The organism is Leptotrichia wadei, assembly GCF_007990445.1.
Lineage (GTDB): Bacteria > Fusobacteriota > Fusobacteriia > Fusobacteriales > Leptotrichiaceae > Leptotrichia > Leptotrichia wadei_A.
Genome location: NZ_AP019841.1, coordinates 173015 through 288357, shown reverse-complemented (window position 1 = coordinate 288357; position 115343 = coordinate 173015). Strand labels below are relative to the sequence as shown.

At 31.6% G+C, this 115343-nt stretch carries 100 protein-coding genes, 8 tRNA genes, 3 rRNA genes and 2 pseudogenes (2 of these 113 running past the window's edge); 20 read left to right on the top strand and 93 right to left on the bottom strand.

Features of this window, described 5'->3' with window-relative positions; all coding sequences use genetic code 11:
• The 34 genes from FVE74_RS01470 to FVE74_RS01305 all read right to left on the bottom strand — a co-directional run.
• Positions 1-1246, bottom strand: partial view of a CTP synthase gene (locus FVE74_RS01470; RefSeq protein ID WP_147002874.1) — the 5' portion only. Its footprint begins 368 nt before the window's first position; only the first 1246 of its 1614 coding nucleotides appear in the window; its start codon is at positions 1244-1246; its stop codon lies off the left edge, out of view.
• Between the two features lie 303 nt (positions 1247-1549).
• Positions 1550-2533: a class II fructose-bisphosphate aldolase gene (locus FVE74_RS01465; protein ID WP_010128740.1), complete on the bottom strand. Its 984-nt coding sequence runs from the start codon at positions 2531-2533 to the stop codon at positions 1550-1552.
• A 104-nt stretch (positions 2534-2637) separates the two neighbouring features.
• On the bottom strand, positions 2638-3357 hold the full coding sequence (locus tag FVE74_RS01460; RefSeq protein ID WP_147002873.1) for a GH25 family lysozyme: 720 nt from the start codon (positions 3355-3357) through the stop codon (positions 2638-2640).
• Between the two features lie 252 nt (positions 3358-3609).
• On the bottom strand, positions 3610-4881 hold the full coding sequence (gene serS / locus FVE74_RS01455; protein ID WP_147002872.1) for a serine--tRNA ligase: 1272 nt from the start codon (positions 4879-4881) through the stop codon (positions 3610-3612).
• A gap of 24 nt (positions 4882-4905) precedes the next feature.
• A complete protein-coding gene (locus FVE74_RS01450; RefSeq protein ID WP_147002871.1) occupies positions 4906-5697 on the bottom strand; it encodes a hypothetical protein in 792 nt (263 codons plus the stop codon).
• A 173-nt stretch (positions 5698-5870) separates the two neighbouring features.
• On the bottom strand, positions 5871-6884 hold the full coding sequence (gene lpxK, locus FVE74_RS01445) for a tetraacyldisaccharide 4'-kinase (RefSeq protein WP_147002870.1): 1014 nt from the start codon (positions 6882-6884) through the stop codon (positions 5871-5873).
• A 28-nt stretch (positions 6885-6912) separates the two neighbouring features.
• Positions 6913-7815 (bottom strand): DNA-binding protein WhiA, encoded by a 903-nt coding sequence (whiA, locus tag FVE74_RS01440; RefSeq protein ID WP_010128789.1) that lies wholly within the window; start codon positions 7813-7815, stop codon positions 6913-6915.
• Positions 7816-8016: 201 nt separating this feature from the next.
• Entirely contained in the window at positions 8017-8832 is an 816-nt protein-coding gene (locus tag FVE74_RS01435) for a toxin-antitoxin system YwqK family antitoxin (protein WP_147002869.1), read from the bottom strand.
• 117 nt (positions 8833-8949) lie between these two features.
• Positions 8950-10245, bottom strand: coding sequence for a glutaredoxin (locus tag FVE74_RS01430; RefSeq protein WP_147002868.1), 1296 nt, complete (start codon positions 10243-10245; stop codon positions 8950-8952).
• Between the two features lie 55 nt (positions 10246-10300).
• Entirely contained in the window at positions 10301-10669 is a 369-nt protein-coding gene (gene acpS / locus FVE74_RS01425) for a holo-ACP synthase (protein ID WP_147002867.1), read from the bottom strand.
• 182 nt (positions 10670-10851) lie between these two features.
• Entirely contained in the window at positions 10852-12075 is a 1224-nt protein-coding gene (gene tyrS, locus FVE74_RS01420; protein WP_147002866.1) for a tyrosine--tRNA ligase, read from the bottom strand.
• 42 nt (positions 12076-12117) lie between these two features.
• Positions 12118-12609 carry a hypothetical protein gene (locus tag FVE74_RS01415; RefSeq protein ID WP_147002865.1) on the bottom strand — a complete coding sequence of 164 codons (492 nt, stop codon included), beginning with the start codon at positions 12607-12609 and terminating at the stop codon, positions 12118-12120.
• 38 nt (positions 12610-12647) lie between these two features.
• Positions 12648-13574, bottom strand: coding sequence for a phosphatidate cytidylyltransferase (locus FVE74_RS01410; RefSeq protein WP_147002864.1), 927 nt, complete (start codon positions 13572-13574; stop codon positions 12648-12650).
• A complete protein-coding gene (locus FVE74_RS01405) occupies positions 13564-14280 on the bottom strand; it encodes an isoprenyl transferase (protein ID WP_147002863.1) in 717 nt (238 codons plus the stop codon). Before FVE74_RS01405 ends, FVE74_RS01410 begins: the two co-directional genes overlap by 11 nt.
• Before the next feature lie 328 nt (positions 14281-14608).
• On the bottom strand, positions 14609-15652 hold the full coding sequence (locus FVE74_RS01400) for a glycosyltransferase family 4 protein (protein WP_232053985.1): 1044 nt from the start codon (positions 15650-15652) through the stop codon (positions 14609-14611).
• On the bottom strand, positions 15546-16802 hold the full coding sequence (locus tag FVE74_RS01395; protein WP_147002861.1) for a glycosyltransferase family 4 protein: 1257 nt from the start codon (positions 16800-16802) through the stop codon (positions 15546-15548). The genes FVE74_RS01400 and FVE74_RS01395 overlap by 107 nt, the downstream gene beginning before the upstream one ends.
• 14 nt (positions 16803-16816) lie before the next feature.
• Positions 16817-17692 (bottom strand): ribosome biogenesis GTPase YlqF, encoded by an 876-nt coding sequence (gene ylqF, locus FVE74_RS01390; protein WP_147002860.1) that lies wholly within the window; start codon positions 17690-17692, stop codon positions 16817-16819.
• 312 nt (positions 17693-18004) lie between these two features.
• Entirely contained in the window at positions 18005-18703 is a 699-nt protein-coding gene (rsmI, locus tag FVE74_RS01385) for a 16S rRNA (cytidine(1402)-2'-O)-methyltransferase (RefSeq protein ID WP_147002859.1), read from the bottom strand.
• Positions 18704-18741: 38 nt separating this feature from the next.
• Complete coding sequence (locus FVE74_RS01380) at positions 18742-20058, bottom strand: S41 family peptidase (protein WP_147002858.1); 1317 nt, start codon at positions 20056-20058, stop codon at positions 18742-18744.
• 108 nt (positions 20059-20166) lie between these two features.
• Positions 20167-20904, bottom strand: a complete 738-nt coding sequence (locus FVE74_RS01375) for a TlyA family RNA methyltransferase (RefSeq protein ID WP_147002857.1) — start codon at positions 20902-20904, stop codon at positions 20167-20169.
• 540 nt (positions 20905-21444) lie between these two features.
• On the bottom strand, positions 21445-23757 hold the full coding sequence (gene priA, locus FVE74_RS01370; protein WP_147002856.1) for a replication restart helicase PriA: 2313 nt from the start codon (positions 23755-23757) through the stop codon (positions 21445-21447).
• Between the two features lie 32 nt (positions 23758-23789).
• Positions 23790-25916 carry a penicillin-binding transpeptidase domain-containing protein gene (locus FVE74_RS01365; RefSeq protein WP_147002855.1) on the bottom strand — a complete coding sequence of 709 codons (2127 nt, stop codon included), beginning with the start codon at positions 25914-25916 and terminating at the stop codon, positions 23790-23792.
• 23 nt (positions 25917-25939) lie between these two features.
• On the bottom strand, positions 25940-27376 hold the full coding sequence (gene gatB, locus FVE74_RS01360) for an Asp-tRNA(Asn)/Glu-tRNA(Gln) amidotransferase subunit GatB (protein WP_147002854.1): 1437 nt from the start codon (positions 27374-27376) through the stop codon (positions 25940-25942).
• A 121-nt stretch (positions 27377-27497) separates the two neighbouring features.
• Positions 27498-28961 carry an Asp-tRNA(Asn)/Glu-tRNA(Gln) amidotransferase subunit GatA gene (gatA, locus tag FVE74_RS01355; RefSeq protein WP_147002853.1) on the bottom strand — a complete coding sequence of 488 codons (1464 nt, stop codon included), beginning with the start codon at positions 28959-28961 and terminating at the stop codon, positions 27498-27500.
• A 129-nt stretch (positions 28962-29090) separates the two neighbouring features.
• Positions 29091-29390, bottom strand: a complete 300-nt coding sequence (gatC, locus tag FVE74_RS01350; protein WP_021745911.1) for an Asp-tRNA(Asn)/Glu-tRNA(Gln) amidotransferase subunit GatC — start codon at positions 29388-29390, stop codon at positions 29091-29093.
• A 44-nt stretch (positions 29391-29434) separates the two neighbouring features.
• On the bottom strand, positions 29435-30178 hold the full coding sequence (locus FVE74_RS01345; RefSeq protein ID WP_147002852.1) for a TRM11 family SAM-dependent methyltransferase: 744 nt from the start codon (positions 30176-30178) through the stop codon (positions 29435-29437).
• Between the two features lie 18 nt (positions 30179-30196).
• Positions 30197-31978, bottom strand: coding sequence for a DpnII family type II restriction endonuclease (locus FVE74_RS11830; RefSeq protein ID WP_147002851.1), 1782 nt, complete (start codon positions 31976-31978; stop codon positions 30197-30199).
• A 29-nt stretch (positions 31979-32007) separates the two neighbouring features.
• Positions 32008-32208, bottom strand: coding sequence for a hypothetical protein (locus FVE74_RS01335; protein ID WP_147002850.1), 201 nt, complete (start codon positions 32206-32208; stop codon positions 32008-32010).
• The gene (locus FVE74_RS01330) at positions 32205-32825 is read right to left on the bottom strand and encodes an ACP phosphodiesterase (protein WP_147002849.1); all 621 of its coding nucleotides are present in this window, start codon (positions 32823-32825) and stop codon (positions 32205-32207) included. Before FVE74_RS01330 ends, FVE74_RS01335 begins: the two co-directional genes overlap by 4 nt.
• Entirely contained in the window at positions 32822-33469 is a 648-nt protein-coding gene (locus FVE74_RS01325; RefSeq protein WP_147002848.1) for an MtnX-like HAD-IB family phosphatase, read from the bottom strand. Before FVE74_RS01325 ends, FVE74_RS01330 begins: the two co-directional genes overlap by 4 nt.
• A 57-nt stretch (positions 33470-33526) precedes the next feature.
• A complete protein-coding gene (locus FVE74_RS01320; RefSeq protein ID WP_147002847.1) occupies positions 33527-34213 on the bottom strand; it encodes a pseudouridine synthase in 687 nt (228 codons plus the stop codon).
• Positions 34214-34238: 25 nt separating this feature from the next.
• Entirely contained in the window at positions 34239-34889 is a 651-nt protein-coding gene (scpB, locus tag FVE74_RS01315) for an SMC-Scp complex subunit ScpB (protein ID WP_147002846.1), read from the bottom strand.
• Between the two features lie 147 nt (positions 34890-35036).
• Complete coding sequence (locus FVE74_RS01310) at positions 35037-36083, bottom strand: rod shape-determining protein (protein ID WP_147002845.1); 1047 nt, start codon at positions 36081-36083, stop codon at positions 35037-35039.
• Positions 36084-36237: 154 nt separating this feature from the next.
• The gene (locus FVE74_RS01305; RefSeq protein ID WP_147002844.1) at positions 36238-38877 is read right to left on the bottom strand and encodes a DNA translocase FtsK; all 2640 of its coding nucleotides are present in this window, start codon (positions 38875-38877) and stop codon (positions 36238-36240) included.
• 469 nt (positions 38878-39346) lie between these two features.
• Between FVE74_RS01305 and FVE74_RS01300 the strand changes: the two genes are divergently transcribed.
• From FVE74_RS01300 to FVE74_RS01245, 12 genes are all read left to right on the top strand, one after another.
• Complete coding sequence (locus FVE74_RS01300) at positions 39347-41065, top strand: phospho-sugar mutase (RefSeq protein ID WP_147002843.1); 1719 nt, start codon at positions 39347-39349, stop codon at positions 41063-41065.
• Positions 41066-41386: 321 nt separating this feature from the next.
• Positions 41387-42973 (top strand): PAS domain-containing protein, encoded by a 1587-nt coding sequence (locus FVE74_RS01295; RefSeq protein ID WP_147002842.1) that lies wholly within the window; start codon positions 41387-41389, stop codon positions 42971-42973.
• Between the two features lie 278 nt (positions 42974-43251).
• Positions 43252-43872, top strand: a complete 621-nt coding sequence (locus FVE74_RS01290) for a MotA/TolQ/ExbB proton channel family protein (protein ID WP_147002841.1) — start codon at positions 43252-43254, stop codon at positions 43870-43872.
• Positions 43873-43900: 28 nt separating this feature from the next.
• Entirely contained in the window at positions 43901-44320 is a 420-nt protein-coding gene (locus FVE74_RS01285) for an ExbD/TolR family protein (protein ID WP_147002840.1), read from the top strand.
• A 58-nt stretch (positions 44321-44378) separates the two neighbouring features.
• Positions 44379-46454 (top strand): TonB-dependent receptor, encoded by a 2076-nt coding sequence (locus FVE74_RS01280; RefSeq protein WP_232053983.1) that lies wholly within the window; start codon positions 44379-44381, stop codon positions 46452-46454.
• Between the two features lie 52 nt (positions 46455-46506).
• The gene (locus FVE74_RS01275; RefSeq protein WP_147002838.1) at positions 46507-47574 is read left to right on the top strand and encodes a TonB family protein; all 1068 of its coding nucleotides are present in this window, start codon (positions 46507-46509) and stop codon (positions 47572-47574) included.
• 151 nt (positions 47575-47725) lie between these two features.
• Entirely contained in the window at positions 47726-49021 is a 1296-nt protein-coding gene (gene hemW, locus FVE74_RS01270; protein ID WP_147002837.1) for a radical SAM family heme chaperone HemW, read from the top strand.
• Positions 49022-49155: 134 nt separating this feature from the next.
• Complete coding sequence (locus FVE74_RS01265) at positions 49156-49839, top strand: YggS family pyridoxal phosphate-dependent enzyme (RefSeq protein WP_147002836.1); 684 nt, start codon at positions 49156-49158, stop codon at positions 49837-49839.
• Between the two features lie 11 nt (positions 49840-49850).
• Entirely contained in the window at positions 49851-50393 is a 543-nt protein-coding gene (locus FVE74_RS01260; protein WP_232053982.1) for a cell division protein SepF, read from the top strand.
• 114 nt (positions 50394-50507) lie between these two features.
• The gene (locus tag FVE74_RS01255; protein WP_147002835.1) at positions 50508-51695 is read left to right on the top strand and encodes a M50 family metallopeptidase; all 1188 of its coding nucleotides are present in this window, start codon (positions 50508-50510) and stop codon (positions 51693-51695) included.
• An 83-nt stretch (positions 51696-51778) separates the two neighbouring features.
• Positions 51779-53422 carry an ABC1 kinase family protein gene (locus tag FVE74_RS01250; protein ID WP_147002834.1) on the top strand — a complete coding sequence of 548 codons (1644 nt, stop codon included), beginning with the start codon at positions 51779-51781 and terminating at the stop codon, positions 53420-53422.
• 72 nt (positions 53423-53494) lie between these two features.
• Positions 53495-54166: a DUF1269 domain-containing protein gene (locus FVE74_RS01245; RefSeq protein WP_232053980.1), complete on the top strand. Its 672-nt coding sequence runs from the start codon at positions 53495-53497 to the stop codon at positions 54164-54166.
• Between the two features lie 107 nt (positions 54167-54273).
• Here FVE74_RS01245 and FVE74_RS01240 read toward each other — a convergent pair whose 3' ends face one another.
• From FVE74_RS01240 to FVE74_RS01145, 15 genes and pseudogenes are all read right to left on the bottom strand, one after another.
• On the bottom strand, positions 54274-54900 hold the full coding sequence (locus tag FVE74_RS01240; protein WP_232053978.1) for an MFS transporter: 627 nt from the start codon (positions 54898-54900) through the stop codon (positions 54274-54276).
• A 107-nt stretch (positions 54901-55007) separates the two neighbouring features.
• Positions 55008-56255 (bottom strand): RNA-guided endonuclease InsQ/TnpB family protein, encoded by a 1248-nt coding sequence (locus tag FVE74_RS01235; RefSeq protein ID WP_147002832.1) that lies wholly within the window; start codon positions 56253-56255, stop codon positions 55008-55010.
• Between the two features lie 603 nt (positions 56256-56858).
• Complete coding sequence (locus tag FVE74_RS01220) at positions 56859-57395, bottom strand: MFS transporter (protein ID WP_232053976.1); 537 nt, start codon at positions 57393-57395, stop codon at positions 56859-56861.
• A gap of 221 nt (positions 57396-57616) precedes the next feature.
• On the bottom strand, positions 57617-57976 hold the full coding sequence (locus FVE74_RS01215; protein ID WP_147002830.1) for a YbaB/EbfC family nucleoid-associated protein: 360 nt from the start codon (positions 57974-57976) through the stop codon (positions 57617-57619).
• 68 nt (positions 57977-58044) lie between these two features.
• A tRNA-Tyr gene (locus tag FVE74_RS01210) sits at positions 58045-58129 on the bottom strand.
• A 22-nt stretch (positions 58130-58151) separates the two neighbouring features.
• Positions 58152-58227 (bottom strand) — tRNA-Thr (locus tag FVE74_RS01205).
• Between the two features lie 6 nt (positions 58228-58233).
• A tRNA-Asp gene (locus FVE74_RS01200) sits at positions 58234-58310 on the bottom strand.
• Positions 58311-58314: 4 nt separating this feature from the next.
• Positions 58315-58390 (bottom strand) — tRNA-Val (locus FVE74_RS01195).
• A gap of 42 nt (positions 58391-58432) precedes the next feature.
• Positions 58433-58507: transfer RNA gene (locus tag FVE74_RS01190), tRNA-Glu, on the bottom strand.
• 580 nt (positions 58508-59087) lie between these two features.
• Positions 59088-59678 (bottom strand): IMPACT family protein, encoded by a 591-nt coding sequence (locus FVE74_RS01185; protein WP_147004540.1) that lies wholly within the window; start codon positions 59676-59678, stop codon positions 59088-59090.
• Positions 59679-59815: 137 nt separating this feature from the next.
• Positions 59816-61009: pseudogene (locus FVE74_RS12225) on the bottom strand (RNA-guided endonuclease InsQ/TnpB family protein).
• Between the two features lie 258 nt (positions 61010-61267).
• Positions 61268-61453, bottom strand: coding sequence for a hypothetical protein (locus FVE74_RS01175; protein WP_147002829.1), 186 nt, complete (start codon positions 61451-61453; stop codon positions 61268-61270).
• A 180-nt stretch (positions 61454-61633) separates the two neighbouring features.
• Positions 61634-61759, bottom strand: a pseudogene (locus FVE74_RS01165) (precorrin-6A/cobalt-precorrin-6A reductase); the annotation flags it as partial.
• 542 nt (positions 61760-62301) lie between these two features.
• On the bottom strand, positions 62302-62715 hold the full coding sequence (locus tag FVE74_RS01155; protein ID WP_147002828.1) for a precorrin-6A/cobalt-precorrin-6A reductase: 414 nt from the start codon (positions 62713-62715) through the stop codon (positions 62302-62304).
• A 651-nt stretch (positions 62716-63366) separates the two neighbouring features.
• The gene (locus tag FVE74_RS01145) at positions 63367-63579 is read right to left on the bottom strand and encodes a precorrin-6A/cobalt-precorrin-6A reductase (RefSeq protein ID WP_147002827.1); all 213 of its coding nucleotides are present in this window, start codon (positions 63577-63579) and stop codon (positions 63367-63369) included.
• A 701-nt stretch (positions 63580-64280) separates the two neighbouring features.
• Here FVE74_RS01145 and FVE74_RS01140 point away from each other — a divergent pair.
• Positions 64281-64907, top strand: a complete 627-nt coding sequence (locus FVE74_RS01140) for a histidine phosphatase family protein (protein ID WP_147002826.1) — start codon at positions 64281-64283, stop codon at positions 64905-64907.
• Positions 64908-65070: 163 nt separating this feature from the next.
• Here the strand turns inward: FVE74_RS01140 and FVE74_RS01135 are convergent.
• The 39 genes from FVE74_RS01135 to FVE74_RS00940 form a co-directional block, all read right to left on the bottom strand.
• Positions 65071-65147: transfer RNA gene (locus FVE74_RS01135), tRNA-Asn, on the bottom strand.
• Positions 65148-65163: 16 nt separating this feature from the next.
• Positions 65164-65276, bottom strand: a 5S ribosomal RNA gene (rrf, locus tag FVE74_RS01130).
• 59 nt (positions 65277-65335) lie between these two features.
• Positions 65336-68241: ribosomal RNA gene (locus FVE74_RS01125) — 23S ribosomal RNA — on the bottom strand.
• 79 nt (positions 68242-68320) lie between these two features.
• A tRNA-Ala gene (locus tag FVE74_RS01120) sits at positions 68321-68396 on the bottom strand.
• Positions 68397-68407: 11 nt separating this feature from the next.
• Positions 68408-68484 (bottom strand) — tRNA-Ile (locus FVE74_RS01115).
• 37 nt (positions 68485-68521) lie between these two features.
• Positions 68522-70033: ribosomal RNA gene (locus FVE74_RS01110) — 16S ribosomal RNA — on the bottom strand.
• Together the 16S, 23S and 5S rRNA genes with 3 tRNA genes alongside form the textbook arrangement of a ribosomal RNA operon.
• 333 nt (positions 70034-70366) lie before the next feature.
• Complete coding sequence (locus tag FVE74_RS01105) at positions 70367-70897, bottom strand: adenine phosphoribosyltransferase (RefSeq protein WP_147002825.1); 531 nt, start codon at positions 70895-70897, stop codon at positions 70367-70369.
• 48 nt (positions 70898-70945) lie between these two features.
• The gene (locus tag FVE74_RS01100) at positions 70946-71398 is read right to left on the bottom strand and encodes an NUDIX domain-containing protein (protein ID WP_147002824.1); all 453 of its coding nucleotides are present in this window, start codon (positions 71396-71398) and stop codon (positions 70946-70948) included.
• Entirely contained in the window at positions 71385-72698 is a 1314-nt protein-coding gene (locus FVE74_RS01095) for a hemolysin family protein (RefSeq protein WP_147002823.1), read from the bottom strand. The genes FVE74_RS01100 and FVE74_RS01095 overlap by 14 nt, the downstream gene beginning before the upstream one ends.
• Positions 72699-72737: 39 nt before the next feature.
• A complete protein-coding gene (gene accB / locus FVE74_RS01090) occupies positions 72738-73217 on the bottom strand; it encodes an acetyl-CoA carboxylase biotin carboxyl carrier protein (protein ID WP_147002822.1) in 480 nt (159 codons plus the stop codon).
• Positions 73218-73238: 21 nt separating this feature from the next.
• The gene (gene folD, locus FVE74_RS01085; RefSeq protein ID WP_147002821.1) at positions 73239-74096 is read right to left on the bottom strand and encodes a bifunctional methylenetetrahydrofolate dehydrogenase/methenyltetrahydrofolate cyclohydrolase FolD; all 858 of its coding nucleotides are present in this window, start codon (positions 74094-74096) and stop codon (positions 73239-73241) included.
• A gap of 97 nt (positions 74097-74193) precedes the next feature.
• The gene (locus FVE74_RS01080) at positions 74194-74847 is read right to left on the bottom strand and encodes a redox-sensing transcriptional repressor Rex (protein WP_147002820.1); all 654 of its coding nucleotides are present in this window, start codon (positions 74845-74847) and stop codon (positions 74194-74196) included.
• A 115-nt stretch (positions 74848-74962) separates the two neighbouring features.
• Positions 74963-75913 (bottom strand): methionyl-tRNA formyltransferase, encoded by a 951-nt coding sequence (gene fmt / locus FVE74_RS01075; protein WP_018499219.1) that lies wholly within the window; start codon positions 75911-75913, stop codon positions 74963-74965.
• Positions 75914-75978: 65 nt separating this feature from the next.
• Complete coding sequence (gene def / locus FVE74_RS01070; protein ID WP_147002819.1) at positions 75979-76494, bottom strand: peptide deformylase; 516 nt, start codon at positions 76492-76494, stop codon at positions 75979-75981.
• Between the two features lie 100 nt (positions 76495-76594).
• Positions 76595-77479, bottom strand: coding sequence for a DMT family transporter (locus FVE74_RS01065; RefSeq protein ID WP_147002818.1), 885 nt, complete (start codon positions 77477-77479; stop codon positions 76595-76597).
• A gap of 26 nt (positions 77480-77505) precedes the next feature.
• Entirely contained in the window at positions 77506-79575 is a 2070-nt protein-coding gene (gene recG / locus FVE74_RS01060; RefSeq protein WP_147002817.1) for an ATP-dependent DNA helicase RecG, read from the bottom strand.
• A 593-nt stretch (positions 79576-80168) separates the two neighbouring features.
• Positions 80169-81017, bottom strand: a complete 849-nt coding sequence (locus tag FVE74_RS01055) for a cysteine ABC transporter substrate-binding protein (protein WP_147002816.1) — start codon at positions 81015-81017, stop codon at positions 80169-80171.
• A 37-nt stretch (positions 81018-81054) separates the two neighbouring features.
• Positions 81055-82002 (bottom strand): ATP-grasp domain-containing protein, encoded by a 948-nt coding sequence (locus FVE74_RS01050; RefSeq protein WP_147002815.1) that lies wholly within the window; start codon positions 82000-82002, stop codon positions 81055-81057.
• 32 nt (positions 82003-82034) lie between these two features.
• Complete coding sequence (locus FVE74_RS01045) at positions 82035-83300, bottom strand: dicarboxylate/amino acid:cation symporter (RefSeq protein ID WP_147002814.1); 1266 nt, start codon at positions 83298-83300, stop codon at positions 82035-82037.
• A gap of 58 nt (positions 83301-83358) precedes the next feature.
• Positions 83359-84141: an amino acid ABC transporter ATP-binding protein gene (locus FVE74_RS01040; protein ID WP_147002813.1), complete on the bottom strand. Its 783-nt coding sequence runs from the start codon at positions 84139-84141 to the stop codon at positions 83359-83361.
• Between the two features lie 27 nt (positions 84142-84168).
• Entirely contained in the window at positions 84169-84846 is a 678-nt protein-coding gene (locus FVE74_RS01035) for an amino acid ABC transporter permease (protein ID WP_146997814.1), read from the bottom strand.
• Positions 84827-85486, bottom strand: a complete 660-nt coding sequence (locus tag FVE74_RS01030) for an amino acid ABC transporter permease (protein ID WP_147002812.1) — start codon at positions 85484-85486, stop codon at positions 84827-84829. The genes FVE74_RS01035 and FVE74_RS01030 overlap by 20 nt, the downstream gene beginning before the upstream one ends.
• Positions 85487-85691: 205 nt before the next feature.
• On the bottom strand, positions 85692-86153 hold the full coding sequence (locus FVE74_RS01025) for a divergent PAP2 family protein (protein ID WP_018499439.1): 462 nt from the start codon (positions 86151-86153) through the stop codon (positions 85692-85694).
• Between the two features lie 24 nt (positions 86154-86177).
• On the bottom strand, positions 86178-86513 hold the full coding sequence (gene yhbY / locus FVE74_RS01020; RefSeq protein WP_018499440.1) for a ribosome assembly RNA-binding protein YhbY: 336 nt from the start codon (positions 86511-86513) through the stop codon (positions 86178-86180).
• A gap of 1 nt (position 86514) precedes the next feature.
• Entirely contained in the window at positions 86515-88386 is a 1872-nt protein-coding gene (locus FVE74_RS01015) for a ribonuclease J (protein ID WP_147002811.1), read from the bottom strand.
• Positions 88387-88407: 21 nt separating this feature from the next.
• Entirely contained in the window at positions 88408-90384 is a 1977-nt protein-coding gene (gene mrdA / locus FVE74_RS01010) for a penicillin-binding protein 2 (protein ID WP_147002810.1), read from the bottom strand.
• Positions 90385-90408: 24 nt separating this feature from the next.
• The gene (gene rsfS / locus FVE74_RS01005) at positions 90409-90759 is read right to left on the bottom strand and encodes a ribosome silencing factor (protein WP_147002809.1); all 351 of its coding nucleotides are present in this window, start codon (positions 90757-90759) and stop codon (positions 90409-90411) included.
• Between the two features lie 306 nt (positions 90760-91065).
• Positions 91066-91779: an RsmE family RNA methyltransferase gene (locus FVE74_RS01000; RefSeq protein WP_147002808.1), complete on the bottom strand. Its 714-nt coding sequence runs from the start codon at positions 91777-91779 to the stop codon at positions 91066-91068.
• A gap of 253 nt (positions 91780-92032) precedes the next feature.
• A complete protein-coding gene (ruvB, locus tag FVE74_RS00995; RefSeq protein WP_147002807.1) occupies positions 92033-93043 on the bottom strand; it encodes a Holliday junction branch migration DNA helicase RuvB in 1011 nt (336 codons plus the stop codon).
• A 61-nt stretch (positions 93044-93104) separates the two neighbouring features.
• The gene (locus FVE74_RS00990; RefSeq protein ID WP_147002806.1) at positions 93105-93731 is read right to left on the bottom strand and encodes a DUF445 domain-containing protein; all 627 of its coding nucleotides are present in this window, start codon (positions 93729-93731) and stop codon (positions 93105-93107) included.
• 66 nt (positions 93732-93797) lie between these two features.
• Positions 93798-94220 (bottom strand): flavodoxin, encoded by a 423-nt coding sequence (locus tag FVE74_RS00985; RefSeq protein ID WP_147002805.1) that lies wholly within the window; start codon positions 94218-94220, stop codon positions 93798-93800.
• Positions 94221-94420: 200 nt separating this feature from the next.
• Entirely contained in the window at positions 94421-95617 is a 1197-nt protein-coding gene (locus FVE74_RS00980) for an acetate/propionate family kinase (RefSeq protein WP_147002804.1), read from the bottom strand.
• A gap of 146 nt (positions 95618-95763) precedes the next feature.
• Positions 95764-96768 carry a phosphate acetyltransferase gene (gene pta, locus FVE74_RS00975; RefSeq protein ID WP_147004539.1) on the bottom strand — a complete coding sequence of 335 codons (1005 nt, stop codon included), beginning with the start codon at positions 96766-96768 and terminating at the stop codon, positions 95764-95766.
• 28 nt (positions 96769-96796) lie between these two features.
• Entirely contained in the window at positions 96797-98026 is a 1230-nt protein-coding gene (ftsY, locus tag FVE74_RS00970; RefSeq protein ID WP_147002803.1) for a signal recognition particle-docking protein FtsY, read from the bottom strand.
• Entirely contained in the window at positions 98020-98784 is a 765-nt protein-coding gene (gene tsaB, locus FVE74_RS00965; protein ID WP_147002802.1) for a tRNA (adenosine(37)-N6)-threonylcarbamoyltransferase complex dimerization subunit type 1 TsaB, read from the bottom strand. Before tsaB ends, ftsY begins: the two co-directional genes overlap by 7 nt.
• Before the next feature lie 47 nt (positions 98785-98831).
• Positions 98832-99284 (bottom strand): tRNA (adenosine(37)-N6)-threonylcarbamoyltransferase complex ATPase subunit type 1 TsaE, encoded by a 453-nt coding sequence (tsaE, locus tag FVE74_RS00960; protein WP_147002801.1) that lies wholly within the window; start codon positions 99282-99284, stop codon positions 98832-98834.
• A gap of 508 nt (positions 99285-99792) precedes the next feature.
• Positions 99793-100245, bottom strand: a complete 453-nt coding sequence (gene rfaE2 / locus FVE74_RS00955) for a D-glycero-beta-D-manno-heptose 1-phosphate adenylyltransferase (RefSeq protein WP_371466995.1) — start codon at positions 100243-100245, stop codon at positions 99793-99795.
• Positions 100246-100801: 556 nt separating this feature from the next.
• On the bottom strand, positions 100802-101656 hold the full coding sequence (locus FVE74_RS00945; protein WP_147002799.1) for a cell division protein FtsZ: 855 nt from the start codon (positions 101654-101656) through the stop codon (positions 100802-100804).
• 226 nt (positions 101657-101882) lie between these two features.
• Positions 101883-102818, bottom strand: a complete 936-nt coding sequence (locus tag FVE74_RS00940; protein WP_147002798.1) for a cell division protein FtsZ — start codon at positions 102816-102818, stop codon at positions 101883-101885.
• Between the two features lie 351 nt (positions 102819-103169).
• On the opposite strand from FVE74_RS00940, the gene msrB reads away from it, so the two are divergent.
• From msrB to FVE74_RS00910, 7 genes are all read left to right on the top strand, one after another.
• Positions 103170-104243, top strand: coding sequence for a peptide-methionine (R)-S-oxide reductase MsrB (msrB, locus tag FVE74_RS00935; RefSeq protein ID WP_147002797.1), 1074 nt, complete (start codon positions 103170-103172; stop codon positions 104241-104243).
• Positions 104244-104267: 24 nt separating this feature from the next.
• Entirely contained in the window at positions 104268-104906 is a 639-nt protein-coding gene (locus tag FVE74_RS00930) for a cytochrome c biogenesis protein CcdA (protein ID WP_147002796.1), read from the top strand.
• A 125-nt stretch (positions 104907-105031) separates the two neighbouring features.
• Complete coding sequence (locus FVE74_RS00925) at positions 105032-105502, top strand: redoxin family protein (RefSeq protein WP_147002795.1); 471 nt, start codon at positions 105032-105034, stop codon at positions 105500-105502.
• Complete coding sequence (locus tag FVE74_RS00920) at positions 105503-106285, top strand: response regulator transcription factor (RefSeq protein ID WP_147002794.1); 783 nt, start codon at positions 105503-105505, stop codon at positions 106283-106285.
• Positions 106282-107952, top strand: a complete 1671-nt coding sequence (locus FVE74_RS00915) for a sensor histidine kinase (protein ID WP_147002793.1) — start codon at positions 106282-106284, stop codon at positions 107950-107952. Before FVE74_RS00920 ends, FVE74_RS00915 begins: the two co-directional genes overlap by 4 nt.
• A 150-nt stretch (positions 107953-108102) precedes the next feature.
• On the top strand, positions 108103-108276 hold the full coding sequence (locus FVE74_RS11455) for a hypothetical protein (RefSeq protein WP_018451034.1): 174 nt from the start codon (positions 108103-108105) through the stop codon (positions 108274-108276).
• Positions 108277-108299: 23 nt separating this feature from the next.
• Entirely contained in the window at positions 108300-108479 is a 180-nt protein-coding gene (locus FVE74_RS00910; RefSeq protein ID WP_147002792.1) for a hypothetical protein, read from the top strand.
• A 402-nt stretch (positions 108480-108881) separates the two neighbouring features.
• Here FVE74_RS00910 and upp read toward each other — a convergent pair whose 3' ends face one another.
• From upp to FVE74_RS00885, 5 genes are all read right to left on the bottom strand, one after another.
• Positions 108882-109505 (bottom strand): uracil phosphoribosyltransferase, encoded by a 624-nt coding sequence (gene upp / locus FVE74_RS00905; RefSeq protein WP_018451036.1) that lies wholly within the window; start codon positions 109503-109505, stop codon positions 108882-108884.
• A 176-nt stretch (positions 109506-109681) separates the two neighbouring features.
• Positions 109682-109978 (bottom strand): PG0541 family transporter-associated protein, encoded by a 297-nt coding sequence (locus FVE74_RS00900; RefSeq protein WP_147002791.1) that lies wholly within the window; start codon positions 109976-109978, stop codon positions 109682-109684.
• 45 nt (positions 109979-110023) lie between these two features.
• Positions 110024-113098, bottom strand: coding sequence for an efflux RND transporter permease subunit (locus FVE74_RS00895; protein WP_147002790.1), 3075 nt, complete (start codon positions 113096-113098; stop codon positions 110024-110026).
• 50 nt (positions 113099-113148) lie between these two features.
• Complete coding sequence (locus tag FVE74_RS00890; RefSeq protein ID WP_147002789.1) at positions 113149-114348, bottom strand: efflux RND transporter periplasmic adaptor subunit; 1200 nt, start codon at positions 114346-114348, stop codon at positions 113149-113151.
• A gap of 225 nt (positions 114349-114573) precedes the next feature.
• On the bottom strand, positions 114574-115343 hold the 3' portion of the coding sequence (locus FVE74_RS00885; RefSeq protein ID WP_147002788.1) for a TolC family protein. It continues 502 nt past the right edge of the window; only the last 770 of its 1272 coding nucleotides appear in the window; its start codon lies beyond the right edge, outside the window — the gene reads right to left on this strand; the stop codon is at positions 114574-114576.

Here is a 115343-nt window from a genome sequence, read left to right as displayed (position 1 = left end):
TTGGATAGGCTGTGTCCTTTTCAAACTCTGTTGAAGTTGCGCCTTTGTACCCAAGAACATTTCTTGCAAATTCCACACAGGCCATTTGCATTCCAAGGCAAATTCCGAAAAATGGAATATTATTTTCCCTTGCAAACTTAATTGCTTCAACTTTTCCATCAATTCCTCTGTCACCAAATCCACCTGGAACTAGAATTCCATCATAATCTGCCAATTTTCTCACATCAAATTCTCCAGCCTTAAAGTAATCAATCTCAACTTTTGTATCAAGATTAAATCCAGCATGCTCTATTGACTCGTGAATACTTATATAAGCATCCTTTAATTCAACATATTTTCCGACAACTGCCACTTTTACAAGTTTTTTAGGATTTTTGAATTTTTCAACCATACTAGTCCATTCTTTTAGCAATGGTTTTTCATTTTTTATTTTAAAATGTTTACAAATTACATCGGCAAGTCCTAATTTTTCCATAGTTAATGGTATTTCATAAAGACTTTCCGCATCAAGTGATTCAATAACTGCTTCCTCATCAATGTCACAGAAAAGCGAGATTTTTTTCTTAATATTTTCATCAACAGGATGCTCACTTCTCACTACAATTACATCAGGTGAAATTCCAAGCCCTTGAAGCATCTTCACGCTATGCTGCGTAGGTTTTGTCTTTAATTCCCCTGCAGCCTTCAAATATGGCAGTAATGTAACGTGAATATAGGCAATATTTTCTCTTCCAACTTCTCTTTTCAATTGACGGATCGCTTCAATAAAAGGATCACTTTCAATATCTCCAATAGTTCCACCGATTTCAGTAATTACAATATCAGAATTATTTTCTTCAGCTGCTTTTATAACATTATACTTGATTTCATCAGTCACGTGTGGTACTGTTTGCACTGTTCCTCCCAAAAACTCTCCACGACGTTCCTTTGCAATAATTTTTGACATAATTTTTCCAGTCGTCAAGTTATTATACTTTGTCAGATTTTCATTGATAAATCTTTCATAATGTCCCAAATCCAAGTCAGTTTCCGCTCCATCTTCTGTAACAAAAACCTCTCCATGCTGATAAGGGCTCATAGTTCCTGGATCCACATTTATATAAGGATCAAATTTTTGAATTGTAACTTTATATCCCCGCTCCTTTAGCAATCTTCCCAATGAAGAAGCCACAATCCCTTTTCCAAGCGATGAAACAACCCCACCTGTAACAAAAATATATTTTGTCGTATTACTTTGTTTATCCATTTTTTCCTCCTACATTTTTTCATATATCTATTAATTTTATTTGCTTTTGGCAATTTACTGAAATATCATTTTATTCTATTTTTTTAACAAAATTTAGCAAACAATATAAAATATAGTTTCTATTTTTAAATAGGGTTTAGCAAATCGTTGATTAATAATTATTTTTTTTTCACAAAAAAAGATGAAAAAAAAAATTTTCACCTTTTAAAAAAAAAATTCTTTTGAATTATTTCAAAGGAAATATCTCAAATTTTAAAATAAACTTGAGATAATTCCAAATTTAATTTTTTGTTTTATATTTTACTATCTTGCAGCTCCAGCTTTGTAAGCTCCATTTGATCCGAATACGTTTCTGATTTTATCTTTGTAGTATTCTTTAATATAGTCTTTTGCAGGTCCTAAATATTTTCTAGGGTCAAATTCTCCTGGTTTTTTAGCGAATACTTCTCTGATTCCTGCTGTGAAAGCTAATCTTCCATCAGTATCTACGTTAATTTTAGCTACTGCTGATTTAGCGGCTTTTCTTAATTCTGAATCAGGGATACCAATTGCGTCTGCAATATCTCCACCATATTGGTTGATCATTTCAACAAATTGATGAGGTACTGCTGAAGAACCGTGTAATACGATTGGGAATCCTGGGATTCTTTTTTCAATTTCAGCTAAGATATCTAATCTTAATTTAGGATCTTCACCTGGTTTAAATTTGTGAGCTCCGTGAGAAGTTCCGATTGCAATTGCTAATGAATCAACACCAGTTTTAGATACGAAATCTTCAACTTCTTCAGGTTGAGTGTAAATGTGTTCAGCTGCTTTAACGTCATCTTCGATTCCAGCTAAAACTCCTAATTCAGCTTCAACTGTAACATCGTGTTGGTGAGCAAAATCAGCAACTTGTTTTGCTTCTGCTACGTTTTCATCGTAAGGGTGGTGAGAACCATCATACATTACTGATGAGAATCCATATTCAACACAATCTTTTGCTTCAGCAAAATTTGGACCATGATCCAAGTGCAAAGCTACTGGAATATCTGATCCAGCTGCTTCTACATAAGCTGTTGCAGCTTTTGCAATCCAAGGTAACATTTCTTTACCAATGTATTTTCTTGCACCTGTTGATACTTGAAGAATTACTGGTGAACCTTCTTCAACACATGCTTCAATAATTCCTTGTAATTGTTCCATGTTGTTGAAGTTAAAAGCAGGTACTGCATACCCTTCTTTGTTTGCTTTAGCAAACATTTCTTTAGTGTTTACTAATCCTAAATCTTTGTAATGATATTTCATTATTACGCCTCCTAATATTTATTAATTAGATTAACTTCTTTAATTATATGTTACCAAATTTTTTTATAAAAATCAATAGAAAACAAAAAATAATTGTAAAATTATTAATTTATTTTATTTTGCTCTATCAAATCCTCTACAGTCATTCCCTTTCTAAGTACATTTTTATCAGTAAATCCAGGTATTCCTTCAATTCTTCCACGTCTTGAAACTTGCCAGATTACCCATCTATTATCTTCTTTTATTCTAGGAAAATATTTATAATCTGTAATCCATATTTTATTTTTAGGAAATTCACCTTTTATATAAGCATTGTAAGTATTGTAATTCACATAAAAAATTACTCTTTTTTTATAATGCTTTTCAAGTTTATCAACCATTTCCTCTAAATTTTTCATTACATCCTTTTTTTTATATTTCTTTGTAGATATTTCCAAATCAATAATCGGCGGTAATGTCTTATCAGAGTCAGAAACTTTACTTATGTAAAAATCCGCTTGTGCCGCTCCGCTGCTTGTCATTGTAAAAAAATGATATGCTCCAACTACAAAGCCATTTAATCTAGCATTATTCCAGTTATACAAAAAATCCGTATCAAGAAAATTCTGCCCTTCAGTTGCCTTTAGTATAATAAATTTGTATTTTGGATCTACACGAGTCCAGTTTACCTTTTCCTGATGGTGCGAAATGTCCAGTCCTTGCGTTTTATAGCCTGCCATTTGTGCCAGAATTTCATTGTGGTACAAATATCCGCTAATTTCCAAAAAACCTGCTATACCTCCAGCAATTATCATAATTACTAAAAATTTTATAAATTTTCCCATATCTTCTCCATTCAGTTATTTAATAACAAAATTTTTTTCAAAGTCGCTCAAAATTGCCCAAAGTTTTTAAAATATTTTTAAAAAGCTTCAAATTAAGCAAACTTCAAATTTCAGTAATACAGCCGTAATTTTTGAGTTCGATTTTAAAACAATTTCACTCTAACTTATTTTATACTGCTAAACTTAATTTTTGAGCGGTTTTGGCAGTTTAGGAAAAAATCAGATTAGCTTGATATTAATTTATAGCCTTTGTTATTTTATAACTGTCATTCCGCCCATATATGGCACTAATACTTCTGGAATTTTTATAGTTCCATCTTCCTGCTGATAATTTTCCATAATCGCAAGCAATGTTCTTCCTACAGCAAGCCCTGATCCATTTAAAGTATGAACAAAATGGCTCTTCTTAGTTTCTTTTTCCCTATATTTAATCATCGCACGTCTAGCCTGAAAATCTTCTGTATTTGAACAAGATGAAATCTCTCTATATTTATTTTGGCTAGGTACCCAAACTTCCAAATCATAAGTTTTTGCCGCACTAAATCCTATATCTCCACTACAAAGTGAAATCACTCTGTATGGTAAATTCAATTTTTGTAAGATTTTTTCTGCACTATTTACCATTGATTCAAGTTCATCATAAGAAGTTTCAGGTTTTACAATTTTTACCATTTCAACTTTATTAAATTGATGTTGACGAATTAGTCCTTTTAAATCACGTCCACCTGAACCAGCTTCTTTTCTAAAACAAGCCGTATATCCGCAATAATGTTTAGGCAATTCTTCTTCGTCTAAAATTTCTCCATTGTGTAAATTTGTAAGTGTTACTTCTGCTGTTGGGATTAAATACATTTCTTCCCCTTCGATTTTGTAAGCATCCTCAGCAAATTTAGGAAGTTGTCCAGTTCCAACCATCATTTCTTTTTTTACAAGCTGTGGTGTAAAAATTTCTTCAAAATCCTCTTCTTGAGTGTGAACATCAATCATAAAAGCAATTAATGCTCTTTCTAATCTAGCAGCCGCATTTTTATAAACTGTAAATCTTGAACCACCAAGTTTTGCTCCTCTTTCAAAATCTAAAATTCCAAGATTAACTCCCAATTCATCGTGAGATTTTATTTCAAAATCAAATTCTTTTGGAGTTCCCCATTTTCTTACTTCCACATTTTCATCTTCATCTTTTCCAATTGGTGTCGTATCACTTAATTTATTTGGAATTGTATAGGCAAGCTGCACTTGTTTTTCATCAATTTCAGCCACTTTTTGATCCAATTCCTTAATTTTTGCACTTACAGTTTGCATTCTGGCTAGCAATTCAGCGGGATCTTTTCCTTCTTGCTTATATTTTCCAATTAACGAACTTGATTCATTTCTTTCCTTTTTTAACATTTCAACTTCCTGAAGCAAGTTTCTTCTATCTTCATCAAGTTTTAACAATGAATCCAAATCAAAGTCACTATTTCTATTTTTTAAATATTCCTTGATTTTATCAGCATTTTCCCTTATGTATCTCATTTCTAACATAATTCTTTTATTTCCTTTCTTTAATTAATTAAAATTTTCAATATATTTATACAATATTTTTTTACTTTCACTCAAATCTTCAAAATTATAATTTTTATCAAATTTTATTTTTTCCACATTTTTAACATTATACTTTTCCACAATTTTATCAAAGTTTTCCACATAAATTTTTTTATAAAGTTCATCAACGTGATTTTCCACAAAATAATTTAAGTTTTCCACATTTTCAAAATTTAAAAATGTTAAATCAGATTTTGTAAAATAATTTAAGATATTCTTTATTATCTCATCTATTTTATCACGAATTTCATTAAATTTCGAGTTATTTTCAATTTTAATTTTTTCTATCATTCTTTCCGCAAAAAAAGTTTTCACAAATTTATTCACATCCATCGAAATCAAAGAATAGTTATACAATATCTCAAAAAATTTACCTTTATCCCGATATAGCAATTCATTTCCCAATTTTACCGCAAAAACTGACTCTTTATTAAAAATGCTCCTTCTAAATCCATCCACCAGTTTCGACATTTCAATTTTACTTAATCGCTCTATCTTTTTTTCTTTTTTCTTAAATGTTTCCAAGAACTGCCCGCCTACAATTTTTTTTATATTTTCATTTTCCTTATTTTCAGCAAAATAAATATATGCAAGTTCCAATATAAACGACGGCTCTTTTTTAATAATTTTAAAATTTTCATCAATTTGATAATATTTTCGTTTTTCAAAATGATTTTTATATTTTAAAATAAATTGTGAAAAATTCTCTATATTTAAAAATACATTTTCACTTTCTAAATTTTGATTTTCGGCCAAAATCAGATTCCTCCCTCCTGATTATTTCTATTTTAAGTTATCAGCAAAAATTTATAAAATTCTACTGTTTATCTGCATATTTTTCAATTTTTATTTTTTTGACAAGATACTTTGACTTGCCACATGAAGACATTACATAATTTTTACAATTTACTAAAATTTTTATTCACCTTTTATTTCTCAATAATTTTAAATTCCATTTTCAAAATCAATAAATTTTCTATATTTTCATCAATTTTCACAATATCCTTTTCTGTTGTCAAGACATAATCATAACTTTTAGCCTTTTCCTTTATTTCCAAAATTTCCTCATTTGTATAAACGTGATGATCTGAAAATTTTATTTCTTCAATATTATTTGGATTCAATTTTTTTATTGTTTGATAAAATACGGCTGGATTAGCAATTGAAGAAAAAATCAGCACATTTTTACTTTGAATAACTTTCAAAGGCAATTTTTCATTTCCAATTTTATTTTCGCTATTCATTTTACCAAATTTTTCATTATTTTCAAAATTTAATTTGTAAAAATAACTTTCCTCAAAAGTCGCAGCAAAAATCGGCTTTCCATATTTTACCAATCTTTCCTTAATTTTCCCAACTTCATCTTCCAAAACATAATTACTTTTCGTAATAATAATCTCATCAGCCCGCCACAAAGCCTCCAGTGACTCCCGCAACCACCCTTTCGGCAAATAGTCATCCATTCCAAAAGGATTTGTAGCATCAATCAAAATTATATTTTTATCTTTCCTCAATTTTCTGTGCTGAAAACCGTCATCCATGATAATCGTTTCAACACCACACTTTTCCTTCAGAAAAGTCGCACCTTCATAACGATTTCTACAAACTACAACAGGAATTTGAAAATTTAAGGCATGTAGATAGGCTTCATCTCCTGATTCTCTTGGAGTCGCATAAATCTTTTTTTCATCTCTTACAAGCAGTAGGTCTGTTGCCCTCTTTCCTTTGTAACCTCGGCTCAAAATACCAACCTTTTTATTTTTTTTCAAATACTTTTGCACAAAATACTGCACAGCTGGTGTTTTTCCAGTCCCGCCTGCCACAATATTTCCGATACAAATTATTTCCACTCCATTGACTTTTTTTTCCTTAAAAATTTTTAAATCATAAAGTTTATTTCGTAGAAATACGATAAATCCATATATAATCGACAATAATTTCATTAATTTTTCCTCAATCTAATTTTTCTAGTTAATTTTCCACTAAACCTTTGTAAATTGTTTCCAGCCTTCTAAACCGGTTCTTTATTCCTGATTTGGAAATTTCCATTAAATCTGCCAGTTCCTGTAATGACATTTCCTGATTTTCCAGCCGTAATTTCGCCGTTTCACTCAACACATCCGTCAATTCTGAAAGTCCTAATTTCTGGTCAATTACTTTTATCATATTAATCTGCTTTTCAGAAGCCGACAATTTTTTCGTTTCATTTGCAATTTCCCAATTCATGTTTCTATTAATTTTATTCCGAATTTCCTTATTAATTGTAACTTCCTCAAATTCAAAAAATGAATTTATTCCGCCAATCAAAAAGATTATATCCAAAATATCCTCTGAATTTCTCAAATAAACAAGGCTCTTATTCTTTTTCTCCGTCTGAAAAACCTTTTTCCCCATCTGCTTAAACAAATAATACAAATAAGTGGCAGAATCCTCACTATCCACAAAAAAATCCATCGCATAGGCTTTTTCTGGAGACTTTATATATCCACAGCTAAGGAAAAATCCCCTGATTATGCCAGCCAGCTGTTTTTCATTCTCCACAACTGAAAAATTTTTGTGAAAATATATTTTTTTTAAAAATGATTTGTACTCCTGCTGGTCATGCTGAGTTGGAAAAAGTATGACTTCATAGAGCTTGTGTGCTCCAAGCCGTTTGCTAATAACGTATTTTAACTGGATTGGAATATCTGTTACTGCACGTAAATTTGAATAAATTCTTTTAGCAAGTGACACGTTTTCTGTGCTGAAATAAACTCCATGTTCTGTAATCACATTTTTTGCTATAAAAATCCCAAAAAGTTCTGCATAAACATTCTCCTTATCAGAATTTTCCAAATTAAAGATTTCCCTTTTTAAATTCGCTGAATACGACAATTTTCCCCCTCCTTTACATTCTTTGTCATTTGTAAAAATCTATAAAGATTAATTAATATCATTTTTACTTTTACAATTCTATAAATTATTTATATTAACTATTATTCAATAATCTAATTTTTTTATTTTTACAAGAAGTTATAATTCCTTGATTCATAATATTCATTTCATAAAACTTTGACTTTAAACAAATCTGCTAAATTAATAACTCACTTTTCTAGGATTTCCTGCCTTATCATAGTAAGTCCAAGTTCCTGTTCTTCTTCTGCCTTTGAAACTTCCGTCAAATCCAAGGCTTCCATTTGTATAATAACCCTTTACAGTCCCAGTTTCCCCATTTAGATTTGCTTCATACAAAGGTCTTCCATTTTCATAATAAACATTCATTTTCCCATTTACTTCATCATTTACATAATTAATTTCAGATTTTTTACCTCCGCTTGTATTCCATTCGGTAAACAATCCATTTTTTTGTCCATCTGAGTAATTTCCTTGTGATTTTCTTGAACCATTTTCATAATATTCAGTCCAAGTTCCTGACATTTTTCCATTTGTATAATTTCCAACTGTTTCTTGAGCGCCTGTTTTGGCATAATATGAAGTATAACGTCCATCAAGCTGATCATTTTTGTATTGATATTTTTTCCAGACTTGTCCATTTTCAGTATAAACAGTCCATTCTCCTTCTTTTTTCCCATTTACATAATTTCCCAATGTAAATCTGTTTCCATTTGCGTAATATTCATCATATTTCCCATTTAATATTCCATTATTTAAATTAACAACAAGTCTTCTTCCGCCTTCTTCCATAATTCTGTATTCTCCACTTCCTGTCAATTCATAAGTACTTGCATCAACTCTTTTTACATCTTCCGTATTTTGAGAACTAAGTTGTGACAACCTAACTTTTCCAAAATTTGTCCCGTAATTTGCAAATACATCTTTTCCATAAGCAACTGCTGAAAATATCATCATTCCAGCAATAAACAATATTTTTTTGCTATTATTTTTTTTCATTTTTCAATCTCCTATTATTTTATAAAATCTGTTTTTTTATTTATCAATTTACCTTTTTACATTATAACAAATTTTTCTCATTTTTTAAACTAAATTATTGATTTTTCTTGCTATATATTACATTATAAGCAAACTAGGCTTAATCAGCATTATAAGTCCCAGAATAATCATCAAAATTCCACCAAACAAATTTACCCATTTTGAATATTTTGTAGTTAACTGCAATTTATTAATACTCATCAGTGCAAACCAGAAAACTATTATATCATCTATCATATATCCAATTATGTAAATAAATGTATAAAACTGTCTTGCCCAAAAGGGAACTTCATTTATTTGAAGAATTTTTGTATATGTTTGCGGTATTCCAATTGAACAGGCAAATTCTATTACATTTACAGAAAGTGCCAAGCCAATTATTGCAAGCGCCGTAAGCAACGTAAACGGCTTATTGGCTATATCCTTTACCTTTCTTGAAATTTTTGCTCTTTGCTCCAAATCTGTCACTTCACATTCTAAAGTATCGCCTTTCTTCAAATAATTTTTAATAAAGAAAATTCCTCCAGCGATTCCGACAATCCCGACAATCGGAGTTACCCATTTATCCAATCCTACAAAGTCCCAAGTATAAATCCATGCATTTAAAATCAAGAAATACATAACAGCTTCAGCCAGAATAAATAGCCCAGCAACCCTAAACATCTTAACTTTATTTCCAACTGCAATCAAGGCTGTCAAAAATAAAACTAGAACCCACATAGCGCAAGGATTAAATCCGTCAATTGTTCCTAAGACTATTGACATTGTCAACAAGGAATAATTTGTTAGATCAATCGTTTTATTAATAATCGGAATATTCACAAGCACCTGATGTTCAGCCCCTTTCGTAAGTCCTGGAATTTCACAAACTTTATCTCCAGTACAAACTGCACCATTACTGCTTACATTCCCCTTTCCAGCTTGTCCGCTTTCCACATATTCCTTCAAAGTCAAAATCTTACCTTTAGTTTTTCCAGAATCTATCAGCCCTTCAATTTCCTTTCCAGTAGTTTCTGCCGTATTAAACCCTTGAATAATATGCCCGTCAACATAAATAATCGGAGTCCCCTTAACAAGTTTCAACTTTGTCGCAGTTTCATCAAAAAAAGCCTTTTCCTCCTTACTCTCATCAATCTTATGCTCCACATACTCAAAATCATCCCTTTTAGTCGCCAATTCCTTCAAAAACTTTTCCAAATTAGCACAATTTTTACAATCTTTTCTCCCAAAATACTCAATTTTCACCTTTTTTACCTGACTATTTCCAGCAGAATAATTAATTTGACTTATAAAAAATATTCCCAAAATCATAACCAGCAAAGTAAAAATCCTGCTTTTACCTACTCCTGCCTTAAAATCATTTCTCCAAAACATACTTTTTTCACACCTTTCTTTTTTACAATTTTTATCCTTTTATTTTAAAATTTTTCTATTCCTTATAAATAATAACCGTACTAACTGCATATTCCCTGCTATGTGAAATGCTAATCTGAATCATCATCCCAAAAGCCTTTTCCTTTATCTTGTTATAAAGCACTACATAAGGCTTTCCTAACTCATCATTCAAAATCTCAATATCACTTAGCGAAAATCCATGCACTCCAGTCCCAAATGCCTTAGAAACTGCTTCTTTCGCCGCAAATCTCCCTGCATAACTAGAATATGGATGTTTCTTTTTCTCAATATGCTCAATTTCCTTTTCTGTATAAACTTTTCTTTTAAAAAGGCTTGTCTGCTTAATCGCCTTTTCAATTCGGGATATTTCAATAATGTCTGTCCCAATTCCATAAATTTCCATTTCTATCTCCTTTTTGAAACTTACTATTGTTAGATTATACTACAAATTTGGAAAAATACAAAATTTTATATTTTATGAAATAAAAAAACTATCCCAAGTTTTTGAAATAGTTTTTTAAAAATATGAGAATAATTACAATTATAACTAGTTTGCTGTTTAAATGGGAAATAGTATAAATCTAATTATTTCACTTTAACAATTTTTTTCTTCCCAGCTCGCACAATCATTCCACTTTCAAGAACAACTGTAGCTTTCACATCTTTTATTGGCTCATCGTTTATTTTGAATCCACCTTGTTGAATTAATCTTCTAGCTTCACTTGTTGTTTTCATCAATCCTGTTTCTTTTACCAATAAATCAATGATTCCAACTTCTTTATATTCCAATTCAACTTCAGGCAAGTCAACATTTAAGTTTCTCTTACTGAATACATTTTCAAACCAATCTCTCGCTTCTTTAGCCGCTTCTTCACCGTAGTAAATTTTTACAACTTCTGCTCCCAATTGTTTTTTAGCTTCCATTGGATGTAAACTTCCATCTGCGATTTGAGTCTTGATTTCTTCAATTTTCTCAAATGGAACATCGGTTATCATTGTGTAATAATTTTCCATCAATTCATCTGAAATTGACATAACTTTTCCAAACATATCATTTGGAGTGTCTTTTACGCCAATGTAGTTTCCAAGTGATTTAGACATTTTTTCCACTCCATCGAGTCCAACCAAAATCGGCATTATCATACAAATTTGTTGCTCTTGACCAAAGTTTTTCTGTAAATCTCTTCCTCTTAACAAATTGAATTTTTGTTCAGTCGCACCTAATTCCACATCAGCGTGTAATTCTACTGAATCATAACCTTGTAAAATTGGATACATAAACTCAATCAATGAAACTGGTTTATTTTCAGATAATCTTTTTGAAAAATCTTCTCTCGAAATCATTTGTGAAACTGTAAATTGTGACAACAAATTCAATGCATCTGATAACGATAATTTTTCCAACCAGTCAGCATTGTAAACAACATTAATTTTATCTAAATCCAAAATTAATTTTACTTGATCCAAATATGTTTTAATATTTTCCATAACTTGTTCTTCTGACAACATTTTTCTAGTTTCAGATTTTCCAGTTGGATCCCCAATTCTTCCAGTGAAAGTCCCAATCAAGAAAAACACATCGTGTCCCAAATCTTGAAACTGTTTCAATTTTCTCAAAGGTACCGCATGTCCCAAATGCAAATCAGACCCAGTCGGATCAATCCCCAATTTTACTCTTAATGGAGTATTTGTCGAAATTGATTTTTCCAACTTTTTCTTAAATTCATTTTCATTAATTATTTCATCGCACCCACGACTTAAAATATTAAATTGTCTTTCTACTTCTTGTTTAATTTCTAATTCTGTCATTTTTTTATTTTTTCTCCTTATTTTATTTTTTCTCCTTATTTTTTAAACTCTTGGAGTATTATTGTAATTTAATCCATTAATTATATCTCTAACGTACCATTGATCTCTAACTCTCATATCTGATTTCCACAATGTTTTTATTTCATTTGCCCATGAAGGTCCTGCTACATATATAATACCATCGGCGTAAGTCATCAATACAGGTTTATCAGTAAAATAATTATAATATTGAAATCTTAGATACCCATTTTCTGAAAATTGATTATTTTTAACAGAATGAATAAAAGAATTAATAGGATCTGTTCCTGAAAATATTATTTTACTTCCATAATATACTGTACCATTTTTATATAATCTACATTCTGCATTAAAACCTGCCATTCTATTTACCCCTGAAATAGGATTATCAATATATCTATAATTTACACGATAATTTCTACTTACAGTTCCTTTTGAAATTGAACAATCTATACTATCTGAAAACGATAAAACTGAAATAAAAATAAATAATAGACAATATAATATTTTTTTCATTTATATCACTCCTTTAAAATTTATAATTTTACTAACTCTTATAAATACGCCACATATTTCATAAAATAATACACAATCGGCAATACAAATAATGCACTGTCAAATCTATCCAAAAATCCGCCATGTCCCAAAAGTAAATTCCCAGAATCTTTAACTTCCAATTCTCTTTTTATTTTAGATTCCACCAAATCTCCCAATTCGGCAAAAACTCCAATTGCAAGTGCCAAAATAAAGGCTTTTAGTCCACCAATGGCGACATAGTCGTAATTTACGGAACAAGTTTTTGTTAAAAATGAAATTCCGCAGACAAAATTTGCAATAAATAAATATATTTTATCAAATGATAAAATTACTAAAAATACTCCCAAAATTCCTGCTATTGCACCTTCGATTGATTTTTTCGGACTGATTTTTGGAGCAAGCCTGTGCTTGAATATTTTCCCGCCGATTGCCATTCCGACAAGGTAAGCGGAAATGTCACATGCCCAAATTAGCATAAATGTCATTACAACTAGAATATTTCCATTTGGAAATTCGTATTTTAATAATAAAATATGTGAAAATAAATACGAAACATAAATTATTCCAAATAAAGTGTAGGAAATTTCTGCCATTGCATTGTGAATTTTTACTTTAAAAACTTGCCTTAAAGACAGAAGAATTATTGCAAATACGATAAATCCTCCCATATCAAAGTTAATTTGCTTAAAAAGTTCAAATTTAAAATATGAAAAAATATTTTTTGAATTTTCCTGAAAATATATCGCAACAGGTAAAAACAGCCCAAGTCCCATTCCAATCCTGCTTGCCACTTCAAATCCCTTGTCCTTTAGCATTTTGTAAAATTCAAAAAGCGATATTCCAATTATTACAAGAGTAAACACCAAAAACATCAGATTTCCTTTTAAAAATATCCATAAAAGGAAAGGTACAAACAACAAAATAATAAATAATCTACTTAACATTCAGCCCTCCGTATCTTCTATCCCTTTTATTAAAGGATAAAATCGCTTTATCTAATTCATTTTCATCAAAATCAGGCCAGAAAACATCTGTTATATAAAACTCCGAATAGGCAATTTCCCAAAGCAAAAAATTGCTTATCCTAAATTCTCCACTCGTTCTGATTACAAGTTCTGGATCTGGGATTTCTGGTCGGTACATATATTTTGAAAACTCTTCTTCTGTAATTTTTTCGATTTTTTTTGTCTCATTTTCACTCAAAACTTTATTTACTGCACTTACAATTTCCCTTCTTCCGCCATAATTAAAAGCAATATTAAAAGTTATTTTTTCACAATCTTCCAAAAATTTTTGTGTATCTTCAATTTTTTTTAGAAGTTTTGGAGAAATATTCTCCTTTTCCCCTGTCACAACTAACTTCACACCTTGCTTTTTCAGATTTTTTTTCTCTTTGTCCAAATATTTTCCAAATAAATCCATAAGACCATTTACTTCCTTTTGCGGACGCTTCCAGTTCTCAGTTGAAAAAGCATAAACAGTCAAATATTTCACTCCAATTTCTCCGGCATATCTTAAAATTCTCTCAAGACTAGCTGCTCCAGCTCTATGCCCTTCTAGCCGAATTTTCCCACGTTCCTTAGCCCATCTGCCATTTCCGTCCATAATAATCGCAATATGCCTAGGAATTACCAATTTATCTCTATCCATATTATTCCTTTCAAGAATAAAAATATTATTGCTATAATTATAACAGTCAAATCATTATTTTTCAAGGTATTTGAAAAATTATTATAAAAAATATTTTTTTATTTCTGTTGATATTTGACAAGTTGAAATAATAATAAAAGCTGAAATGTCTTATCAAAAAGAAAGTGTGTAAAAATCTTTGTATAAATAGAACAGCAAAGTATTGAATTTACTGGATTTATCTATTAGTTTACATAAAATTATACACACACTCTATTAGCTCTTATAAGTATAGTAAATTACTTAATATATTATTAAAATTTTTTATTGAAATTTTCAAATGCAAAAATTATTTGTTTTCTTTATTTAATATATACTCATAATATTCTTTATATTTTTTCCCTATATTTATCAAATTACGTTCTTTTGCAATATTATAAGCCTGTTCTGTAACTTCATCCAAGTTTTCCACATTGTTTTCCACAATATTTTTTATTTTTTCACAAAATTCCTCATTATCTCTAGCCTTAAAACATGTTTTTCCATCTTCCAGCCAATCTTCATACACAGGAATATCCCTTACCACAAGCGGCAATTTCGCTGAAAGCGCTTCTAGCACCACAATTCCCTCATTTTCCTCATAAGTCATAAATAAGAAGGCTTTTGCGGCACTGAATGCGCCTATTAAAATATCCGTGTCGACATATCCTGGGAAAATCAGATTTTCTGGTGGATTCTCAATGATTTTCTGTATTTTGTCAGGCAGCATTGATTTTACACTTGATGAGCCAAACCACAGAAACTGGTAGTCACTGCATTCTTGCGCCACTTTTACAAAGTCTTTTATCCCTTTTCTTTCAAAAGGCAGTCCAGCCGTTATAATTAGTGGTTTATTTATGTCATATACTGATTTGTATTCGTTTAGAAATTTTTGCTTTAAAACTTCATTTTTATTAAATTTATTTATATTTACACCATTTGAAATTACTCTGATTTCCTTTTCTTTTTCTAAATATTTCGATTTTATAAGATTTTTTGTATATTCTGATGGAGAAATTAAATAATCTGCTTCATTATATAATTTTTTCGTCCAGAACTTTATAATTGGTGATAGAACATAACTTCCCTTTATACTTCCACGAAAATCCTCATAAGTCGTATGTGTATGATAAATTACAGGCTTCCCTTTTTTCTTAGCCTGCTTTAATACTTCATAAGATTTTAATGCAACTGTATTTATATGTGCCAAATCATAATCATCTTCAGGATCCTGCGTAATTTCAATATTATTTGCTCCAAGGGCTTCTACCTGATGATTTAAGGCTTGTCCAACGCCGGATTTGCTGAAGGAACTTTTCCCCTCTGAATATAGTAAAACTTTCACGACTATCATACTCCTCTATTGTTTTTTTATAAACTGCTTCCACTCTTTCTCCAAATTTTTGGGCTGTATAATCTTGTGAAGCAACAAAAGCATTTTCAATAATTTTTTCTCTAAATTCCTTATTTTCCTTTAAAAGCATTATAGAATCAATAAATTCCTTTTCATTTCTATAAACAAGCCCCGCTTCATTTTTTACAAGCAAGTCTTCCAAATTCAAGTCATATCTCGCAACAACAGGTGTCTTAGCCGCCATTGCCTCAACAAATGTAAGCCCTTGCGTTTCTGATACGCTCGCATTCAAAAAAACATCTCCCATCTGATAATATGCAGCAACTTTATCATGCGGCACTTCCCCAGTGAATACAACTCTATCAGATATTCCCAGTTTTTCAGCCTGTTTTTTCAAGTCATCTAAAATTCTTCCACGACCAACAATCATAAACTTAAATTTTTCATCCTTAATTTTAGAAAACATATCAATTAACAAATCTATACTTTTCTCTTCGGCAATCCGTCCAATATACACACAAAGAAATTCATTTTCATCAATTCTAAAACTTTCCCTCATAAATCTCAAATCTTCTTCAGAATAATTTCCACGATAAAATTTATCCAGTTCCAGTCCAGTTGGAATAATATTCATTGTCTTATCCACACCATAAGAATATAAAATATCCTCAACTTTTCTTGTAGGAACAATCAAGGCATTACATTTTTCGCAATAAAACTTACTAATCGCAGCCGCAATTTTTTTTCCAGCTTTAACAAATCTTGATCCAAAAATATAATGCGTGTAATATTCATACAACGTATGATAAGTATGAACAAGCGGTATTTCCAAATTAATCGCAGCAAATCTCGCAAATGTCCCAACTCCCCATTCTGTCTGTGAATGAATGATATCCAATTCCAATCTTTTTATTTTTTTTATTATTTTTGCCGAATAAATCATCCCTAGCCTATACTGCGGCAATGGCTTAAATTCCATACTTGGAAGCCTCAAGACATTAGGCTCCACCTGTGGCGCATCAGGATCAGTCGTAGTAATAACATACACCTTATGCCCTTGCTTTCTAAGCTCCTTTTCAAGTGTCATAATTGAGCTGACAACCCCATTTACCTGAGGTCTATACGTATCAGTAAATATTCCAATTCTCATTTTATAATTCTCCTTTAATTCTTAGGAAACTCCAAAAAGAACTTTCCAATTTTCCCCATTCTATAATCTCTCATCAATCTTCTTGAAATAATTTCATAATTATGTTCATCGTTTTTAGAAACTCCCAGTCTTTTTTCCAAAATTTCCAATATTTTATGACTTTCCATTCCTAAAATTTCTTCATCTGTAGTATATTCTTCCAAATGATAAACCTTTATAAGATTTCCAATTTTCCCCAAATCCTTTAATTTATCTAAAAATTTTATCGCAATATGCTCCAACTGCAGCACATCATCCTTTATTGACCCAGTAATCGCCAAATTATAAGCCACATCGTCATCTTCAAATTTAGGCCACAAAACTCCTGGCGTATCTAGCAATTCCAGCTTCTCATCAATTTTTATCCATTGCTTCCCACGTGTAAATCCTGGAGTATTCCCTACTCTTGCCTTATTTTTATTCACAAATTTATTTATAAATTTAGACTTTCCAACATTAGGAATTCCAACAATCATTGCCCTTACTTCAGTTTTACGAAGCCCTTTCTTCTTCATCTTTTCCAATTTTTCTGCATAAATTTTATCCGTAATTTTTCTAAGTTCATTAAAATTAGTCCCTTTTTCCACACTCAAAGCTACAAAATAATCAGAAAAATTATTTTCTAAAAAATAATTCTCCCAGACTTTCAATTCCCTATTATCAATTAAATCCACCTTATTAAGCACAATAATTTTTTTCTTATTATTCGCCAATTTTGAAATATCTGGATTTTTACTAGAAATCGGAATTCTTGCATCCAAAATCTCAATCACGACATCAATTATCTTGAGATTTTCCACAATCAAATCCTTGGTTTTCTTCATATGCCCTGGATACCAGTTTATATTCATTCTTTTATTCTCTCCATTTTCTCTATTTTGAAATTTACTTTTTATTATTTAAATTCTTGTTTTTAATTCCAAAACTAACACTAAATCCCATTTAAAAAATTTATTTATTTTCTGACAAAGAGTTAAGATCCTTATTAAACAGGATTTATAATAAATCTGCTGCTCTAACGGAAAATAGTGTAAATTTAATTTTGAAATTAAAGATAAAAATTCAAATCCGTAAATATCGTGATTCTTTTAGAATGAAAACTACTGTTTAATCTTTTTCAAAATATTAAAGTTATATACTCCCTTATTCTTACTAATTTTTAATTACTCTGTATTTTTATCTTTTAAATAAATGCCATCATCATTTACTGCTCTTATAAATAAGACAATTTCCCCTTTAATCGGCTTTTTTTCCAGCCTTTCAATAATTTCTGAAACATTTCCACGAATTGTTTCTTCATAAATTTTAGTAAGTTCCCTTGTTATTACAACATATCGTTCTCCCAGATATTCCCTTACATCCTTTAAAGTTTTTAAAATTCTGTTGGGAGATTCTAAAATTACGATAGTTCTTTCTTCTTCCTTCAATTTATTGAAAAGTGTCTGTCTTCCCTTTTTCTTTGGTAAAAAGCCTTCATAAGCCATTCTTCGCATATCTAGCCCAGAAATGCTTGCTCCTGTAACAATTGAGGAAGCTCCTGGTATTCCAATGACTTTTATTCCAGCCTTTAAAACTTCATTTACCAGCTCAAAGCCAGGATCTGAAATGCACGGCGTTCCAGCATCTGTTACAAGCGCAATTTCCTTTTGATCTTTTAAAAGATTGATAATGTTTGTGATTTGATGGAGTTTATTATGTTCATGGTATTGATACACCGTTTTTTCAATCTCATAGTGGGAAAGAAGTTTTTTTGTAACTCTTGTATCTTCTGCAAAAATATAATCAACTTCCTTCAAAGTTTTTATCGCCCTAAAAGTTATATCTTCCAAATTCCCAATTGGTGTACCAACAACATAAAACATATATTTCTCCTAATTTTTAATTTTTTTGATTTTTATTACTACTTTCTTTTTCCTGTTTCATTTATTTTTTTATTCATTTCTTCGATTGCTCTCTTTAATTGAACATCTCCTGCTGAAATGATTTTAGCGGCTTCTTCCTTACCTTTATCCTTTGTTATTATTTCTTCAATTTCTTTTTCTCTATTTTTTCTAGCTTGTTCGCTATCATTTGCATAACCTTTTAATGCCAGCAAGTCTTCCATTTTAACTTCTATATCAGGTTCAATACCTTTTTCATGAATGTAATTTCCTTTTGGTGTAAAATATTGAGCAATAGTAAGTTTTATGGCATCATTAGTTCTCAAAGGTATAACTTGCTGTACAATTCCTTTTCCAAATGTTTTTTCTCCGATAATTGTTCCACGTTTGTAATCTTTAATTGCACCTGTTACAATTTCTGAAGCACTTGCGCTTCCTTTATTTGTCAATACAATTAACGGAAAATTACCAAGATTTTTTAAAGTTCTATTATAGTTCTTTTGCTGTCCATTTTTGTATTTCAAGTAAACAATCAAGTCTTCCTTTACAAAAAGCGAAGCTATATCTTGCGCTTCTTGAAGTGATCCTCCTGGATTAGAACGCAAATCCAAAATTAATCCTTTCATTCCCTTAGCCTGTAAATCTTTTATAGCCTTTTCAACTTCTGCTCCAACATGATTTCCAAATTTCAAAAGACTTACATAACCAATATTATTTTCAAGCATTTTGCTTTCTACCATTTCCAATTTAATTTTGGCTCTTGTCAAAGTGAATTTCATCGGATCTTTTTTACCTTCCCTAACTACTTCCACATCAACTTTTGTACCTTCTTTACCCTTCAAAAGTTTTACAGTTTCATTTGCTGTAAGCGGCAAAATATCTTTTCCGTCAACTTTTGTAATTTTATCTTTTATTTTAATTCCGACTTTTTCAGCAGGACTTCCGATAAATGGCGAAACAACTTCAAGAGGTTCTCCTTTTTTCTTGCTAATAGTCATTCCAACCCCAACATATTCTCCATCCATATCTTCAGAAAAGTCATTAAGATCTGCCTTAGACAAATATTCTGAGTAAGGATCATTCAATTTGTTTACAACTCCTGCAACAGCACCTTCATAAAGGTCATTTTTACTTGGAGTCGCTTCCTTTCCAACAAAATTATTTTCAATAATATTAATTACATCTACAATTCTGTTCAACTCTGTTGCATCTTTTGTATATCCAGCACTTGTATCTTTGTCATTTCTCGATGTTTTTACTATAGTAGTTGCCGCAAATAAAGGCACACTTACCAATACAAGTCCTAATGCTGCCTGTAATATTTTGTTTTTTTTCATTTTTCCTCCTAAAATATACTTAAATAGTCAACTCTGAACCTCCCACGACTAAAGTTGCGAGTGTTCTTGCACTATTTAATAAAATTAATATAAATTGCCATTTTGAATTTATGAAAACTTTAATAGCGTTAAAAATTCCTTATTCCCCTTTGCTCCCCGTATTGGCGAATCCTCCACGCCAATTAGTTCATATCCACATTCTTTTGAAAAAGAAATTATTTTTTTTATGGCTTCATCGTGATATTCTTCATTTTCCACAACGCCATTTCTTCCAATTTTTTCCCTTCCAACTTCAAATTGCGGTTTTACTAACATCACAATTTTCCCAGTTTTCGCAAGAAACTTTTTAAAATAAGGAATAACTTTTGTCAAAGAAATAAAAGAAACATCGATTACTATGAAATCTATCTTTTCATTATTGATGTCTTCTTCCTTGAGATCCTTTATGTGCATTTCCTCCAATGAAAGAACTCTTTCATCATTTCTCAATTTCCAGTCAAGCTGATTTTTTCCAACATCAACACTATACACACATTTTGCGCCATTTTGCAAGGCACAATCTGTAAACCCTCCAGTAGATGCTCCAATATCAAGCACTGATTTATCTTTAAAATCCAAATCCCAAGTCTTTATAGCCTTCTCTAATTTCAAGCCACCACGACTGACATATTTTAACTTATCCTTAATACGAATATTTAATTCATCATTGTCCTTAAGCATCGTTCCTGCCTTTGTCACAACCTGCTCATTCACAATGACATTACCTGCCATTATTTCCCTTTTTGCCTTTTCTCGTGTCTCAAAAAGCTCCCGTTCCACCAGAATTAAATCCAATCTTTTTTTCATTATTTTCTCTTTCTAAATCTTAAAATAAAATCTGAACAAATCTAAATTTTCCAAAAAAATCATAATTTTAAAGTTAGCCTTTAAGTAGTGATACTATATCATAAAACATATCTCTTATTTTTCTATTTATTTTTGATTACTAAAATCATATTTATCATTTTATCTCAATTTTTTTTAAATAAAAAATAATATTTGCATTATTTTTCAACTATATTTCAGATCCATTTATCTTTTATAAATTTATTTATTTTACCATATTTTAAATTATTTTTCAAATTTTCACCCTTTTTTGACAGAGTAAAAATTTTAGAGGTAATCAAAATTATATTTTAGATTATTCAAATAAAAAAAGAGATTATACTAATTTTCTAGAATAATCTCCACATTAACTATGGTAAAAAATTGTTTATCTAATAAATATAGAACAAAAAATATAGAAAAATTTTTTTAACTAAACTCACAAATTATAACTATTCTGTTCAATTCTTTATTTTTCTTAATCTATATTCGTTCAATTTTAAAAAATAGTAAATATAAAAATTACATCATATTTACAGGATCCACATCAATTGTTACCCTAACTTTCTTTTCCGTTTCCCGAAATTTACCAACACATTTTTTTATGATTTTTTTTATTTTTAAAATTTTTCCCCTTTCAAATTTAAAAAATATCTGATATCTATACTTTCCATTTATCTTGTAAATTGGCGATTTAAAAGCATCTGATATAAAATCATTTGAAGTCAATTCCATAACTGTATTTACATTTCTAATAATTTCTTCCCGCAAAATTTGAGCTTTTTCCTTTACTAAATTTTCTTCTGCCGCTGAAATTACTAATATCACTATTCTTCCAAAAGGTGGATAATTCAGCATTTTTCTCATAATCATCTCATTTTTATAATATCCTTCATAGTCACTTTCAATTGTTTTTTTTATTACGTCATTTTCTTTATTAAAAGTCTGAATAATCACTTCCCCATCCTTTTCTCCACGTCCCGCACGCCCAGAAGCCTGTGTCAGCAACTGAAAAGTCTTTTCTGAGGCCCTGAAATCTGGAAAATTCAAGATTATATCAGCATTAATTACTCCAACTAATGTTACATTTGAAAAATGCAGGCCTTTTGCAATAATCTGTGTTCCAAGCATTATATCGTATTTGTGATTTTTAAAGTCATTATAGACTTTTTCATAATTTTGCTTAGTTTTTATACTCTCCGAATCCACTCTCACAATTCTAGCTGATGGAAATAATCCTGCCAGCTCTTCCTCGATTTTTTCCGTTCCAGCCCCAATTTGCCTCATCTTATGTCCGCCACATTCATCACACGTATTGTTAAACCGCTTTTCATAACCGCAATAATGGCATTTTAGCCGATTGTCATATTTATAGTAATTCAGGGAAATACTGCAATTTGGACAAGTTGGAATATTTCCGCAGTCTTTACATTTTAATAAATTTGAAAATGCTTTTCTATTTAAAATTAGTATAACCTGCTCATTTTTTTGCAAAGTCTGTGAAATTTTATCCAATAATTTTTCAGAAAAATTTTCCACAGTTTCATTCAAGTCGACAATTTCAAACTTTGGCAATTTTGCATTTTTATACCTTTTCGTAAGTTCGACTAATTCAATATCTCCTTGCTGTGCCTGATAATACGTTTCAAATGAAGGAGTTGCCGAACCTAAAATCACTTTTATTTTTTTATTTTTTGCAATTTCTTCCTTTTTTAAACCTACATTTTCTCTTAATTCCTCATTTTTTCCTAATTCTTTATTTTTTTTTGGATCATCATCTTTTTTCAAGTTTTCATTTTTCAAAAATGCCCTTTTTATTGCCACATTTTTTACATGATAACGTGGATTATTCTCCTGCTTATAAGTATTTTCGTGCTCCTCATCCACAATGATATACTTTAAATTCTGAACTGGAGCAAAAATCGCCGATCTTGCCCCAATTACTATCTTCTTTTCCCCATTCCGTATAAATGTCCACTCTTCCCGCTTTTCCTTATCCGTAAGTTTACTGTGGAGAATAGCCACTTCATTGCAAAATTCCTCTTCCAGCCTCTGTATCATCTGAACTGTAAGGGAAATTTCCGGAACTAGAAAAATACTTCCAAACCCTTGCTTCAAGGCTTCCTTTATCAGGTTAATGTAAATTTCAGTTTTCCCTGAACCAGTTATTCCCTTTAGCAGAAAAATCTGATTTTCACTATTTTTTATTGTATCCACAGCCTTCTGCTGCTCATCATTTAAAATAATTTCCTTTTCTATAATTTCACTTTTTTTCTTTTCCACTTTTGAAATTTTAGAATTTAAAATCACTTTCTTTTCAACAGAAATAACCTTTTCACTTATCGCCTTTTCCACAATTTCACCAGAAAAATTCTTCTTCAAAGTCGCAACTGTGACTTCCTTCCGCTTTTTCATATATTCGTTAAACTTTTTTACTTCTTCTAGACTATTTTCTGAATTATCTTCTCCAATCAAACATTCGTTTTCTAAAAAATCCCTTTGATAAATAGCCCTTTTAGAATAATTTAACTTCAATGCCCCTGGATAAACTGCCTTTATAACATTGTAATAATCACTTATATAATAACTTCTAATCCATTTTATAAGTTGCATAATATCATTTGGAATGGATAAAACAGGAGCTGCAGCCTTAATTCTTTTTATTTTAGAAACATCAAACTGAATTTTGCTTTCTTCAGTTATTGCTATCACAAGTCCCATTTTATCCCTATTTATAAAATTAACAATGCACCATTGCCCAATTTCATATTTTTCTTCAGATTTATACGTGTATATTCCCCTGTTATTTTCCACATAAATTTCATAATAATACATTTATTCCTCAAAAACCTCCCTTATTTTTTTGATTACTCCAATATTATCTGTATCTTGGAATTTTTATCCAGTTTAGTCCCTCTTTCAGGAAACTGAGAAATAACTACTCCGCTTCCAGTAACTCCATAATCTGAAAATTTTCCTTGAGGATAAATAGATAAAAATTCCCTTAAACTTATTCCTGTCAAGTCTGGCATAATATTTTTATCAAAATCTTGTTTTATCTTTCCTAGATCTTTTTTCTTTTCCTCTTGAACAACTCCAGCATCTTTAATATCTATAGTTTTAACTTTTCCATCTGGCTGTATTCTTTTATAGTCTATCAATTTTTGCAGTACATTTCTCGCTGACGGCAAGGCAACTTCACCACCATAATAACTTTTTCCTTTAGGTTCGTTGATTGTTATTAATACTGCATATTTAGGCTTATCTACCGGAAAGAAGCCAAAAAATGAACTTACATATAAATTATCTACATATATCCCATTTTTAGCCTTTTTGGCAGTTCCTGTCTTACCACCGACACGATAACCAGGAATATAGGCTCCTCCACTGGTTCCACGGTTTACACTTGCTTCCATATATTTTCTGTTCAATCTTGAAACTTCATCACTGAAGACTTTTCTCACCATGACAGGCTTAACTTGCTTAATTACATTTCCTTTACTGTCTTCTATTCTGTCAACTAGGTAGGGTTTCATCATTTTACCATTATTAATAACTGTATTCAAGGCTGTCAATATCTGAATTTGCGTCATTGAAATTCCTTGACCATAAGACATGGTCGCCCTTTCTACAATTCCTATTTTTTTTGCCTCAGCCAAACCTTTTGCCATTTCAAAATACGTATCTATGCCTGTTTTTGTCCCAAGACCAAGATTTATTAAATATTTAAGGAAAAGATCCTTATTTATCATTTTTTCAATTTTTACCATTACCACATTTGAAGATTTTGCAATTGCATCTGCCAAGGTTAAAATTCCCATTACTTTATTATCATGCTCCCTAAGAATCTTATCGGCAACCTTGATCGAACCTTCTGAAACAAGTCTCGTATTTTCATTAATCACCTTCGTTTCAAGCCCTATTGCAACCGTTATAGGCTTAAATATTGAACCAGGCTCAAAATAATCTGTAATTGTCCTATTCTTTATATCGGCTTTATCTTCTGCCTTTGGATACGATGACATCGCAAGCACTTTTCCAGTTTCTACTTCCATTAAAATTCCCATTGTGGAAGATGCATTATATTTTACATAAGCGGCTTCCAGTTCATTATTAAGAGCATCTTGTAAAAAACTGTCAATTGTAAGTACAAGATTATCTCCTTCTTCTTCTTTTCTGTCTTCGGATTTCTTTATATTCCCAAGTTTCATAATCCCCTGCAAAGCCTTAGGTATTTTTCTAAGTCCAGTTGTAATACCTGTTTTCCCTGAAAGTTCCTTGTCATAATATTTCTCAATTCCATAAACCCCCTTATTTTCATTGCTCACATATCCAATAATTTCCTGAAAAATATTATCTTGAATATAATTTCTTGTAAATAAAGTTTCAAATGTTACCCCTTTAAACTTCCTTTTATATCCTTCCTTTTTTTTCACCTTATCCTTTGCAGATTTAATATCAGTTTCAACTTCCGCTTCAATGGCTATTTTTGTGTTATAGGGAATTATATGTTCAATTTTCAAATATTTTTTCTGAAGCTGCTTATCTTGTAAATATTCGCTTTTATATTTTTCAACTTCCAGTTCAGGAATATATTTTTTTAACATTCTCAGCACTTCATCAATATTTTTCTCCTCAATCAAGCTAGGATCCAGATTAACAATAAACTCTTCATTGTCATAAGCCAATACTTGTCCATCACTTGTCGCTATTCTCCCTCTTTTAGCCTTTATAAAACTTAAGGAAGTATACTGCTTTTCACCTTGTTTCCGATACTTTTCTCCACCTTTAGTCTGAAGCTGGTACACTCTTCCAATTATTACTGCAAATCCTATTGTTGTAAATAATACTAAAAGTCCAAATCTTCCTCTGAATGTATTTAAATATTTTAACAATACTCCAAAAAATTTCTCAACTTTTTGTTCTTTTCTATTTTTTTCCATATTTGACTTTGCTCTGTCAATAATATTATTTTTTTTCTTGCCCTCTTTCATTTTTCTCCTAATTTAACCCAATATTAACCTTCTAGTCTAGCTAAAATTATTTCATTAATCATTTGAGGATTAGCCTTACCTTTAGACAATCTCATTGCTTGTCCAACAAGATATTTCAATGCATTGCTCTTACCATTTTTGTAATCTTCCACCGATTGTGCATTTTCAGCCAACACTTGATCAACAATTTTCTCAATCGCACTGTCATCAGTAATTTGAACCAATCCTTTTTCTTTTACGATAATTTCAGGATCTTTATCTTCTGTCAATAAAATTTCAAATACATCTTTCGCTATTTTCGAGCTAATTGTTTTTGCTTGAATCAATTTAATTAATTTTCCTAAATTTTTTGGCGTTACATTAAATTCTGAAATCGAAATATTTTTTTCCTTCAACACTCTCAAAACTTCTGTCAACACCCAGTTTGCCGCAAGTCTTGGCTCTTTTGTATCATTTACAATTTCTTCGTAATATTCAGCTAATTCTTGTTCTGAAGAAAGTGTTGCAGCTTCCATTTCATGCAATTTATACTCATTTACAAATCTTCTCGCTTTTTCATCAGCAAATTCTGGCATTTCCCCTTTTACTTTTTCAAGTCTCTCGTCAGAAATTACAAGTGTAGGCAAATCTGGCTCAGGGAAATATCTGTAATCCATAGCTTCCTCTTTGCTTCTCATTGGCTTGGTTACAGCATTTTCCTCATCCCAAAGTCTAGTTTCCTGAACAACTCTTCCACCATTTTCAATCACTTCAATTTGTCTATTTGTTTCATATTCAATGGCTCTCATAACCGCTTTAAACGAATTTAAGTTTTTAGTTTCCGTTCTAGTCCCCAATTCTTTTTCACCTTTTTTTCTAACAGAAACATTCGCATCACATCTAAGCGACCCCAATTCCATACTTACATCACTAACTTTAGTATATTTCAATCTATCCTTCAATGTATTCAAGTACGCATAAGCCTCTTCAGCATTTTTAATTTCTGGCTTAGAAATAATCTCGATTAATGGTACAGACGCTCTGTTGTAATTCAACAATGTTTCAGAAGTTGTGTGAATACTTTTCGCCGTATCTTCCTCAATTTGAATTCTCTCAATCCCAACAACTGCTTCTTTTCCAGAATTTGTCGTAATTTTCAAAGTTCCATTTTCCGCATAAGGTTTAAAATATTGCGTAATTTGATAATTTTTTGGCGAATCTGGATAAAAATAATTTTTTCTATCAAATTGACTTTCCTCATTTATTTCACATCCCAAAGCAAGTGCCGCTTTTATCGCATAATCAAGCACTTTTTCATTCAATTTTGGCAATGCTCCTGGTTGACCAGTACACACTGGACACGCCGATGTATTTGGATGTTTGTTATCATAATCGGCATCACACGAACACCATACTTTTGTATTTGTTTTTAATTGACAATGCACTTCCAGTCCGATGACTGTTTCATATTCCATACTCATTTTATAATATTTTTCCTTTCTTCTTCAAATCTTTCATTTCCACTTTATTTAATAAAAAACTCGCTATTCTTAAATGTTTTTTTTATCTTTTATTATTTTAAAAAATTTTTTACTTCTATTTTTAAAACTCAGGATATTCAATTTCCCCACGAACACCTTCAAATTTATGAGAAATATTAAACAATAAATCCTCTCTAAAATAATTTCCAATTAATTGAATTCCAACTGGCAATCCGTCAACAAATCCCGCAGGTACTGAAATTGCAGGAAGTCCAGCCATGTTTACTGAAACTGTGTAAATGTCTGCTAAATACATTTGTACTGGATCTGTGTTTTTTTCTCCTTTTTTGAATGCTGTTGTTGGAGAAACTGGTGTTAATAAAACATCTACTTCTTTTAATGCTTTTGAAAAATCGTCTCTAATAAGTCTTCTAACTTGCGAAGCCTTTTTGTAATAAGCATCGTAGAATCCAGAACTTAACACATAGTTTCCAATCATAATTCTTCTTTTTACTTCATCTCCAAAACCTTTTGTTCTTGATTTGACATACATTTTTTCCACATCTTCATTGCTTTCTCTCACACCATATCTTACTCCGTCGTATCTTGACAAGTTTGAAGCAGCTTCAGCCGATGAAATTATGTAATAAGTAGAAATCGCATATTTTGAATATGGAAGTGATACTTCTTTAATTTCAGCACCTAATTCCTTCAATTTTTCCACCGAATCCATTATCACTTTTTTAATATTTTCATCTAATCCTTCTGCAAAATATTCTTTTGGAATCCCAATTTTCAAGCCTTTCAAATCATTATTCAAACTTTCCAAATAGTTAGGAACTTCCACATTTACACTTGTCGCATCTTTTTCATCATATCCCGCAATTATTTGCAAAAGTCTAGCCAAATCCTCAGTCGATTTTGCCAAAGCTCCAATTTGATCAAGCGAAGATCCAAACGCCATAAGTCCGTATCTTGAAACTCTTCCATAAGTTGGCTTAATCCCAACAGTTCCAGTCAAACAAGCAGGTTGTCTAATACTTCCACCAGTATCTGAACCAAGTGCAATCGGTGCTTGTCCCGCTGCAACCATCGCTGCCGAACCTCCACTGCTTCCACCAGGAACTCTTGTCAAATCCCACGGATTAGAAACCGATTTTATCGATGAATTCTCATTTGAAGACCCCATCGCAAACTCATCCATATTAGCCTTCCCAATTATCGGTGTCCCAGCCTTTTTCAATTTTTCCACAACTGTCGCATCATAAACTCCCACATAATTTTTAAGAATTTTTGATGCAGCCGTAGTCAAATCTCCTTTTGATACAATATTATCCTTCAAAGCCACAGGCACTCCAAACAACAACTCATTATCATAATTTTTTCTAGCTTCTTCATTATTTTCAGAATCATATTTTTTTGCCTCATCTAAAGCCTTTTCAGGAAACACATTAGAAAATGCTCCTATTTTTTCTTCAGTTTTCTCAATTCTATCCAAAAAAGATTTTGTCACTTCTTCAGAAGTAATCTCTTTATTTTTTATCATTTCAGCTATTTCACTAGCCGTTTTTTTGTATAAACTCATTTTTCCACCTTTCTAAATTTTTTCTAAAATGTATCTAAAAATCTCAATTTTTCAAAAAATTTTTTCTCTTCCAATTTTCAAACTTCTATTCTCCAAAAATTCTACCAATCAGACATTTTTCAATACATCCTAATTATCCGCATTTTCTCCCACAACTTTTGGAACAATTATAAATTCCTCATCGCTATTTGGTGCATTTTCCAAGATCTCTTTCTTAATTCCACTATCCTTAACAACATCTTTTCTCAATACATCCTTCAAATCAAGCACATTAAAAAGTGGCTCAACCTCACTCGTATCCACACTATTCAACTCTTCCATATGGTCAAAAATTTTATTCAAATCCACTCTAAATTTTTCAATTTCATTTTCTGAAAATTCTAGCTTTGAAAGCGCTGCTATTTTCAGTACATCTTCTTTGCTTAACATTTGCTATTTTCCTCCTTTATTTTTCTATACCTATTGCTAAACATTTATTTTTTGAACACAAATAAATATTCATGTGCAATCAATAAAAAATTATATTTTACACTATTTGTTTTCCAAAATCCTGTTGCTCTACAATTATGCTGTTCTTTTATTATTATTTCTTTTGTCCTAAATCCTGCTTTTTCAAAAATTTTCATAACTTCAAAACTCATAGGTACTATATGACCTTTTTGTCTTGTATCTCCCATCAAAATAGCACAAAACTTATCTTTTTTCAACACTCTATAACTTTCCAAAGCAACTTTTTCCATCTCAATCAAAAAATCTTTTACTTTTAACTGTGATAAATCATTTTCTATATTTTCACTATATTTAATAATATTTGCATAAGGCGGATGAGTACATATAAAATCAATGTTTTCATCAGGAATAAAACTTAAGTTTCTTGCATCACCTTCATAAAAGTATACTTCCCCAGAATTTTCATATTCAAAATTACACTTTTCTCTACATCTATTAAGAGATTCATTATTAACATCAACCCCTATTATATTTCTATTTAGCAGTTTTGCTTCAACCAATGTAGTACCTCCACCTACAAATTGATCTAAAACTAAATCACCTTCATGCGAATATCTTAACAAAAGATTTCTTGGAATATAAGGAGACCAGTTACCACGATATTTTGCATCATGAGTTGCCCATTTCCCTCTATCTGGAAAGCTCCACACCGTATTCATTTCAAGCTCAAATTCTTCAGGTTCCCATTTTTTTATTTTTTTTACCATTTTCCCCCACACCTCAATTTATTTTATTATTTTAGCAATAATTCCATTTTCCAAATCATTAATGCTATAAAGATGCTCCAATATATCAAATGTTTCTTCAAGATTATTTCTAGCACTTTCCCATCCTTTACCATCAGTAAACCACACAAATGTAACCCCTTCAATGGTTTCAACTTCTTTTGTGATAGTCTTATAACTTCTTGCTGTTTCATTTAATTTTGAACCATTTGAAGCATAAAAATTTGTTTCTATAACATATATTTGGCTGTCTGTTTTTATTACAAAATCAAATCTTTTTTCAGTCTTTCCTGTATTTGAAATCACAGATAAATCAACATTCCATCTATTTTCAATTTCACTAATTGTCATCTCTTTAAAATAATCTTTATCTCTCTTAAATCCTGAACTTTTTATAAAACTTTCAACTAAATCTTCCATAATATGTCCACCACGATTTTTTCTACCATTAGAATCTAATCCTGTTTCAACACCTGTAACATAATCAAACAAATTATTAATAATATGATTTTTTAATAATCTAAATAATCCTGTTTTTTCCATAAATTCAGAATATTGTTCCACAGGATAATTTCTCTTTTTAAAAGAATAAATATATTCTCCATCAATATCAATAACATAAATCTCTTTTTTTCTTACTGCTAACAAAATAGGAATACATTTTAATGTATCCGGATATTTTTCTATTATATTTTCAAAATCTTCCTTTATATTTTTCGAACCAATCAAAGAATTTAAAATATTCAACTCTATTCTTATATTATTAACATTTTCAAAAACTTTATCAAAATCTGTATAATATCCATAAGTAGCAATACTCTTACGAAAACTTTTTAACCACTTATTAAAATCTCTTTTTTCCATAGTATATCTTTTAATTCCTTCCACATTATTTACTAAAATTTCTGTCACTTTCCCTCTTTTACTCCCCTTACTATTAATCGCTCTACTCGCTTCAATCCTTTTTATATCAAATTCTTTATATAAATTATCAAAAAATTCATCATTGATGTCCACATTTTTAGGATCAGAATTACTAAGTAACAATTTCGCTCCCTTTTTATTTAGTAATCTAAAATATTCAGAAAGTTCAATTTGCTCTTTATCTCCAAAAATATACTCTGTATACGATGTAAAAGATGAAGTTTGATTAAGAGGTCTATATGGTGGATCAAAATAAACAAATGTATTTTCATCAATAAAATCATAAGATTTTCTATAATCACCATAAATAATTTCAACATTTCTCAACTTATTTGATACATTAATTAAATTTTCTTCATCACATATTTTAGGATTTTTATAATCTCCCATTGGAACATTGAACAATCCTTTTTTATTCACTCTATAAAGTCCATTAAAGCAAGTTCTATTTAAAAATATCATTAATGCTGCTCTATTGATTTTTTCATTATTATTTTCTAATTTTAATTTATTAAATTTTTCTCTTTTTTCATAATAATAAATTTTTCTATCTTTTTTTACTCTAACTAGAAATTCATCTTCAAGTTTTTTTAACTTTTTTATTAATTCATGAACATTTTCTTTTATAGCTACGTAACAATTCACTAACTCTTTATTAACATCACTGATATATATTTTTTCTAATTCAAATTTATTCAAAATATCAAATAAAACTGCACCACCACCAATAAATGGCTCTGCATATTTATTAATCTTTTTATCAAACGGATAAATTTTTTCAATTTCATCAATTAACTGTCCTTTTCCTCCTGCCCATTTAAGAAATGGTTTTACAGTTCCTTTTTTTATTATTGTCACCTCCTAAAATTAATTTCTATCTTCCATAATTAATATATCCCTTTTTCAATCGCTTCTTTCTGTTTACTCCGTATAACCAAATCCTGCAATTCAATATAAAAATCAATATCTTTCTTATTTTCTGTTTTTTCTAGCAATGTATTAAAATCTTTATAACTTATCATTTCTATCAATTTTTTCAATTCCATATTTTCAATATCTTGATTTGGAAATAATTCTTTTAATTTCATAGTTTCTCACTTCCCTCAAAATTTTCCACAATTTTTCCTTTCACAAACAAAAATTCTTTCAACGATTTCTCCTCAAATTCCCCATAATTTTTTCTCAGTTCACAAACCGCATTTCTAAGAATTTCCCCTTTTCTCACTCTTTTCGATATTCCCCAAAAAACTCTATCCAAAAAATCCAAATTTTTATACCTAGCCAAAACTTTTTCTCTCTTCAACCAGTCAAAAAAACTTTTAAAATCACTTGGAAAAAATTCATCATACTCTTCAATATTTTTAATTATTTTTCTTTCAACTTTTTCCATATTTTCAAAATCATAATTTTTACAAAATATATCCTCAAAATTTTTGCACAAAAAATGGTCAACATACATATCCGACACAATCCCCTTAAAAATCCCAAATTTTTCTCGCAAAAGTCCATTCAAAAAATTTTCTTCTCTATCAGAAATTTTATCAATCAGTCTATGTAAGATTATCCCGCTTTTCAAATTTTCTTGTAATTCGATTTTCTCAACTTTTCCTTTATAAAAATCTCCGGTAAAATTGCCGTAAAGCGTATTTTCATTCATTTTTTTATCAATTTCAAGTGATATAACCGAATGAGCTAAATAATTCATTTTGACTCCTGTTTTTTCAAATAGTTCAAAATCTCATCAAAATTCTCAAATTCAAAAAAATCAATCTCGTTTTCTTGACAAAACTTAATCGCTCGAGTCCCTTTTCTAACAAAAGAAAAATCTGCCACTTCAATCGCCCTGTAATCCGAAGGTCCGTCCCCAACGAAATAAACCGTATAACCTTCATCTTTATATTTCTGAACAGCCTCTTTTTTGTCAACACCGTAATATTGCTCTTTATCTAAGTAAGGAAATGAAACAGTAATTTTATTCTCATCAAATTTAATATCATTTGATATAATTTCATCTTCATTCAGGTCAATTCCATAATTCCTAAGAACACCTGATATATTTAATTTTGTCCCAGCACTTACAATCTTAAATTCAATACCACTTTTCACAAAATCTACAAATGTTTCGTCAATTCCAACTAATTTCAATGTTTCCAAAAATTCCTCTTTCGTAATATTCAAACTCTCAATCCCAGTCTGCAAATATTCCTTCATCGTAATTTCGCCACTTCGATATTTTTTCCTAATATCCTCCTTTAATTCTGGCTGATACACCGAAAGCAACGTATCCGTTGAATCTCTTTTACTAATCGTAATATCAAAATCTATTAAAAATATTAATTTTTTGCTCACATTTTCTCCTTTAGTTATCAAAATACTATTATTTCTCAATTTTTAATGACTTTATTTTTATAAACTTTTCAAATATTTAATTTCATCTTCATTCAAAGCACGGTATTCTCCCACTTGCAAATGTCCAAGCGTAAGTTCTCCCACTTTAATTCTTTTCAGCGAATTAACATTATATCCCAATGTTTCCAGCATTTTTCTAATCTGTCGGTTTCTTCCTTCAAAGATTGCAATTCTAAGTTCTTTTTTATCAATTTTTTTAACTTTAGCAGGGGCTGTTCTTCTTCCATCAATTACAACTCCATATTGCAATGCTTCGATGTCTTTATCATCAATTTCACGGCTAACTTTGGCAATATAGCTCTTGTATAATTTTTTTCTTGGGTGCATTACGTGATTGTAGACATCGCCATCGTTACTGATTATAATCAGACCTTCTGTCATAAAATCCAGTCTTCCATATGTAAAAAGTCTTGCTTTTGATTTTATCAAATCTATTGCCAATTTTCTGCCAAATTTATCTTCATTTGAACAAATAACCCTTTTTGGCTTATTTAAAATATAGTATTCGTATCTTGTGTTAAGTTTTACTCTTTCCCCATCAATTCTAACAACATCCTCAGGCTTTATATCCATTCCGATAATCGCTTCTTGCTTATTTACTGTAACCCTTCCTTCGTTTATCAGTTCATCAGCCTTCCTACGAGAACAAAATCCCGTTTCGGCTATAAATTTATTTAATCTCATTTTTTACCTCTTTATTTTTAATTTTTTAAACATTTTCATTATCTGAACTTTCAGTTTTCATTTTTTCATCTTCCCTATAAAGCAGATCAATTTTTTGAAACTGCTCACTTCCTGGCAGTTCTTCCCTTCCGTGAATATTCAAGTAACTGTAGAAATCCTCCGTCACTTCATATAAATTTGGAGTTCCAATAGATTTTTTCTTCCCAGAAATATAAATTAATTTTCTTTCCAAAAGATTAGCCATTGTCTTATCAGCCCCAGCACCTCGGATCTGTTCGATTTCAGCTTTAGTTACAGGCCCTTTATATGCAATAATTGCCAATGTTTCCATCGCTGAACGTGATAATTTCTTTAATTTCATTTCTGGATTAAAAAATCTTTTTACATCAAAGCCAAAAAGCGGGTTTGACACTAAAAAAACTCCTCCATTTTCAATTTTTAAATTTATTCCAGTATTTTTTCTCTTTTCCCTTAAACTATGCAGCACTTCTTCCATCTCAAAGTTTTCCATCGCATAAAACTGTGCAAGCTCCTGGACTGTCACCATTTCCTTTGCCAAAAAAATAATCGCTTCCACTTTCTCTTCGATTTCACTAATTTCGAGTTTTCTTTGAACACCAATTATACGGCCTTGCTTCTCTTCTCTTTTATTTTCTTTTTTTTCAAATTTTTCCATATTCTACCATTTTTATTTTTTATTTTTTCTATAACAATACTTTTATCTAATACTAAAAAATTTTGTTCCTACTACTATTTTCATTAATAGGGGAATTCTCCTATTTCGTTTCCTTCAGAAAATTCCCCTAATTTCTAATTATTCAAATTAATATTCGTGTGTTGGTGAAATAATAATATTTTTGTATCTCTTGAAATCTGTCAATACTTCTGCAATTCCTGTTACTACAGCATGGATCGCATCATCTCCAACAGTTACCTTAAGCAATAATTCCCTTTCGATTCTTTCTTTTAAGATTTTTATGCCTGCTCCACCACCAGATAAGTAAATTCCTGTTTCATAAATATCTGCTGCCACTTCAGGCTCAATTTCTTCTATTGTAAGTCTTACTTCATCAATAATGGCATCAATATGTCTTGTAATCGCTCCATTTATGGCAGAAGTCTTAATTTTCATGCTCTTTGGCAATCCAACTCCCAATTCACGTCCTCTTATTTCGTATTCCAATTCAGGATCATCTTGACTTATTGTATTTACTTTTAATTCTTCGGCTGTTCTTTCACCAATTAATAAATTGTATTCATCTTTTACAAATTCCATAATATCTTCATTTAAGTGATCCCCAGCAATTTTAACTGACTTAGATAATGCTGCTCCACCTGATACAATAAATGCAATTTCAGTAGTTCCTCCACCTATATCAACAATTAAATGTCCTTTTGGCTCAAATAAATCAATTCCAACACCAATTGCAGCCGCTATTGGTTCTTCAATTAGATAAACTTCTTTTGCTCCAGCATCTTTTACAACTTCAATTACTGCTCTTCTTTCCACTTGTGTAACTCCGCTCGGAACACAAATAATTACTCTTGAACTTTGGAATTTATCCTTCTTTATTCTATGTAAAAATTCTTCAAGCATTCTTTCAGTAACTTCATAATTTGAAATTACTCCATTTTTTAATGGACGGATAATTTCAGTATGCTTAGCTGTTCTTCCAATAATTTCCTTTGCCTTTTCTCCAATGTGTTCCAACTCTTCAGTTTTTTTATTGATAGCCACATAAGTTGGCTCATCCACTTGAATTCCTTCACCCTTTACATACATGACAGTATTTGCTGTTCCTAAATCAATAGCTATATCACGTGTAGTCTTTGGCGCTATATTTGTCTTAAACAAGTCAAAAAATTTCATCTATTCTATCTCCTTCATTTTTTTATTTTTTTAAAAAACATTTATTAAATTATTATAGCTTTAAAGTATTTTACCATTTTTTTTGAATATACTCAAGCAACTTTAAGGGGTAATTTGCTATAATATTAATTAATATTGCAAAATACATATTTTTTTAATCATTTTCATCAATATTATCAGTTATTATCTGATCATCATAACTTATAATTCCATGATCCTTTAATTGATCATAAATTCTCGAAGCTCTATTAAATCCAACTTTCAGCTTACGTTGAAGCAGCGAAATTGAAACTTTATTTTCCTGTCTTATAATATTTACTGCATTTTCAAAATAAGGATCAGTGTCATCTTCAATTTCTTCTTCAGGTTCCTTCAAAATTTCATTTTTATATTTTACCTTTTTAGCAGATTTCAACGTATCAGTCAAGTTCTTAACCTCTTCATCAGAAATATATGCCCCTTGTATTCTTTCCATTTTTGAAGATCCATTGGCAAGCAGCAGCATATCCCCCTGTCCTAAAAGTTTTTCTGCCCCAGCCGAATCAAGTATTGTTCTCGAATCAATCTGTGATCTTAATGCAAAGGAAATTCTGCTTGGCAAGTTAGCCTTTATCATTCCCGTTATAACATCTGTAGATGGCCGCTGTGTCGCAACAACTAGATGTATTCCAACTGCCCTTGCCTTTTGCGCAATTCTTGCAATTGATTCTTCCACGCTTCCAGAAGCAACCATCATAAGATCCGCCAGCTCATCAATTATTATAACGATATAAGGCATTTTTTCCACAAAGCTCAACGAATTGTAGCTTTTTATATTTCTCACTCCATTTTCCATAAGTTTCTTATATCTGTTTTCCATTTCATTAACTGCCCATTTTAAAGCTATTGCAGCCTGCTCTGGATCTATAATTACTGGCACTAAAAGATGTGGAATATCGTTATATGGCATAAGTTCCACCATTTTAGGATCAACCATTATAAATTTTACTTCCTTGTCGGATTTTTTTGAAATCAATGTTGAAATTAAAGTGTTCACACAAACCGACTTCCCAGAACCTGTTTGCCCTGCAATAAGCAAATGCGGCATTTTAGCAATATCTATAAACTTATCTCGCCCAACAATATCTTTTCCTAATATTACCTTTAATTCCCCGCTGTCAAGTTCCTTATTTTTTATGATATTTGAAAAATGCACAGGCTCCTTTATTTTATTCGGAGTTTCAATTCCAATTGTATTTTTTCCAGGAATTGGAGCTTCTATACGAATACTTTCTGCCGCAAGATTCATTGCAATGTCATCTGAAAGTCCTGTTACCTTGCTTACTTTTACACCCTTTGGAATTATAATTTCATATCTCGTAATAGTTGGTCCATATTCATAATTTACAACTTTCGCATCAACTCCAAATTCCTTTAGCACGTTTTCCAGATGATTCACATTTTCTCTTATACTTTTTTCAATTTCCTGTTTTTTCTCAAGATCCATCGGTTTTGATTTAAAAATTTCCGCAATGGATTTTTTCACAATATCGTCATATCCTTGATTGCTGTCAAACATCGCATTAACTTTTCTCAATTCCTCTTCAAGTTCTTTTCCCTTTGAGTTGTTGCTTTCAAAAGCATCAAGCTTTGGAAACTGCTGAAAATTTGGATCCGCATTTACAGAATTTATTTCTTCTCTTTTTAAAGGTGTTACAATTTCCAGTTTTGTTTCCTTTTTGCTGTCTTCATCTCTTTTGCTTTCATTCTTATTATTTTCATTTACGCTTTCGATCTCAATTTCTCTTTCGCTTCCGGCTTCCTTTTCTTCTGCAACATTTTGCTTTTCAGCATTTAAAATGTTTTCACCACTATTTTCAGTTTTTTCTACAGTTTCTGCTTTTCTATTTTCTAGCGGTTTTACAACTGTATCCAGTACATCTTCTTTTTTTCTTTTTTCCTTTTCCTTTAATTTTTCTCTTCTTATGCTTTCATCCTTTTCAAAATTTCCCTTTTCCTTCTCCTCAAAAATTTCAATCCATTCCTTTTCCTTTTCTGCAAGCTCTTCCTTAGAATAAACTTCTGTTTTCTGCAAAAAATTTTCCTTAGGCTTTTTCGCAATTTCAAAACTTAATTTTTCATTTCTGGATTGTATTATTTTTGCCTTTAACATTTCCTTCTGATAACGTTTATAATCTGTTTTTTTCAAATTTTCAGCATATTTTTTTGCCGCCAGCTTTCTTTTTTTCTCCTTATACTCATCGCTTTTGTAATATTTTATTATTTCCCTCAAAACTTCATATCCAAGTTCAATAAGATCTCTAATTAACCATACCACAAAAAACAATGACAATATTAAAAGAATAAAAAACATCCATTGAAAATGCAGCACCTTGAAAAACGGCATTGACAGCAATGCTCCTAAAATTCCTCCGCTTTCACGGTTAAACCCTATTTCCAAAAGCTGTCTGCCCGCTTCAGTAAAGTTTCCCGACAAGGGTTTTCCATGAACAACAGAACTTCTTATCAAAATCATTCCCCAGCTTAAAAATAGCCCCGCTAATGCCGCAGCCTTTCCTTGTGTCAAATTAATCCCAATTTTTTCATAGAAAAACAGAATTATTCCATACAGCATAGCAATTATCGCAATAAACCACGTCATTTTTCCAAAAAATAGCGTAATTCCACTTAATATAAGTGAAAATATATTTTCACCAATATTATCACTGAGCATTTTTGATTTATTTGCCAACAGCAATACCAATATAATCCCAGCAACAAACCAGATTATACCTTCAACTTTTCTTCTACTCATCTTAATTATCCTTTCTAAAAATTCTATCTAAATTTAATAAATTCCAAATCTAAAATTCCTAATCAATTTTACCATATAACAAACCTATTCTCAAAGCTATCTAAAAATTATATAAAATAAATAAAACTCAAAATTTAGATTGGAATAGAATAGTCATCGGTTTTAAAGTGACTTTTCTACATTATACTATATTTTTTCAATTTTGTCATTTTCTATTTCCTTAAAAAATAAACTTAGAATACAAAAACAAAATTTAGCAAAAAAAATATAATTTTTTTCATTTAGGCACTTGTTAATTGAAATAAATGTGGTAAAATTAGTATAGAGCAGAAAAATTTATTGATTCAATAAATTAAATTTTAAATCAATAGTTATCCTGCTTAAATCCATTTTTGATCAAAAAAATTTTATCAAATTGGATAAAAAATAATAAATTAAATTTTTTAAATAAAACTTTAGGAGGAATATCATGGACTACATGAAAAAATACGAATATTGGCTAAATTCAGATGCCATTGACGAAAAAGACAGAGAAGAATTGAAAAGCATTGCAGGGAATGAAAAAGAAATAGAAGATAGATTTTTCAAAGATTTGAGTTTTGGAACTGGTGGAATTAGAGGAGTTCGTGGAATTGGAACTAATAGAATGAATAAATATGTAATTAGAAAAGTAACTCAAGGACTTGCAAACTATATGTTGAGTTTTGATGAAAAAGCGGCAAAAGAAAAAGGAATCATAATTGCTCATGACTGTAGAATAGGTTCGAGAGAATATGCACTAAATACTGCAAGAGTAATGGCTGCAAATGGAATTAAAGCATATATTTATGAAAGTTTACGTTCAACTCCTGAGTTGTCATTTGGTGTAAGATATAAAGGATGTATGTCAGGAATTGTTGTTACAGCTTCTCATAATCCTGCAGAATACAATGGATATAAAGTTTATTGGGATGATGGAGCACAAGTTGTTGACCCACATGCACCAGCAATTGTTGATGAAGTAAATAAAATTTCTACATTGGAAGAAATAAAAGTTATTTCTGAAGAAGAAGGAAGAGAAAAAGGATTAATTATTCAACTTGATCATAAAATTGATGATGACTATATAGCAGCAATTAAAAAACAAACTATACATACAGATATTCCAGGAAAAGAAGATTTCAAGATTGTTTATACTCCGCTTCATGGAACTGGTGGAAGACCAATGAAGAGAATTTTATCTGATTTTGGATACAATTTTGAAGTTGTAAAAGAACAAATTGAACCAGATGGAAACTTCCCAACAGTAGTTTATGCAAACCCAGAAGAAGTGGCAGCATTTAAATTGGGAACAAAATTAGGAAATGAAATTGGAGCACAATTAATTTTGGCAAATGATCCAGATGCTGATAGAATCGGTATTGCGATAAGAGATGACAAAAATGAATGGTATTATCCAAACGGAAACCAAGTAGGATTATTGTTATTGCAATATTTATTGAATTACAAAAAAGATATTCCAGCTGATGCACAAGTTATTACAACAGTTGTTTCTACACCAATGATTGATGTTGTTGCACCTGCTAAAAATGTTGGAGTTATGAAAACATTGACTGGATTCAAATATATTGGACAAAAAATTAGACAATTTGAAAATAAAGAATTAAAAGGATCATATTTATTTGGATTTGAAGAAAGTTACGGATATTTGATTGGAACTCATGCAAGAGATAAAGATGCGTTGGTAACTTCAATGGTTATTTCTGAAATGGCAACTTATTACCACTCAAAAGGAACTTCTATTTACAAAGAATTGCAAAAATTATATGAAAAATTCGGATATTATTTAGAAGGAATTAAATCAGTAACATTGAAAGGTAAAGACGGAATTGAACAAATGGCAGCATTGATGTCTAACTTGAGAGAAAATGTTAAAGATGAATTGCTTGGTAAGAAAATTAAAATTAAAAGAGATTTCTTCTCACACAAAGAACATAACTTGGAAACTGGTGAAGAAAAAGAAATTAATTTACCAAAAGAAAATGTATTACAATTTGTGCTTGAAGACAATACATTTATTACAGCAAGACCATCTGGAACTGAACCAAAAATTAAATTCTATTTCAGCGTAAATGCAGATTCTAACGAAAATGTCAAAGCTAAACTTGATAAAACAATGGAAGAATTTTCTAAATTTATTGGATTATAATTTTTTGAAGTAAATATTTTGAGAAATTTGATAGACTTAGAGAAAATAAAAATTTTATACAAAGTTTATAAAATTGAATAAGAATTGAAGTAAATAAATAGATGAAAACAGGGAAATTTCTTGTAGCGAGAATGATTTTCCTGTTTTTTTATTTGTAATGGAAAATATTTTTGAAAAATGTACCATAAGTTACACGTTTTAGAAATAAAAACATGATAGAATAAAAGAAAGTTTTATAGTCAAATATTTTTTAAACAAAATTAAGTTATGATAGTTTTAAAATTGAATTTAGAAGAAACGAAATATGAGGTGATATGTTTTATGGAAAAAGCAAATATGAAGGATCATTTGAATATAAATTTTGATTTGATTGAGAAAATGACGAAAATTAAGAAAAATTATATAGAAGGAAATGTTGATGTAGAGACTACGAGAAAATTGATAAGGGAGACTTTTAAAGATAAAAAGATAACTCCTGCTGAGTTTGCCTATTCTGAGCAGAAAATAAAAGATTTAGGATTTGATGATGCGACTGTCCATGATAAGATGAATGATGTGCTTGATTTGTTTGATGAAATTATTGAAAGAGAGGACTCTTCGTTGCCTGAGGGACATCCAATAAAAACTTATTTGAAGGAAAATGAAGCGGCTAGAAAGTTGATTGCTGAAATGAAGGAAGAATTGAATAAGAAATTTATAAAAAATAGATGGCTGGAGTTTTACGATAAACTTTATACATTTAATTTGACACATTTGGCTAGAAAACAGCATCAATTATTTTCAATATTAGAAAGAAAAGGATTTGACAGACCGTCTAGAATAATGTGGACTTTTGATAATGCGGTTAGGGATAATATAAGTGAGGCTAGAAAACTGTTAATGGAAGATAAAATGGAAGAATTTTATGCGAAACAGGAAATTGCTTGGGAATTGACGTTGGATATAATGCATAAGGAAGAAGAAATCTTATTTCCAACTTCACTTAAAATGATTACTGAGGAAGAATTTAGGAATATGAGAAGTGGAGATGATGAGATAGGATATTTTTTGATTGATAAGCCTAAAGGATTTTTGCCTGAGAAAAAAGAAGAAAAAGCTGAGGAAAATGAAAATTTGAATGAAAATATGTCTCAAACAGGTAATTTTATGAATGATTTAGCTGGGCTTCTTTCAAAATATAATATGAATACAGGTGGAGGAAAGTCTGATGTGTTAGATGTTAAGCAAGGAAAACTTACTTTGGAGCAAATAAATTTGATTTTTCAACATATGCCAGTAGATTTGTCTTTTGTAGATGAGAATGAGATTGTTAAGTTTTACACTGATACAAAACATAGAATTTTTCCTAGAAGTGCAGGAGTTATAGGAAGAGATGTTAAAAACTGTCATCCGAGAGAAAGTGTCGCTTCGGTTTTGGAAATAATTGATGCATTTAGAAATAATGAGCAAGATGAAGTTGACTTTTGGCTTGAAATGAATGGGAAATTTATTTATATTTATTATGTTGCTGTGAGAGATGAAAATGGTACATTTAAAGGGGTTCTTGAGATGATGCAAGATGTTACGAGAATAAGAAGTCTTGAAGGAAAGAGAACGCTTGTAACTTGGGAAAAACCTAAAAAATCTGAAATTAATCAAGAGAATGAAAAAGATTTTGAAGAAAACAAAAATCCTTATGGACTAACAGAAAATACAGTAATAGGAGAAATAATAGATAAATATCCCTACATAAGAGAATTTATGCCAACATTATCGCCTACATACAAGAAATTGCTTGATCCAATTCAATATATGATAATGTCTAAAGTTGCGACACTTGATATGATTTCAATGCGTGGTGGGTTTCCTTTAGACGAATTGATAGAAAAAATTTCTGATGAAATTAGAAGAAATGAAGCTGAAAAATAATTATTATAGATAAATTGCTAAGTAATAGTAAAAGATTTTTGTTTTTAGAATAGAAATCAGAATAATTTAGATAAATTTTTAGAATAAATTTTAAAAAAGTTGTGGAACTTGCTAAAAAAGTTGTAAGGATAACAGGAATTTTATTATTTGTACAATTTAATTTGGCAGTTCCATTTTTTATTTTTTAAAATTGGTAGAATAAAAAAATATTTGACTAACATAAATTTTTGATATAAAATATTATTGTTATCAAAATAATTTATAGAAAGGGAAAACGGATGTTGTTACATTATTTTATCGCAGGTGGAATATTTATGTGGGGAATACTGCTGGCTTCTATTTGTGGAGTTGCAGTAATTTTAGAAAAATTATGGATTTTTTCTACGAAAGAGAGGGAATTTACAAAAGAGTATAGGAAACAGCTGTTTAAAGCGTTGAAAACAGAAAGTAGGGAAAAGATTATCGAAATTGTAAAACCAAAAAGAGATTCGGTTTCTAGAATTGTTACAAAAACGATGGAAAATATAGATTTGGATAAGATTGAGGAATCAGAGAGGGAGTATCTTGAAGAAATAATAAGGGAAGCTGTTTTGGCACAAGCAGGGAAATTGGAAAAAGGAATGTGGCTTTTAGGAGCAGTTGTAAATACGGCACCTCAGTTGGGGCTTCTTGGGACAGTAACGGGAATGATAACATCGTTTTCGGCGTTATCTGCGAGTGCTGAAAGTTCAAAAATAGTTGCAGCTGGAATATCTGAAGCACTGTATACTACGGCGTTTGGTCTAATTGTAGCGATACCTTCTTTAATTTTTTATAATTACTTTAATAGAAGAATAGATGCAATAGCGTTGGAAATGGAGAGAGCAGCTTTGCATATTATGGGAAGAGTGAAAAAATAGAATTATAAAGTATTGAAAGGAATAAAAAATGAAATTTTCTAATAGAAGAAGTAGACAGAATGCAGAGATATCAATGCTTAATCTTATTGATGTTATATTTATGTTATTAATATTTTTTATGATTGCTACAACATTTAATAAATATTCACAATTTCAACTTTCTGTTCCAAAATCGAATGCTAAATTTGATAAGAAGGAAGAAACGAAGGTAGAAATAATAGTAAATAGAAACAAGAAATATTTTTTAAAGGTGGGTAATGATACTAAAGAAATTTCAGAGGAGAATATCCACGGTGAAATTTTGAAATTACCTAAAGAAATGCTTGAAAATATGACATTGACAGCGGATGAGCATCTTGAATATGGATATATTGTAGAAGTAATGTCGAAATTACGTAATGAAAATGTAAAAAATGTTAGTCTTAATATACAAAAAAATGATAAATAATAAAATGGAGAAAGGAGAGCGTGGCAAAAAATACTGATGTCATGCGAGAATAGAGTTTATGTTAAAAAAAATTACAATTTTAAGTTTAATTTTAGCTAGTTTATCTTTATATGCAGAGGGAAAATATGAAGGGAAACTTGAAAAAACAGTTGTGACAGCGACAGGATTTAGTGATAATGTTGATAATCAGATAAAAAATGTAACTATTATTACATCAGAGGATATTAAAGAAAAAGGATATAATACGGTAGAAGATATATTGAAACAGGCGCCAGGAATTAATATAACTCAAACTGGATTTGGTTCAGCAGTAGATATTAGAGGGCAAGGTAGATTTGGATTGGGAACAAGTGCGAATATTTCTAAAGCAGTTTCTTCGGTAAAAATACTTATTGATGGGGATGTTGCGATGGATACGATTGACACTTCTCATGCGTATATTCCTTTAAATACAATATCTGTTAATGATGTAGAAAGAGTGGAAATAATAAATGGTGGAGGAACAGTTCTGTATGGAAGTGGAACTCGAGGTGGAGTTGTAAATATCATTACAAAAGATAGAACAAAAGAAGGAGCTTCTGGTAAAGTTTATTATCAAAATAGTTCTTATGGGACAAATAAATTAGGATTTGATGCTGGAATCAACTATGGAAATAAATTTATTATTGATTTAGGATATGAAAATGTTAATGGAAAAGGATATAGAAGAGGTTCAAAAGAAGCAAATGAATATTTGAATGGGAGTTTGAAATATAATATAACAGATAATCATAGTTTGAAATTTAAAGCGTCGAGATATGATTCAGAAGAAACATTGGCGTCAGATTTAACAAAATCACAACTTTTGAGTGATAGAAGACAGCCTGGAATTTTGAGTGATATTGATGTTAATAGAAAAGAGTATAGCTTGGGATACGAAGGAAAAGTTACTGATAATTTGAAATTGTCATTGACAGGATATAAACAGGATACAAATAAAACTATGTATGGAATGCCTAAAACGAAATTTGAAGATAATAAAAAAGGAATTAATTTTAAGGGAAATTATGGACTTGAAAATGGGAATATAATTTTTGGATATAACTACATTAATCATAAGGGAAGTAGAGAACAAACTATATTTGGAACACCAATTATGAATGTTGATTTAGCGAAAGAAACGAATTCATTTTATTTGTTAGGGCGTCATAAACTTGTTGGTAATTTAGAAGGGACAGCAGGGTATAGATTTGAAAGAGCAGAATATAAAACAAATAGAGAAGTTCCGTCTACAAGAATGCCGGTACCCGGTGGAAGAGGATTTGTAACTATTCCAGCAAGAGAAATGCACGGTTCGAGAAAAGATAGTAATAGTACTTATGAATTGGGACTTAATTACAAATATTCTGATACAGGAAATGTTTATGCGAAATATGAAAGAGGATTTAGATCACCAGCTGCAACAGAATTTGTTGATTATGCACCAGGTGCTAGAAATTATACTTTAAATAATTTAAAAACAGAAAAATTTAATACGTATGAAGTAGGATTTAAAGATATGTTATGGAATTCATTTGTAAGTGCTACAGCATTTCATACACGAACAAATAACGAAGTATACTTGAATATGGATCACGGAGTGTTAGGAGGACCAAGTACAGCAAGATGGACATTCCATAATTTAAAAGCTACCGAAAGAACAGGTGTAGAGCTATTTGCTGAGCAATATTTAGGTAAATTGAGAGTAAATGAATCATTTACATATGTAAATGCCAAAATTAAGAAAGTTGGAGATGATGTATTAGCTTCAACAACTTATAATTTCAAAGATGGACAAAAAATACCAGGAGTTCCATCTACAAAAGTTACATTAGGACTTGATTATGAAATAGCAGATGGTTTGAGAACGACTGCTAACTTAAATTATTACTCAAGTTCAGTGGATACCTACAATGAAAAAATACCTTCATATTCTACAACAGATTTAGGATTGAAATATAAACATAAAAATGGATTTGGACTTAATGCAGGAGTAAAAAACATATTTAATAAAAAATACAATGTTGCTCAAGGGAAAGATCCTCTTACAGGAAGTACAGTGTATTCACCAGCTGATGAACGAACTTATTACATTGGAGCAAGTTATGAATTTTAGAAAAGTGAGTTTGTTTCATAAATTTGTTTAAAGCGTTAAAGAAAGGGAAAAAATGAAATTTTATATAATTTCAATTGTTTTAAATGTTATGGCTTTATTTATTCCTGTAGCCTATTATGTTTCAAATAATAATGAAAAAGAAAATAAGAAAAATGAGCCAATAACGATAAATTTGAGTGAAAGTGTGTTTACAAATGTTTCAGATGTTCCAGAAGGAGTGGCTGGAAATAAAAATAATGGAGAGGAAAATGATAAATCTGTAAATGACAAATTTGTAAATAATGAGAGAGTGAAGGATGTTCATAATACTAAAAATATTAGAAATTCTGAGAAAATAGAAATTTCACAAAATGATGGAATTTCAAACTCAAGATTTGAATCTAACTCAAAGAAAATTAGTAACTTGAATGATCAGAAGGAAATTAAGTACACTGAAAAAGTTTTGCAAAAAAATGAGGATGTGAAAGTAGTTTCAAAAGAAAAGGCGGTAGATACAACATCAACACCTACAAATATTTCAAAAAATGTTTCAGAAAATACTGTTGGAAATAATCAAAATGATTCTCATATTAATAAGACAAGAACTAATATTTTTAGTGGAGAAATTGGGAATCATGGAGATGTTGTTAATAAAAATGTTAAAAGTGATTCTTTTGTTAAGAAATTAGGTAATGACGGTAACAGTGGAAAAGATGGTAGTAACAGAGGAAATATTAATAGGAAAGCTGAAGATAGTGGTAGTTCAAAGGTAAGAAATTTAGAAAAAATTAGCAAAAAATCTAGCAAAAATGATGATAATGAACAGAAAAGAAATAATGAAAAAGATAAAGAAAAAAACATAAATGTTTGTAATGAGGGAAAAGATTTTACAGTTTCGTATAATCCGAATTTAAGTTATCCTATTGCAGCACGAAGGCTTGGGAATAAAGGAGTTGTTACTGTTTCAGTAAAATTTCATTTCAATAGTAGCGGTTCTGTTAGTGTAATTTCAGTATCAGGAGGAAATTCGATTTTTCAACAAGAAGCAAGAAAGGCTGCTAGTAAAATAAGAGTAAAAATAAAAAATCCAGAAATTTTGAAATGTACAATATCAAAATCGTTTGAATTTGAACTTAAATAATGAAAAAGAAGGTTAGAGAGGGAGTTGTATTTCTCCCTTTTGTTTTATCTGAAATTTTGTAATTTTTATTAAGATATTAATGCAAAAAGTTTGAAATCACATCTTACATATGGTAAAATATATTAAGTAATTTAAAAAAGGTAAAAAAATAATGATTGAAGTAAAAAATATTAAAGCATCGAAGGAAAAAAATATTGATGCAATATATATTCATATTCCATTTTGTGATAAAAAGTGCGAATACTGCGACTTTTGCACATTTGTGAGAATGAAAAAGGAATATAGAAAATATACTGATTATTTGATTAAAGAAATTAGAATGTATCCAAAAATCAAATATGATACAATTTATTTTGGCGGAGGAACACCTTCTTTACTGCCTGTTGCGATGATAAGTGAAATATTAGACGAACTTGATTGGTCTGAAAATGCTGAAATTACGCTGGAGTTGAATCCGACGGATGTGACTTTTGAAAAACTGAAAAAACTTAACAAAATTGGAATAAATAGGTTAAGTATCGGTATTCAGAGTTTTCAAGATCATGTTTTAAAATTTATTGGAAGACAGCATAGTTCTGAAGATGCAATAAATGTTTATAAAATGGCAAGAAAAGCAGGATTCTCCAATATTACAGCGGATTTGATGTTCGGAATTCCTAATCAAAGTCTTGAGGATTTGCAAAGGGATCTTGATATTTTGCGGGAATTAAAACCTGAAAATGTGTCGATTTATTCGCTTATTTGGGAAGAAGAAACGGTTTTTTGGAGCAAGTTGCAAAAGGGGATTTTATCCGAAATTGATCAGGATTTGGAAGCAGAAATGTATGAAAAAATTATTGATTTTTTTGGGGAAAATGGATATTGTCAGTATGAGATTTCTAATTTTGCAAGAATAGATGATGAAGATAAAGATGTTGAAATTAATGAAATAAAAAAATTTGAAGATTTAAGAAAATTGCAGAAAAATGCGGGAAGACATAATTTGAAATATTGGCGAAATCAGAAATTTATTGGCGTTGGAATGAGTGCTGCTAGTTATTTTGGCGATAATAGGCACAGCAATGTACGGACTTTTAAGAAACATTATAATCTGATTGATGATGGAAAATTGCCGGTTGATGAAAATACGGTTGAAATTGTGGATGAAACTGAAAGCGAGAAGCTAAAAAAAATGTTGGGGCTGCGGCTTATTCAAGAGGGAATTGAATATTTTGAAGATGAAAAGGTTGAAAAACTTATAGAAAGTGGATTACTGGAAAAATTTTTCCTGGAAAAAATAAATTTTACTGATGAAAAAAATAAAGAATTTCTCTATGTAAAACAAAAAAATACAAAAAATAATGGAGGTTTTGACAAAAAAATAGTGAAAAAAACTTGTGAGGCAAGAATTCGACTGACAAAAAAGGGAATGTTGCTAGCAAATGATGTATTTGTTGAATTTATTTAAAAAAAAGGTTATAATAGTGTAATTGTAAAAATATCATATTTGTTCTTATAAAAGATATACACAATAAATTGCTTTATATTAAAAGATTTCAAATATATCTCAAATACAACAAGTCAAAACAGTAAGGAGCAGGAATGGAACTGAACAGTGCAAAAATTCAGCAGAATTATAAAAAAATTTTGGAAGATATAAAAAAATATTCTCCCTATCCTGAAAAAGTTAAAATTCTGTTTGTAAGCAAGTATCTTAATGTAGAGGAACATAAGACTCTAATTGAAATGGGCTATGATTACTTTGGTGAAAATCGGGCTCAGCTTTATCGGGATAAGCTGAATGAATTTTCAGATGAAAAATATAAAAATATTAAATGGGACTTTATTGGAAGGTTGCAAAAAAATAAAATAAAGTATATAATTAATAGTGTAAATTTAATACATTCAATTGATTCCTATGAACTTTTAAAAGAAATAAATAAAAAAGCTATTGAAAATGACAGAATTATAAATGGATTAATTGAAATTAACGTTTCAAAGGAAGAATCAAAAACAGGAGTTTACATTGAAGATTTTAAAGAAGATAGCGAGAAATATTTTTCTATGAGTAATGTAAGAATAATAGGCTTTATGACAATGGCTCCGTTTGAGGCAAGCAAAGAAGAAATAAATGATTATTTTTCAAATATGAGAAATCTGAAGGAAGAATATCAGGAAAAATATGATTATATTACAACTCTTTCTATGGGAATGTCAAATGACTATATAGAAGCATTAAAAAATGGTGCAACTATAATTAGAATAGGAAGTAAATTATTTGAATAGGAGGTTATGCTTTGGGACTTAAAAAAAAATTAATGGAATTTTTTGGCGATGACATTGAAGATGATGATGATGACGAATTATCTGAAGAATTGTCAGAAAATGAAAAAAAAGAAGTGGCAACAGAGCAGCCACAACAAAATCAGCAGTCTAAAGTTCAGCACAAAACAACAGCAACAGCCCGTGTAGAACCAGAAAAACAGCCTGAAGAAAAAAAGGGGATAGGAAGCCTTTTTGGGGTAGGAAAAAAGGAGGAAATTACAAAAATGCCAACATCTAAAGTAAATGTCTCGATTATTAGACCAAAAGTTTTTGAAGATTCGAGATTAATTGCAGATGCAATAAAAGAAAATAAAATTGTAACATTCAGTTTGGAATTTCTAGAATATGAAGTAGGACAAAGGGTAATAGATTTTGTAAGTGGAGCCGCTTATGCAATGAGTGCACATTTGTCAAAAGTTACCGATAAAGTTTTAACTTCTATTCCAATGGAAATTGATTACGAAGATATTGATGCTTCATTAGGAGAAGATGAAGGAGACGGTACTTACTTATAATCAAATATCAAAAGTTAAGTTTTGGAATTTAACTGCTTTTTTTGAGTTTTTCTCATTTAAAGCAGTATTTTTTAATAATTTAAAAATATAAATATAAAAAATGGAGAGTGAGTAATGGGAATAATTTTTACAATAATAATTTTAGGAATAATAGTATTTATACATGAACTAGGGCATTTTGCTACAGCCAAATATTTTGGAATGCCTGTTACAGAATTTGCAATTGGGATGGGGCCAAAAATTTTTTCAGTAAAAAAGAAGGAAACAGTTTATTCAATTAGAATTTTACCATTGGGAGGATTTGTCAATATTGAAGGAATGCAGCCTGAAAAGTTTGACTTGGAAGCATTTAAGAAGGAAAAAATGGATGAAATTATTGAAAAATTGAAAGGTGAAAAAAATAATGAGAATGAAATTAAAGATGAAGAATTTATTAGTGAAGTGGAAAAAAGATTAGATACGGCTGTAGAGCAAGAATTGAAAAGGCAGGAAAATATTCAGAAAAATGGATTTTTTACAAAATCTCCATTTAGCAGATTTATTGTGCTAATTGCAGGAGTTGTAATGAATTTTATTTCCGCTTTGATTGCCTTATACATAATGCTTTCTATTGCAGGAACTGTACCTCCTCAATATTCACAGGCAATAGTTGGAGGAATTGAGCAAAATTCAAAAGCAAATGGAAAATTGAAAGTAAATGACAAAATTTTGGCAGTTAATGGTAAAAATATAAAAAACTGGACTGAGATGACAAAAAAAATTGGTGAAATCAGTCAAAGTTATAAAAATGAAGATGTTGTTTTAAAAATATTGAGAAATAACAAGGAAATTACTGAAAATGTAAAATTGACTTATAGTGAAAAAACTAAGGGGAATATCCTTGGAATTCATTTACTAAGTCAAAAATCAACATTTGGAGAAAGAATAAAAATAAGTTTTATTATGTTCGGAGATTACTTTAAAATGACGCTTGACGGTGTTAAAATGCTCGTGACAGGGAAAGTAGCAATGAAGGAGATGACAGGTCCTGTAGGGCTTCCTAAAGTCATTGGAGAGGCTTATGGGCAAGGAGGTCTGTTTGCTATGCTTGGTGTCTTTATTTTAATTTCCATAAATATCGGAATTATGAACTTGCTGCCAATTCCTGCACTTGATGGAGGAAGATTAATTTTTATAATTCCTGAATTTTTTGGAATTAAAATTAATAAAAAAATTGAAGAAAAGGTTCATTTTATTGGAATGATATTTTTGCTTGTATTAATGCTTATTATTGTATTTTTCGATGTTACAAAATACTTTTAAAAAAGTTTAATTAATTTAAAAATCTTGTATTTTAGCCTTTTACAAAAGACTATTAAAAAAGTGAAAAAGGAGAAGCAGAATAAATGGTAGATTTTATGCAAAAAACAAGAAGACTTATGAAACTTTCCTCTGTAATTGCCAAATATGGATTTGATGAATTGTTTAAAAGGGGGGAACTGGAAAGATATATTCCTAAAAATGTAAAACGAAAATACAGTGACAAAATTAATGAAATAAATTCCTGTACTTTTTATGAGCGAATAAGAATGGCAATTGAAGAAATGGGTCCTGTGTATGTGAAATTTGGACAAATGTTGAGCAATAGAAAGGATATTTTGCCTGAAGAAATGATCATAGAGCTTCAAAAATTGCAGGATAATGTAGAAGTTGAAAAAGTTGATGTAAAAAATAAAATGAATTTGGAACTTGGGATTGAAATAGATGCCTATTTTGAGGAAATAGAAGAAGAACCGATGGCCTCAGCTTCAATTGGACAAGTATTTAGGGGAAAGTTAAAAAGTGGAGAAAAAGTTGTTGTAAAAATACAGAGGGAAAATATAAAGCCTGTTGTGGAAATTGATTTGGAAATTATGAAAAATCTTGCAAAAACTTTGGAAAATTATTATGAAGATATAAAAAAAATGAATATTGGAAATATTGTGGAAAGTTTTGAGAAAATGCTGAATGAGGAACTTTCCTTAAATAATGAACTTCGTAATATGCAGCGATTTGCAAATAACTTTAAAGAGGATGACAGAATCCACGTGCCAGCTGTGTACAAGCAGCTTTCCAACGATCGTATTCTCACAATGGAAATGATAGAAGGCTTTAAAATTACCGACAAGGAAAAAATAATAAAAATAGGGCAAGATCCTAAAAAAATAGCTAGAATTGGACTTGACCTTTATTTAACGCAATTTTTGAAGTATGGATTTTTTCATGCTGATCCTCATCCTGGAAATATTTTTTTAAAGGAAAATGGGCAAATTGTATTTATTGATTTTGGGGCAATGGGAAAACTTTATCCAAATGAGCGGGAATTTTTAATTAACTTGATTATTTATTCACTAAAAAAAGATGTGAAAAAAATGGTTGAAACAATACAGGAATTAGCGATTAAATTTGAAGTGCCAGATGAAAGAAAATTTGAGAGGGAACTTTATGGGATAATCGAAATGATTGATGAAAATTCACTAGAAAATATAGATATTGTTACGATTTTTGAAAAAGCGAGAAAAATATTCAGTGATAATCAAATTTTACTTTCAGAAGATATTTATTTGCTGATAAAGGGAATTGGTCAAATTGAAGGAATTGGACGGCATTTAGATCCAAATCTTAACATTAATGAAGTTATGCAGCCATATATGGACAAAATTGCAAAGGAGAGAATAAATCCGATTAATATTTTTAAAAAGGAAACAAGAAAACTGGAAACTTTTTCTGAAAACTGGCTAACTTTGCCGACAGATTTAAAAACAATTTTGGAAAAAATTCAAAAAAATGAACTAAAACATAGGCATGAAATAATTGGATTTGAGAAATTTCAAAAAACTTTTGAGGAACTAGTTTTGGCGATTATTATCTCATCACTGTTTGTTGGATCATCAATACTGGCTTTGGCAAATATCCCGCCAAAAATTTTTGGGATTTCTGGATTAGGATTATTGGGATTTATTATTGCTGGAATTATGGGAATAAATTTATTTTTGAAAAGTAAAAAATAAGTGACAGCACAATAAAAACTATTTTAAAAGGAGTAAAATGTATAAAAACAAGATATGAAAGGATCGATAATTATGGAAAATAATGTATTACTTGCGACATTTAAGAATCAGTTAAGCGCATTTGAAGCATTGGCGGATATAAAAGAAAAATATGTTGGGGAAAATTATATAATTACACAGGCGGCTGTTGTAAAAAAAGAAAGTGATAAATTATCCTTTAAAGATGGATTTGAAGTAAATAAAAATGGGAATATTGGATTTTTAAACGGTGGTCTGCTTGGAAGCTTCATCGGAATTATTGGAGGACCATTAGGTGTTATTTTTGGAGGAACTATCGGAGCTTTAATAGGCGGAAGCCATGGTGAAAAGGCTGATAAAAAAGTAGTTGGTATATTTGAAGATGTGTCAAAATATTTGGTAAATGACCATTATGCCTTAATTTTGCTAACATCTGAATCAAACACTTCTGAACTTGATAACTTTTTGAATAAATATGAAACAGAAACTATTTTAAGAAAAGATGCAAAAATTGTAAGAAAAGATTTGGAATTGGCGGAAGAATATGAAAGAAAATTAAGAACAGATATTGAATATAAAGAACTAAAGGAAAAATTTGAAAATAAATCTAAAGAAATAAAAGACAATTTAGATAATTTTTCAGAAAAAGTAAAGGTTAATGCAGAAGCATTTACTGAAGATTTAACAAAATTTGTATTAGATTTAAAAAATAAATTTAAAAAATAGAAAATATATTTTGGTTTATTTTATGGCAAGGGGTCAAGGCCCCTTTTTATAATAAATCCGTTACCTAATGAAAGAGATTTTATTTCCTCTTTTTTAAAACTACTTAATCAATCAGAATTTATCAAAAAAACACGACTAAAATTTTTGATTAAAATTAGTACAACAGCCATTATTCCAATATTCGCAATAAATGGCAAAAATGGATTAAATGCCAGTAAATGCCCAGATAAAAAAGAACCAACAGCATTTCCAAGCGAATCTGCTGCAGACACTACTCCTAGAATTTTACCTTGATTTTCAACATATCTTCTAGCAATAATCGTATTTCCAAGAGAACGTACTATTTCATAGGTCATTGTATAAGCAGCCATTATAAAATATGGCGTCGTTCCTGACTTTACTCTAAAAAATATAAATGACATCAATATTATACCAGTAAAAATCATAACTTTATGAATAATTTTTTCTTTAAATCTCTTTAATAACTTTTCTAGAAAAAATGCCGTCCCTAAAAATGCCAAAAGTGATGAACACATTACAAAAGTTCCGATTGTATCTGCCGAAACCTTTTCGTAAAATTTAAAAAAATAATTTAACGCGCTCGCATAAGAATAAATCCCAATTCCAGATAAAAAAATTATAAGACAGAAAAATTTTGAAAATCCATCAAGTTCCTTTATATATCTAAAAGTCGAAAACGGATTTAAACTCTTATTATCTTTAATGTTTGACATATTTACTGGTTCTTTTACAATTTCTCTCCTGAACCTCCCACGACTAAAGTCACAGGGTTCTAAAATCTTTAAAAATATTCAAAAATTTTCTAAGAAGTTTGATAGCTTTACACTACCCTTATTCTTTTAGGTGTGTTCAGCTCACCTCTATTGTATAGGACACTTAAGTCCACAACTTTACTTTTCCCTAAAATATTTAATGCTCCATTACAATCCGCATTTATGAGTTTACCTGCACTTGTTTGATATAGTCCTCTTTTTATTCTTTTTCCACTGAATATATATTCTTGCGGATTTTCTTTATCGTATACTGAAATTATATCTCCATCAAAGAAACTTGCTTTTGATGTATAACTCTCTTCTTGCAGTTTAAATTCTATTCCATATAGTTTACATAGATATATTAATTTATCTCTTAATTTTCCATATGGTATGTTTACAAAGTTTTGATTATTTATACTTCCTATATTTGAATTTCTTTGAAAATCTTCATTATATCCTAGAACTAGTTTTCCTATATCATTATTAAGACAATAATTTACAATTATTCTTGCTACTTTTGAAAGATAATCTTCTATACGATTATTTCTCTTTCTAGCTATTCTCTTTTGCCTTAATGTTATATGCTCTATCTTTTGCTTATCTTTAATGCTTTGCAATTTTGCATTTGTCTTGTTATAGTATTGATTTATTGATTTTAATTTTCTACCATCTATTATGAATGATGCTCCATTATTAGTTACACAAGTACAAAGATTATCTATACCTAAATCAATTCCTAGTGCATTGTTTTCATTTAATTCCCTTTGAACTTCTTCTACCTCATAAATGTATTGAATTTCAAAGTACCTAGAATGTTGTTTTGGTATTATTCTAATCTCTTTTATTTTCTTGCCTTTTAATACTGGTGGTAGCTTAATTTTAACTTCCTGATGAGTTTTCTTAAACGAATTTGAATAAGGAACTATCAGCATATCATCTTTTAATCTTACAAAACCTATAACAAGAGTTGTAAAACCATCTTTAGCAAAATATTTAGGTAATTTTATTTTTTTATTATCATATTGACCGTTTTTAGCAAGTTTTAAAAGTCCAAAAAATGATTTAAAACTTCCGTCTACTTCTTTTAGAATTTGTTGAGCCATATTAGAATTTAATTTCTTGTAATTTTCACTATTTTTAAGCATTTTATAGTTTTCGTTATAACTTAAATACTTTTTATTTTGAAAATAGTGTTGTCTAACATTATATATAGCTTCATTAGTTAAGTTCTTGGCTATATGAGATAAATATTTTAAATTCCTAAACTCCTTTTTACTAAGATGTTTTACTTGTTGTTTTAATGTTAAATACATATATAATCACCTCCTTTTCATCAGAGATATTATACCGTATATTCTACATTTTATCTATTAAAAAGTAATATTTTTTAAATATTTTTAAAGTTTTTAAAACCCCACAACAGTGGGAAGCGTCGTTCACATAAGTTCGCTACTACTTATGCAGTTCTCATGGCATATATACTCCTTAATAAATTAAGGAGATTAGCCTTGAACTTCTTGTTATCTCTAACAAGCACAGACTATATCTTATCCATAGTGTATCTCAACACCTTAGGCGAAACCACTTCCAATACCAATCGCTTGTATTGTACTCCCCTCACGAGGGATAGTCGTTGAACTTTCCTTTTCAGGATTAGCTGCTGATTGTCTATTATCATAATGTTTAGGATTTAACCTTGCACCATCTAGTATATTTTTTCTGCTTTCGCTACCTTCACACTTATACCATATTTGAACGAAGGTATTATGTTGTGGTTATACTAGCTTTAAGAGTTCCCAGCAATTCAGTTTCTTCGTTGCACGGTTTTGCTCCGTGTCTACATACAAGTTTCCCTATATGCTTACTAAAATTTTCGTGCAATTTATCTCACGACTAAAGTTGCGAGTATTCTTGCACTATTTAATAAATACCAAAATAAAAAGCGATAAAATGCCCCCACAAATAAACTGCAGCCCAAAAGAATACCTAGGATCAGCAGTTGCCACAATTCCTCCGATTTTTTTCCCAATCGCCCCTCCAATTACAATTGCTGAACTGATTTTAGCTATATTTTTTGCCTTCTCCTCCTTTTCAGATAACTGACTGACATATCCAAAAGCTACTGCAAAAGTTCCTCCCGAAACAAATCCTGCAACTATTCGAGCTAAAAATATAATAGGAAGACTTGTAACAAATCCAAAAACAAGCTGGGCAATCCCATAAAAAAACGGCATAAGCACAAAAATCCTCTTCATTCCAAATCTATCTGCCAATGCTCCCAGATAAGGCGAAGAAATAAACATTGCTGTACTCATAAATGCTAAAAACTCTCCGGAAATACTCTTTTTCCAGCCTCTCATCTGAATCAGGTCAGGTGTTCCTGGATGTCCTAAATTATATACAACCATACATAAAAACATCATTATTATCATTCTATTTATATTTTTTTTCATTTGTTCCATCTCCTTTCTTTTTTACATCTCATACTATTTCCCATTTAAACACCGAACTGATTATAAACTTTTTTTAAAGATTCAGTATCTCTTGTTAGAATATAACTTCTATTTTTAAATGGGGCTTAGTATCAAATACTTTTTTAAAATTAATTATGAAAAAATAAAAAACCAGACACTACTCTGGTTTTAATAAAAATATTTATTTAAAATTTTATTTCTTAAAATAATCCTGGAATATTTACTCCACCAGTAACTACTTCCATTTCCTTTTCAGCCATTTCTTCAGCTTTATCCATGATTTCGTTCACTGCATTTATAATTAAATCTGAAACAATTGTTGAATCATTTTCTTCAATTGCATCTTTTAAAACATCCAAAGAAATTGATAAATCAACTAATTTTTTTTGACCATTAGCTTTAATAGTGATTCCACCACCAGCTACAGAACTTTCTACAAATTTATCCTTTAATCCCTCTTGGATCTTTAACATTTCCTGTTGCATTACTTGAGCTTGTTTAATTATATCCTGTTGGCTTCCACCTGATTTATTTCCAGCTCCTTTTATTTTTCTAACCATAGCTAATAATTCCTCCTACGAATTATGATTTATATATTTATAACAATTTTTATCTTTATAAAAAAAAATGGTGGAGAGAGAAGGATTCGAACCTTCGAAGGCTGAGCCGGCAGATTTACAGTCTGATCCCTTTGGCCACTCGGGAACCTCTCCACAACATTCTAAATTTAAATAGTGGTGCCGCTTGTCGGACTCGAACCAACCACCTACTGATTACAAGTCAGTTGCTCTACCAGATGAGCTAAAGCGGCACTAAATGGCGGAAGTGACGAGACTCGAACTCGCGACATCTTGCGTGACAGGCAAGCACTCTAACCAGCTGAGCTACACCTCCATAATGGTGGTCACAATTGGGCTCGAACCAATGACCCCCTGCTTGTAAGGCAGGTGCTCTCCCAACTGAGCTATGCGACCATAAATAATCACCATTTAATATTTTATATTCAGTTTTAATTTTGGTACGGCCTAGGGGGATCGAACCCCTGTTGCCAGGATGAAAACCTGGAGTCCTAACCACTAGACGAAGGCCGCACAATTATTCTTTTATCTGTTTATTTTTTTACCACTCACAGACAAGAAATATAATATCATATTTAAATCTATTTGTCAACTACTTTTTTAAAATTTTTTTTGATTTTTTTTTAAAGGCGTATTGGATAATCAATCACAACAAAAAAATATATAAAAAAAAACATAGTAAATGATATACCAAAATTTCTTAACAAATGAGAATATAAATGGTTTAATACGAAAATTTTTACAGCATGAATAAAATAAAGAAAAAAGTATCAAGGATATAGAATGCATTAAATAGAGGATATAAGAAAATATTGGACTGTTATTCATCAGAATGAATATTATTTTGACAACACAGTAATAAGAAAAAAAATAGGGCTGTTTCATAAAATAAATAAAATTCCTAAATCATAAATTTTATATATTTTACCATATTTATAGAATCAATAAAAATAATATCTATTGATTTTTAAAATATATTAATATTTATGTTAGTAAAATTATTTTTGAATTATGAGACAGCCTCTTAAAAAATATTTTTTACATTATTTTTACTTTTTTGTTATGCATGATTTGACAATACACCCAAATTTTTCTACATTTTTATTACAATAATTTTCTGCAATCTATTTAGTTCAGATTCAATTTCATCATTTGCCAATATTTTCATTGTTACTCTATTTGAATAGTTTTTCTCTAATATTTCTACCCCAAATTTTTGGCTATTTCCACTTAAAAATGCTTCTATTTCAGAAGTATTTTCATAATCATAGTCCAAAATAAAAATAGATCTTTCTACATATTCCACAATTCCGGCTTCATTAACAGCCAATTTTGCAGTTTTAGCATAATTTCTTATAAGTCCACCAGCTCCAAGTTTTATGCCGCCAAAATATCTTGTAGCAACTAATGCAACATTATAAATATCCAAAATTTTCAGTATTTCCGCCATAGGCTTTCCAGCTGTATTGCCAGGTTCGCCATCATCATTGTATTTAAAGTACTCCTGTCCACTTTCTATAACTCTGTAAAGCGGGACATTATGAGTTGCTGTCGGATGCATTTTTTTTATTGAATCGATAAATTTTTCTGCTTCAACCACTGTTGAAACTGGTTTAATGTATCCAATAAATTTAGATTTCTTTTCTTCAAATTCAATTACCGTTTCCTTTTGTACACTCTTCAAGCCTAATTCTCCTTTCATTTTATGATTTCACTACATATTCAATTAATTCTTTAATCGTCTGAACCTCCCACGACTAAAATCGCAGGGTTCCAAAATCTTTAAAAATATTCAAAAATTTTCTAAGAAGTTTGATAGCTTTACACTACCCTTATTCTTTTAGGCGTGTTCAGCTCACCTCTATTGTATAGGACGCTTAAATCCACAACTTTACTTTTCCTTAATATGTTTAATGCTCCGTTACAATCTGCATTTAATTGATAGCCTTTACTTGTTTGATATAGTCCTCTTTTTATTCTTTTTCCACTGAATTTATATTCTTTTTGATTTTCTTTATCATATATTGGAATTTCATCTCCATCAAAGAAACTTGCTTTTGATGTATAACTTTCTTCTTGTAGTTTAAATTCTATTCCATATAGTTTACATAGATATATTAATTTATCTCTTAATTTTCCATATGGTATATTTACAAAGTTTTGATTATTTATAAATTTCTTTGAAAATCTTCGTTACATCCTAGAACTAGTTTTCCTATATCATTATTAAGACAATAATTTATAATTATTCTTGCTGCTTTTGAAAGATAATCATTTATGCGATTATTTCTCTTTCTAGCTATTCGCTTTTGTCTTAATGTTGTCCGCTTAATCTTTTGCTTATCTTTTATACTTTGTAATTTTGCATTTATCTTATTATAATATTGATTTATTGATTTTAATTTTCTGCCATCTATTATGAATGATGCTCCAGTATTTGTAACACAAGTGCAAAGATTGTTTATACCTAAATCAATTCCTAGTGCATTTTCTTTATTTAATTCCCTTTGAACTTCCTCTACTTCATAAGTATATTGAATTTCAAAGTACCTAGAATGTTGTTTTGGTATTATTCTAATCTCTTTTATCTTCTTGCCTTTTAATACTGGTGGCAGCTTAATTTTAACTTCCTGATGAGTTTTCTTAAATGAATTTGAATAAGGAACTATCAGAATATCATCTTTTAATCTTACAAAACCTATAACAAGAGTTGTAAATCCATCTTTAGCAAGATATTTAGGTAATTTTATATCTTTAAAATTATATTGACCATTCTTAGCAAGTTTTAAAAGCCCAAAAAATGATTTGAAACTTCCATCTGCTTCTTTTAGAATTTGTTGAGCCATATTAGAATTTAATTTTTTATAGTTTTCATTATAACTTAAATACTTTTTCTTATTAAAATAATACTGTCTAATATTATATACAGCTTCATGCTATATGGCACAAATATTTTAAATTCCTAAACTCTTTTTTACTAAGATGTTTTACCTGTTGTTTTAATGTTAAATACATATATAATCACCTCCTTTTCATCAGAGATATTATCCCGTATATTCTACATTTTATCTATTAAAAAGTAATATTTTTTAAATATTTTTAAAGTTTTTAAAACCCCACAACAGTGGGAAGCGTCGTTCACATAAGTACGCTACTACTTATGCAGTTCTCATGGCATATACACTCCTTAATAAATTAAGGAGATTAGCCTTGAACTTCTTGTTATCTCTAACAAGCACAGACTATATCTTATCCATATCCTATTTCAAAGACTTAGGCGAAACCACTTCCAATACCAATCGCTTGTATTGTACTCCCCTCACGAGGGATAGTCGTTGAACTTTCCTTTTCAGGCTTAGCTGCTGATTGTCTATTATCATAATGTTTAGGATTTAACCTTACACCATCTAGTATATTTTTTCTGCTTTCGCCACCTTCACACCTATACCGTATTCTCACTTAGGTATTATGTTGTGGTTATACTAGCTTTAAGAGTTCCCAGTAGTTCAGTTTCTTTGTTGCACGGTTTTGCTCCGTGTCTACATACAAGTTTCCCTATATGCTTACTAAAATTTTCGTGCAATTCATACCCTACGAGTACATGTCTCACGACTAAAGTCGCAAGTATTTTTGCACTATTTAATAAAAAATTGTTCCATAATCCAATACTGGACGTTTTATTGTTAAAATACCAACTCCACATTCCTGACATGCTTGAACTTTTTGAAGTTCTCCACCTGTTTCTCCACTTTCCTTTGTAATAAGATACTGAAATCTCTTATTTTTTTAAAGAGTTTATGTTCACACAAGTTCGCTGCTTCTTATGCAGTTCTATTAACATCTTATATTTTTTAAGATATTTTTGAACTTCTTAATATTTCTATTAAGCACAGACTATATCTTATCCCACAGCTTTACCTGTTTGGGCCTGCCCGCTTCCACCAGCTTTGGTGTACTCCCTTAAAGGGATAGTCGTTGAACCTTACCTTGCGGTCTTGGCTGCTGATTGCCCATTGTTTTTAAGATAAATTTTCTTTTAGCACTTAGGTTTTAACCATTTTTATTTTTTATGCCATCTGGTTTATTTTTTCCGCTTTCGCAACGATCACACTTATATCTTCACATTTATTTTATCCTAAACAAGACATTATGTTGTCGTTAAACCAGCTTTAGGGTTTTCCAGCAATTCAAGCAGTATTAGGCAGTTTTAAAACCGCCTATGCATACATATTTCTATATATGCTGACTATACTTTACAAACTAATTTGCAATTTTTAGTTTCAATTATATGCTTTACAGTTGTAGTTTTAATCAATTTTGTAATTTTCCAATATTGCAACATTCATTTCTTTAGAAAAAGGTCCTTGCATAGCAATTATATTTTTAGGCAAATATCCAAGTTTTTCTGCATTTTGTATAGAAACCGTTGTAGGCAGTATCCTAATAAATAAATTATTCTTTTCTTCTATACCTCTTAACTCTACTAAGGAATTTGATCCCAATGTACTCAATATATTTTTATTTTCAAATTTATTCAAAAATGCAATTAGCTCCTTCAAACTTTTAAACTGAAATACATTTTCAGTTCCATAATCCAATATTTTTCTTTCAAATCTTACATATTTTATCTTTTTCTCCGCAATATTCCGCTCATTTAAATAACTTACCATTGAAATGACAATATTACTAATATTTTGTGCATACGGATGACTTGCATCAATAATTAACTGAACTTCTAAAACTTATTTTATTTTTAGAAGTTATCGTTCACATAGGCTCGCTACTTCCTATGCAGTTCTCTCAAATACTGTAATTATAGTAAAACTGCTTTAAAACTGAACTCAAAGTTATGACTATTTTACTCAAACCCTAAATTTATATGATTTTTAGCAGTTTAATTTTAAATAGAGTTCACTACATATTACTAAAATCAGTTTCTTATATTAATAAATTGCAATATTTCTGAACTTCTTAATATCTCTATTAAGCACAGACTATATCTTATCCCACAGCCTCACCTGCTCGGGTCTGCCCGCTTCCACCAGCTTTGGTGTACTCCCTAAAGGGATAGTCGTTGAACTTTACTTTTCAGTCTTAGCTGCTGATTGCCCATTATTCTATTTAATTTTAGCACTTAGGCTTTAACCACGATAAACTTTATATCTTTATGCCATCCAATTTATTTTTTCCGCTTTCGCAACATTCACACTTATATCTAAATTTTGTTCAAAAAAAGATATTATGTTGTAGTCAAATTGGCTTTAGGGTTTTCCAGCAATTCAAGCAGTATTAGACAGTTTTAAAACTGCCTATGCATACATATTTCTATATATGCTGACTATATCGCCTTTCTTAAATTTCCAGCCATAATTTTAATCAATATTTTTTTCCAAAATTAAATTTTCAATTTGTAATACACCCAATCTTTCTGAAATTATATGTATCCGTTTATTTTCAGCCACATCCTCAAGTAATTTCCCGCCATATTCAGTAGCCGTACTCACAACAATGTCATCTTCCCTGGCTTTCATAACCTCATCTAAAATAATTCTAGAATCCTTTGTTCCTCCAATTATCCAAATCATCTAATTTCCCTTTCCTAACTATAATTTTAAATTCCTCCAATTATCCCCTTTTTTACCAATAATATAAAAAACTGTTCATTATTTTATGCCTTTCATATTTCAATTGTAAAAAACTGCTTAATTTTAAAAATTACAATTTATCACTTTCTAATTATACCACATTATTTATTTTTTATTGCTATTTATTTCATAAATTTTAATTTATTACTTAAAATTAATAAATTATTTTTTCATATAAAGAAAATTAAAAATCATAATTATTTTTATCTCCATCACCTAATTTTTAAGCAAATCCAAAACTTATACTATCTTAATTTTTATCAATATGATTTTATGATAAAACTCGTTTAAAAATAAAAATTATATTTTATACTCGAACCTCTTTAAAATCAAACTACTAAAATTACATAAATTTAGATTTTGAGTAAGTAGCCATAACTTTAAAGTAGTTTTACTATATTACTAATAAGAGATCTTGGCACCTTACCAAAAATAGTATTAACATTATTTTTCATTTAAATAATTAATTTATTATAAATTTTTTCAAAAAACTTATTATACTTTAGTAAAAAATCTAAAAAATAAAAGTTGAAAAAATTTTTATGATATGATATAAATATTAAGTTACTCAAATCTTTTATTAAACGAACAAATTAAATTTGAGTTCTATAATATAAAGAATTACAGAAAGGATAAAAAACATGAATAATAAATTAAAACTATACATTGTCAGACACGGACAAACAGAATGGAATGTACTGGAAAAATTTCAAGGTCAGTTAAATTCACCACTTACTCCAGAAGGAATTAAAAAAGTAAAAGAAACTGCCAAGGAACTTAAAGATGTAAAATTTGAAGCAGGTTATACAAGCCAAATGGGAAGAACAATTGCTACTGCAGAAATAATCTTAGAAAATAATAAATATGAACAAGAAAAAACTTCAGATCAAAAACTAAAACTTCAAAAATTACCTGAATTAAACGAAATACACTTTGGAGAATGGCAAGGTCTGACATTTAAAGAAACTTTCGTTAAATATCCGAAAGAAGCCCATAATTACTTTTACGATGTAAAAAATTACAATGCCAAAAATATAAAAGGAGAAGAATTAAAAGATGGATTAGAACGATTTTTAAAAGGCCTAGAAAAAATTAGAGAAGAACAAAAATCAGGAAATATCCTAATTGTAACACATGGAACTGTACTGGAATTATTTTTTAACTATATTCAAAATAGAGAAGCTGATGATTTAGATGAACGAAAATTAATCGGTAACGGTCAATACAAAATATTTACCTTTGAAAATGAAAAATACATAGCATTATAAACTAAAAAATTTAATTAAAATAATTATTTATTAATTATGCCAAAACATCCGTAACTTTAGTCGTGAGATGAATGGCATATTTTTTGTTTACAAAAAATAAAAAAAACTCCGCTAAGGAGAATATGACACAACAAAAATAAATTCAATTCTGCAAATAAAAAAATGGCGTCCCCGGTTGGACTCGAACCAACGACCCTCTGATTAACAGTCAGATGCTCTAACCGGCTGAGCTACGGAGACACACATATTTAAAAAAGTTTGGCAACTACCTATCTTCCCAGGACGAATCCAAGTATTTTAGGCACTAACAGACTTAACTGCCGGGTTCGAAATGTTTCCGGGTGTATCCCTGTCGTTATCATCACCAAACTAGATATACATACTGTCCATTAAGACAATGAGAAATAAATAGCAGCAGTAAAAGATTATCTTAAAAGCAGACGTAATATTAGTACTAGTCAGCTGAATGCATTGCTGCACTTTCACCCCTAGCCTATCGACCATATGTTCTCTATGGATACTACGAATATTCATCTCAAAGTCGGCTTCCCGCTTAGATGCTTTCAGCGGTTATCCGTGCCAGACGTGACTACTCAGCCATGCCACTGGCGTGACAACTGATACATCAGAGGTCTGTCCAACCCGGTCCTCTCGTACTAAGGTCAGATCTTTTCAATATTCAGGCGCCTGCAGTGGATAGGGACCGAACTGTCTCACGACGTTCTGAACCCAGCTCGCGTGCCTCTTTAATGGGCGAACAGCCCAACCCTTGGGACCTTCTCCAGCCCCAGGATGAGACGAGCCGACATCGAGGTGCCAAACACTTCCGTCGATATGGACTCTTGGGAAGTATCAGCCTGTTATCCCCGGGGTAGCTTTTTATCCGTTGAGCGACGGTCCTTCCATGCGGAACCGCCGGATCACTAACTCCTACTTTCGTACCTGCTCGACCCGTCAGTCTTGCAGTCAAGCTCCCTTATGCGTTTGCACTCTTAGGCTGATTTCCATCCAGCCTGAGGGAACCTTTGAACGCCTCCGTTACTCTTTGGGAGGCGACCGCCCCAGTCAAACTGCCCACCTAGCACTGTCTCCGTTGCCAGATTAGAATTCCGACAGCATATGGTTGGTATTCCAACAGCGACTCAGCAATGGCTGACGCCATCACATCACAGTCTCCCAACTATCCTATACACACATTGCCAGAACCCAATGCCAAGCTACAGTAAAGCTCCACGGGGTCTTTCCGTCCTACTGCAGGTAGCCGGTATCTTCACCGGCATTACAACTTCACCAGGTCTCCAGCCAAGACAGCTCTCAAATCATTTCACCATTCGTGCAGGTCGGAACTTACCCGACAAGGAATTTCGCTACCTTAGGACCGTTATAGTTACGGCCGCCGTTCACCGGGCTTCAAATCGGAGCTCTCACTCCTCCTCTTAACCTTCCGGCACTGGGCAGGTGTCAGCCCATATACGTCGCCTTTCAGCTTAGCATAGACCTGTGTTTTGGTAAACAGTTGCTTGAGACTCTTCACTGCGGCCTGTTTCCCCTGGGAGCGCTTCTCTCCTTCAGGTATGTCAGGCACCCCTTCTCCCGAAGTTACGGGGCTATTTTGCAGAGTTCCTTAGCTAGAGTTATCCTGTCGGCCTTAAGTTTCTCACTCTGTCCACCTGTGTCGGTTTACAGTACGGGCGCTGCTTCTCATCGATAGAAGTTTTTCCTGGCAGTGTAGGATCTGCGACTTATGCAAATGCACTTCCCCGTCAGGTCTCACGTTTAGGCGTGCGGATTTACCTGCACGCCCACGCTGGGCCCTTAGAAAGGCTAAACCGTCAGCCTTCTCGCATACCTTCCTGCGTCACTCCGTCTCTCAAGCGATAACAGCGGTACAGGAATATTAACCTGTTTTCCATTCGCCATCACAATTTTGCTTATGCTTAGGTCCCGACTTCCCCAGGGCGGACAAGCCTTCCCCCTGGAAACCTTGGACTTCCGGCCGGCGGGATTCTCGCCCGCCTTCTCGCTACTCATTCCTGCATTCTCGCTTCTGATACCTCCAGGACGGCCTTGCGGCATCCCTTCGACGGCCTACAGAACGCTCTCCTACCAAGATACGGTGTATCTTCCGCAGCTTCGGTTTATGTCTTAGCCCCGTTACATCTTCGGCGCAGGCACTCTCGACCAGTGAGCTATTACGCACTCTTTCAAGGCATGGCTGCTTCTAAGCCAACCTCCTGGTTGTCTATGAATGTCCACCTCCTTTCCCACTTAGACATAATTAGGGACCTTAGCTGGCGGTCTGGGCTGTTCCCCTCTCGTCCGAGGACCTTGTCATCCACGGACTCACTCCTGAACATAATATATGGTATTCGCAGTTTGCTTGATTTCGGTAAGCAGTACGCCCCCCTAGATCATACAGAGCTCTACCCCCCACATATCTCAGTTCAAGGCTGCACCTAAATGCATTTCGGAGAGAACGAGCTATCTCCTAGTTCGATTGGCTTTTCACCCCTAGACCTATCTCATCTCCCAACTTTTCAACGGCGGTGAGTTCGGCCCTCCACTGAGTCTTACCTCAGCTTCAGCCTGGACAGGCCTAGATCACTAGGTTTCGCGTCTATGACTGGCGACTTGACGCCCTATTAAGACTTGGTTTCCCTTCGGCTCCGTCTATTAACCTTGCCACCAGCCATAACTCGCAGGATGATTAACCAAAATCCACGCAGTCACACATAATGTGCTCCTACCGTTTGTAAGCACACGGTTTCAAATTCTGTTTCACTCCCTTGCTCAGGGTTCTTTTCACCTTTCCCTCACGGTACTCTTCACTATCGGTCAACAACAGTATTTAGCCTTACGTGATTTGGTCCACGCTGATTCACGCCAGATTCCTCGTGCCTGACGCTACTCGGGTGCTTCCAGTCTCCACATATGCTTTATGTTCTACAGGACTTTCACCTTCTTCGGTCCAGCTTCCCAACTGGTTCCACTTACACATATGCAGATTAAACATTATGACAATCCGTTAATGGAAGTCCCGCAACCCCGTGCCAGCAACGCTGTCCGCTTGACACTGGCACGGTTTAGGCTTTTCCCTGTTCGCTCGCCGCTACTTGGGGAATCGTTTTTTACTTTCTTTTCCTCCTGCTACTTAGATGTTTCAGTTCGCAGGCTTGCCGTTTTCACGCATGCCCTCCAGGCATGCAGGTTTACCCATTCGGAAATCCGGGGATCAATGATTATGTGCATCTTCTCCCGGCTTATCGCAGCTTATCACGTCCTTCGTCGGCTGTTGCTGCCTAGGCATCCTCCGTGTGCCCTTATTAGCTTTTATATCCAGAATAACTTTTTACTCTAGTTTAGTTATAATCTTTTACCTACTATTCATTTCCCATTGTCCTAAATAATAATATTGGTGGAGATAAGCGGGTTCGAACCGCTGACCTCTGCCTTGCAAGGGCAGCGCTCTCCCAACTGAGCTATATCCCCAAGACTTCTTATGGTGGGCATGGCTGGACTCGAACCAGCGACCCCTGCGTTATCAGCACAGTGCTCTAACCACCTGAGCTACACGCCCATAAGATATATAAAGAAGCAGTGCTTATACTCCTTAGAAAGGAGGTGATCCATCCGCACCTTCCGGTACGGATACCTTGTTACGACTTCACCCCAATCACTATCCACACCTTAGATGCTTTCCTCCTTGCGGTTGGACCGGCAGCTTCAGGTGCAGACAACTCTCGTGGTGTGACGGGCGGTGTGTACAAGACCCGAGAACGTATTCACCGCAGCATTGCTGATCTGCGATTACTAGCGATTCCAGCTTCATGAAGTCGAGTTGCAGACTTCAATCCGAACTTGGACCGGCTTTAAAGATTGGCTTGGCGTTGCCGCCTTGCGGCTCTCTGTACCGGCCATTGTAGCACGTGTGTAGCCCAGATCATAAGGGGCATGATGACTTGACGTCATCCCCGCCTTCCTCCTGCTCTTCGCAGGCAGTCTTGCTAGAGTTCCCAACCTAATGATGGCAACTAGCAATAGGGGTTGCGCTCGTTGCGGGACTTAACCCAACATCTCACGACACGAGCTGTCGACAGCCATGCACCACCTGTCTCTGCGTTCCCGGAGGCACAGCCTGCTCTCGCAGGCCTTCGCAGGATGTCAAGATCTGGTAAGGTTCCTCGCGTTGCGTCGAATTAAACCACATGCTCCACCGCTTGTGCGGGTCCCCGTCAATTCCTTTGAGTTTCAGCCTTGCGGCCGTACTCCCCAGGCGGATTACTTATCGCATTAGCTTCGGCACGGACACTCTTCATGCCCACACCCAGTAATCATCGTTTACAGCTAGGACTACCAGGGTATCTAATCCTGTTTGCTCCCCTAGCTTTCGCACTTCAGCGTCAGTTACCGTCCAGTGAACTATCTTCATCATCGGCATTCCTGCACATATCTACGAATTTCACCTCTACTCGTGCAGTTCCGTCCACCTCTCCAGTACTCTAGCCACATAGTTTCCAGGGCAGGCTTGCGGTTGAGCCGCAAGTTTTCACCCCAGACTTATCTGGCCGCCTAGATGCCCTTTATGCCCAATAATTCCGGATAACGCTTGCGACATACGTATTACCGCGGCTGCTGGCACGTATTTAGCCGTCGCTTCTTCTGCAGGTACCGTCATTTTTTTCTTCCCTGCTGAAAGCACTTTACAATCCGAAAACCTTCATCGTGCACACAGAATTGCTGGATCAGGGTTGCCCCCATTGTCCAATATTCCCCACTGCTGCCTCCCGTAGGAGTAAGGGCCGTATCTCAGTCCCCTTGTGGCCGTCCACCCTCTCAGGCCGGCTACCTATCATCGCCTTGGTGGGCCGTTACCCCACCAACAAGCTAATAGGACGCAAGGCTCTCCTGCAGCATCTCCTTTCATCAGGCTGGACATGAGTCCGCCTGACTTTACCAGGTCTTATCAGTCGTTTCCGTCTGTTATCCCTGACTGCAGGGCAAGTTCCTTACGCGTTACTCACCCGTCCGCCTTGGCTAGGCTGTGCAAGCACAACTTCGCCAAAGACTTGCATGTGTTAAGCATTCTGTCAGCGTTCATCCTGAGCCAGGATCAAACTCTTCATTCAATATATTTACATATATTTAAATTTCACCTAATTAGTCTTGACGTTATCTTTTTCAAGATACTTGACTTTATTGATTATACACTTAATTGCTTCTTTATGTTATTAATATCTCTATTGTCCGTTGATACATTTTCGTATCGACAAGATATATATTATCATAAAAGAAAATATTTGTCAACTACTTTTTTGAAATTTTTTTGATTTTTTTCAAAATTCAATTTGAGAGCCCATATTAAATACCATATTTCAAGCATTTTAGACAGTTTCTTTTAAAAAATTTTTTTGTAAAAAAAGTACCCTGATATTATTTTAGGTACTTTGTTTTTTGATTATTTAATATTTTAACTGAGTATACACTTCGTAACCTTTCAGCAAATCTCTAGCCTTTAAATCAACTAATTCTATCATAAATGCTAACTCGTAAACTTTAGCTCCTAATTTTTCCACTAGCTTAACCATTGCTTCGGCTGTTCCTCCTGTTGCTAACAGATCATCTACTATTAATATTTTTGAATTTTTTTCAAAGGCATCCTTGTGAATCTCTATGCTATTTTTTCCATATTCCAATGAATATTCCACACTTTCCACTTCTGCTGGCAATTTTCCAGGCTTTCTTGCCGGAACAAATCCAGCACCGATATTATATGCAATTGCAGCTCCAAAAATAAAACCTCTCGCATCGGCACCTACTACATAATCAATTCCTTTATTTTTATATCTGTCTGTAAAATCCTTTATGATAATTTCCAATCCTCTTTTATCCTTTAAAGCTGTTGTAATATCTCTAAAAGTTACTCCCTTTTCTGGAAAATCCTTCACTGAACGCACTAATTTCTTTAATTCTTCTTTTTCTTCAACTGTCATTTTATTTTTTTCCTCTTTTCTGAAATTTTAATTATAATATTAGAATTTTTATTCATTCCATAAACTTCCTAAATAATTTTCTACCTTTTCGCCATTCATTAATTTTAATAAATTCTCTTTAATATTTGGATAAACTGTCATTTTTTTGAGTTCTTCTTTTGTTACAAATTTCAAATCGGTTAAAACAGCTTCATCTCCTAATTTTATGATACTGTCATTTTTTTCATTGCGATGTATTCTAAAAAATAAATTTAAAATGTGACGCTCTTTATTTGGATAAATAGTTTCTGAAAAAAATAAAAACTCATCAACTTCTATATCCATATTTGTTTCTTCCTTGTATTCACGGATTAATGCTTCCTTTGCAGTTTCGCCCCAGTCATTTCCTCCACCAGGAATAAGCCAGTATTTTTTATTATTTTTGTAATGCTGGATTAGTAAAATTTTGTCATTCTCAATAAGAATTCCTGCTACACGTATTCGAGGTCTAATCTCTTCCATTTTCTCTCCTTACTTCTTCCTTGTCTTCTTTTTGCTCAATAATAATCGCTCTTACTCTTTCAACACGTTTATTATCTACATCCGTTACTTTCAATATAAAGTTATTTTCCTTAACTTGATCGAAAACTTCAGCAACTTTTCCCAATTTATCCTGAATATATCCAGAAATTGTATCATATTCTTCAGATACTGGGATTTCTATTTCCAATTTGTCATTTATTTCCTCAATAGGCGTGTCCCCTCTTATATCAAATATTTTTTCACGAATTTGTTGAATATTTTCCTCTTCCTGATCAAATTCATCCCTTATTTCCCCAACAATTTCCTCCAGCAAGTCTTCAATTGTAACTATTCCCTGAGTTCCTCCGTATTCATCAATTACAATTGCCATATGAAGCTGCTTTAACTTAAATTCTTCCAGTAATTCGACTAGCGGCTTTGTAATTGGAACAAAGTAGGCTTCCTTCATAAAATCCTTTATAGGCGGATTATTTCCTGTTTGCCTGTCATAATGAAGCAAATCCTTCATATGAACTGTTCCTACAATATTGTCAATCGTTTCGTTATAGATAGGAATACGTGTGAATCCTTGATCTAAAATTTCATTCCATACATCTTCAATTCTGTTTTCAGCCTCCAATGCAAAAACATCTATTCTGGGAGTAAGTATTTCCTTAACGGTCGTTTCTGAAAATTCAAAGATACTGCTTATCATTTCTTCTTCGCCTTCTTCAAACACACCGCTTTCTGTTCCAGCCTTTAAAAAAGTCAAAATTTCATCTTCTGTTATCTCAAACATCTGATCCTTTACTTTTATTTTAAATATTCCAACAACAAATCTTGAAATATGTATAAACAGCTGAATTAACGGTCTTAAAACAATTCTCACTGTATTTAACGGTATTATTAATGTTCTAGAAACTCCATAAATATTATTTCTAGCTACCAATCTTGGAATTAATTCTGAAAATAATAAAATAAAAATAATTAATACAAAAAATGAAATCCCCAAATAAAGACCTTTTGCATAGATTTTTTTTATTAAATAAATTCCTGTAAAAACCATTGAAGAATAAGAAATTGTCTTTACAAACAAAAGTGTTGTAAGCAATTCATTTGGATTTTCCAGCCAAAGTTTTAAAAGTTCGCTTTCCTTAGTTTTTTCCTTTTCCTTTGAATCGCTTTTTAAGTGAATCTGTTTAAGTGATGACAATGCAGATTCTGCAGCTGATAAAAATGATGTAAAAAACAATAAAACTAACAACAGAACAATATTCAACAAAATCCTTTTCTCTTCCAAATTTTATCCCTTCTTTTTTATTTATATTTTTTATAAAAATTACTCAATAATCATTAATGTTTGACCTTTTTTTATACTTTCGTTATCCTTAACAAAAATCTTTTTAACTTTCCCTGAAACTGTTGATTTAACTTCATTCATAAGTTTCATTGCTTCAACTATGCAAAGCGTTTGCCCTTCTGTTACAGAATCTCCTTCCTTTACAAATGGACCTGCCGCTGGTGATGGCGAACCATAAAAAGTTCCAACCATTGGAGAAGTAATTTTTGTTCCTGAAATTTCTTCTGGAGTCGCTTGCTGTACTGGAGCAGAATCTTCCGCTTCTTGAACTTCCACTTCCTGCGTAATATTTGAAGCCACTACAGGTTGAGCTATTGGACTTCCAAAAATAACATTTCTTTCCTTTTTTTTCTTAGTTAATGAAACTTCAAAATTATTATCTTCATATTTTACAGATTCAATTTTGTTTTCATTCATACTTTCAGCTAATTTTTCAATAAATTTAATTTTATCCTTCATTAATTTTCTCACTTTCTTTTTTTATTTTGATTTGTTTATTTTCTGTTTGTATGATTTTAATGTATTTTTTATTAGCATTGCGATTGTCATTGGACCGACTCCGCCCGGAACTGGTGTAATAAATGAGGCTTTTTTTGAAACTTCATCAAAATCCACATCTCCGCATATTTTCCCATCTACCCTATTTATTCCAATGTCAATTACAGCAACTCCATCTTTCACATCTGAACCTTTAACTAATTTTGGAGATCCTGCTGCCGCTATTATAATATCAGCCTTTTGAAGCTTTTCAGACAAATTTTTAGTTCTTGAATTACAAGTTTGAACTGTCGCATGCTTTTGCATTAATAAAAGCGACATTGGCTTTCCTACAATATTACTTTGCCCAATTACAACAATATCTTTTCCCGGCAATTCAATGCCATATTCTTCAAACATTTGAATTACTCCAAAGGGTGTGCAAGGCAAGAATCCTGTTTCATCTCCAATCATCATTTTCCCAATATTTGTTGTATGGAATCCATCCACATCCTTTTCTGCTGAAATTGCATTTATAACCTCCAGTTCATCAATGTGCTTTGGAAGCGGCAGTTGAACCAGAATACCATCTATATTGTCATCATTATTTAATTTTTCAATTTCCAAAAGTAAATTTTCCTCTGAAATATTTTCATCAAGTCTGATTGTTTCAGAATGAAATCCAACTTTTTCACAAGCTCTTATTTTATTTCTCACATAAATTTTAGAAGCTGGATTTTCTCCTACTATAATTACCGCAAGCCCAGCTTTTCTGCCAGCCTTTTCCTGCAATTCACCATGTACTTCTTTGATTTCCTCCAAAGTCTTTTCTGAAAGTGCTTTTCCATCAATTATAGTCATAGCTCTCCTTTCAATATTCTTTTTTTATTATTTTTAAAAGTCTACAAAACTTGATTAATACAACATTTTTCAACTTTTATTTTTTTACATTTTTCAATTAATTATTATTTATTCTCCAAAAATTCAATTCCTGCAATTTTGCTGAAATATCCATATCCACAACTTTTACGTTTTCACCTAGTTCCAATTTATAAGTCGTCATATTGAGTATCGCAGAAATTCCATTTTTTACAAGTCCTTCCGCTGCAATTTGTGCCTGTTCCTTTACAACTGCCAAAATTGCCATATCAATTTTCGTATTAGAATCATTTTTCATATTTTTTATAAATTCTCCTACATTTCTAATATCTTGAACAATCAAATCATTTGCAGCTACTTTTCCAATTTTATTACTATCCTTGTCAAATATTCCAACAATTTTAAAGCCTTCACCTAGAACATCTAAATTTGATGAAAGCATTTCTCCCATTTTACCGTGCCCTACAATTATAACATTGTTAATTTTGTCAATTCCAAGAATTTCTGTAATAATTTCTATCAATTTATCAACATCATAACCTTTTCCACGCACACCAAACTCACCAAATGTCGATAAATCCTTACGCACTTGAGCAGAAGTGGTATTCATAATTTTAGCAAGTTCAATTGAATTTATTTCATTATCCTGTTTTCTCGCTTCCTTTAGAATAGATAAATATTCTGTCAATCTTTGTACAACTCTTTCTGAAATTTCCAATTTTTTTAACTTCATATTTCCTCCTATGAAAATTAGAAAATTATCCACTTAAAAATTATAATAAAACATTCAAAAAAATAGATTAGCTATAAATATAGCCTAACTTTCTACCCACATTTTAAGATAGACGCTATAATAACTTTTCTCCAGCTGTCATTTTACGTCCATTAATAATATCGGCTCCCCTTTGAAGCTTTTTCCCTTCAAATTTTGCCTGCAAAATCAATAGCCCACCATTTGCAACTTTCACAACAGGCCCTTTTTTATTAATAATCTCAACAACTGTCCCATTTTCTATTTCATTTCCATTTTCATCCTCATACTTTTTATCAATTTTTTCACTTTTGTAAATTTTTATATTTTCACCTTTTTCATTAAAAGTATATGCCGCCGGAAACGGATTCAATCCACGTATCTGATTATAAATGACTTCCTTTGTATTATTCCAGTCGATTTTTGCCTGCTCCTTCGTAATCGGCTTCACTAAAGTAGCCTTGCTGTCATCCTGCTTTTCCGCCTGAACTTCCCCATTTTCAATCAATTTCAAAGCCTTAGTAAGCCCATCTGCTCCTAATTCCTTCAATTTATCGTGCAAAGTTCCAAGAGTGTCATCTTCTGTAATTTCACAATATTCCCTCAAAATCACATCTCCAGAGTCAAGCCCTTCTTCAATATACATTATGCTCACTCCAGTTTCGGCATCTCCATTTAAAATAGCAGAATGAATAGGCGAAGCTCCCCGATATTTTGGCAAAAGTGAAGAATGAACATTTATTATCCCATATTTGGGAATATCAATAATTTCTTTTGGTAAAATTTTCCCATAAGCCACAACCACAATCAAATCAGGATTTATTTCCTTAATTTTATTAATAACTTCCTCATCCTTCATTTTTCTAGGCTGAATAATTTCCACATTATTATCAATTCCAAACTGCTTTACAGGAGAAAATATTATTTTATTTCCTCTAGCATTCCTTTTGTCCTCTTTTGTAAAAATAAGCTGTAAATCAGTATTTTTAAATACAACTTCCAAACTTGGTATTGCAAATTCAGGTGTTCCCATAAATATTGTTTTCATTTAATTTCCCCACTTTCCTGACTTTTTTCCAAACACGTTTATTTTATTTAAATAAAAATAATATTCTAATCCAAGTCCCTGTAAATTCTACCCTTGGCAAAATCCTTCTTCAGAACATCCAGCTTTTTAGCAACAAGCCTTTTATTCAAAATTGAAAGCCTGTCTGTAAACAAAATCCCTTCAATATGGTCAAATTCATGCTGAAATGCCCTAGCCCACATTTCTTCCAATTCTTCAACAACTTCTTCCCCATTTTCATTCAAATATTTTACTTTGATTTTTGCAGGACGATTAACCCTTTTATAAACCCCAGGAATACTCAAGCATCCTTCCTCCATATCTGCAATTTCCTCAGAAAACTCCAAAATTTCAGGATTAACAACTTTTTTCAAAATCCCGTCGTGCTCAAGCACAAAAAACCTTTTAGCAATATCCACTTGATTCGCTGCAAGTCCCACTCCATTAGCCTTTCTCATAAGAGCAACCATTTCATCCAAAATTTCTCTTACATTATCATCAACTTCATCAACTTTTTCCGCTTTTTCTCGTAAAGTTGGATGTCCATATAAAACTATTTTCATTTTTATTTTTTCTCTCCTTATTAAACTCATTATTATACATTTTATTTTATCATATTATTTGATAAATTTTAATACAAAACATCAATTAATTTTTTATTTTTCATTTCTCAATTTTCTTAAATCCTAATTTAGTCTCCGACACAAGCACCGCAAAAAGTACCAATCCAGCCCCAACTGCCACTCTAAGCGACAATCTCTCACTTAATATAAAAAATGCAAAAAGTGGAGCAAATAACGATTCTGTCGACATTAAAATTGAAGCCCTCGTAGAAGTCGTATATTTTTGGCAAAATGTCTGCAGCACTGTCGGTATCGCCGTTGAAAAAATTGTCAAATAAATTATCGAAACTAGCATCATTCCAGCAGGCTTTTCAACTTTACCCACATCTGAAAAAATAAAAAAGTTTGCTACAAATAATATTCCCGCCACAAACATCTGTATAACGACCAATTTTAACGGCTCAACCTTTTTACTAAAATATCCATTTGTAGCAATCTGCCCCGCAAAAAACACCGCACTTATAATTGTCAAAATATCACCAAAATTAAGGTTTGCAAGATTCATCTTCCTGTCAAAACTAATTACAGCAACTCCTAGTACGCAAATAACTGAAGCCAGAAATGCAAAAACATCGGGACGCTTTTTATGCAGCAGCCAAAAAATATAAGGCACAATTATAACATTAATCGAAGTAAAAAAAGCATTTTTACTGGCAGTCGTAAGCATTGCCCCATAAGTTTGAAAGGCATATCCAAAAAACTGAAAAATTCCAACTATCAATCCAGCAAAAATATCATGTTTTGTAAATTTACCAATTTTTCTAAAGAAAATCCCGTAAAGAATAAGCCCTCCTACAAGAAATCTAATCGCCGATAAATAAAATGGATCAATTCCAGTATTTAACCCAATTTTTACAAATACAAATCCAAGTCCCCAAAATATCCCCACAAAAAGCAGCCCAAAATCTGCCAAATACTGTTTCACAAAATTTCTCCTTACCATATTTCAAATTAATCTTCTGAATTATTGAAAAACTTTTTATAAATATCCATTTTCAAAAATTCGTTTTCTATTTTCCCATCATTTTTTTCCAAATATTCCACCACAAAATCATGCACAAGTTTAATTTCCTTCACATTTTTTACAATATCCGTAAAAAGCATATCAGACACTCCACTTTGCCTTGTTCCTAAAATTTCCCCAGAATTACGTAATTTCAAATCTTCTTCAGCAATTTTAAATCCATCTGTCGTTTCTTCCATAACTTCCAGCCTTTTTGCCGAAATTTCATTTGTTGTTTCGGATTCCAAAAAGCAGTAGGACTGGTATTTCCCACGTCCAACTCTTCCACGCAGCTGATGAAGCGAGGAAAGTCCAAATCTTTGAGCATCACGGATTACCATAATCGAAGCATTTGGCACATTTACTCCAACTTCGATTACTGTTGTGGAAACTAGAATGTCAAGTTCATGATTCTTAAACTGTTCCATGACTTTCTGCTTTTCCTTGTAAGTTTGCCGTCCGTGCATAAGTCCGATTTTTCTATTTGGGAAAATTGAAATGTATTCTTCGTATGTTTCCTGTGCTGATTTTACATTCAGGCTTTCACTTTCTTCAATTAACGGCGACACTATATAAACTTGCCGTCCATCCTTCATTTTCTTTTCCATAAAATTATACATTTTTTGCCTGTCAATTTCATTTTGTATCCACTTTGTCTTAATCGGACTTCTTCCAGCAGGCAGCTCGTCAATGATCGAAACATCCAAATCTCCGTAAATTGTAAGTGCAAGCGAACGTGGGATTGGAGTGGCACTCATAACAATTAAATTGGCAAGATTTCCCTTGTCACGTAAAAGTTTTCGCTGTGTTACCCCAAATCTATGCTGTTCATCAATTACAATTAGTCCAAGATTTTTGAAAATTACATTGTCCTCGATTAGAGAATGTGTCCCAATTACAATGTCAACAAGCCCTTCTTTTATCTCGTTCAGTAATTTTTCCTTTTTCTTTCCCTTCACACTCCCAGTCAAAAGTTCCACTCGTATGTCTAGATTCATAAATTCATCTACAATTCCTAGATAATGCTGTGTTGCAAGAATTTCTGTAGGCGCCATAATTACACCTTGATAATTGTTTTCAACCATATAAAGAAGCATTATAAATGAAACAATCGTCTTTCCAGAACCAACATCTCCCTGAATCAACCTATTTACAATCTTTCCACCCTTTAATTCAGAATAAATCTCCTTTATCACACGTTTCTGAGCTTTTGTCAATTCATAATCCAGACTCTTTATAAATTTGCTCACAAGATTTTTGTTGTCCTCTAGTTTATAAATATTCTTATTTGCCTTGTCTACACTGAAACGATTTTGTAAAATTCCCATTTCCAGAAGCAAAATTTCCTCCAACATAAATCTTTTTCGTGCCTTACTTTGCTTTTCCTCATTTTCTGGAAAATGAATATTTAAAACCGCCTCTTTTCTTCCAAGCAGTTTCTCTTTCTGTAAAAATTCCTTTGGTAGATTTTCCTGTAATAAATATCCATAATCCATCAAGGCATTTTCCATAACTTTTCTGATTGCCTGCTGTCTAAGTGACTCGGTAGACGGATAAATTGGCAATATCTGCTTTTGTTCCTGCATATCAAAACTAGCCTGCTTGATTTTTTTATATTCAGGATTTACAAGCTGAAATTTCATAGTTTTTCTCACTTTTCCATAAACAGTAATTTCATCCCCAATATGAATTCCATTTTTCACAAACCTGTTATTAAACCACACAAGCTCAATCATTCCGCTATCATCACTCAAAACAGCCCGAAACATAGTCCTTCCAGATTTTATATACTGATTAACCACATTTACAACTGTTCCCTGCAAAATCACAAATTCATCTGCCAAAATATCACCGATTTTCTTATGATTATTTCTATTTTCATAAGCTCTTGGAAAAAAATAAAGCAGATCATAAAGTGTAGAAACTCCCAATTTTTTAAATTTTGGAATATTTGTTTTTGTAACACCCTTTATTTTTACATTTTCCAAATTTTCATAAAGCAAGTTATATGTTTTCATAGTCATTTCCGCCTTATTTATATTACTTTTCAAATTAAATCTGTATGTATAAATCAAATTAATTTTACTATAATAATACCATAATTTATTTAAATTTTCCATATTTAATAAAAAATAGAATAACATTTTTCATAACTAATCTTATATTTTATTAAGTGCGTTAGAACACTCGTGGCTTTAGCCATGAGATGAATACACCAACATTGAAAATGTTGCTTTAAAATTTGCAATATTACTAATTTTAGAGTATAATATATTTGGGTTTAAAATATAATATACAAATAAAAAGTAGCAGTGTAGACATAATGTCTTATCTAGTAGCGGCTATTGTGGACTAGCCAAAAAGAATAAGGATTTTAAAATCAAACTTCTTAGAAGATAACTTACTTTTTCAGTTGTCTTATGAAGCTCTTGACTTTTAGTCGTGAGTAGTTCACATTCAAATAAATAATTATTTGTAATTTAGTAAAAATAAAAACAAAACTGCCTCAATATTTTGAAGCAGTTTAATTTTTATCTTCATAAATTTTATTATTTAACAAAAAGATAGCAAGAAGTCTCCCGCTTCTAAAAGCGGGAGTAGTTCACTCATTCTATTTATTTTCGATAATCACTGTTTTAGGATCAACTTTATTCCCATAAACAGGCTCAAGAGTTGCTTTATACGCTTTTTCAAAGAACCCTTCCTTAGTAAGAGCATCTATTTCAGCATTTAGCCAGTCCAGCAGCTCCTTGTTCCCTTTTCTTACAGCTGGAGCAATGTAGTCCTGTTCCCCTAACTGTTTAACATCCACAACAAATCCTGGATTTTCTGTTGCCCATGCGAATACTAGAGTATTATCGTGTGCAAGTGCAGCTCCCCTTTTATCTAATAATGCATTAAATGTTTCTGTATTTTGGTCATATTTCAACAATTCTATATCTGGATAATTTTTAGTGAAGTAAATCTCTGCTGTTGTTCCTTTGTTCACTATCAATTTTTTACCTTTCAGCTCCTTCACATCTTTTATTGGAGCACCTTCTGGCGAAACAATCCCTAATGATACCTTCATATAAGGTTTTGCAAAATCAACTTTTTGTTTTCTTTCATCTGTTACTGTAAAGTTTGCTAGAATAATATCAACTTTATTTGATAATAAATATTCCACTCTGTTTGCAGCTTCCAATGTGATAAATTCTATTTTATTTTCGTCACCTAATAAATCTTTTGCAAGTCTTTTTGCCAAATAAATATCATATCCTTGATTTTTCCCATTTTCATCAACAAATCCAAATGGCGGCTTATCTCCAAATACTCCTATTCTAATTTTTCCTGCTTTTTTTATTGCCTCAATTGATCCCGGTTCAGCACTTCCCTTTCCACCTTTTCCACAGCTTATTGCAAATACTCCTAAAACTAAGATTGCAATAATTTTTACAAGCCTTTCAAAATTCTTTTTCATAATTACCTCCAAATTTATTTAATATTTTTATTATTTCTTATCCTAATTTTTCCAATTCATCTTTTAAATATTTAGCTAGTTCCAACATAGCATATTTCCCAGCTATTTTTTCAGCATCGGCATTGTAATTGGTATTTGTATTTATGTCATAAACAAAAACTTCATTGTTTTCATTTATGATAAACTCAATTGCCGCCACATCTATGTGGTTTTCTTTCAAAAATTTCTCATATTTTTCAATTTGATTTTCTGGCAATCTTTCAATAATTCTAAATTTTGTTTTTTCTGCAGCTTCTTCTCCTACAGGACAGAATTTATCATTTATCTGGCACGAATCTGCTGGACATAGTTCAAATCCATCGCTTGAGTCAACTTTTACGGCATAAAGATATTTTCCACCTATAAATTCAGCTCTTATGATATGTCCATCTACAGGCTTCACATATTCCTGAATCAAGCTTATTCCATCGACAGAATCTTCAAAATCGTTTCCATTTACATAATTGTCAAGTTCTTCATAACTTCTTATAAGCCTTACCCCAAGCCCTTTTCCAGCTCTGTTGTGCTTTATGATAAAAGGATATGTGTCAAGTTCCTTAGCAGCATTTAAGATTTGCTCTTTTCCCACAGTTCCCAATGTTTTTGGGGTATTTATCCCTGCCTTTTGCAGTAAGATGTATTGTTTCAATTTACTCACTTCAAGATTTATTGCAGATGTTCCATTAACTACACGGACTGCTTCTGTTCCTTTGTTTTCCAGCCATGTTAAGACTTGCTCCGTTAATTCTGGTGCATATCTATGCCCTCTTGTATGTGAAGAAGCGCTCATTCTGTTATAATACACGCCTTTTTCAGGCTCTTTTCCTATATTTAATATTCCTTCTGACAAATCCAGTTCTTCATAAGGAACTGACAATTCATCCAGCCTTGCAGTTAGATATCTTGTCCAATCCATATTTTCATGAATTATATATACTTTTGACATATTTTCATCCTTTCTATTTTTATTTTTAAAGTCTATTCAGTTACAGCTGCATTTTCTCGAAGTCCAGCATACACTTCCTCTGTTTCCACAACTTCATATTCTCCAGTTTTTTCAATAATCGCAGGAATAAGTGTGTTTCCAACTACATTTACCGCTGTACGTCCAGCATTTGCCAAAAAGTCAACTGATACAATCAAGGCAATGCCTTCTGCAGGTAAATTAAGTTGTGCCGCAGTTGCAAGCAGTACAACCAATGCTCCAGATGGAACTGCTGCAATTCCCTTTGTAATTATTGTCAAAAATAATATTAATGGAATTAATTGACCCCATGTAAGCGGAGTTGAGTACAAGTTTGTTATAAATGTTACCGATAAACTTATATAAATGCAGGCTCCAATAAGATTGAATGAATATCCAAGCGGTGTAGCAAAAGCTGAAACTGATTCAGATATTCCATTTTCTTCACTACGTTCAAGAAGCGTCGGCAAAACTACTGCAGAACCTCCTGTTGTAAAGGCTATTAGCACCAAATCCTTAATATTTGATAATAATTTTAAATAAGGAACTTTGAATACATATGCAATAATTGGAAATACGATTAATAGAGCCGCCAAGTATCCAACATAAAGAAGCAGTACAAACTGTCCTAACAAATACAAATCTCCAAGTCCAGTTTTCGCCACATTGCTTGCAATCAGTCCAAACACTCCCACAGGTGCAAATGCAATGGCATAATCTACAATCTTATACATAGCCTTTATCCAAGATTCAAAGAATGTTATAACAGGTTTATTGTCATCTCCAACAGCAATTAAGGCTATTCCCAGAAATACTGCAAAAAATATAACTGGTAAAAGATTTCCATCTGCAAATGCTGTAAATACATTTTTAGGTACAATTGATGTTAAGAAATCGTTTAAATTAATGTTAGAAGCAACATCTTTAATAGCTTCTGTGGAAATGCTTCCAGCTTTTATATTTGCACCAATTCCTGTCACTTTCCCTAAAATAAGGCTAAGCGTGATTACTAATGTTGTAATTGAGAAAAAGTGTAAAAATGTCTTAAACGCAAGATTTCCAAACTTTTTAGTATTTTTCATTGTAACTATTGATAAAACAACCAGCGGGAATACAAGCGGCACAATAACCATCTGAACTAAACTTGTAAACAGCACTCCCAGTATCTTTAACTCTTTAGCAAACGAGGGAAATAACTGCCCAACCAAAATACCTAATAATGCACCAATCAATATCTGTGCCAATAAATTCAATTTTCTAAATCCTAATAATTTTTTCATACTTTTATTCTCCCTTCAACAATTAGCATTCACTAAATTGTTTTACTGAATTTTTTATTTATATCAACAAAGCTGATTCCATCTTATCTTTCTTTTCAAAATTAAATATATTTAAGAATTTCTTAGCCCTTTCAGTTTTTGGATTTCTAAAAAATTCCAGCGGATAATTTGTTTCAACGATTTCTCCAGAATCCATAAATACTATTCTATCCGCAACCGCTTTAGCAAATTCCATTTCATGAGTAACGATTATCATTGTCATTCCTTCCTTTGCCAGTTCCAGCATTACATCCAGCACTTCTCTTACCATTTCAGGATCAAGCGCCGCTGTAACTTCATCAAATAGCATTATTTCTGGATTCATACATAGTGATCTTATAATTGCTATTCTTTGTTTTTGTCCTCCTGACAGTTCTCTTGGATATGAGTTCTTTTTATCTAGAAGTCCTACTCTTTCGAGCAGTTTTTCCGCTTGCTCCGTAACTTCCTTTTTATCCCTCTTCTGTACTTTAAGTGGTCCTAACAGAAGATTTTGCATAACTGTCATGTGATCAAATAATTCGTAACTTTGAAACACCATTCCTATTCTCTGTCGTATTAAATGCCATTTTGTCTTGTCTTTATTAATAACATTTCCTTGTAATTTTATTTCTCCAGACTGAATTTCTTCAAGTCCGTTTATACATCTTAAAAGTGTACTTTTCCCACATCCAGAAGGCCCCAGTATTACTACAACCTCGCTTTTATTTACTGAAAGTGAAACTCCTTTTAGTGCGGGTACGCCTTTTTTATATTCTTTTTTTATATCAGAAAGTTCCAATAAAACTTCCGAATCTGCCATTTTGCTTACCTCCATTTCCTTTATTTTTTAAACAGCCCATTTTTTCTCCATTTTCTTTGATAATAATGTAATTGGATAACAAATTATGAAATATAGAAAAAATATGAACAGATACACCCAGAATGGTGCCATCGGATTTTTCCTGCTTGAAAATTCTATAATTTGCCGTCCTATTTTTAGAACTTCTGCAACTTCTATAAAAATCGCAAGTGAAGTTGTCTTAATCATTCTTGTTATAAGGTTTACCGCTGCAGGTGCAATTCTTCTTACTGCCTGCGGAAGCAGCACATATCTATAAACCTGACTTGTATCAAGCCCCAGAGCCTTTGCGCTTTCCCCTTGAATTTTTGGAAGAGAAATAATTGCTCCTCTCACAATATCCATCATTTCAGCCGTTCCCCAAATCACAAACACTATTATTGTCGTAGTCTCTGAATCAATATGCAAATCAAAGCCTTTCGCAATTCCAAAATAAATTATGAACAGCCACACAAGCAAGGGAATGATTCTCATACTTTCCAGATAAAATTTTAAAGTCCAATAAATAATTTTATTTTTTGAAGTCATAACTATTCCTAAAATTAATCCAAATAATATTGAAAACACTATGGAAACAAGGGCAATTTGTCCTGTCACAATAAGCCCGCCCATAAGTCTTTGTAAATTGACTCCTTTAAAAATAACATCAATTCCCGACAGTTGCATATCTTATTCTCCTTTCAATTACTGTTAAAACAAACGAAACTGGTAAAATAATAATCAAATATGCTGCAACAAGCATAAACAGACTTTCATTCGTTTTATAATATAGTCCTATCAAATCCCGAGTCAGGTACATCAGTTCCATTAAAGCCAAAATCCCTATTACTGAAGTTTCCTTTAAAAGAAATATTATATTTGCCGCTATCGCTGGAAAGGAAACTGTAAATGCCTGTGGCAGTATCACATTAGTTATAAGCTGTGATTCTGTAAGCCCAATGCTTAGTCCAGATTCCCGCTGCCCTTTTGAAACTGACTCCAGTCCGCTCCGAAATGCCTCACACATATAACTTCCGCCAAGGAAAGATAATCCAATCACAGCACAGACATACGAATTAAATGTAATCCCGATTTTTGGAAGCCCAAAATACAGAAAGAACAGCTGTATTACAAGTGGCGTATTTCTCGAAAGCTCAATATAAACTCCCACGATCTGCCTAACCACTGGAACTCTATAATAAAGCACCAATGCACAAGCTATCCCAATCAATATTGAAAATATAATTCCAAAAATTCCTATAAACACAGTTAATTTCATTGCTTCTAAATATTTAGGAATATTTTCTACTATAAAATTAAAGTCCATTTTGTTTTTCCTTTCTAAAAATATTATTGTATATTTTACTTTTTTTATCTTTTATATTTGTATATAAAAATATTATACTATAAAAAAATTTATTTGTAAAGAATTATTTTTGTATATGCACATATTTTTTTTAACTTCTTCCTATTTCAATAAAAAAATCACAGCTAAATTAATAACTGTGATTTTCCAGTAAAAATATTTTTATTTATCCCAATATATATCCTTTAAATAAAAGTCCAACAGCAATTCCTAAAATACTTCCCCAAAATACTTCAATTGGAGTATGTCCCAGAAGCTCCTTAAATTTTTCATTAATAATTTCTATACCATCGTTATGTTCAATGGCATCCACCAGCCTATTTATAGCTCTTGCATGCTTTCCTGCCTGCTGTCTTACTCCTGTCGCATCATACAGCACAATCCCGGCAAACACCATTGCAATCGCAAATTCAACTGACCTGAATCCCTTTAGCAAAAATACGCCTGTTACAAGGGAAACTACTGTCGAAGCATGGGAACTTGGCATTCCGCCAGTCTGGATAAGCCTTGCCCATTGAGGCTTTTGACCCTTGAATAAAGGGAAAAAAACTTTGTAAAACTGTGCCGAAAAACATGAAATTACCGCAACATCAAGTAATCTATTTCCAAACAGTATTCCTCCACTCATTTATTTTTCCTCTCTATTTTCTTCCTATTTTTTAGCTTTACTTTTTCTAAACTTGTCAAATTCAGGAGTAATTTTTGCATCCTTTTTATGTTTAGGCTTGAAAAAAATCAATATATTCCCTATTTTATCAACAAATATTGATTTTGTACCTCTAGCGATTTCATCTCCCATTTCCCTGTCAAATTTAACTGAGGAATTTTGCAATATTTTTACTTTTATCAATTCTCTTTTTTTCACAACTTCTGCAATGGAATTTATCACATTTTCATCAATTCCATCCTTCCCAATTCTCACAATCGGATCTAAATTATGTGCCAATTTTCTTAAAAAAGCTCTCTCCTTACTTGAAAGCTGTATCATTCTAAACCTCCATTATAATTGGTAAAATTATAGGCTCTCTATCTGTTTCCTTATTAAGGAATTCTCCAACTTTTGCCCTTATTTTTTGCTTAATTTTTCCAATTTCCTTTATTCCTTCATTTTCCATATTAATAAGTTCTGTTCTAACAAGTTTCTTTGTTTCAGAAAGCAAGCTTTCCGCATCCTTATTATACACAAATCCACGTGTTACAAGCTCTACTTGCCTATTAAATTTTCCATTTCTATATTGAGAAATCGTAATAATTACAATTCCATCATCTGCCAGATTTTGTCTATCCTTCAGCACAGCATTTCCAACATCGCCAATTCCAAATCCATCAATAAATGTAGCCCCGCTCGGCACTCTTCCAACAGATCTGAAACTATTTTTAGACAATTCCAATTTTGCTCCATTTTCTGCCAAAACAACATTTTTTTCAGGTATTCCAACTGCCATTGCCAATTCCTTATGTTTTTTAATCATCGCATATTCTCCATGTACAGGCAGAAAATATTTAGGTTTCACAAGATTTATCATCAATTTTTGTTCTTCCTGGCAGCCATGTCCTGATACGTGTATTCCAATTCCTTTTTCAAAAACAACATTTGCATCCCGTTTCATAAGCTGATTTATATTTTTGGTAGCAGCTTTTTCATTTCCAGGAATAGGTGTTGCAGAAATTACAACTGTATCTCCTTCTCTTAATGAAATATGCTTGTGTGTCCCGTTTGCAATTCTGGAAAGTGCCGCAAGTGGTTCTCCCTGTGTTCCAGTACACAATATAAGCACTTTATTTGCTGGATAAGTTTCAACCTTGTCAATATCAATCATTATATCTCTCGGTATTTTTAAATATCCAAGATTTGAACATATTTCAAAAATTTTAACCATGCTTCTTCCGTCAATTGCAATTTTTCTTCCATGTTTTGTCGCAATATTTACAATTTGCTGCAATCTGTGAACGTGTGAAGCAAAAGCTGCCAAAATTATTCTTCCCTTAGCCTTTGCAAATTCATCCTTCAAACTTTCTCCAACTGTTCTTTCAGATGGCGTAAATCCTGGTATTTGCGCATTTGTACTATCCGAAAGCAAAAGATCCACGCCTTCTTCTCCCAGCTGAGCCAATCTTCCAAAGTCAAATCCTTCCCCGTCAACAGGAGTCAAATCAACTTTAAAGTCCCCAGAATGTAAAATAGTTGCTGCAGGAGTCTTAATGCAAATTGCATAACAGTCTGCAATACTGTGAGTTACACTTACAAACTCAACTGTAAAATATTTTGAAACTTTTAAAATAGTTCTTCCGCTAATAACCTTTTCCTTTGGTAATTTTGCATCTTTTTTTTCAAATTTTGCCCTTGCAAGTGCAAGTGTTAATCTTCCACCGTACATTGGTATATTTTCTGTCCCTAACTTTTGGTAAAAATAAGGGATTGCCCCTATATGATCTTCATGTCCGTGCGTCAATAAAAGTCCCTTTATTTTATGACAGTTTGATTCCAGATATGAAAAATCAGGAATTATAACATCTATTCCCAAATGCTCATCTTCTGGAAATGTAAGACCAGCATCCACCACAATAATTTCATCCTTGTATTGAAAAGCTGTCATATTTTTTCCAACTTCTTCAAGACCTCCAAGTGGGATTACATACATTTTTTCTTCTTTTCCATCCACTTTTCTGTCTATATGTCTATTCCTATCATTTACTCTTGGAATATAACGTATTTCATTTTTTTCATCTAAATGTCTTCGATTCGTACTTTTCCTTCTAAATCTTTTCATTCCAGATTTTATTTTATTAATATCTTCCTTCTTGGAAAAATTTCTTTTTAAGATTTGATTACCGAACTCGCCTTTTTCCTTTTCTGACATTTAGCAAACACCTCCTTCATTTTAATTTTTTACATTGTTATTATTTTTTAAATTCTTATTTTTTTCCTCTTGCTTTTTCTTTTCTTCTTCCTGTTTCTTTTTCTCAGCATCCTGTTTTTTCAAGACGTATTTATCTCTATATTTGTATATGAATTTTTGTGCCATAGCTCCTGAGGCTACTCCTCCATATCCTCCACCTTCTACAATTGATACAAAAACAATTTGAGGATTATCAGATGGAAAATATCCCGCAATCCACGAGTGGTTATCTCCAAATCCTGAATTTTGTGCAGTCCCTGTTTTTGCTGAAACTGGATAATTTGGTATATATAAAACTTTAGCTGTTCCACCTGGACCACTTACCGGCAATCTCAAGGCATTTTGTAATAGTTTCAAATTCTTTGGACTTACCTTCAATTTTTTTATTACTACAGGCTTATTATTTTCAACTTTTCCTGAATATGTCACAAATCTGTCAACAACCGTAGGTCTTAATTTTACACCATTATTAGCTATAGTTTGATAAACTGAGGCAATTTGAATTGGAGTTGCCAAAACATATCCTTGTCCAATTGACATATTTATCAAATCTCCAGGCAGCCATCTCTGATCCTGTTTCTTCTTAAATCTTTTCTTCTTCCATTCAGGACTAGGCAATGTTCCTGTCAATTCTCCAGGAATGTCAATTCCCGTCTTAGATCCAATTCCAAATTCCTTTGCATATTTTACAATATTGTTAATTCCAGCTTTTTGTGAAAATACATAATAATATGTATTTACAGATTGCTCTATGGATTTTGCAAAATTGGTAATTCCGCTTCCAGATTTATGCGAATCCCTAAATATTAACTTCCCGTATCTGTACTGTCCAGTTGAATTTACAGTAGCATAAGGAGAAATTCCAGATTCCAGTATTCCCATTCCCGTTACCGCTTTAAAAGTCGATCCTGGTGGATAAAGTCCAGCAATTCCCTTATTAACAAGCGGCTTTGCCTTTGAATTTACCAGTTCAGTCCATTGATTATCAGGTATTCTCGAACTTAATAAATTCAAGCTGATTTCAGGATTACTTACAAATGTAATTATTTTTCCAGTTTTAGCTTCCATTGCAATAAAAGCCCCGCTTTTACCTGAAAATGCATCTGTCATATATTTTTGCAATTCCATGTCAATTGACAAGTAGACATTTTTTCCTGCAACACTTTCTGTTGCCTCCACTTGCCTTATAACATTTCCTTTAGCATCAACTTCAACATTTTCCCTACCGTCTTGACCTTTCATTTCCTTGTCGTAAGAACGTTCAACACCTTTTTTACCAATCAGGTCACTATTTCTATATCCATCCTTTTCCAGATCCTTGAATTCCTTTTCACTAATAGGCTTTACGTATCCAATAACATGCGATGCAAGCGCATCTTCAGGATAAAATCTCTTATTATACTCCACAATGTCGATTCTGTCATTATTAATTTTTTCAATTGCCCTTAATGCCACCTGCTTGTCTAAATCTTCAATAACAAGTATCTTTTTATCAGTTCCCATTCTTTGCTGCTTATAAAATCTATCTATAAGATAGTCAACCTGATATCCTGTAAGCTGGCTTATAGTATTTATATCGCCCATTGTTTCCTTAATCCGTTTTGCCACAGCCTTACGTTCGTTAGCAAGCCTAGCATCCATCTTTTCTGGCGTCATTCCCTTAACTTCCTTTAAAAGTTTCAAGTCATTTGGATCTAACGTATATGTATGCATATGAACCAGCTGATATCCTGTTGTATTTTTAGCAAGCAATTTACCTTCCCTGTCGTAAATTTCTCCACGTGTAGCTTTTATTATATTTGTTCTAATTCTATTTTGCAATGCCTGTTCTGCATATTGTGAAGCCTCTAATATCTGCAATGTAAACAGACGTGCAATTAATATTAGAAAAACAGCTCCGACAAGAATAAGAAAGGCAATAAATCGTACATTTTTCTCTTCTTTATCTAATTCTCTCATAATTTTCCTCTTTATAACTGTTATCTATTCTGTTTCCTCGTTTCCTTCATTCACGCCATTATAAAAATCATCCAGTCTGTAGTAATCTCTAGCATCTTTACTAAACACGCTTATAACTATATCTCCGGCATCAATAAGAACCCAGTTAGCCTCCTCAAGCCCTTCCACATTTTTCACATTTTCAAGGCTTTTCTTTATATCAGTCGCTATCGCTTCAATATTTCTAGAAGAACTCCCAGTACACAATATTGAATAATCAAAAAATGGCGATTTTCCTCTCATATCATACACTTTTATATTCTGTGCCTTCTTATCCTCCATAATATCAATTATTTCCTGAACTTCCTTTTCATAATTGTTATTCAATTCACTCATTTCCTGAACTTCCTTTCTTTTTATATTTTTTTATTTATCAAATTATTTCTGCTTTAATTTTTTATTTAAAAAAATCAATACAATTTAAGTTTAACTATAATAACTGATTTGACTAAAACAAGTATTAATCAAAATTTAGTCAAAAAGAAAATGGGCATCAAATAAAAAAAATTATTAATAATTAACTTAAAATATTTAATAATTGCACAAAAATCCTTGTATAAATTATTTATTACTGCTATTGTATATTATATTATATATTCAGCTAATTTTCAATTTATTTCTTAATTTTAGTAAAATAAAAAGCTATATATAAAAATTAGCAATAATGCCACAGACAACAATTGCCGCAGTTTCTGCCCGCAAAATCCTTTTTCCCAAACTAATTTCTATTGCCTTATTATTTTTTAGAAAATCAACTTCATCCGCTGTAATTCCACCTTCAGGCCCAATTATATACAAAATATTCTTATCTTCTTTTTTTATTATTTCTGATAAAGATTTTGATTCACCACTATTTTCATAGGCAAAAATTATTTTATCATATTTTTGATAATCAATTTCCGAAAGTCTCTTTACAGATGTAATTTCAGTAAATTTCACTCCTCTGCATTGTTTCAGCGTTTCCCTTGCAACGACATCCCATTTTTCCTTTTTTTCATTAATTCTTACAACAACTCGTTCAGTTTTTAAAGGAATTATGCGATTTACACCAATTTCTGTCAGTTTTTGTATTGCTAAATTCATTTTTTCATTTTTCAAAATCCCCATCGCAATATCAATATTTATACTCAAAGAATAACTGTCTTCTTTTTTTTCCAATATTTTTACAACTATTTCCTTTTTTGAAATTTCAGCAATTTTTGTAAAATATTCACATTCCCCGTCAATTACCCGCAATTCATCACCTATATTTAAACGATACACATTTTGAACATGATTACAGTCTGATCTGTCTTTTATCAAAATTTTTCCATTATTTTCATCAATATTTTCTTTTTCCGCTATTACTGTCAACAACAGTTTTTCACCTCATTTTTTACTTAATATCATTTTCCACTTAAATAGCAAATTTACTATAAATTCTTTGAAAAAGTTCAAAATCCAATAGATATATTCAATAACCTAAGTTTTTTTATTTTTACAAGATGTCAAGATCCCTTGCTTCAGTATATTTATTTTATTAAATTCTAAATTTTTTTTGTTATCGAACAGATCTAGTATAATTTGGCTTTTTAATTGGAGTTTAGTGTCAATTGTTATCTTTAAATTTTTATTTTTTTCCACTAAATATTTTTTCAATTCCTAAATGGTTATATCCTAATTCTGTCACAACTCTTCCACGTGGAGTTCTTTTTATAAACCCAATTTTTACAAGATATGGCTCATAAACCTCTTCAATTGTCCGTCTGTCCTCCCCGAGCAAAAGCGACAAAGTTTCGATTCCAACAGGTCCTCCATTATAAACATTTATAATCGACAGCAAAATATTCCTGTCAAGCTCATCCAGGCCATTTTCATCCACTCCTAACAATTTCAGGATTCCATCCACGCTTTCCTTTTCCAGAACTCCCGAACCTTCCACAAGTGCAAAATCTCTCGCCCTTTTCAATAGCCTGTTCGCAATTCTAGGCGTCCCTCGACTTCTTTTGGCAATTTCCGTAATTCCATCCTCATCATAGGAAATATCAAGAATATTCGCCCCTCTTCGTATAATTTCCTTCAATTCTTCCAGCTTATAATATTCCATCCTATGAGTAACTCCAAATCTATCCCTAAGCGGCGTACTCAACTGCCCTGCCCTTGTAGTTGCCCCAATCAACGTAAATTGCGGCAATTCCACACGTATACTTCTAGCAGACGGCCCTTTCCCAATAAGAATATCCAGTTCTCCATCTTCCATCGCAGGATACAAAATTTCCTCCACAGATGTATTCAATCTATGAATTTCATCAATAAATAAAATATCATTTTCCTCCAAAGACGTCAAAATAGCCGCCAAATCTCCTGCCTTTTCCAGCACAGGCCCAGTTGTCACCTTCAGATTCACTCCCATTTCCGTAGCAATAACTCCTGCAAGCGTAGTTTTCCCTAGCCCTGGAGGCCCATAAAGCAAAATATGATCCAGCGACTCATTCCTTATTTTAGCAGCTTTTATAAATATATTCATCTTCTCTTTCAAATCCTGCTGGCCAATATATTCCTTAAAAGTCCTTGGCCGTAAACTTTTCTGAATATTGTCCTCTCCCAATTCCTTAGGTTCCAATATTCTTTCTTCATTCATTTTTTCTCCTCAATAATTCTTTAAATCCTCTAGTCTAATTGTTTTTATTTAAAATATTATTTTATATCTGTTTTAATAATAACATTATAAAAAACTGAAATAATGCGATTATTCCTCCCAATACTCCACCAATAATTTCAATATGCTTTAATTCATTCTTAGACACAGACAAAATTATTTTTTCCATTTCTTCTAACGAGAAATTTTTCATTTTTTCAAGCATGATTTCCTTAAAATCAATTTTGTCTTCTGCAATTTTTAAGATTTCCTCCACTATTTCCTCTTTATTTTCTAAAATTGCCTTTTTAAAATACGCTTTTATTTTTTCAATTACCGAATCATTTAAAAACATTTTTAATAGCGGATTTTTTTCTAATATGCTTTTTTTCAGCTTTTCTCCTATAATTTTGTCCAATAGTTTATCCAAAACTTCATCATTTATAACATCGCTGTCTTTTAGCTTTTCAGTAATATATTTTACTGAAATAAGTTCCTTTTCTATCGTTTCCGCTATATTTTCTGAAATTTTATCTCTATTTTTGGGAATTAATCCCTGTATTTTGAAAAATAGGAAGTTTACTTCCTTATAGGGCCTAAATAACAATTTTATAGCCAAATAATTTGTAAACCATCCTATAAGTATTCCAACAAAAACCATTATGGCAAGCTGGATTAACAAATTTTCCAATTTTTCCTCCATTTTTTAATAGATAACTAATCTATCAGTATCAAGGGAATTTTTAACCCTTGTTATTTAACCAACTATTGTTTTTCCATATTCCTTGCATTTTTCAATTTTTTCATCATCATCAACAGCCAAATGAATAATAAGCCCGTCATTCACGACAGAAAGCCCTTCATTTATAATTTCCTCACGCCAAGTTTCCATCCAGCCACCTTGTCCCCAATCATAAGAACCAAATAGCCCAACTGTTTTACCAATGATTTTATCCTTTATTCCTTCAAAAAATTCCACCATTTCCGGTGCAATTTCCTCTGCTCCAACTGCAGGCGATCCAAATGCAATAAAGTCAGCATCTATTGCATTCTCATCAGCCTCTTCCACATTTATAAGTTTTACATTAGATCCAGCACTTTCTGCACCTTCACCAATATATTTTGCCATTTCTTCAGTATTTCCAGTGCCTGTATAATAAATTATATTTAATGTTGACATATTTCCCTCTTTTCTCTTTATTTATTCAATTTTCACAGTAGAAATGTTCGATTTTTTCCTATACAAAAGGGTAAGACTCCTTGCTTAAATACATCTATTTCATTAAATTCTAAGTTTTCATAGTTATCGAACAGTTCTAATCTCTTATCTCGCAATTTATTGAAAATTATAACTTTACAAAAATTTTATTAATGCAGTATTTATTTTGTCAATTCATAAGTATCTCTTGCAATTACAAGTTCTTCAGCTGTTTCAATCTTGTAAATTTTAACTTTTGAATTTTCTGTAGACAATTCTACATTTCCTGGTAATCTTTTTGCATTTTTTTCTTCATCCAGCTCAACTCCAAAAAATGAAAGCCCTTCACAAATTTGTTTTTTAGCCCCAACAGAATTTTCTCCAATTCCACCAGTAAAGGCAATAGCATCAACACCGTTCATTGCCGCAACATAAGCTCCGATATAAAGCTGTATTCTGTAGCAGAACATGTCATAAGCTAAAATAGCCTTTTCATCTCCAGCCTTTTTAGCCGCATCTAAATCACGGAAATCCGAACTAGTTCCAATCATTCCTAAAATTCCAGATTTCTTATTCATTCTATTATTCATTTCATCCAAAGATAATCCTCTTTTTCTCATAACATAAATAACAGAGGCAGGATCTACATCCCCAGTTCTAGTTCCCATCATAACTCCTGCAAGCGGTGTCATTCCCATTGACGTGTCTACAACTCTACCATTTTGAACTGCTGAAATACTCGCTCCATTTCCAAGATGGCAAACTATAATTTTAGAATCTTTTTTACCTAGCATTTCTTGTGCCACTCCACTTACATATCTGTGAGAAGTCCCATGGAAACCATACTTTCTAACTTTTAATTCTGTATAGTCTTCATAAGGGTAAGGATACATATATGCCTTTGCCGGCATTGTTTGATGGAATGCAGTATCAAATACAACTACATTTTTCTTTCCAGGAAGTAATTTTTGAATAACTTTTATTCCCATTATATGGGCTGGATTGTGTAGTGGTGCAAGCGGTGCGATTTCTTCAAGATTTTTTATAACTTCATCATCGACAAGTACAGATTTTTCATAATATTCTCCACCGTGGACAATTCTATGCCCTATCGCATCAATTTCATCTGTGCTTGCTATTACTCCAATTTTCTCATCTTGAAGCGTCTTTAATATTAATTCTACCGCAACTGTATGATTTTCCATAGGAGTTTCCAATTCACTAATTTTTTCTCCAGTTATTAAATTTTTATAACTGAAAATTGGATTTGCAATTCCTATCCTCTCACAATTTCCCTTAGCTAACGACTGTTCATTAGTCATATCAATAAGTTCAAATTTCGCAGATGAACTTCCACAATTTATTACTAAAATTTTCATTTTATCCTCCAAATTTATGTGTTTATTTTTCTACTATTTTTTGACAAGGAGGATTGACCTCCTTGATGCTATAATTACTATTATTGCTTAACTATTAACAACCTATATCATATAAATTCAATTTTAATCATTTTTTGTCAAAAAAATTACATTTCAGATTCCACAGCCGTAATTGCCACAACTTCCACAATATCTTCCACGCTGCATCCTCTCGACAAATCGTGAACTGGTCTTGCCAACCCTTGAATCAATGGTCCCAATGCCTTTGCCTTTGCCAATCTTTGTGTTAATTTATAACCAATATTTCCTGAATCCAAATCAGGGAAAATTAATACATTCGCCTGTCCTGCCACTTTTGAGTTGGGAGCTTTTGCAGCAGCCACTTCTGGCACAATTGCCGCATCCAATTGTAATTCCCCATCAAAGTCGAAATCAACGTTTCTAACTTTCAAGATTTCAATTGCTTCCCTAACTTTGCTTACAGACACTCCATCTGCACTTCCCTTTGTGGAAAATGATAGGAATGCCACTTTAGGTTCCTTTATTCCAGCAGTAAATCTAGCTTTTTCAGCTGCAGAAATTGCAATATCGGCTAGCTGCATTGCTGTAGGATCAGGGATTACTCCACCATCTGAATATACAAATGTTCCATTATCTCCAAATTCAGGCGTATTTGTTATCATGACAAAAGAACTTGATACTGTCTTTAGTCCTTGTCTTGGTCCAATTACGTGAATTGCCGCTCTTAAAACGTGTGCTGTTGGAGAAGATGAACCTGCTACCATTCCATCAACTCTGCCTTGATGTACAAGCATTGCCGCAAAATATCTTGGATCTGACATAAGTATCGCTTTTGCAGTTTCAAATGTCATTCCCTTTTTTTCTCTTCTTTTTTTCAAAAGTTCCGACATAGCATCAATTGTCGCACAAGAGTCAGGATTGTAAAATATCGCGCCCTCCAACGAAACACCAATTTTAGCCGCTCTTTCCTTTATTTCCTTTTCATTTCCAACCAAAGCAATTTTTGCAATTCCTTCGTTAATAATTTTCTCAGTTGCCTGCAAAACTCTTTCATCTTCTGTTTCAGGTAAAATAATAGTTTTGTTTAATTTTTTAGCCTTTTCCTTCAATTTATTTGTCAATGTGTTCATAAATTCATTTTCCTTTCCTGTTTTTTTATTAATCAAACATAGCTTCAACAAATTCCTTTGTATCAAATTCCCGTAAATCCTCAATTCCTTCTCCAACACCTATAAATTTAATCGGTTTTTTCAGCTCTTCTGTAATTGGGAAAATAATTCCACCTTTTGCTGTTCCATCAAATTTTGTCAAAATAATTCCTGTCAAATCTACAATTTCATTGAATATTCTAGCTTGCTCCAGCCCATTTTGCCCAGTCGTGCTGTCAATTACAAGCAACGTTTCAAAGTCTGTTTCTCCAGACTGCTCACGTATAATTTTATTTATTTTTTCAAGCTCTTTCATCAAATCACGTTTATTGTGAAGTCTTCCAGCCGTATCCAGTATTGCCACATCAAATCCACGATTTTTAGCAGTTTTTACAGTATCAAAAATTACAGCGGCAGGATCGCTTCCATGTGCCTGCTTTATAACTTCCACGCCAGTCCGTCTCCCCCATTCCTCAACTTGCTCAATCGCAGCCGCCCTAAATGTATCTCCAGCCCCAATAATAACCTTTTTCCCGCTATCCTTCAGTTTTTTCGCTATTTTCCCAATGGATGTAGTCTTTCCAACTCCATTTACACCAACAATCAAAAGAATGTTCAGCTTTCCATCATGCAATTTCAATTTTGTATTATTTTCATCATTATAAATAAGTTTAGCCTTTAGCAATTCCTTTAATTCCTCATAAATTTGCTCTGATGTTTTCAATTTTTTTCGTGAAACCGATTTTTCCAATTCTTCCACAAGCTGCATTGTCATATTCATCCCAATATCCGATTGAATCAGCAGTTCCTCCAATTCTTCATACAAATCGTCATCTATCGTTTTTCCCAGAAGCATTTCTTTTAATTTCCCGAAAAATCCCTTCTTAGGTGTTGCCAGCCTATCTTTTAACGGTTTTAACTTAGGCTTTTTCTTAGTCTTTTCACTTTCCTCAAAACCGCTTTCATCTAATTTACTTTCAGTCTTTTCTTTTGTTTTCTTGTCAACACTCTTTTTACTCTCATCTTCAAAGTCTTTACTTTCAGCATTTCCGCTAACTTTATTATCTTTTTTTAAGATTTCATCAGCTGCTTTTTTTATTTCTTTTTCTGTTTCTTTTTTTATTTTTTGTATTTCATCTTCGCTTTCCTGAATTTCTTTATCCAGCTGATTTTCAAGCTCGCTTTTTTGCTCTTCCTCGCCTTTTTTCTTTTTCCCAAATTTAAAAAAATTTTTCAGCATTGTTTTTTATCCCTTTCCGCCTGTGATTTTTCCAAATAATCTGGCTTTAAATTAAAAATATCAGTTTTTTTTATAACATTATCATCCCTCAAATTTTCATCCAAAAACATTTCCACATAAGTCATCGTATTAATCGCCAAATTCTTATCCTCAAATATTTTTACAAAATATCCCAATTTATCCAATATTTTAGCCTTATAATTAAAAACCGCATCTCCAATCAAATAAATTTTTTTATTATTTCCTTTATCTTGCTTATTTTCAATTATTTCCTCAATTACATTATCCAGCTTTGTAACCTCGTAATTTTTCACTAACTCCAGCTTTCTTCCAGCCTTTCCATTAAAAGTTTCATAAGCCGCGCAATAAATTTTTTCCTTCCGAGAATCAATCAATGAATATATTTTCACATCCTCATCATTTTCCAAATTTACCTTCAAATTGTAATATCCTTGAAACCCAAGCGCATCCAATTCATTCACTTCATAAAAATTCACATTTCTTCCAAAAAAAAGCCCCTTAACAACTGAAATTGCTATTCTAACCCCTGTAAACGAACCAGGCCCAATCGAAACAAGCACATTTTCAATTTCATCCAGCTTTTTCCCAGTCCATTTCAAAAGACTGTCAATTTGTTCTAAAATCGTAGTAGAATGTGTCTTCGCCATTTCCACATGAATTTCCCCCAAAAGTTTATCCTTTTCATAAAGCGACAATCCAGCCAGCTTAGTCGTAGTCGTCATCGCAAATGTCAACATATTTTTTTCTCCATTTTTTATTTTTTTAATTTATAATTATTTAAAAGCTATTCAATCTCATAATCTACTTTTTTTCCATCCAAAATCCTATAAACCGCCACTTCCCGAGCTGCATCCGAATAATGATTTATCTCAACAAACACTGCATCTTCAGGCATCTCCTCCAAAATCTTATCTGCCCATTCAATAATCACAACACTTCCATCTTCTCCAATATAATCCTCAAACCCAATCTCATAAATTTCCTCAGGATCACTAATTCTATAAACGTCAAAATGATACACAGGCAAATCTCCAGAAGTATACTCAATAACATAAGTAAATGTCGGACTTTTCACATTTTCTGTAATATTATAACATTCACAAATTTTTTTAGTAAACGTAGTCTTCCCAGCTCCCAAATCTCCAATAAGCCCCAGATAGCCACCACTTCTCAATTTTTCTGCTAATTTTTTTGCTAATTTATTTATCTCATTAAATGTTAATATTTTATTTTTCATAATTTTTCTCACTTCTAAATTTCAATTAAATTCTATTTTTATACTAAAGTCCATTTAAATAACAAATTTATTACAAACTTTTCTAATTAAAGGATATAAACCTAATATTTTCAAATAATTAAAATATAATTTTTATTTTTTAATTTTAATATAGTCTAATTCAAGCTAATCCGTCAGAGCATTTTTCTGTGCTGACAAAACTGTTTGAGCATAGCGAGTTTTTTTTTGTCAGTGCAGGAAAATGTCGTAGACTAGTAGCCATAGGTTGTAGAATTTGCGGCAATGAGCAATCCTACAAAAATAAAAAAGAAAAAACATAGTAATATGAAAAAAATATCTATTAATCAAAATATCTAAAAAATAATAAAAAACAATTTAGTTGAATGATTATAAATTAGTTATTAAACAACCTTATTATAAAAATTTATTTTTATTTTTAAATGAAATTTAGTATTAAATAAAAATATATTTCATTAACAAATATTTCTTCTATAATTTTTAAAATTTTTTATTTTTTATAAACTTCAATAATTTTATTAATAATTTCAGTTGTGGAAATGTTATCCACGAAGGATAAAATCTTTACTTTTCCGCCATTTTTTTCAACAATTTTTGTTTCTGGCAAGTCTTCTTTTTTGTAATCTCCACCTTTTACGTGAATATCTGGCTTTAAAATATCCAGCAGTTTTTCTGGTGTCTTTTCATCAAAAATCACCGTATAATCCACAAATTTCGTACCCAAAAGCACAAAAGCTCTATTTGTTTCACTATTTATCGGTCTTTTATCTCCCTTGTTCACTTTAACCGAAGCATTGCTATTTACACCAACAACCAAAACATCGCCTAAATTTCTAGCTTCCTCTAGATAAGTCAAATGCCCAATATGCAGGATATCAAAAACTCCGTTAGTAAAAACTACCTTTTTCCCAGCCTTCTGCAATCTCACTATTTCATCTCTCATTTTATCAGCTGTCAGCAAATTATCCTTAAAACTTTTTCCCAATTTTCTCTCCAATATATTTATCTATTTATAATTATAACGTATTTAATTCATAATTTACTCAATCCCTAAGTTTATTTAATTTTAAAAAGGTTTGAGCATACATCAAATTATACCACATTTTTTCCAAAAAAAGAAAATTTTTCTATTTTTTTTCAACTTTTATTTTTTCTAATTTCAATAATTTTGTTTTAAGAAGTTTTAAGTATATTCTGACAATTTTTCATCAAAAAAGAAAAAGAAGTATCAACTTACTGCTTTTACTTCTTCTAACATTTATAACATTTTTATCTATTTTACAAATTAGAATATATTTACTAAAATTGTAATAATCCATTTTCATCAGATTTAAAATCTGGTTCCCAAGCCACTTCCCAATAATATCCCGTCTAAATTACAAAAATACACATGATATCCACCCAAAAATACATCTTAAGGTTCTTTTACAATCGTCACTCCTGCTTTTTTACAAATTCAACAATTTTATCTACATCATCTTTATTTTATACATTGTATGTTAAAGTAATTCCTTTAAATCTGTTATCAGCATTTCCACTTCAATTTTATCTTCAAGCTCAACATCCATAATGTATCCCCATAGTATATTTGTTTGTTCTGCTGCAAATTTTTCATTTATAATCATAGTTACTTCGTGTAAATCCGTTAATCCAATGTCTGGTCCTGCTGTAATGCTTAACAGTATCTTTCTCGCTTTTGGAAGATTTTTTATAAAAGGGCTGTTTATTATTTGTTCTGTAGCAAGTTTTACCTTATCCTGCCCTTCACCTTTACCAAATGCTGTTATGCCTTCTCCTGAATTTCCTAGCATTATTTTTACATCATCAAAAACAAGATTCACTACCCCTTGTTTTTTTATTAGATTTGTTATAAATTCTACATTTTTTATAAAAATTTTATCTCTTTTTTCAAATAATTTATCAAAAGTTGCACTAGAATCTACTTCCACTAATTTTTTAAGAGGCAAAACTATAACAGTATCAGAAATTTTTTCTAATTTCTTAATTTCTTCAGTTCCTCCATTTGAATTAATTGATGTAGCAACTAGAACTACTGTCAATATTCCCATTGTTTTTGCAACTTCTGAAACAACACAGGCTATCTCATTATTCTTCTTTTCCGACATTTCTGTCAAAATAAATACTAAATCAGTATTTTTCAATGCACCTTGAACCTTCTCGCTTAAATCTTCAGAAGCCAACATTTTTAATTCTACATTCAATTTATCCAAATTCTCTTGATTTGTGTCAATTCCCACAAATTCAACTTCCGCAATCTCTTTTTTCATCATCTTATTCAAGACATCATTTCCCACCGTACCGATTCCAATAACTTTTATTCCAATACCGTCCATATTTTTCTCCTTTAATTGTAAAATTTTCTATATTTTAACATATTTTCCCAAAATACAGTAAAATTTTTTTACTATTTTTCATACAATTTTGCCTTTTCTTCTAATAATAACAAAAAGCTACCATAACTGATAGCTTCATATTTAAAGTTGCTTTATTTTAAGGTAGTGCAGTATCTATTTTTTTACTTTTTCTTTTTTTTATTTATAAATTTTTAAATTATTTTTATTAATCGCCAAAATCTGTTGCAATCAAATATACTTTTACACAGCTCCCTTTTTGTTCAAAATCTTCAGGATTTTCAAATTTAGTTTCTTCAAAGACTGTTCCCCATGCGAGAAATAATTCTGGATTTTCCGAACTTTTGGCTACTGCTGTGGCGATTTGGCTGATTTCTTCTAGGCGTATGTCTTTTCCTGAGGTTATGTTCATTAGTATTTTTCCTGCTCCTTTTATTGGACGTTCTAGAAGTGGGGTATTTAGTGCCTGTTCTACTGCCTTTTTTGCTCTGTCCTCTCCGTCTGCTTTTCCAAAGCCTAATACTGTTTTGCCTGAATTTTGCAATATAGACTTAATGTCTGCAAAGTCCAAATTTACAATTCCCTGTTTTTTTATTAAGTCCAGTATTCCCTTTACAATTGTTACAAAGGCTTTTTCTCCTTTTTCATAGATATTTGCCATTGGAAGATTTATGTATAAATCATTCAATCTTTGATATGGAATGACTATTATTGTATCAGCGAAATGTTTTAATCTTTCCTTCCCCTTTTTAGCAAGTTTTATTTTATTCAGGTCTTCAAAATCAAAAGGCTTTGACACTATTGCAACCGTTAGTATATTCATAGATTTCGCAATTTCTGCCACAGCTGATGAAAGTAGCATTCCTGTTTTTTCTCCCATTTCAGCTATTATAAACACCATATCTGCATTTTGAAATTCTTTTTCTGTTTGTTTTCTTAAATCCTCCATCGCTTCAAATGAAGTTATTGACGACACAAATATTTTTTTGGGAACTTTTGAACTGTCTAAATTCAGCTTTTCCGTATCTATCGTTATAAAATCAGCCTTTACAATGTTATTTAATATCATTTTATTTATTACATTACTTCCTGTTTTTCCCAAAGCCACTATTTTTACTTTTACACCATTTAACGTGTTTTTCATATCAGTCCCCCGACCTCTGCGTTCCTACAAGCGATGTTACCCACTATTTTTTCCTCCTAGATAATCTATATTTCAAGACACTATTTATTAATATTTTTCTTTAATCTATTTTTTAATCACAATTCTTTAATATATCACAAGACCCTTTATTTTTTATTTTAAAAATATTGATTTTATATTTTAACTTAACTCTTTTTTAAAATTATATCAAATTTGATTAGTAAATAAATAAACAAATATTATAAAATTATAGAAAAATATTACTATATTTCATTTTTTTTTATCAATTTTTGGACTATACTATTCTTGTAGATACAAAAAATATTTAAATATAAATCGGGAGGCGGTTTTATGAAATCTAGAAGTCTACTATTATTTTTAATACTATCTTTAGCTTTATTTTCAGTAGTATTATCAAATAAAAATCGTAAAAACAGAAATGAAAATAAACCGAAAAAAGAAAATATGATTCAGGCAGGGAACGAAAACATCAAGGAAATCTATCTTGCTGGCGGCTGTTTCTGGGGACTTGAGGCATATATGGAAAGAATCGACGGGGTAAAGGATGTTACGGTTGGCTATGCGAACGGTAAAACTGAAAAAACGAGTTATAACATTGTCGCATCAACGGATCACGCAGAAACAGTTCACGTAAAATATGACGCAAACAAAATTTCTTTGAGCAAGCTGCTTAAATATTACTTTCAAGTTGTAGATCCTACTAGCATTAATCAGCAGGGAAATGATAGAGGCAGACAATACAGAACAGGGATTTATTATACTAATCCTAAAGATAAAGAAATTATTTTACAGGAAATTGAAGAAGAGCAGAAAAAATATACAGATAAAATTCAAGTTGAAGTTCAGCCTTTGAAAAATTATATACTCGCAGAAGAATACCATCAGGACTATTTAAGAAAAAATCCTAACGGATATTGCCACATTGATATTACTAAAGCAGATGAAGTTATCATTGATCCAAAAGATTATCCAAAACCAAGTGACGAAGAATTGAAAAAACGGCTTACTCCACTTCAATACAGCGTTACACAGAAAAAAAATACTGAACATTCTTTTTCAAATGAGTACTGGGACAATCATGAAGCTGGAATTTATGTGGATATAACGACAGGAGAGCCATTATTTTCCTCAAAGGATAAATATGATTCTGGCTGTGGCTGGCCAAGTTTTACAAAACCTATTTCAAAAGATGTTGTAACTTATGCAAATGATACAAGTTTTAATATGGTAAGGACAGAAGTGCTTAGTCGAAGCGGAAAAGCCCACTTGGGACATGTTTTTGATGATGGGCCTAAAGACAAAGGCGGGCTTCGTTATTGCATAAACAGTGCTTCAATTAAATTTATCCCATTAAAAGATATGGAAAAAGAACATTACGGATATTTAATAAAATTAGTTCAGTAAAATGAACAGGATAGGAGAGAATTTATGTTTAATCAGCCATTACTAGTAGGAAGCGTATTTTTAGGAGGAGTAGCAAGTTTTCTATCTCCATGTATTCTTCCCATTGTTCCTGTATATTTGGGAATCTTAAGCAAAGGAAAAAAAACTGTGCTTAATACCTTTTTATTTATTTTAGGACTTTCGCTTACTTTTGTAAGCATTGGCTTTAGTTTTAGTTTTCTTACGGGAATTTTCTTTAATGACACTATAAAAGTTTTGGCAGGAATACTTGTAATAATACTGGGATTACATCAGACAGGCATCTTAAAATTTAACTTTTTAGAAAAAAATAAATCTGTAAATTTGGATTTAATTGAGAAAAATTCTTCATTACAGGCTTTTTTGCTAGGATTGACATTTAGTCTAGGGTGGACTCCATGTGTAGGCCCTATTCTTGCCTCAGTGCTTACTCTTGCAGGCGAAAAAGGATCTGCAGTCTATGGAGGGCTAATGATGTTTATATACGTCTTAGGACTTGCCACTCCATTTGTTCTATTTTCCTTTTTCTCTCAGAAATTGCTAAAAAAAGTACGAGCTTTAAATCAATACACAAATTATTTTAAAATCTTTGGAGGATTTCTAATTATATTTATGGGAATTTTGCTAATAATGAATAAGTTTTAATAATTTTATTTTTTAAAAATTATAATTTTTTAAATTTTATAAAACAATCAGTAATCAAAATAACTTAAAAAATAATTACAAAAAATATTTTAAATTTGCTATAATATAGAAAGGAAGTAATTTTTATGAAAAAATTAATTGTAACAATTGTAACTTTGTTGAGTTTTGGATTGATTTCATTTGGAAATACATTGCAAGGAGTTCAGTTAAAGGACATTAATAATAAACCTGTTTCCCTTAACAAGTACAAAGGTAAGAAAATATATATTAAAATGTGGGCTTCATGGTGTCCTATCTGTCTTTCGGGATTAAGCGAAATTAATTCTTTGAGTGCAGATAAAAGTAAGAATTTTACAGTTATAACTATTGCTTCTCCAGGACAAAAAGGAGAAAAACCTACAGCCAAATTTATTCAGTGGTATAAAGGGCTTAATTACAAAAATACTACTGTTTTACTGGACGAAAAGGGGGAAGTGTTAAAAAGGGCAAAAGTTTTGGGATATCCTTCAAACATTATATTGGATGGGAACTTGAATATTGTTAAAACTTTGCCGGGACATCTGACTGCCGCACAAATCAAAGGAGCTGTTAAATAAGTGTATAGTATTTTAATAATTGACGATGAACCGATTATAAGAAGAGGTATTAAAACCTTTATTGATTTTGAAAAATATAAGATAAGTGATGTTTATGAGGCAGAAGACGGTAATTCTGCCTTTAAGACTTTTTCAGAAGTCTTGCCTGACCTTGTCTTGCTGGATATAAATATTCCCTTTAAAAATGGGCTGACTCTTGCCGAGGAAATGAAATATCTGAAAAGTGATGTTAAGATAGCCATTATTTCTGGATATGACTATTTTGAATATGCTCAAAAGGCTTTAAAAATCGGAGTTGAAGACTATATTTTAAAACCTGTTTCCAAGACAGATATAAATGAAATAATTTCAAAACTTATCTATAAGCTGGAAGAAGATAAAAAATATAACGAAGCAAGAAAAATTATTAATAAAATTAGTCAAATTGAGAAATCTGATAAAAATATTTTTCATAGCAAGTATAAAGATATTTTAACAAAAAAAATTGAAGAAAAATACAGCGATATTTCCTTTAACTTAAATTCTCTGGCTGACGAAATGAATTTGTCTTCTGGATATTTGAGTTCACTTTTTAAAAATTTGTTTGGTATTCCTTTTCAGGACTATTTGAATAATATACGGATGGAAAAGGCAAAGCTGCTGCTTTTGACAACAGATCTGAAAAATTATCAAATTGGAGAACTTGTAGGAATGGAAAACTTTAATTATTTCAATTCAAAATTTAAAAAAACTTTTGGAATGACACCAAAAGAATTTAAGAAAAGTGTGTTGGAAAAAATATGAAATTAAAAAAAACTATGAGAAATTCAATGCTGTTGCAGTTATTTTTTTATTATCTTGTTGGAAATTTACTGTTTATACTTTTTTTAAGCAGCATTTTTTATTATACTTCAAAATATATAATAATGAACAAAGAAATTGAGTACACTAACAAAAATGTAATGAGTACATCACGTTATATCACACTTTATGTTGAGAAATTACAAAATATAATTAATCTTTTGTCCGTTAATGCGGATGTTAGAAATTTTTTAACATTGGGAAATAATAATTCAAAAAAAAGTATTGAAAAAATGGTTTATTCAATTCTCGATAATAATAAAGGGATAAAAAATATTACTGTGATTGGAAAAAATGGTAGTATTATTTCCAGTGATAAAAATAACGATATGAAAATATCAGCAAATATGATGAAGGAAAAATGGTATGTTGACGCAATAAATAATTCAGATATGCCTGTTTTCAATCCAGTCAGAAAAGATGAAGATTCTTCCATGAACTCTAATTCGTGGTTTTTGTCAATTAGTCGGGATATAAAAAATTCAAAAGGAGAGAATCTGGGAGTTATTGTATTTGATATAAAATATGAAATGTTTGAAAGGTATTTACGTTCTAATGCTTTTGGAAGACAAAGTGACAGCATTATTATAGATAATCATGGCAATGTGATTTATTACAGAGATGTAAAATGTTTTGCTGATAAAAAATGTCTTGAAAAATTTTCAGAAAAGAATAAAAATAAAGATACATATTTATACGAAACACAGATTGAAAATACAAACTGGAATTTAAGAAGCCTTGCAAACACAAATGACCTAGTTACGTTGAAGAAAAATTTTTCTCACATAGTTATCATTATTTTCCTATTTTCACTAGCTTTTTCCTCTATTATTACATTTATCGTAATAACAAAGATTCTAAAGCCTTTAATAAAACTGGAAAATCATATGCAAAACTTTGAAAATAATCTACGGGAATTTCATTTAAGTGAAAAAACAGGCTATGAAATTCAGAACCTTGTGGAACATTTTAATGTAATGGTTGAAAAGATAAAATATTTGCGGGAATATGAAATAAAGGCTCTTCACAGCCAGATTAATCCACATTTTCTGTATAACACGCTAGATACAATCATTTGGATGGCAGAATTTGAAGACAATGAAAAAGTAATCAGCATTACAAAATCACTTGCAAACTATTTTAGGCTCTCCCTTAGCAACGGACACGAAAAAATACCGTTAAAAGATGAAATTATGCACACTAAAGAATATTTATTCATACAAAAGCAGAGATACGAAAACAAACTTTCCTATTTTTTCAACATAGAAGACGAAAGCCTTCTTTCCATCAAAGTTCCAAAAATCATAATCCAGCCAATTGTAGAAAACTCCATCTATCACGGAATAAAAAACCTTTCTGGAAACGGAATCATCACAATCGACGTTTACAGACAAAACAGCACTGTCAATATCTCAGTCAAAGACAACGGAATAGGCTTTGAAAAAGCTAAACAATTCAAAAAAAGCAAGACTGGCGGTGTAGGAATCAAAAATGTCGATAAAAGAATAAAATTCTATTACGGCAAAAATTACGGAGTATTTATAAATAAAGACAGCAAAACCGAAGGAGCGGAAGTAGTTATAAAAATTCCTTTTAAATCAAGTTTGTAATGTATTCTCAATCCCTTTTAAAATCAAAAAATTGAACTCTTGTTTAAAAATAGTTTTTTATAATGTTATTCTAATTTCCAAAAAAAAAAAAAAAAGATAATTATCATAAAAATGTGTTATAATCAAAAAAAATATAGCGGAGATGATAATATGAAAAAGTTATTTTTGATTGTAATTCTTGCTCTGACTACAGTAAGTTGTGAACTTTTTAGTCCAAGTTATTGGAACAGAGTAACTGAAAGCAGAAGAGAAAATGGAGAAAGATGTTATATAAAAAATGGAAATGCTTATTGTGTAGATAGAGATGGTAATAGGCTTTATTAATAAATTATTTTTGATTGGAGTTGATGGATTTGAAAAAATTGATTTTGATTACTGTTTTGGGAATGACTGTGGTTAGTTGCAGTCTGTTTAGTCCTTCAAGATGGGCAGAATATGAAAAAGATAGAGCAGGAAGCGGAAGAAGATGTTATAGAAATAGCTATGGAAATATATTTTGTGAAGACGGAAATGGAAATCGTTATTAATAAATCATTATGTGAAGAAGTGGAATTTTTGAGATTCTGCTTCTTTTTTGCTTTTGAAGAAGAAAAAATTATTATTATACTAAATCTCGGTTAAATAAGAAATTTATTACGAACTTTTCTAATAAAGAATAACAACTCAATATTTTTAAATAATTAAAATATAATTTTTACTCTTTAAAATCCGTCGGAGCATTTTTCTGTGCTGACAAAACTGTTTGAGCATAGCGAGTTTTTTGTCAGTGCAGAAAAATGTCGTAGACTAGCCATAGGTCGTAGGATTTGCGGCAATGAGCAATCCTACAGAAATAAAAAAGAAAAAACATAGTAATATGGAAAATCAAAATATACAAAAAAATACCCTAATTGTTTTAATTAGAGCATTTTCCTAAAAAATTCATTTTACTATTTTGTTCCAAATATTCTATCTCCTGCATCTCCCAATCCTGGATAGATATACGCATGTTCATTAAGTCCGTCATCAATTGCCGCAATGTATAAGTCAACATCGGGATGTTTTTCAGTAAATTTCTTTATTCCTTCAGGAGCACCAATGATACAAAGTACAGTTATATTTTTTACACCTTTTTCTTTCAAATAGTCAAGTGTGTAAATCATTGAACCACCTGTTGCAAGCATTGGATCTACTACGAAAACTTGACTTTCAACAACGTTTGTTGGCATTTTTGCGTAATAATAGACCGGCTCTAAAGTTTCTTCGTTTCTGTAAACTCCCAGATGCCCCACTTTTGCGTTTGGAAGAAGCTGCAATATTCCATCTATCATTCCAAGTCCTGCTCTTAGGATGGGAACTAATGTTATTGGCTTATCCAGAACTTTTGTAGTCGTTTTCTGAATAGGAGTTTCTGTTTCAATCTCCTTGAGCGGCAAATGTTTTGTTGCTTCATAAACCATAAGTCCTGCTATTTCGTTTAGGCTTTCCCTAAAAAGTTTAGTATCTGTATGTTTATTTCTCAAATTTGAAAGTTTATGTTCAATTAGTGGATGTTTCAATTCAAAAACTGCCATTAATAATCACTCCGTTCTTTTTTGTATTCAAACTACTTTTTCACTTAATACCCAAATTCCATTTAAAAAACAGAAATTATATCTTATACTGTTTACTGACAAGGAAGCTTGACCTCTTACGAGAAAATTATAATTAATTTGCTATTTAATTGGAAGATAGTATAAAATTATATTTTTTACAAAATAATATCCTCTACTGGCAAAATAACCGCACCCATCGAAATTCCACGACCTAAATCTATCTTCATAATTTTAATAATCCGTATAATCTCTTGTGCGTGCCTGTCTTCCAAATAAGTAACTAAAATACTGTCTGTCCCTGGCCAAACATGTGTATTAAAATGTTTAAAAGTTTTACTCCAAGAACTATGAACAGCTGGAACTATAAAATATTGATCTATTCCATACTCTCTTAATTCTTCTTTCATTTTTTCCGTATAAAATGAATCAAAATATATTTCTAATCTTTTCACAAAATTCTCCTCTCTAACTATTTTTTTTTCAATCAAAGAATCAAATTATTTTGCATACCCTTTTCGTTCTTCTTCTTTTTCTTGTCTTCTTCTTTCTTCTTTTTCTTTTTGTTTTCTCTCTTTTCTTTCTTCAACCAACGAATACAACACTGGCGTAAAGAACAATGTCAAGACCGTACAGAATGAAAGTCCAAACATTACTGCAATCGCCATTCCTTGATAGTATCCCGAACTTCCTTTACTTGAGAATACCATTGGCAACCAACCTAATACTGTTGTAAGCGTTGTCATTAAAATTGGTCGAAGTCTTGAACCACAGGCTTCTACTAAGGCATCATGTATCGACCAGCCTTTTTTCCGTAATCCCGCAACGAAGTCAAGCATTACAATCGCATTATTAACCGCCATACCGAATAACATCAAGATACCAATCATAACGAACATACTAAGTTGTACTCTAGTTATCGCTAATCCTAAAATTACTCCAATCATTGATAATGGCAATGTTGTCATAATCATAAGTGGCAAGATGAATGATTCCAACTGAACTGCAAGTACTGTATAAATTAACACAATCGCAAGTAACAAGTCTTTCATAATTTGTCCACCCATTTCAGCTTGGTTTTTAGCTTGTCCTGCTACTCCAATTTTATATCCTTCAGCTGGATTTGCCTTCTTGAATGACTGTTGAATAAATGCTGCTGCATCGTTAAATCCTTTTGATTTATCCAAGTTTGCACCAACTGTTACAATTCTTGTACCATTTTCTGTTGAAATAGTCGAAGCACTTTCTTCATATTGCATTGTAGCAATATCTCCTAATCTAACATAAGTTCCTTTATTAGTTTTTATCTCTAAATCCATAATTTTATTCAATGAATTTTTTTGATTTTTTTCCAATTCCAACACTACATCCAATGTTTCTGTACTTTGAGTTACATCAATCGGATTTGCTGATCCAGAAGCTGTCATAAATAACATTTGAGTAATATCTGTTACAGTTATTCCATAACTTTCCGCTTTTACTCTGTCAACTTCTAATTTAGCTTGTGGATATCCACCTTCAGTCGATGACTTAACATCCTTAAACCAAGACTGGCTCTTCATATCATTCATTATCGAATTTGCAATTCTATTTAATTCTTGTGGATCTTCACCTTCTATTTGGAATGAATAATCTTTTTGTGACATCATACCTCCTGCTTTTTGTGGTGAAACCGCAAGTGTTACATTTGGTAAATCTTTTAATTTTTCTCTGACACGGTTCATTGCCTTCATTGTATCTTTCTTTACGTCAACATTTATTGTCGCTGCACTTTTTGAGGCAATAACATTTATATCTTTAGTCGCTGGATCTGCTTTTACAACAGCTTCCATTTTATTTGCAATATCCTTTGATACATCTAAATCCAATCCTGTCGCAAGTGTCGCAACTACCGAATATTGATTATCATCAATCGTTGGAAAGAACGTAGTTTTTACCGTTTTTCCTATTCCAAATACGACTATAACAAATGTTATTATAACTCCAATTACCATTTTCCATCTATTTTCCAATACTTTTGCCACTAATTCTTTATATTTATCTCTAAATGCATTAAATTTAGCAGCTTTTTCAGCATTATCTGATATTTTTTTAACATCTAAAAATAAACTTGAAGCCATTGGAACCCATAACATCGCAACAATAATCGAAGCTGACAACGCAAACATCATTGAAAATGCAATACTCTTAAATACTTCCTTAGCAATTCCTTCAAATAATATAATTGGTAAAAATACACAAACTGAAGTTGCTGTTGACGCCATCATCGGAAGAATTACTTCATTTGTACCCCGTATCGCTGCTACATCTGCTGGTTCCTTATTAATCTGAATGTGATCAAAAATATTATCCAGCGTAACAACCCCGTTATCTACCAGTGATCCAACCGCAAGTGATAATCCCATTAACGAAATCATATTCAATGTTATCCCTTGTGTTGTAAGTAAAAAGAATGTAAACATTGCTGAAATAGGAATCAATGTTCCCACAACTAATGACGCTCGCAAGTTTTTCAAGAATACAAAAAGTACTATAATTGTAATGATAACCGCTTGTATCCCAGAACTTGCAACATTTTTTATCGATTCACTAACTTTTTCACTGTTATCAACTATTATATTGTAATTAGAACCTTCTGGAAATAATGGTTTTGCTTCTTTCAAAGTTTCCTTAGCCTTTTTAGCAACCTCTACCAAGTTACCATCTTTACTCTTTTGAATCATAACGGCAACCATTTCTTTTCCATTATATGTTACATATGATGTAGGATCCTCTGTTCCGTACTCAACTTTTGCCACATCAGCCAATCTAACTGTTTGATTATTTTGATTTGAAATAACGATATCCTGAATTTGATCAAGCTCTTTTAACTCTCCATCAACTTTTAGGATAAATTCTTTCGTCCCATCAGTTATTGTACCTGCTGGTGTTACTGTATTAGCTGCTTTTATTTTACTATAAATTTCTGCCGCTGACAAATTATATTCCTTCAATCTAGCTGGATCCAGCCAAACTTTAATTTGTCTTGTCGCATTACCCATTACAGAAATATTACCAATACCTCTATTTCTCTTCAATCTAGGTTGTAATGTTTCTTCAACAAATGATGTTATTAACTCTTTATTTTTCCCAGTAATTCCAATCATTAACGCCATGTTGGAACTCCCTGCCATATCTAATTTTGATACTGTAGGATCTTTAAAGTTATCATCATCTGGCAATTGTCCTTTTATTTTATCTATTTGTGTTTGAACTTGTACTTGTTTAATATCTGTATCTACACCATAGTTAAACTCTATCGTAACTACTGATGAACCATAAGATGAAGATGTTGTAATATTTTTAATTCCATCTACATTCAATGCCGCATCTTCAATTTTTTTAGATACTTGGGTTTTTACATCTTCCGCTGTCGCTCCCGTCCAAGTGGCATTAACAACAACTATCGGTGTATCAAAATCTGGTATTCTTTCCTGTTTCATACCTGTCATCGCTACCCAACCAGCAAAAATCATAAATATAAGTATCATCGTTGTCGACACTACTCTCTTCGTTGCAAATTCTGCTACTGTCATTTTATCTCATACGATTACAATAACCGTACACTCCTTTCTCTATTTTTCTATTACTGCACAATATTTACTTTTTCATTCGCTTGTACAACATTTTGTCCATCAATGACTAACTGATCTCCAGCTGTCAAGCCATCACCAGTCACCGCCGCATAAGTTTCATTTTGATTAGAAATATTTATCGGTATCATAACTGCTTTTCCATCTCTAATAACATAAATAACTTGCTGAACTCCTCTTACTACAATCGCCTTTTTAGGAATAATCAACCCATCTTCAGCTCCTGTTGCAATATTTGCTTTTCCATACATTCCACTTTTTAATTCTCTATCTGGATTAGGGAATTTAACTTTTACAATAAATTGTCTACTAGCTGAATCAGCTGAAGCCGCTATTTCATAAACTGTTCCAACAATTTCCTTACCATTCAACTCATCAACTTTTATAGTCGCTTGTGCTCCCATTTGAATTTTTTTAACAATTTCTGCTGGAACTCCAATTTCCAATTTCATTTCACTTTCATTAACCAATGTAAACAATTTTGCTCCTGCTGATACTTGTTGATGTCTTTCTAAATCCATATTCGCAATATATCCGCTAACTTTAGTTTTAATAACGGTTTTACTGTTAGTATCATTTGCTGTAGCTAAATTAGCTTGTGCCGAACTCAAACTGTTTCTTCTAGAAGATAATGCATTTACCGCTGTATTATAGTTACTTCTAGCCGAATTTAAGTTAGCTTGTGCCGAACTTAATTTTGTTTGTGCTGTCAAGAAATCAGTTTCTGTTATCAACCTTTTATCATACAACATTTTATATTTTTGATAATTAATTCTCGCTTCTTCCACTGCTGCTGCTGCTGAGGCAATATTTCCTTTAGCTGCACTAATATCTCCATGTGCCGAACTAATATTAGATTCTGCCGTTCTTACATTTGAAACAGCCTCTCTAACACCAGATCTTGCCGCTTGATTATCAATCGCCACAATTACTTGCCCTGCATTCACATAATCACCATTTTTCCCGTTAATTACTACAACTTCCCCACTTGAAGTCGCTGTATACGGTATTTCTTCTATCCCTTTTATCGACCCACTAGCCGTGTATCCCAACGACATTTGATTTTGACCGATTACTTGCACTTTTACTGGTCTTGCTGTAGATGAATTTCCTTTTGGTTTTTTCTTTCCGCATGAAACAGTAAGCAATGCTAGCACCATCATCGCTACAATTATTTTTTTATTTATTTTCATTTTTCCTCCCTATTCTTAGTGACTTTAATTATTTATAAAAGCCTCTAAAATCCAATTAAATTAATATTTTTCTCCTGTTTTTATATTTAATATTATTCCCTATTTAAAAAGTGAAAATTTCATTTTGATTATTTTATAATTCTCAGATTAAATGGTTCTTTTATTTTACCATTTAAATTCTATCAACTTTTCCAATTCATATCATTTCTATAAAATTTTTTATCTCTAGTCCAAATATGCTCCATATTTAGAAACTAGGAAATAATAATTCAATTTAGCCTGTGCATAATTTACTCTGGCTTGTCTTAAATTAGTTTCCGATTGCAACAAATTTTCCATCGTAATTAATCTGTAAGAGTATCTTTCTTTTTCCAAATTATAAGATTCTTCTGCTTTTTGCACCGCTAATTGCAATGCTGCTATACTTTTTTCCAGCGATCTTAACTGATAATAAGTTTTTCTCATATTTGCTTGAACAGTTTCCAGAGTCTGATCCACTTGAACAGCTGATATTTCCTGAGTCTTTTTCGCATAATTCACATTATTTTTTCTTGCTCCCCAGTCAAATATGTCCCAGCTCCATTTTACTCCTGCTGAAGTTGTAAAGTTTTTTGTCTTGAAAATATTTCCAAACTTATCTTGACTTTGCAATACGCCATAATTTATCATTCCGCTAACTGTCGGCTTAAAATCTGCTTCCTGCACTTTTATATTTTTTTTGCTCAGATCATTTTGCTTCACAGCTATCTTATATTCTGTATTTTCCAGCGGCAATTTTGCCAAATCTTCATCCAATTTAACTGTCTTTGTAAAGTTATCCTCTACTCCAAATGGAACTATCTCGATTTGCGAACTATTTTTCACTCCGATTAAAATTCCCAATGCCTCTTTTGAAACTTCTATATTCCCTTCCTGCTCTACAATTTGTGCTTCAATGGATGCCACGCTTCTTTCTGCTTCTGTAAGTTCTGGCTGAGTTGTCATTCTTAAATCAT

What these genes read in the sequence shown, in the direction of transcription:
- tyrS (WP_147002866.1), bottom strand. Translation starts at nt 12,075, where the DNA reads ATGACAGAATTAGAAATTAAACAAGAAGTAGAAAGACAATTTAATATT.
- priA (WP_147002856.1), bottom strand. Translation starts at nt 23,757, where the DNA reads ATGTATTATTATGAAATTTATGTGGAAAATAACAGGGGAATATACACG.
- FVE74_RS01050 (WP_147002815.1), bottom strand. Translation starts at nt 82,002, where the DNA reads ATGTCAAAAGTATATATAATTCATGAAAATATGGATTGGACAAGATAT.
- FVE74_RS00915 (WP_147002793.1), top strand. Translation starts at nt 106,282, where the DNA reads ATGAAATTAAAAAAAACTATGAGAAATTCAATGCTGTTGCAGTTATTT.
- FVE74_RS01240 (WP_232053978.1), bottom strand. Translation starts at nt 54,900, where the DNA reads ATGTCAAACATTAAAGATAATAAGAGTTTAAATCCGTTTTCGACTTTT.
- FVE74_RS01375 (WP_147002857.1), bottom strand. Translation starts at nt 20,904, where the DNA reads ATGAAAAAAAGATTGGATTTAATTCTGGTGGAACGGGAGCTTTTTGAG.
- FVE74_RS01100 (WP_147002824.1), bottom strand. Translation starts at nt 71,398, where the DNA reads ATGGAAGAGATTAGACCTCGAATACGTGTAGCAGGAATTCTTATTGAG.
- FVE74_RS01430 (WP_147002868.1), bottom strand. Translation starts at nt 10,245, where the DNA reads ATGTTTTGGAGAAATGATTTTAAGGCAGGAGTAGGTAAAAGCAGGATT.
- FVE74_RS00945 (WP_147002799.1), bottom strand. Translation starts at nt 101,656, where the DNA reads ATGGACGGTATTGGAATAAAAGTTATTGGAATCGGTACGGTGGGAAAT.
- gatB (WP_147002854.1), bottom strand. Translation starts at nt 27,376, where the DNA reads ATGAGTATGGAATATGAAACAGTCATCGGACTGGAAGTGCATTGTCAA.
- FVE74_RS00895 (WP_147002790.1), bottom strand. Translation starts at nt 113,098, where the DNA reads ATGACAGTAGCAGAATTTGCAACGAAGAGAGTAGTGTCGACAACGATG.
- FVE74_RS00940 (WP_147002798.1), bottom strand. Translation starts at nt 102,818, where the DNA reads ATGAAAAACACGTTAAATGGTGTAAAAGTAAAAATAGTGGCTTTGGGA.
- FVE74_RS01105 (WP_147002825.1), bottom strand. Translation starts at nt 70,897, where the DNA reads ATGACAGTTGAAGAAAAAGAAGAATTAAAGAAATTAGTGCGTTCAGTG.
- FVE74_RS01145 (WP_147002827.1), bottom strand. Translation starts at nt 63,579, where the DNA reads ATGATTTGGATAATTGGAGGAACAAAGGATTCTAGAATTATTTTAGAT.
- FVE74_RS01365 (WP_147002855.1), bottom strand. Translation starts at nt 25,916, where the DNA reads ATGAAAGAGGGCAAGAAAAAAAATAATATTATTGACAGAGCAAAGTCA.
- FVE74_RS01300 (WP_147002843.1), top strand. Translation starts at nt 39,347, where the DNA reads ATGGACTACATGAAAAAATACGAATATTGGCTAAATTCAGATGCCATT.
- tsaE (WP_147002801.1), bottom strand. Translation starts at nt 99,284, where the DNA reads ATGAAAAATAAAATATTAACATTTAATGAGATAAATAAATTAGCAAAA.
- FVE74_RS01080 (WP_147002820.1), bottom strand. Translation starts at nt 74,847, where the DNA reads ATGAAGTTAAAAAAATTGGAAATTTCAGAAAGAGTTGTACAAAGATTG.
- gatC (WP_021745911.1), bottom strand. Translation starts at nt 29,390, where the DNA reads ATGTTAAGCAAAGAAGATGTACTGAAAATAGCAGCGCTTTCAAAGCTA.
- accB (WP_147002822.1), bottom strand. Translation starts at nt 73,217, where the DNA reads ATGAAGGATAAAATTAAATTTATTGAAAAATTAGCTGAAAGTATGAAT.
- mrdA (WP_147002810.1), bottom strand. Translation starts at nt 90,384, where the DNA reads ATGAGAGAATTAGATAAAGAAGAGAAAAATGTACGATTTATTGCCTTT.
- FVE74_RS01285 (WP_147002840.1), top strand. Translation starts at nt 43,901, where the DNA reads ATGAAATTTTCTAATAGAAGAAGTAGACAGAATGCAGAGATATCAATG.
- upp (WP_018451036.1), bottom strand. Translation starts at nt 109,505, where the DNA reads ATGGCAGTTTTTGAATTGAAACATCCACTAATTGAACATAAACTTTCA.
- def (WP_147002819.1), bottom strand. Translation starts at nt 76,494, where the DNA reads ATGAAAATAGTTTTATATGGACATCCAACTTTACGAGAAAAAGCGGAA.
- FVE74_RS01040 (WP_147002813.1), bottom strand. Translation starts at nt 84,141, where the DNA reads ATGGCAGATTCGGAAGTTTTATTGGAACTTTCTGATATAAAAAAAGAA.
- FVE74_RS01395 (WP_147002861.1), bottom strand. Translation starts at nt 16,802, where the DNA reads ATGAGAATTGGAATATTTACTGATACGTATAGACCTCAGGTAAATGGG.
- FVE74_RS01415 (WP_147002865.1), bottom strand. Translation starts at nt 12,609, where the DNA reads ATGAAAAAAATATTATATTGTCTATTATTTATTTTTATTTCAGTTTTA.
- folD (WP_147002821.1), bottom strand. Translation starts at nt 74,096, where the DNA reads ATGACTATAATTGATGGAAAAGCACTTTCAGAAAAGACTTTGGAGGAA.
- FVE74_RS00890 (WP_147002789.1), bottom strand. Translation starts at nt 114,348, where the DNA reads ATGAAAATAAATAAAAAAATAATTGTAGCGATGATGGTGCTAGCATTG.
- tsaB (WP_147002802.1), bottom strand. Translation starts at nt 98,784, where the DNA reads ATGTTGACATTTGCGATGACGACTACGACTAAGCTGGCTGGATTGTCG.
- FVE74_RS01400 (WP_232053985.1), bottom strand. Translation starts at nt 15,652, where the DNA reads ATGATAGTCGTGAAAGTTTTACTATATTCAGAGGGGAAAAGTTCCTTC.
- recG (WP_147002817.1), bottom strand. Translation starts at nt 79,575, where the DNA reads ATGAAAACATATAACTTGCTTTATGAAAATTTGGAAAATGTAAAAATA.
- FVE74_RS01015 (WP_147002811.1), bottom strand. Translation starts at nt 88,386, where the DNA reads ATGTCAGAAAAGGAAAAAGGCGAGTTCGGTAATCAAATCTTAAAAAGA.
- yhbY (WP_018499440.1), bottom strand. Translation starts at nt 86,513, where the DNA reads ATGATACAGCTTTCAAGTAAGGAGAGAGCTTTTTTAAGAAAATTGGCA.
- acpS (WP_147002867.1), bottom strand. Translation starts at nt 10,669, where the DNA reads ATGGAAATTTATGGAATTGGGACAGACATTATTGAAATATCCCGAATT.
- FVE74_RS01290 (WP_147002841.1), top strand. Translation starts at nt 43,252, where the DNA reads ATGTTGTTACATTATTTTATCGCAGGTGGAATATTTATGTGGGGAATA.
- scpB (WP_147002846.1), bottom strand. Translation starts at nt 34,889, where the DNA reads ATGGAAAAATTTGAAAAAAAAGAAAATAAAAGAGAAGAGAAGCAAGGC.
- ruvB (WP_147002807.1), bottom strand. Translation starts at nt 93,043, where the DNA reads ATGAATGAAGAAAGAATATTGGAACCTAAGGAATTGGGAGAGGACAAT.
- FVE74_RS01250 (WP_147002834.1), top strand. Translation starts at nt 51,779, where the DNA reads ATGGTAGATTTTATGCAAAAAACAAGAAGACTTATGAAACTTTCCTCT.
- FVE74_RS00980 (WP_147002804.1), bottom strand. Translation starts at nt 95,617, where the DNA reads ATGAAAATTTTAGTAATAAATTGTGGAAGTTCATCTGCGAAATTTGAA.
- ftsY (WP_147002803.1), bottom strand. Translation starts at nt 98,026, where the DNA reads ATGCTGAAAAATTTTTTTAAATTTGGGAAAAAGAAAAAAGGCGAGGAA.
- FVE74_RS01035 (WP_146997814.1), bottom strand. Translation starts at nt 84,846, where the DNA reads ATGCAACTGTCGGGAATTGATGTTATTTTTAAAGGAGTCAATTTACAA.
- rsfS (WP_147002809.1), bottom strand. Translation starts at nt 90,759, where the DNA reads ATGAGTGAATTGAATAACAATTATGAAAAGGAAGTTCAGGAAATAATT.
- FVE74_RS01310 (WP_147002845.1), bottom strand. Translation starts at nt 36,083, where the DNA reads ATGAAATTTTTTGACTTGTTTAAGACAAATATAGCGCCAAAGACTACA.
- ylqF (WP_147002860.1), bottom strand. Translation starts at nt 17,692, where the DNA reads ATGAATATAAACTGGTATCCAGGGCATATGAAGAAAACCAAGGATTTG.
- FVE74_RS00985 (WP_147002805.1), bottom strand. Translation starts at nt 94,220, where the DNA reads ATGTCAACATTAAATATAATTTATTATACAGGCACTGGAAATACTGAA.
- FVE74_RS01280 (WP_232053983.1), top strand. Translation starts at nt 44,379, where the DNA reads ATGTTAAAAAAAATTACAATTTTAAGTTTAATTTTAGCTAGTTTATCT.
- FVE74_RS01215 (WP_147002830.1), bottom strand. Translation starts at nt 57,976, where the DNA reads ATGGTTAGAAAAATAAAAGGAGCTGGAAATAAATCAGGTGGAAGCCAA.
- FVE74_RS01235 (WP_147002832.1), bottom strand. Translation starts at nt 56,255, where the DNA reads ATGTATTTAACATTAAAACAACAAGTAAAACATCTTAGTAAAAAGGAG.
- FVE74_RS01140 (WP_147002826.1), top strand. Translation starts at nt 64,281, where the DNA reads ATGAATAATAAATTAAAACTATACATTGTCAGACACGGACAAACAGAA.
- FVE74_RS01435 (WP_147002869.1), bottom strand. Translation starts at nt 8,832, where the DNA reads ATGAAAAAAAATAATAGCAAAAAAATATTGTTTATTGCTGGAATGATG.
- gatA (WP_147002853.1), bottom strand. Translation starts at nt 28,961, where the DNA reads ATGAGTTTATACAAAAAAACGGCTAGTGAAATAGCTGAAATGATAAAA.
- FVE74_RS00925 (WP_147002795.1), top strand. Translation starts at nt 105,032, where the DNA reads ATGAAAAAATTAATTGTAACAATTGTAACTTTGTTGAGTTTTGGATTG.
- FVE74_RS01380 (WP_147002858.1), bottom strand. Translation starts at nt 20,058, where the DNA reads ATGAAAAAAAACAAAATATTACAGGCAGCATTAGGACTTGTATTGGTA.
- FVE74_RS01275 (WP_147002838.1), top strand. Translation starts at nt 46,507, where the DNA reads ATGAAATTTTATATAATTTCAATTGTTTTAAATGTTATGGCTTTATTT.
- FVE74_RS01255 (WP_147002835.1), top strand. Translation starts at nt 50,508, where the DNA reads ATGGGAATAATTTTTACAATAATAATTTTAGGAATAATAGTATTTATA.
- FVE74_RS01025 (WP_018499439.1), bottom strand. Translation starts at nt 86,153, where the DNA reads ATGAGTGGAGGAATACTGTTTGGAAATAGATTACTTGATGTTGCGGTA.
- FVE74_RS01265 (WP_147002836.1), top strand. Translation starts at nt 49,156, where the DNA reads ATGGAACTGAACAGTGCAAAAATTCAGCAGAATTATAAAAAAATTTTG.
- FVE74_RS01045 (WP_147002814.1), bottom strand. Translation starts at nt 83,300, where the DNA reads ATGAAAAAATTATTAGGATTTAGAAAATTGAATTTATTGGCACAGATA.
- FVE74_RS01220 (WP_232053976.1), bottom strand. Translation starts at nt 57,395, where the DNA reads ATGAAAAAAAATATAAATAGAATGATAATAATGATGTTTTTATGTATG.
- FVE74_RS01410 (WP_147002864.1), bottom strand. Translation starts at nt 13,574, where the DNA reads ATGTTAAGTAGATTATTTATTATTTTGTTGTTTGTACCTTTCCTTTTA.
- FVE74_RS00910 (WP_147002792.1), top strand. Translation starts at nt 108,300, where the DNA reads ATGGATTTGAAAAAATTGATTTTGATTACTGTTTTGGGAATGACTGTG.
- FVE74_RS01245 (WP_232053980.1), top strand. Translation starts at nt 53,495, where the DNA reads ATGGAAAATAATGTATTACTTGCGACATTTAAGAATCAGTTAAGCGCA.
- FVE74_RS01295 (WP_147002842.1), top strand. Translation starts at nt 41,387, where the DNA reads ATGGAAAAAGCAAATATGAAGGATCATTTGAATATAAATTTTGATTTG.
- FVE74_RS01335 (WP_147002850.1), bottom strand. Translation starts at nt 32,208, where the DNA reads ATGAAATTAAAAGAATTATTTCCAAATCAAGATATTGAAAATATGGAA.
- serS (WP_147002872.1), bottom strand. Translation starts at nt 4,881, where the DNA reads ATGTTAGAAATGAGATACATAAGGGAAAATGCTGATAAAATCAAGGAA.
- FVE74_RS01405 (WP_147002863.1), bottom strand. Translation starts at nt 14,280, where the DNA reads ATGGATAGAGATAAATTGGTAATTCCTAGGCATATTGCGATTATTATG.
- FVE74_RS01055 (WP_147002816.1), bottom strand. Translation starts at nt 81,017, where the DNA reads ATGAAAAAGAATTTTGAAAGGCTTGTAAAAATTATTGCAATCTTAGTT.
- rfaE2 (WP_371466995.1), bottom strand. Translation starts at nt 100,245, where the DNA reads ATGAGAGATGAAATAGTGAGATTGCAGAAGGCTGGGAAAAAGGTAGTT.
- FVE74_RS01465 (WP_010128740.1), bottom strand. Translation starts at nt 2,533, where the DNA reads ATGAAATATCATTACAAAGATTTAGGATTAGTAAACACTAAAGAAATG.
- FVE74_RS00930 (WP_147002796.1), top strand. Translation starts at nt 104,268, where the DNA reads ATGTTTAATCAGCCATTACTAGTAGGAAGCGTATTTTTAGGAGGAGTA.
- FVE74_RS11455 (WP_018451034.1), top strand. Translation starts at nt 108,103, where the DNA reads ATGAAAAAGTTATTTTTGATTGTAATTCTTGCTCTGACTACAGTAAGT.
- FVE74_RS01330 (WP_147002849.1), bottom strand. Translation starts at nt 32,825, where the DNA reads ATGAATTATTTAGCTCATTCGGTTATATCACTTGAAATTGATAAAAAA.
- lpxK (WP_147002870.1), bottom strand. Translation starts at nt 6,884, where the DNA reads ATGAAATTATTGTCGATTATATATGGATTTATCGTATTTCTACGAAAT.
- pta (WP_147004539.1), bottom strand. Translation starts at nt 96,768, where the DNA reads ATGAACACATTGACAAATAAATTGAAGGAAAAGGCTAAAAAATTAAAC.
- rsmI (WP_147002859.1), bottom strand. Translation starts at nt 18,703, where the DNA reads ATGTTTTATGTTGTTGGTACACCAATTGGGAATTTGGAAGATATAACT.
- FVE74_RS01320 (WP_147002847.1), bottom strand. Translation starts at nt 34,213, where the DNA reads ATGAGATTAAATAAATTTATAGCCGAAACGGGATTTTGTTCTCGTAGG.
- FVE74_RS01305 (WP_147002844.1), bottom strand. Translation starts at nt 38,877, where the DNA reads ATGAGTAGAAGAAAAGTTGAAGGTATAATCTGGTTTGTTGCTGGGATT.
- FVE74_RS01460 (WP_147002873.1), bottom strand. Translation starts at nt 3,357, where the DNA reads ATGGGAAAATTTATAAAATTTTTAGTAATTATGATAATTGCTGGAGGT.
- msrB (WP_147002797.1), top strand. Translation starts at nt 103,170, where the DNA reads ATGAAATCTAGAAGTCTACTATTATTTTTAATACTATCTTTAGCTTTA.
- FVE74_RS01030 (WP_147002812.1), bottom strand. Translation starts at nt 85,486, where the DNA reads ATGGACTTTAATTTTATAGTAGAAAATATTCCTAAATATTTAGAAGCA.
- hemW (WP_147002837.1), top strand. Translation starts at nt 47,726, where the DNA reads ATGATTGAAGTAAAAAATATTAAAGCATCGAAGGAAAAAAATATTGAT.
- fmt (WP_018499219.1), bottom strand. Translation starts at nt 75,913, where the DNA reads ATGAAAACAATATTTATGGGAACACCTGAATTTGCAATACCAAGTTTG.
- FVE74_RS01345 (WP_147002852.1), bottom strand. Translation starts at nt 30,178, where the DNA reads ATGGTAAAAAAAATAAAAAAATGGGAACCTGAAGAATTTGAGCTTGAA.